Raw genomic sequence first — 113,149 nt, forward strand, 5'->3', positions numbered from 1 at the left:
GCAACGACCCCGAGGCGGTCCAGCGCGCGCGCGGTCAATGGAAATCCCTGACTGACGCTGGCTGCGCCGCGCAATACTGGTCCGAGGAATCGGGCCGCTGGGAGAAGAAGGCCGAGAGCGCGGGATAACGGGGTCTGCGGTCCGTTCTCGCACGCGCTGATTTCGGGATCAGGTGGTCAGACGGTCTTCACCAGATGCCAGACCTGTTCGACAGGGTATGTCTTGGCCCATTCCGCCGGAATAGCCGCCCGTACTCCCTGTGCCCATTCTGGCGCGAACACCTCCTGATATCTGCTGACGGTGAAGCCGATCGTGGCAAACAACTCCATCCAGTCGGAGATTGTCAGGTTGAAACAGACCCCGCTTGGATCGAATTCGACCTCGGTCCAATCCGCGCCCCACATGTCACGATAGGGGCGGTGCAGCGTGGAATCGCAGGGCGATCCGTCGAGCGGTGAGCAGAGCAGGGAAAGTGGGTGATTGCCCAGAAACACCAATTGCCCGCCGGGGCGCAGCAACCGCCACGCTTCGCGAAGCCATTTATCCGGCGCACACCAGATCGCTGCGCCATATTCCGAGATTGCGAAGTCAAACGAGGCGCCGAGCAGGCCGGTCTCTTCGGCATTTCCTTCCATGAACGTGATCTCAACCGCATGTTCCTTTGCAAGTCGCGCAGCGGTCACGAGTTGCAGGGGAGAGACATCAATTGCGGTAACCCGCGCCCCGCGCCGCGCCATCCAGCCGGACACATAGGCGGTGCCGCATCCAAGCTCGATGGCATCCTTGTTGGTCAGGTCCAACGGCAGGAGCTGCAAGGCATTATCTGGGTTGCCCCAATTCCCCCATTCAGGCGTCTCGGTACGCCAAAGACGCTCACCGACGGCAACCCAATTGGCGGCATCGGCGTCCCAGACGTCTCGGTTCACGGAAACATAGTCGCGCGTCATGGCTCACTCTCCGGTTGTCCTGACGCTACTCTACGTCATTCTACACCTAGCTGACACCCAGCGGCCCGCGATGATTGCAGACGAGATTGTTTCTTCGCTGATTTAGCGCTGCAGGATCAAAGCGCCGTTGGTGATCTGTACGCTTGGCCAGCGCTGCAGATACTCCATCCCCAGCAGGGACCGGTCCATTTCGCCCTCATTGACCCAGGCGGTCAGGTCGTGGTCGGTGAAGCCGCCCAGGCTAACCGCGTCGATCTCGACCGGGGCGGTGCGCACTTCGCCGTTGGCGGTCATGGCGCGACCGAAATAGTTCAGCGCATCGGTGTCGATGCCCACGCGTTCCGCGTCACGATGGCTCAGCACCACCTGGCTGGCGCCGGTATCGACCAGGAAATCCACCGGTTTGTCGTTGATCATCAGTTGCAGGTAATAATGCCCGTCCGGCGCGCGCGGGACCGAGATGCCGCTGTCGCTGACATTCATGCGCATGCCCGGATCAACGCTGCCCTGAATATCCTGCCACAGCCCATAGGCGGCAATCACGCCGATGAAGATAAAGGCCCATGCCGCAATCTGTTGCAGCGTTTTGTTCATGCCTTGCCGGTTCTGGGTGAAGAACCAGAACAGCAACACGGCCCCGAGCAGGGACAGATAGGCCAGCCGTGCAATATTGTCGCCGTCCATATGCGCCACCCAATTCACTGATACGAGGTCGATATAGGCGCTCAGCCCGCGAAACCAAAGTCCCTGAGACCGTCCAGAATGAACTGCACGGCCAAAGCGGCCAGCAACATGCCCAACAGCCGCGTGACCACATTCAGGCCGGTCTTGCCCAGCAGCCGCCCCAGAAGGTGGGAGTTGAGGTTGAACACCAATAGGATCGCCATCACCGCCAGCATCACCGCGATCACGGTCGCAAGCCCCTCGATCCCCGGATTCTGCCCGGCCAGAAGGATGATCGTGGCGATGGCGCCAGGTCCTGCAATCAGCGGGATGGCGAGCGGAAAGACCGAGGGGTCGGGATGTTCCTCTTCCTCTGCCGTGTTCTCGCGCCGTTTTGTGCGCCGATCAAACAGCATGTCCATGGCGGTCAGGAACAGCAGCGCACCGCCCGCAACCCGAAAGGCCGACATCGAGATGCCCACGAAACCCAGCAGCGCCTCACCAAAGGCGGCAAACAGGATCAGGAGCAACGTTGCGGTGATACAGGCGCGGATCGCGATGCGCCGCCTGTTCTGCAAATCCATATCCTGGGTGATCGCCAGAAAGATCGAGGTCTGCGCGGGCGGGTCGATCACCACAAAAAGCGTGGTGAAGGCCGAGATCAGAAACGCCATGTCGATCATTGGGCCGCGTCCTTTTGCAAATCTGTCAATATCGCAAATGCCCGTTCCGCCATGTCGGCGGGCACATAGACATGGTCATGATGATAAGCTGCCACCACATTGGCCGGAATGCGGGCTTGTGCCAACGCCGAGGAGACGACGGCAGTCAGCCCGACGCCGTCCAGCGCGGAGTTAACCTGCAGCGTGATGCAGCGCATCGCCGCAGCCTCTGCCGGAGCGGCCTGCGCCGGAATGATCAGTGACAGCCCTTCCGGTTCGACATAGCTGGCAACGGTGCCCTCCGGCCATGGGACATCGTGGGGCCAGAACACAAAAGCATATGTATCTGCCAGCAGAACCGGGTTCATGCCCGAGATCATCGCATTGGTGTCCGTGACACGCTCGCTCATGACACGGCCTCGGCCGCTTCCAGCCGTTCGGCGGCCTCCATCCACAGGGATTCGGCCCGTTCCATCGCGTCGACCACTTCGGCGAATTTGCGGTTCCAGACCTCAAGATCGCCGAGCTTATCCTCCTCATACAGCGTGGGATCGGCCAGTTTCGCGGACAGCTTGTCATGCATGTCATTCAGCTTGCCAAGCCGATCCTCGCATTTGCGCACTTCCGAGCGCAGCGCCAGGATGGCGTCGCGCGACGGGCGCTTGGGCTTGGTGGCGCGGGGCGCTTTCGGGGCGGGTTTGTCGCGCGCCAGCAGCATGGTGCGATACGCGTCCAGATCGCCCTCATAGGGTTTCACCGTCTTGTCCGAGACCAGCCACAGCCGATCCGCCACCAGCCCCAGCAGATGCATGTCGTGGCTGACCAGAATGACCGCGCCACTATAGGCAGTCAGCGCCTCGACCAGCGCCTCGCGGCTTTCGATATCCAGGTGGTTGGTCGGCTCGTCGAGGATCAGCATATGCGGCGCATCCAGCGTGGCCAGCAGCAGCGACAGCCGCGCCTTCTGCCCGCCCGAGAGCCGCCCGACCAGCGTTTCGGCCTGATCGGCGTTCAGACCAAAGCCTGCCAGCCGCGTGCGCCATTTGCCCGGCGCCTCGGTCGGGCGCAGACGGCGCAGGTGATCCAGCGGGGTTTCATCGACGCGCAGCTCATCGACCTGATGCTGGGCGAAATAGCCCACGCGCAGCTTGCCCGCCCGCGTGGTCTTGCCCGCCATCAGGGGCAGACGCTCGGCCAGCAGTTTCGAGAGCGTCGACTTGCCCTGACCGTTCTTGCCCAGCAGCGCGATCCGGTCATCCTGATCGATGCGCAGGTTCAGCCGCTTCAGCACTTCGGTCTCGCCATATCCGGTTACGCCGCCTTCAAGCGTGACGATGGGGGGCGACAGTTCTTCGGGTTCGGGAAAGCTGAAGGCGCGCAAAGCGGCTTCCTGCGGGGTTGAGATCAGTTGGATGCGCTCGATCATCTTCAGCCGCGATTGCGCCTGTACCGCCTTGGAGGCCTTGTAACGGAACCGGTCCACGAAGCTTTGCAGATGCGCGATCCGGGCCTTGGCTTTGGCGTTTTCCGCTTGAGCCACGGCCAGCCGTTCGGCCCGGCGCTCGGCGAATTTGTCATATGGCACAGCATAATAGGTGAGCTTGCGATCCTCCAGATGCAGGATCGACCCCACCGCGCGGTTCAACAGGCCCCGGTCATGGCTGATGATGATGACCGTGTGGGGGTATTTCGCCAGGTAGCTTTCCAGCCACAGCGCGCCTTCAAGGTCGAGATAGTTGGTCGGTTCGTCCAGCAGCAGCAGATCGGGCTGCGCAAAAAGGACGGCGGCCAGCGCCACCCGCATCCGCCACCCACCCGAGAAATCGGAACAGGGGCGTAGCTGGTCGGCATCATCGAATCCCAACCCCTTAAGGATCGAGGCGGCGCGCGCCTCGGCGGACCAGGCGTCGATATCGGCCAGACGCGTCTGGATCTCGGCGATGCGCGCGGGGTCTTGCGCGCTTTCAGCCTCTGCCATCAGCGCGCTGCGCTCGGAATCGGCGGCCAGCACGGTGTCGATCAGCGAGACCTCAGACGAGGGCACCTCCTGCGCCACACCACCGATACGGGCCTGACGCGGGATCGAGATGCGCCCCGATTCCAGCGCCAATTCGCCCCGGATCAGCCGGAACAGCGTGGTCTTGCCGGTGCCATTGCGCCCGACCAGACCGACCTTGTGACCGGTGGGAATGGTGGCGCTGGCACCCTCAAAAAGCGGCCGTCCCTCGACCGCATAAGATATGTCTTCGATCCGCAACATGCCCGGCTCTTAGCAGAGCGCCGGGACCGCCGCCAGCGTGTAGGGCTGGTCAATATGCAGAGCGCGTGTTACCGGCAGGTCATGGCCGCAACCCGCACAGCACCGCACCTGATCACGCTGATCTTTGCGACGGGTCTGTCGGTGCTTTCGCTGAACATGTTCCTGCCGTCGCTGGCGCGGATGGCTGCGGATTTCGAGGTGACCTATGGGTTGGTCAACTTGTCGGTCGCGGGCTATCTGGGTGTTTCCGCCGTTCTGCAACTGATCATCGGGCCGCTTTCGGACCGTTTCGGGCGCAGGCCGGTCATTCTGGTCTGTATGGGTCTTTTCGCATGCGCCTCGCTGGGATGCGTACTGGCTGAGTCGATCTGGGTTTTTCTGGGCTTTCGGATGCTGCAGGTCGCTGTGGTGGGCGGGCAGGTCCTGTCCAACGCAACCATTCGCGATATGTACCCGCCGAACGAGGCCGCAAGCCGTCTGGGCTATGTGGCGATGGCCATGGCGCTGGCCCCGATGCTGGGCCCGATGCTGGGCGGCGCGCTGGACATGATGTTCGGATGGCGCGCGGGGTTTGTCCTCTATACGCTGCTGGGCGCGGGGATGCTGGTGCTGCTTTGGGCGGATATGGGTGAGACCAATACCAACCGGTCCTCGACCTTTGCCGCGCAGCTGCGGGAATACCCGCACCTCTTTCGGGCGCGCAGGTTCTGGGGATATGCGCTGTGTGTTTCTTTCTCGATTGGCGGGTTCTTCAGCTTCATCACCGGTGCGCCGCTTGTTGCCGCTGCCTGGTTTGATCTGAGCCCGGCCATGCTGGGCTTGGGCATCGGGATCATCACCGGCGGTTTCATGGTGGGCAACTTCATCACCGGGCGGATCGCGGCCCGCACGCACCTGACCACGATGATCCTGGTGGGGCGGGTGTTTGCGTCTTTCGGGCCGTTTATGGGGCTGCTCCTGTTTCTGGCAGATCGTGGCTCGATCTGGGTGTTTTTTGGCTCGGCCATCTTCGTGGGCTTCGGCAATGGTCTTACCAATGCCAACTCCTCTGCCGGGCTGATGTCGGTGCGGCCCCGGCTTGCGGGCAGCGCCGCGGGACTGGCCGGGGCGATGGTCGTGGGGTTGGGGGCCGTTCTGACCCTGATCACCGGCGCTCTGGTGACGCCGCAGAACGGCCCGTTTGTGGTGCTGGGCATGATGAGCGGATGCAGCTTTGTCGGGCTGCTTGCGGTGCTCTACGTGCGCCGGGTCGATGCGCAGGACCCGCTGCCCGACGCGATCTGAGTGCCAATGGCGCGTGCAGCACAGCATAACGCTTTTCATGGCGCACATACCGTGCTAGGCGGCGCGCGGAACATTTCGGCGCGCCTGCGCCGCCAGAACAAGGAGAGCCGCATATGGCACTGGAACGCACCTTTTCGATCATCAAACCGGACGCAACCCGCCGCAACCTGACCGGCAAGATCAACGCCAAGTTCGAAGAGGCGGGCCTGCGCATCGTCGCGCAGAAGCGCATCCACATGACCAAGGCGCAGGCCGGCAAGTTCTACGACGTGCATGCCGAACGCCCGTTTTATGACGAGCTGTGCGACTTCATGTCCTCGGCCCCGGTTGTTGTGCAGGTGCTGGAAGGCGAAGGCGCCATCGCAAAGAACCGCGAAGTCATGGGCGCCACCAACCCCGCTGACGCCGCCCCCGGCACCATCCGCGCAGAATTCGCGGAATCGGTGGGCGAGAACTCGGTCCATGGCTCGGACGCGCCGGAAACTGCCGCGGTCGAGATCGCCTATTTCTTCTCGGGCATCGAACTGGTCGGCTAACCCCGCCGCTCGATCACCCCAATCGCATCAAGGGCCGCTTCGAAGTCGGAGCGGCCTTTGTCGTAAGAAGAGGTCACCAGCGCGTCGAAACGCGTGCGCAGTTCCGCCTTTTCCTTGCCCTTGCAATCGTTCCACGGGCGACCCTGCAAGGCCATGTCCAGCACGTAATAGCCGATGAAATGTGGCTTGCTGCCGGTCCTGAGCAGCATCGCATAGGCCGCATCTGCGCCCAGCTCGCGCTGGGTTGCTCATAAGCGGGGCCGAGATTGCGGATGGAGGAGACAGAGGCGGGCATACAGGCGATTTAGACAGGCAGGATAGGCGTGTCACGTCAGGATAACGGCTCTGGTAGCCTGGCTTATTTGTTAACGTGACATCTACTTTTTAATGACGCATATAGGTTGAGTCGCGCGCGCTGTCTTTCAGGTTTTGGCAGTAAGCGCGCCGGGGGAAATAGAAGGTAGAAAATGGCAAGAGTAGTTGAAACAGAGCAAACGTCCAAAGCATTTGGTCCTTTGCTTCACAATTATCACTGGGCAGATAAAACGGTCACATACAGTTTTCCGGATGATGGGGCTCTACTTTCATGGCTTGATGCGGACGAGAGTGCGGGCCTCCGGCAGTTTTTTCCAAAGCAACAAGATGCTGTGCGATCCAGCTTTGATGCAATCGCAGGCTTCACCGGTCTGGATTTTGTGGAAGTAACAGAAATCGAAGGCACCGAAGCTGCCCTTAGGTTCATGCTCGAAACATCCAGGCCTGCCAGCTACTTCAATGCTCCCTTCGAGGAATCGGCCGGCGGAGATGCTTTTACCTCAATATCTTACTTCGACTTGGCACCCGGTGGCGAGGCATTTCACGAAATTCTTCAAATGGTTGGCAACTCGATGGGCCTTGTGAACGGGTCGTTTGCGGGTGAATTTGCAGGTTCGGAATTCGATAGTCCCGAGTTCACCGCACGTACGTGGACGGAATACGTGGGCGACCCTGATCCCCTGAGTTCGACTTACACTCGCGTAGACGGGCCGCAGTCCTTTATGCAGCTTGATATCGCTGCATTGCAGTATCTCTATGGCGCGAACTACTCCACGTCAGGCGAGGTCTGGAGCGGGGACACCACCTATCGCTTCAATCCAAATACCGGCGAGATGATGATCAACGGTCAGGGGCAGGGCGCACCTTTCGGCAACCGGATCTTTCGCACGATCTGGGATGGCGACGGCAATGACACCTATGACCTGAGCAATTATGAAACGAAACTTCAGGTCGATTTGAGACCGGGCGCCTTTTCCACATTTTCCAAGGCTCAGTTGGCGCGTCTTGATAGGTTCGCGGATGACCCTATCCCGCTTGCGGCTGGCAATGTGGCAAATGCTCTTCTGGTCGACGGCGATACTCGCGCTCTGATTGAAAATGCAACTGGCGGTAGTGGCAATGACCATATTGTCGGAAACCTGGCAAATAACATCCTGAACGGCGGAACCGGTCACGACACGCTGAACGGTTTCAAGGGTACGGACCGTTTGATCGGGGGGCAAGGCGACGACAATTTGATCGGCGGGCTTGGCAATGACCGGCTGTGGGGCGCTGATGATCACGACCGGTTGTCGGGTGGAGACGGGCTGGACCGCCTCTATGGCGGCGCTGGGAACGACACCTTGCTGGGCGATGATGGCAATGACGTGATACTTGCCGGCCATGGGGTGGACCTGCTCGCCGGTGGCAACGGAGATGACCGCTTGTCCGGGCTTCAGGGGCGGGACCGCCTTCAGGGCGGTGCCGGAAATGACACCCTGCTGGGCGACGATGGCGATGACGTGATATTTGCCGGCCATGGGGTGGACGTGCTTACAGGTGGCAACGGGCATGACGAATTGTCGGGGCTTCAGGGACGCGACTATCTCTATGGCGGTGCTGGAAACGACACCCTGCTGGGCGGTGATGGCAATGACGTGATGCGTGCCGGCCAGGGAATGGACGTGCTTGCCGGCGGCAACGGAACTGACCGGTTGTTCGGACTTCAGGGGCGCGACACGCTCAAAGGAGCAGCCGGGAACGACACTATCAACGGCGGGATCGGCGCGGATCAGCTTTATGGCGGCGCAGGGACGGATCGATTTGAGTTCGTGTCAGCCTCCGACAGCAACGGCGCCAATGGGATCGACACGATCCACGACTTTGCGGTCGGGGTGGATGTGATCGACCTGTCCGCCCTGTTCGAGGGGCAGGCAACGCTGGTCCTCGGTGGCGATTTCGCGGCGGGCAGCGCGTCGGTGCGTGCGTTCGATCAGGCGGGGGCCACGATTGTCGAGGCGGATACCAATGCCAATGGGATCGCGAATTTCCGGCTGGAATTTACAAGCGCTTTGCAACTGTCCGAAGCGGATTTCCTGCTGTAACCTGGTCAGTGCGTTGCGCAGCGCGGGATGACATGTGGATATAGCAAAAGCGGTCGGCGAGAACTCGGTCCACGGCTCGGACGCACCGGAAACCGCCGCAGTTGAGATCGCCTATTTCTTCTCGGGTATCGAGCTGGTCGGCTAACTCCGCCGCTCGATCACCCCTATCGCATCAAGGGCCGCTTCGAACTCGGAGCGGCCTTTGTCGTAAGAAGAGGCCACCAGCGCGTCGAAGCGCTTACGCAAATCCGCCTTTTCCTTGCCCTTGCAATCGTTCCACGGACGCCCCTGCAAGGCCATGACCAGCACGTAATAGCCAATGAAATGCGGCTTGCTGCCGGTCCTCAGCAGCATCGCATAGGCCGCATCCGCGCCCAGGTCGCGCAGCTCTTCGGCGCTGTGAATACCCGCCCGCGCGCAGGCTTCTTCATAGGCCGGGCCAAGGTTGCGGATCGAGGAAACAGGGTTTGACATGGGTCGACCATATTTTGGCGCGTCACCCATGTCACGTGCAAGTATCGCACGGAGATTTCACCGAAATTCCCTTATATCGCCATATGTCGTATTCACATTTAGGGCGAACAGGCAGTACAAGGCTTGCGTTAGCGTTGATTAAGAGTGTGCCTTGGCCGGTATCCGCCAAAGCTCCGGAGTAGTATCGATTATGAGTGACACGACTTACACCCCGTCATCCCCTGAGGTGTTTGATCCCTGGCTGTTTCATTCTCATTGGGATGTCAGGGAAGCGGGAAAAACCTTTACCCCTTCAAACGCGCCGGGACTGAATGTTCTGGAATATAGTTTTCCGAGTGCTGCAACGATGGCTCGGGCCTATGACTACGACCCGGAATACGCCGGGTTGTCTTCCGCCCCCTCAGACGTGCGGATGGCCGTTTCCGATGCCTTTGCCGAAATCGCCAGCTTTACAAATATCTCGATCTCGCAAAGCAACAGTGTAAGCGCGCCGATCCAGGTTGCCACAGACCCGGCAGTTGGCGGCGGATACGCCTATCTGCCAGGCAATTTTCGACTGGCTGGCAATATCGGTCTCGGACGGGATGTGATAAATCCTATGCCCGGAAACGAGGCCTATCTCATCATCATACATGAAATCGGCCATGCGATGGGTCTCGAACATGGCCATGAATACCCGGAATTTGTGGCAAGCGGGTTCGACAGTCAGGACTACACCGTCGTCACCTATACGGACTATGTCGGGGATACGGATACGTTTTCTTTTGACACCGGGCATATAGACTGGCCGCAATCCTATATGCAGCTCGACATCGCGGCGATGCAGTTCCTTTATGGCGCGAATTACGCGAGCTCTGGCGAGGTCTGGAGCGGGGACACCACCTATCGCTTCAATCCCAATACCGGCGAGATGTCGATCAACGGTCAGGGGCAGGGCGCACCTGCGGGCAACCGGATCTTTCGCACGATCTGGGATGGCGACGGCAATGACACCTATGACCTGAGCAATTATGCGACACATCTTCGGGTCGATCTGAGCCCCGGCGCGTTCTCGACCTTTTCGCAGGCACAACTGTCCGATCTCGACCGATTTTCCAGCGATCCGGATCGGATGGCGATAGGCAATGTGGCAAATGCCAGGCTGGTGGAAGGGGACACCCGGGCGCTGATTGAAAACGTGATCGGCGGTAGTGGAAACGATGTCGTTAAGGGAAATCAGGCCGCCAACCGTTTGGAGGGTGGTGCCGGAAAGGATGCCATAAACGGAGCAGAGGGCAACGACAATTTGCTCGGCGGGCTTGGCAATGACCGGCTGTGGGGGGCCGATGATCACGACCAGTTATCGGGTGGAGACGGGCTGGACCAGCTTTATGGCGGCGCTGGGAACGACACACTGCTGGGTGACGATGGTAATGACGTGATACTTGCTGGCCATGGGTTGGATGTGCTCGCCGGTGGCAACGGGCATGACCGGTTGTCCGGGCTTCAGGGCCGGGACCACCTCTATGGCGGCGCTGGAAACGACACCTTGCTGGGCGACGATGGCAATGACGTGATGCGTGCCGGCCATGGGATGGACGTGCTTGCCGGTGGCAACGGGCATGACGAATTGTCGGGGCTTCAGGGGCGGGACCACCTCTATGGCGGCGCCGGAAACGACACCCTGCTGGGCGGTGATGGCAATGACGTGATGCGCGCCGGCCACGGGATGGACGTGCTTGCCGGCGGCAACGGAAATGACCAGTTGTCCGGGCTTCAGGGGCGGGACACGCTCAAGGGAGGGGCAGGGAACGACGTTATCACCGGCGGGATCGGGGCGGATCAGCTCTATGGCGGTTTGGGAGCTGATCGTTTCGAGTTCACTGCGGCCTCTGACAGTAACGGCGCCAATGGGATCGACAGGATCCACGACTTTGCGGTCGGGGTCGATGTGATCGACCTGTCCGCCCTGTTCGAGGGGCAGGCAACGCTGGTCCTCGGTGGCGATTTCGCGCCGGGCAGCGCGTCGGTGCGTGCGTTCGATCAGACCGGGGCCACGATTGTCGAGGCGGATATCAACGCCAACGGTATCGCGAATTTCCGGCTGGAATTTACAAGCGCATTGCAACTGTCCGAAGCCGACTTCCTCCTGTAACCTGCTCAGTGCGTTGCGCAGCGCGGGATGACATGTGGATTTAGCCAAAGCAGATATAGAAAGGTTCGATCTGGCAAGCGCGCCGGATGATTTCCTGCGCGACCCGTTTGTATATTACGATGCGCTGCTGGCGCATGCGCCGGTGCTGCCGCAGCCTGACGGGTCGGTACTGCTCAGCCGTCACGCGGATCTGGATCGAATCTATCGCGACACGAGGCTCTATTCCTCGGACAAGAAGGCGGCGTTTGCTCCGAAATTCGGGGCAGAGTCGCCGCTGTTTGAACATCACACCACCTCGCTGGTCTTCTCCGACCCGCCGCTGCATACGCGGGTGCGGCGGATCATGACCTCGGCGCTGACCCCGCGCGCGATTGCCAAGATGGAGCCGGGGCTGATCAAGACGGTGGATCATCTGCTGGAAGGTTTGGGGGGGCGGGATCAGGTCGACCTGATCGAGGATTTCGCCGCGACGATCCCGATCCAGATCATCGGCAATCTGCTGGATGTGCCGCTGGAGGAACGCGCGCCGCTGCGTGATTGGTCGCTGGCGATTCTGGGCGCGTTGGAACCCAGCTTGACCGAGGCTCAATTGACGCGCGGCAACCACGCTGTGGAGGCCTTCAAGACCTATCTGTCGGACCTTGTCGCGCGGCGCCTGGCCAAGCCGGGCGATCTCGAGACGGATGTGCTGACCCGGCTGATCCGGGGCGAGGGGGCGGATGCGCAACTCTCCGAGATCGAGCTGCTGCAGAACTGCATCTTCATCCTCAATGCCGGGCATGAGACCACGACCAACCTGATCGGCAACGCTCTGGCACTGCTGCATGATCACCCTGAGTCGCGTGCGCACCTGCTGGCGGAGCCTGATCTGACGCCTTCAGCCATCGAAGAGGTGCTGCGTTTTCGCTCGCCCAACCAGTTCGGTAATCGCGAAACCACGGCTGAGATCGAGATGGATGGGTGCGTGATCCCAGCCGGTACCAACCTGCATCTGTGCATCGGGGCGGCCAATCGTGACCCGGATGTGTTCGACCACCCAAGGCGGTTCGATATCACCCGCAAGCCGAACCGGCATCTTGCCTTTGCGGGCGGGCCGCATGTCTGTGTCGGGCTGACGCTTGCACGGCTTGAGGGACGGGTGGCGATCGGCAGGTTTTTGCAGCGCTTTCCGAGCTATTCGCTGCTGCCGGACCGTGTGCATGGGGGCCGGATTCGGTTTCGCGGCTATGCGTCGCTGCCTGCGGTCACTGGCTAGGGGCCATAGCCTAGCCGCCAACCGCCCGCGCAAAGCTCAATTCGGCTTTGAGACCTGGATTTGCGTTGCTCAGGCTCAACGCGCCCTCATGCAGCCGGGCAATGGCGGCCACCAGCGCCAGGCCCAGCCCGGCATTCTTCTCGGTCCGGCTGGGGTCGAGGGTGACGAAGGGCTGGGCGAGCTTGCCCAGATCCTGCTCCGGCACGCCCGGCCCGCCATCCCTGACCGACAACAGGACGTGGTCGTTGCACTCAGCTACGGTGATGTCGATCCGCGCGCCTTCGGGAGTGTAACGCAGGGCGTTTTCCAGCAGGTTGGACAATGCCTGTGCGATCAGTGTCCGGTGGCCGAGGACTTGCCCGGCACTGCCAGCCTCGGCAATAGTGATCCCCTTATCCGAGGCGACGGGCTCGTAGAACTCCATCACGTCATGCACCAACTGTTTCAGGTCCAACGGTTCGAATTCCTCGCGGCCAATCCCGGCCTCGGCGCGCGAAATCTCGGTCAGTTGAGAAAACACCCGCAGCAGGTGGTCGACCTCACCCATAGCGCGGGCGGCGTCGAGCTCGCGCTCTTCTGCGGTGCGATCTTTTGAGGTCAGCAACTCGACGCGCTGGCGCAGGCGCGAGAGCGGCGAGCGCAGGTCATGGGCGATGGAATTGGTGGTCATGCGCAGATTGCCGATCAGGTTCTCGATCAGGTCCAGCATGTCGTTGAGGGTGGCGGCCATGCGCTCGAATTCGTCATCCGATCCGCGCAGGGGAATCCGGCGCGACAGGTCGCCCGACATGATCTCATCTGCGGTGCGGGTGATATCGGCAAGCCGCGAGAAGACCAGCCGAGTCAGGAGCCAGCCGGTCAGCAGGCTGAGCGCGACCGAGGCCAGCAGGGCAAGCCCGACCGATTGTAGGAGCACCTGATCAAAATTGCGGGCTTCGGTGGTGTAGCGCCCGACCAGCAAGCCCTCGCCTCGGTTCAATTGGATCGAGGCGGCGGCGACCGGCTGGGTTTGTGTGGAATTCGGGCGTTTCAGCGTCAGTTCGACCCAACCGCTGCCAGGCTCGACCTGTTGGGGCCAACCGCTGATGTTGCCGGCCAGCACGCGGCCATTGGCGCTGACCAGCAGATAGATCGCGTCGCGCTCTGCGGCATTTACCGTGCGGCGGTTGATCGCCGTGATCAGGCCGATCATGCCCAACCGATCATATTCATCCGCCAGACCCGCCAGTTCGGCAGTCACCACGCTGCGAGTCTCGCCTGAGATGGTGCGGTTGGCGTTGACATAAACCAGCGCCAGCACCGCCGCAGTCAGGATGGTGCTGAGCGCGATGCTGGCCAGGGCCAGACGGGTACGCGCATTGCGAAAGACCGACAGGGTTTCAGCCATCGCGCATGATATAGCCCGCGCCCCGCACCGTTTCGATCAGCGCAATCTCGGCGCCCTCGTCGATCTGGCGGCGCAGTTTCGAGATATGCACATCCACGATGTTGGTGTTGGGGTCGAAGTGATAATCCCAGACGCCTTCCAACAGCATGGTGCGGGAAATGACCCGGTTTTGGCGGCGCAGGAAAAACTCCAGGATCTGGAATTCGCGCGGGGTCAGCGTGATGTCGCGCCCGTCGCGGGTGACCTTGCGCTTGAGCAGGTCCATTTCCAGATCGCGGCAGGTCAGCGTTGCGGTTTCCTCGGTTTCCTGCGGACGGCGCAGAAGCGCCTCGATCCGGGCATGAAGCTCCTGAAACGAAAACGGTTTGACCAGATAGTCATCGGCCCCGGCACGCAGGCCTTTGACGCGTTCGTCCACCGCGCTCATGGCGGTCAGCATCAGAACCGGGGTCTGCAAGCCTGCGGCGCGGATGGATTTGGTCAGCGACAGCCCGTCGAGCCCCGGCATCATCCGGTCAACGATCACCACGTCAAAGCCGCCATCGGTTGCGTGATAAAGCCCTTCGCGCCCATCTTCGGCGGTTTCGACCGCAAAGCCTTCTTCGGCGAAGCCTTTGGCGACGAATTCACGGGTTTCCGCATCATCTTCTACAATTAATACGCGTCTGCTCATGGTCTTAATCCTGTTCTAGTAAAAAGGTATAAGCCGGGTTTCTTCGGATTGCACGCGTCGGGCGCATCTTGGTTGCGCCCGACGGGTCCGGCGGATCGGGGACAGAGGTGACCCGCCGGACCTAACGCGCCTCCACCCCCCCAGGCAGCGCGCATCTCTTGGGGTGGGATCGTCTTACGCGATCCTCACCGGGACAAAGATCTGGCTGCCGGAGCGGTTGATCAGCAGAAGCGCCGGATCGGTCTTTTCCGATTGCAGCGCGTTGATCAGGGCTTCGGGCGTTTCGATCTCCTGGTTGCCAAGGCGAACGATCACGTCGCCTGTGCGCAGCCCCGCTTCGGCGGCAGGGCTGTCGGGGGACAGAGACTTGATGACGACGCCATTGACGTCCTCACCCACACCGATCTCGGCCCGTGCCGCCTGATCCAGCGGTGCCACGGTGACGCCCAGTTTCGGGTCGTCGGCCTTGTCGGTGATGACATCCGCCGCGCTGGCGCTGTCCTGATGGGCCCCCAGCGTGACCGTCATGGTCTGTTCCTTGCCGTCACGGATCAGGGTGATCTCGCTGGGTTTGCCGCTTTGGGTGCCGCCGACCAGTCGGGGCAGGTCAGAGCTGTCGTCGACGGCGCTGCCGTTGAAGACGGTGATGATATCGCCGGTTTTCAGAATTCCGTCCGAGGGGCTGCCCTTGACCACATCAGAGACCAGCGCGCCCTGCGCGTCCTCAAGCCCCATCGCGGCGGCGATTTCGGGGTTCACGTTCTGGATCGACACACCGAGCCAGCCGCGATCCACCTGACCGTCATCGATCAGGTCGGCCACGATATCCTCGACGATGTTGGAGGTCACCGCAAAGCCCAGACCAACCGAGCCGCCCGAGGGCGAATAGATGGCCGAGTTCACACCGACCACTTCGCCGTCCATGTTGAACAACGGTCCGCCGGAATTGCCTTTGTTGATCGCGGCATCGGTCTGCAGGAATTCCGCGTAAGGCCCGGCCGAGATATTGCGGCCCTTGGCCGAGATGATGCCGGTGGTCACGGTCGAGCTCAGCCCGAACGGGTTGCCCACGGCCACCACGTCTTCGCCGACGCGGATGACTTCGCTGTCGCCGAATGTCACGGCTTGCAGCGGCTCATCTGCCGCGATCTTGAGCACGGCCAGATCGGTCAGCGGGTCGGTTCCGACAATTTCGGCCTCATATTCGCGATCATCGCTGAGGCGGACGGTGACGCTGTCGGCGCCGTCCACCACATGGTGGTTGGTGACGATCAGCCCGTCCTCTTCAAGAACAAAGCCGGAGCCCAGACCGCTGCGCGGGCCGGGGGCGGGCATCGGTGAGCCACCGAATGACCCTTCGGGCAGGCCGAAGCGCTTGAAGAACTCATCAAAGCGGGGATCGGTCGCGCCGGGATTGGGCGCATTGGCGGGCTGGGGTTGTGCCTTCTGCTTGGCCAGAATGGTCACAACCGAGGGCGATACCTCGTCGACGAGGTCGGCCAGGGCGGCATCTGCCGCTGCAGGCAGCGCCGCGCTCGTCAGCAGCAGCGCGCTCAGTGCCGAAGCACCGGCCCATTTGGAAAGATTGGAAGGAAAGCCGGAATGGCTGCGATCGCTCATAGTTGTCTCCTGTATTGGCTCCGGTTCAATCCGGGTCCGATCACGAAATAGGCAGGATGCCTTTCGGGATTCTTTGCGGGACATGAAGATTTCTTAATGAACGTTAAGCCTTGCTTTATATTTCCTGAACGGAAGAGGCACCGTCGCGGTTGTCCCGTCGGTGCCCTCACCAGGCCTGCCCGATGTCGGGGTGGTGGTCCCAATTTGGGTGCGGGAGAGCGAATCGTGATAGCTTAAACCCCGCATTGTTCCCGAACTGAAAAAAATGCCGGGGGCTAGCAGTTTATTGGTTCCATGATTTTCTGCTATTGCGGCGAAAAAAAGGCACCCGTGTCTTGGTAACAATCCGGTTGAGTCGGACCCGCGGTTGTTCTCGCTATAGCGACAAACGCGTCACCGCCTTTTGCCCTTCGTTTGCCGGGACCAGCCTTGCGAAACAGGCGCGTCAAAGGGGTGCTTGCAGGTGGCGTGCGGAAACAGTCAACAACCACAGGGAGAGCAATGCCCACTGGCCAAACAGGTTAATCACAGCGGCAGAAACGTTTGGAAATAATTTATGTGACTTTTTTCCTTTTTCACGCGCCCTCCCTTCGCTATCCATGAAGCAGCCCGACTGGGGGGCGGTTTGAGTTGGTCACGGGGGCGACCGCACAAAAAAGCATCGGAAGATGCGAGAGGGGGGCGCGACGTCTCAGGCGGTATTTTTCGCCACGTGACGAGTGCTTGACCGGTACGCAAAGTAGCGTGCCGGATGTTGATTGGTATCGTTGTGTACCCCCCTCTTGCTCGCTTTCGGCGTGTCGTGCGGCGTTGGATCAGGTTGGGCTGTCTCGTGGATGGGCGAGGCCTCTGTGTGTTGGAGGCCAGCAGAACCCATTGCGGAGACGAATATGACGCGCAGTCGCAACATCTCAGGCTCGGATCGGATCGCGGATAGGCCGCGTCGCCGTTTCGGCGTGGGTGCGCCCGGCGGTCTTGGGGGTAAGATTTCACCGCAAACAAAGAGGCTGTACCGGATTCGGGGAAACCCGAATGGGGAGGCCGGGGTGTCGTACCGTGTTGGGGGAATTGGCACGGAACTTGGCACCTCGACCGCCTTTTCGGCAAGGAACAGCCAGAAGCGGATTGTTTGCAGGGGTATGGAATCCGGGCAAAGGGGGATGCAGCACGGTGTCATTGCACGCAATGACGCCAGACATGAAGGGCGTGTTACATTCGACAGCAGAAACACTGTTTTAAGTGGTGTGGGGACCGTAACGAGTGTCATCGGAGAGGGGGGCGGCCTTGCGGCTGTCACTGGTGACTATGGTGTTCGAGCTGGGGGCGCATTTAGCACAACTTTCATCAGGCACTGGGCCGGAGAAGATGTCGGCGGGCGAAATACCCGTTTGTCGGCGGGCTCCGGTCCGGTGTCGCGTTCTTTGAGGCCGGGCCAAGGTGCGCGCCGGTCCGTGTGTTGTTGATGGTTTAGAGCATAGCCAGAGTCTGGCGGAGATTGGTGTTTGTGTTGCCGGTTATCGCGCCCCGCTTTGGTTATGGTCGAGTTTTGAAAGTGAGTAACCTGTGTCCTGTTTTACGCCCGGAACCCTGATTGCCACGCCAAAAGGCGAGCGGAAGGTCGAAGAACTGCGCGCTGGCGATCGCGTAGTGACGCGCGACAACGGGATTCGCAAACTGAGCTGGACCGGTCGGCGCCGGGTTTCGGCGCGGCAGATGGCTCGGGCCGGGCATCTGCAACCGATTCTGATCCGCGCGGGTGCGCTGGATTTTGAACTGCCCGAGCGTGACATGCTGGTCAGCCCGAACCACCGGGTTTTGGTCGCAAGCGACCAGACCGCGCTTTATTTCGAAGAGCGCGAGGCGCTGGCAGCGGCCAAGCATCTGACCGGGCTGGTTGGCATCTTGCGGGCAGAGCTGCCCGAGATAAGCTATATCCATATCGCCTTTGACACCCATGAAGTGGTGCTGTCGGACGGCGCATGGAGCGAGTGTTTTCAACCCGCCGACCCCTCCCGGACCGGGGTTGGGGGCGGCAATGCGCAGCGCACCGAGCTTTATGAGCTGTTTCCGGCGTTCAAAACGCGCCAAAGCCCTATGCCAGCGCGCATGCCCAGGGCACGCGAAGGCGTCGATCTGCGCCTCTCGATCTGAAGCCTTATTGGCGGGCGAGCCAGTCGGACCAATCCTGTTCGGTATCCAGATCCCGCAGCGCATTGTGGCCGGGCAAGGGCACGCAGATCGTCTGATCCGCGTGGGAGTGCGCCACGCTCTGCGCCCCGGCATCTCCGGTTAGGGTCAGCAATTCGGGAAAGAGTGAGCGGGCAAAGACCACGGGATGGCCGGGTTTTCCGGTCTCCGCGGTGCCGCGCCAAATCAAGGTATCAGATTTCAGATCAACCGCTTGCATTACATTGTTCAAGTCATCATTGGTGATGTCGGGCAAATCCGCTAGCAGCACCATTGCCGCCGGTGCCGCAGGCGGGATTGTTGCGAGTGTGCGGCGCAGGCTGGCATTCATCCCCTCCGCCGCGTCGGGCACGGGCACGATGTGAACATCAAGCCCTGAAAGCGCCGCGTGGCGCGGATGCGGTTCGGGCGGCAGCGCGACATGGACCGGGCCAGCCGAAAGGGCGCGGCGGGCGGTGCGCCGCAACAGCGGTTCACCTTCGATCGAGCGCATCAGCTTGTCGCCGCCGCCCATGCGGCTAGAGGCCCCGGCGGCCAGCAGGATGATCGGGATCGAACTCATGCCACCACCATGGCCATCACGCGCGCCGTTGTCACCCGCGCATGCGTGTCCCATCCGCGTCAAAGAGCGTACGGTCCAGAACCCGCGCCTTGCGCATCTGGCCGAGGATCTCGATCTCGACCTCAAGGCCGGGCGCGATACGGTCGCTGGGCAGAAGGCCAAGGGCGATGGATTTCTCCGCATAATGCGAATACCCCCCCGAGGTGCAGAAGCCCACGACTGCGTCGTCCAGCCAGATCGGCTCATACGCGTTGACATCCGCGTCTTCGGCATCAACCTCGAACGCCACCAGCTTGCGGACCGGACCGGCCTCGCGTTCGGCCTCGGCTGCGGCTCGCCCGATGAAATCGGAGTTTTTCTTGAACGAGATGAAGCGATCCAGCCCGGTCTCAGCCGCCGTGTAGTCGGGCGAGAACTCGGCCAGCCACGAACCAAAGAACCTATCGAGCCGCAGCGACATGATCGCTCGCATCCCGAATAGGCTCATCCCGTGCTCTTGGCCCGCGTTCCACAGCGTCGACCAGAGCGCGCGCTGGCTGAGCGCATCGCAATAGATCTCATAGCCCAGATCGCCGGTATAGCTGACCCGCTGCACGATGCAGTCACTCATGCCCAGCGTCAGGCGGCGGACATCCAGGAATGTCATGTCGTTTACATCCGACAAGGTCACCGCCTGCAGCACCTCGCGCGCTTTCGGACCGGCAATCGAGAAGCCCGTGCGCGTGTCCGAGATGTTCTCGATCCCCACATCCCCGTCGAGATTCTGCTCGAACCAGCGCATATGGTAGGCCTGTGCGCCATAAGATGCGGTGAGCTGGAATTCCGTTTCGCTGAGGCAGGAAATGGTGAAGTCGCCGATCAGCCGCCCTTTGGGCGACAACATCGGTGTCAGCGCCAACCGACCCTGTTTCGGAACCCGGCCCGCCATCACGCGATCCAGCCAGCCCCGCGCGCCAGTGCCGGTCACGCGGTATTTGCCAAAGTTCTGCAATTCGGTGATGCCGACGCCCTCGCGCACCCCTTTGACCTCGCGCGCCACGGCGTCAAACGCGTCCGAGCGGCGGAAGGACGGGGTTTCATAGCCCGGCTCATCGCCCTGCGCGAAATAGTTGGCAACCTCCAGCCCGTATTGGTGGCCCCAGACCGCGCCCATGTCGGTAAAGATGTCATACATCGGTGTGGTGCGGAATGGGCGCGCAGCGGGCAGTTCCTCGTTCGGATAGGCGACCGAGAAGCGTTTCTGATAGTTTTCGATCACCTTGGGCAGGGTATAGCCCGGCGTGATCCAGTCGCCGAAGCGGGCAACGTCCATGGCGCTGACATCGCGCTCGGTCTCGCCTTCGGTCATCCATTGCGCCAGCATCAGGCCAACGCCGCCACCCTGGCTGAACCCAGCCATCACGCCGCAGGCGGACCAGTAGTTGCGCATGCCCGGCACCGGGCCGACCAGCGGGTTGCCATCCGGGGCAAAGGTGAACGGGCCGTGAATCACCGATTTGACGCCCGCCTCGGCCAGGGCCGGGAAGCGGTCATAAGCGAAGGTGATCGAGTCCTCGATCTTGTCGAAATCATCCGGCAGCAGCTCATGCCCGAAATCCCAGGGCGTGCCTTTGACCGCCCAGGGCTTACAATTCTGCTCATAAAACCCGATGCACAGACCGCGCCCTTCCTGACGCAGATAGCTTTCGCCTGCCGGGTCCATCACATGCGGATGCTCGCCGCCATCCGCGATGATATCGGCGATCAGGGGCACGTCATCTGTCACCAGATAGATATGCTCCATCGGGTGCAGCGGCATGTAGGTCCCGGCCATCGCGCCCACTTCGCGCGCCCAGAGGCCGCCCGCATTGACGATATGTTCGGCATGGATCGTGCCCTTGTCGGTCACCACATCCCAGGTCCCGTCAGGGCGCTGGTTGGTTTCACGCACCATGCAATGGGTCTCGATCGTGGCGCCGCCCATCCGGGCCGCCTTGGCATAGGCATGGGTGGTGCCTGACGGATCAAGATGGCCGTCCAGCGGATCATATAGCCCGCCGATGACACCGTCGACATTGGTGACCGGCGCGATCTTCTTGATCTCTTCGGGGCCGACGATTTCGGTGTCCAGCCCCATGAAACGGTGCTTGGCGCGCTCGGCCAACATCATGTCGAAGCGATCCTGATTGTCGGCCAGCGTCACCCCGCCCACATGATGCAGGCCGCAGGACATGCCGGTGATCTCTTCCAGCTCCTTGTAGAGCCGGATGGTATAGCCCTGCAGGGCGGCCATGTTGGTGTCGCCATTGAGCGTGTGAAAGCCGCCCGCCGCGTGCCATGTGGACCCGGAGGTCAACTCGGAACGTTCCAGCAGCATGATGTCCGACCAGCCCAGCTTGGTCAGGTGATAGAGGACAGAACAGCCAACGACGCCGCCCCCGATGACGGCGACTCTGGTGGTGGTTTTCATGAACACTCTCCGGGTTTTTGCGCCAGTCTGGGTGGCCTTCCTGTCAGCGGCTGTCCGGTTTGCGACATCACCATGTCGCGCTGGTCAATCCGCGCACCAGGAGGCCATTTCAGCAGTTTGCTGTTTCAACCACAGCACATCGAACCCGGCAATGACGCGATGACCGCGTTCAAACAATGCCGCCGCCTGCGTTGCGTTCAGTGCCGCGCCGCCAAGGGGCAGACCGGCGCGCAGCGCGGCCTCTTCGACGCGCTGTTGCGCGCGCATATAGTCGGGATGATCGAACTGACCGCTGACCCCCAGCGAGGTCGAGAGGTCGAAGGCGGCCACCACCAGCAGATCGATTCCTTCGACCGCGCAGATTGCGTCGATATTCTCGACCGCCTCGGCGGTTTCGATCAGCAAACAGCAGATCAGCTGATCCTCAATCGTCTCGCGATAGTCCATCAGCGAGGTGCCCCAGCGCGAATGGGCGATAAACGGTCCGAACCCGCGCGTGCCGCGGGGCGGATAGCGCAGGCTGGCCACCGCCGCACGCGCATCCTCGGCGTCGCGGATCAGCGGAAAGACGATCCCTTCGGCCCCCATATCGAGGACGCGCTTGACCTGCGCCGTGTCATTCTCGGCCACCCGAACCAGCGGGGCACAGTCACTTCCGGCTGTCGCAGCGATCATCGCGTGGCAAGAGCCATGATCCACGGCGCCATGCTCCATGTCGATCATCACGAAATCCATCCCCGCCGCCGCCATGGCCTGCGTGACGATGGCGGACGGGATCGTGCAGAGCGCCGAGGTGAGCCGACGGGCCGGATCGCCGAGTTTCTGTTTCAGACTGGGCATAGCGGGTCCTCCTTGCGCCAGATTGGCGCAAGCCTGCCTGCATGACCACAGAATTTACGCGGCGGGCGGATCAGTTCGACATCAGCAGGGGGCGGATCTTCAATTCTGTGACCCGATTGCCCTCGCGCGCGGTCACCTCGAAACGGAAATCGTGGAAGGCAAAGACCTGGCCGACCGTGGGGATCATCTGCGCCTCGTGAATGACCAGACCGGCCACGGTATTGGCCTCGTCATCGGGCAAATGCCAGTCGGTGGCGCGGTTCAGGTCGCGGATCGTCATTGCGCCTTCGACCAGAAACTGGCCGTCTTCGGCTTTTTTGATCTGAATCTCTTCATCCGGATCGAACTCGTCGGTGATCTCGCCCACGATCTCTTCCAGGATATCCTCCAGCGTGATCAGCCCGCGCAGTGAGCCATATTCATCCACCACCAGCGCGAAATGGCTGCGCATGCGCAGGAATTCCCGCATCTGGTCGTCCAGCGTGGTGGTTTCAGGCACGAAATAGGGCGCGTTCCAGACCTTGGAAATGTCGAAATTCTTGATCTGATCCGCATCGCCACCCGCGCCGCCCACCTGCGCATACATGGAACGGAACAGATCCTTGGCATGGACCACGCCGACAATATTCTCGGGTTCGTCGCGAAAGACGGGCAGGCGGGTATGGGGGCTTTGCAGGCACTGTTCGAGGATCGCCTCGGGCTGGGCGGCGGCGTCGATCATCTCGATATTCGAGCGGTGCAGCATGATCTCTTCGACCGCCCGGTCGTTCAGATCGAGCGCGCCAAGAATGCGGTCGCGATCCTCTTTCTCGACCACGCCTTCGGAATGGCCCAATTGCAATGCTCCGGCGATCTCTTCGCGGACCGCAAGGATGCGGCTGTCAGGGTCGATCTGCACGCCAAACAGGCGCAGCACGCCGCGCACCAACAGCCGCACGGCGCTGACGACGGGGGCAAAGAGGGTCACGATGATGCCAATCGGGCGCGAGACAAGCCCGGCGGCGGTTTCGGCATTGGTGATCGCATAGGTCTTGGGCAGCACCTCGGCAAAGATCAGTACCAGCAAGGTCATCACCAGCGTTGCCAGCGCCACGCCGCTTTCGCCGAAAAGCCGGGTGAACAAGGCCGTGGCCAGCGAGGCGGCCAGGATATTCACCAGATTGTTGCCCAGCAGGACCGAGCCAATCAGCCGTTCATTGTCGTCGGTGATGTCGAGCGCGCGCTGCGCCCCCAGATTGCCCTTATCGGCCTGCGCACGCAGCTTGCCGCGCGAGGCGGCGGTCAGCGCGGTCTCGGAGCCGGAGAAGAAGCCGGAAAGGATGAGAAGAAACAGAATTGCGCCAGAGGTGATCCAGAATGCGCTGTCGATCACAGAAGGGGTCGGGTCCATTGGTCCTTGACTATCATAAATACATGCCCGTTATGGGCACCATGCCCTGCGCGTTCAAGAGCTTAGAGCGCAATCCGAAAAGTGGGAGCCGGTTTTCGGATCAAATTGGGCGTCAAACTAGCCGCTTCGCGGTTTCTTGGACAGGGGGTGGTGATCCAGCACCAGCTCGGACAGTCGTTCGTCCAGAACATGGGTGTAGATTTCGGTGGTGGCGACGTCCGCGTGGCCCAGCAATGTCTGGATCGAGCGCAGATCGGCGCCATTGGCCAGCAGATGGGTTGCAAAGGCATGACGCAGCGTATGTGGCGTGACCTTGGCCGGCGACACGCCGCCCGCAACGGCCAGTTCCTTGATCAGCAGATAGAACCGGTGCCGCGTCAGATGCCCCAGCTTGCCACGCGACGGAAACAGGAAGCGCGAGCGAGGCTTGCCATTATCGGCGGCTTTCTCTTCGGCCTCGTCGCGCAGGGTCAGCCAGGCGGCAAGCGCCTCGCGGGCCGGGGGTGACAGTGGCACCATACGTTCCTTGCCACCCTTGCCGAGTATCAGCAGCATGCTCGGGTCGCCGCGCGCGGCGGAGACGGGCAGCGAGACCAGTTCGGTCACCCGCATGCCGGTGGCATAGAGCAACTCCATCAGGCAGGTATTGCGCACCCGATCTGCCGTGTTGCGCCCGGTTTGGCGCGCCGCGGCCAGCAGCCGGTCGACCTCGATCACCTCCAGCGTCTTGGGTAGCGATTTCTGCCGTCCGGGGCCGCGGATCTGAATGGCGGGGTTGTCGCTGCGCCAGCCTTCCTCGAAGGCGAAGCGGTAGAGCTGCTTGATCGCCGACAGCCGCCGGGCACGGGTGGCGCGTGACAGGCCCTCAGCATCGCAATCGATCAGATAGGCTTCCACCTGATCGCGTTCGGTGCGCGCGAAATCAAGCTTTTTGCGCGTCAGCCAGCCGGAGAAATCCTGTAGATCACGGCCATAGGCCAGCAGCGTATTGGTGGCGGCCCCCAACTCGGCGGCCTGCGCTTCGAGGAAGCTGGAAATCCAGAGATCCTGTGTCTGGGGCGCGTCCATGCTCATCCCCGATCCAGCAGCATCAGTTGCAGGCCCGATTGGCGCGCGGTGTCTTCCAGACCCACCGAGCGGAACAAGGCGATGGCCGCTGTCAGATCCGCAGGGTTGCCGCTGGCCCCATCGCCAAACAGGATCATCGCTTCGAGAATGGCCTCGCCCAGCCGACCGCTGTCGATCATGTCCTGCAATTCGGGGCGCAAGGGCGGGCGGGCGAACCCGTCGGCTATGGCTCGGGCGGTGGCGTCTGGCGCGCTCAGATCGCCGGGGTTGCCATTGGCGAGGGCGGCCAGAAACAGCGAGGCCGCCGACCCGTCCGAGGCAGGCGGGCGGTCCCCTGAGAGCAGGGCAATCTCCCACAGCACGCGGGACGCGCCGGGATCGGTTATTGCCAGACTTCCCAGTTGCTCGGCAAAAAGCTCGGCAAAGGGCACCTCCAACTCGGCTTCGCGCATCACGGCCCAGGCAGTGGGCAAGGTCTTTGACACCGCTTCGGCGCTGCCGCTTTGTAGCGCCTGATCAAAGCGTCGCAGGGCATCGACCCGGTCCCAAACCCCGCCCGAGGCGGAGGCCTTGCGTTCGGTATAAAGCCCCAGCAGATGGTTGGGGGTCAACGCGCCAATCCGTGTCAGCCGCTCGGCGGCTTCCAGTTGGGCTTTCCAACCGGCGACATCGCGCAGGTCAGCCGTGGCAAAGGCGCGCGGCAACGACGCTGTCGGCAGGCGCTCTCCAATCGTTTCGTAGAGCCGGAAGATCAGCGGGTCGGGCATGTCGGGCCGGGGCAGGGGCGGCGCGCCCTCGAACAGGTCCGGGCTGAGGAACCGGTCCATCAGGTTCAACTGATCGGGTTCTAGCAGCTCCAGCGCATGGGCGGCCTCAAGCGTCAGGGCGGCGGATTGCCAGTCGCCGCCACGCGCCTGGCAGAAAATCATCGCGTCATAGCCGGGCGACAGATGGGGTGCCGAGGCCAGCACCTCGCAACTGCGATCTTCATCCCCGGTCAGCAGCGTCGCGTCGAACCAGCGCCGGAACCGGTCGGCATTCCGGGTGGCACCGGCCACCTGCGCGAGGTTCTGCGCCGGATCGGTTGCGCCCAGCTCCAGCAGCCGGTCGAGCCGGGCATGCAGCAGGATTTCCTCGGCCCCGGTGCCGGCAGGGGCTGTCGCCTCGGTCAGCAGCAGCGAATAGAGCAGTTTCTGCATCGCGGGCGAGTTGCGCACGGGCACCTGCGCGATGAGCTGCGCGAGCCTGTGCGGGTCGCTGCCGCGCCACAGATCCACCGGCAGGCCCGTCACCGAGGAGGGCACAAGACCGATGGGCGGGCTGGGGGCATCCAGCGGCTGGACTGCGATTTCGGGCAGCCGCCCCACGGCGGCGACCGGCGGCTCCATCAGCACCGTGCCGGGAAGCCCGGCGGTTGGAGGGTCATTCAGCCATTCGATCGCAGAAAGCGGTTGTTGCGCCGATGCCAGCACCGGCAGCGCGGCAAGGGCCAGCGCCAGTCTAGTCCGCATCCAGTGTCACCGGTTCGCGCACCTCGCTCTGCGGGGCGCTAAAATCCACACCGAAGAACGGACCAAGATAGGCATATCCAATCAGCGCCACGAAACACAGGCAGATCAGGTATACCAAGAATTTTATCAGACGCCCCATAGCCGCAACTGCCTCTTTTCGTCGTTTTGCCCCAAGTTATAGCTAGCCTTTTTCACAAGATCACGTCATTCAAGGGCAAATGAGCGAAATTGAGCACAACTTGACCAAATCCGCATCGCACGCCACCTGGCGGTTGCACAAGACGGTGGTCATGGTCGGCATGATGGGAGCCGGAAAAACCGCAGTGGGCCGGGCGCTTGCGCAACGCCTGGCGGTGCCCTTCCTCGACAGTGACGCCGAGATCGAATCAGCCGCCAACATGACAATACCCGAAATTTTCGCCCGTGACGGCGAGCCCTTTTTCCGGACCAAGGAAAGCCAGGTGATCGGGCGGCTTCTGGATGAAGAACGGGGGATATTGTCCACGGGGGGTGGCGCGTTTCTGACCGAGGGCAACCGCGCGATGATCTCGGCGCGCGGTGTCTCGGTCTGGCTCAACGCGGACCTGCCGGTGTTGTGGAACCGGGTCAAACACAAGGACACAAGACCGCTGCTGAGAACCGACAATCCGCGCGCGACTCTCGCGGCGCTTTATGAGGCGCGCGTGCCGCTCTATGCCAAATCGGACCTGACCGTGGTCTCTGACGGTGAGGCCGCGATTGAACAGATGGTGGACCGGGTGATCGGGGTGCTTGAAACCCGGCCCGATGTATTGGAACGACTCTAGATGCAAGAAACGGTGTATGTGGACCTGGGCGACAGGTCGTATGACGTTGTGATCGGTCCGGATCTGCTGGCTGAGGCAGGAACCCGGATCGCGCCGCTGCTGCGGCGGCCCCGTTTGGCCGTGGTTTCAGATGAACAGGTGGCGGCGCTGCATCTTGACGGTCTGCGCGCCGGGCTGGCCACGGCAGGTATCGAGATGGTTTCTCTGGACCTGCCCGCAGGAGAGGCCACCAAAAGCTGGCCGCATTTCGAACGCACGGTGGAATGGCTGCTGGCCGAGAAGGTCGAGCGCAATGATGTTGTTGTGGCCCTGGGTGGCGGCGTGATCGGCGATCTGGTGGGCTTTGCGGCGGCTGTCCTGCGCCGGGGTGTGCGGTTTGTGCAGATCCCGACCTCGCTGCTGGCGCAGGTGGACAGTTCGGTTGGGGGCAAGACCGGCATCAACGCGCCGCAGGGCAAGAACCTGATCGGCGCCTTCCATCAACCCTCACTGGTTCTGGCCGATACCTCCGTCCTGCAGACCCTGACGCCGCGCGATTTCATCGCGGGCTATGGCGAGGTGGTGAAATACGGCCTGCTCGGGGATGCCGTGTTCTTCGACTGGCTTGAGCAGAATGGACCGGCGCTCTCAGCGGGTGATATGGCCGCGCGCGTACGGGCGGTGACACGCTCGGTGCAGATGAAGGCGGACATTGTCGCGCGGGACGAGACCGAGCAGGGGGATCGCGCGCTGCTCAATCTTGGTCATACCTTCTGTCACGCGCTGGAGGCGGCGACCGGCTACTCCGACCGGTTGTTGCATGGCGAGGGCGTTGCCATCGGCTGCGCGCTGGCCTTTGAGCTGTCCTCTAGGCTGGGGCTCTGTTCGCAGGAGGACCCGAGCCGGGTGCGCGCGCATCTTAAAGCGATGGGGATGAAGACCGATCTGGCCGACATTCCTGGCGACCTGCCGGGGGCCGAAGCGCTGCTGGACTTGATGGGGCAGGACAAAAAGGTGATCGACGGGCAGTTGCGGTTCATCCTGGCGCGCGGGATCGGGCAGGCCTTTGTCACCTCGGAAGTGCCTGCCGATGCGGTGCGATCCGTGCTTGAGGATGCGCTCGCAACCTGTTGAAAATCAACGACGGCCCTGGATCACCATAAGCTCGCCGATATTCTCGGGCGTTATGTATCCCAGCATGATCCCGTTGGCGGCACAGACGGCAACGGCCGGGGCGCCGTTATGCAGGGCCTCCAGCACTCTTTCCAGCCCATCGGTCAGCGCAACGCGCGGGATATCCGCGTCCATCACCGAGATCGCCGGGGTGGTGCGGGGCTCTTCCCCCGCCAGCGCGGCAAAGAGGCGCGCGCGCGTCACAAAGCCCAGCAGCGCGCCGGATGTGTCAACCACGGGAAACTCGTGCTGCGTGCTGCGGATCACCGCCTGGGCCGCTGAATTCAGCGTGTCGGCAGGCGTCAACGTCTCGAAGCTGGTGATCATCGCATCACGCGCCACAAGGCTGCGCGAGACGGCCCGCATGGCGACATCCTGACTTTCCGCGCCAGCGGCAAAAAACACGAACACCGCGATCAGCACCAGCACGGGATTGCCGGAACTGAGCCCGTAGAAACCCAGACCCAGCGCCAGAACTCGCCCGGCTGTGGCCGCGACCCGTGTGGCCATGACCCGATCCAGCCACAGACAAAGCAGCGCGCGGAACACCCGCCCGCCATCCATCGGAAAGGCGGGGATCAGGTTGAAGACAGCAAGAAACAGGTTCACCAGCGCCAGGCGGCCCCAGAAATCGGCATTGGGATTTTCGACGCTGCTGAGCGTGTCTGTGCCAATCCGCGCGCCCAGCAGAAACAGCACCGCGCAGATCACGATATTCACCGCTGGTCCTGCCAGGGCTACGGCAATCTCTTGGCCGGGTTTTTGGGGCATCCGTTCCAGCCGGGCCAACCCGCCGATTGGCAACAGCGTGATGTCAGGGGTGCGAATTCCATAGCGCTGCGCCATCAGCGCGTGGCCGTATTCATGGGCGACGACGCAGGTAAAGAGCGCCAGAACAAAGAGAATATTCCACAAGGCGCCCACGGCGCCGCCGCTGCCATAGGCCGAGAAGCCAACCCAGGCGATCAGCAGGAAAAACGTGACATGGACCCTCAGCTCCGACCCCAGAAGGCGGCCTATCGGGAAGGACCATGTCACCGGTTCATGTCCTTAGAACGGAATCTCGTCATCATCGATTCCGCCCGAGGCCGGGGCCGGGGCGCTGCCGCCGCCGCGTGACCCGCCATAGCTGTCGCTCTGCGGCCCGCTGTCATAGCCACCGCCCTGACCACCGCCATAGCCGCCACCACCGCCGCCGCCTTCGCCGCGGCCATCCAGCATGGTCAGGGTCGAGCCAAAGCCCTGCAGCACAACTTCGGTTGAATACCGGTCCTGACCGGATTGATCCTGCCATTTGCGGGTCTGCAACTGGCCCTCAACATAGACCTTCGAGCCTTTGCGCAGATATTGCTCGGCAACGCGGACCAGACCTTCGTTGAAGATCGCAACCGAGTGCCACTCGGTCCGTTCGCGGCGTTCACCGGTGTTGCGGTCTTTCCAGGTCTCGGAGGTTGCAATGCGTAGGTTGCAGACCTTGCCGCCGTTCTGGAACGAACGCACCTCGGGGTCGCGGCCCAGATTTCCGATAAGAATGACTTTGTTGACCGAGCCTGCCATGGCTTTCCCCATCTGTTGTTCTGTCTTGATGTCGCGAATCTGCGCGATCCGTCCCGGAGACCCTATACGGCCCTGAACTTGGTTAAAACTAGGTATAGCAGCACGGAACCACTCGCGCGGGGTACATATCCCGAACTCTTTCATTTCCGGGCAAAATATGTATAGTCCCGCGTCGAGGTGTAGTAGGCGGGCAGTGAGTATGCGCAGGTTTGTATCGGGGCTTGTTGTTGTTGGGCTTGTGCTATCGGCGGTGCCGGCGGCAGCAGATATGTTCGGAACCAAGAGCCGCAGGGACCTGTTCAAGAATCAGGCGAAATTTCTCGATACGCGCGGGGCCAGCCAGTATGAAAACTCGGTGCGCCTGCGTCCGCCCTCGGCCCGTGGCAATTTTGACAAGCGCTATACCGGCAAATACCGCGGCCAATACACCGCCATGGCGCGCGACGCGGCGCGGCGGCACAATATACCCGAAGAGCTTTTCCTGCGTCTGGTGCAGCAGGAAAGCAACTGGAACCCGCGCGCCAAGTCCCACAAGGGCGCGCTGGGTCTGGCGCAGCTGATGCCCGCGACTGCGCGGTCTCTGGGTGTGAACCCGCATGATCCTTATGAGAACCTCGATGGTGGCGCGCGCTATCTGTCGATCCAGTTCCGCGAGTTCAAATCCTGGCCTCTGGCCTTGGCCGCCTATAATGCCGGACCGAAAGCGGTTCAGAAGCATGGCGGTGTACCTCCCTATAAAGAAACCAAGAATTACGTGAAAAAGATCTGGGGCGGGTGACGCTGGTTTGCGTTGCATCAATTCCTGATTGATTTTATCTGGTATGACGAAGCCAATGATCCCGCGCTTCGGAGGCCACATATATGCGTTCCTTTCTGATATCCGCACTTTTGTGCCTCGCGGCCGGCGTGGCTCAGGCGGACCCACTTGACAGTCTGGAATCGTTGGGAGAGGCGTTGTTTTTCGACGCCAACCTGTCGGCCAACCGCACCATGTCCTGCGCCACCTGTCACGACCCCGAGGCAGGATTTGCCGATGCGCGCGAAACCGATCTGGGCCGGGCAGTGTCTTTGGGGGATGACGGAGGCTCCCTTGGCGACCGCAACGCGCCCACCGCCTCTTATGCGGCGCTGGTGCCGGGGCTGCACCGCACCGAAGAGGGTGTCTGGGCCGGGGGTCTGTTCTGGGACGGGCGCGCTACGTCGCTGGAGGATCAGGCAGGCGGACCTCCGTTGAACCCGATCGAGATGGGGATGGCTGACAAGGCCGCCGTCGTTGAACGCCTGCAGGAGAACCCTAATTACGTCACCGCCATGCAGGACCTGTTTGATAAGGCGGTGTTTGAGGATGCGGATCGGGCCTATGCGGCGATGACCTCGGCCATTGCCGCGTTTGAGCGTACGGAGGTCTTTGCGCCCTTTGACAGCAAGTATGACCGGTTTCTCAAGGGGGAATACCAGCTTACCCAGGAAGAGGAGTTGGGCCGTCTTCTGTTCTTCTCGCAGCAATTCAGTAATTGCAACCAGTGCCATCGGCTCAAGCGCAGCGAGATCGACCCCGGCGAGACTTTCACCAACCACGAATACCACAATATCGGCGTGCCCATCCATAAGGCGGTGCGCGCCCGCAATGGCGTGCCGCTTGATCTGGCCGATGCCGGGTTGCTCGCCAATCCCGAGATCGATGATGTGGCGCAGGAGGGCAAGTTCCGGGTTCCGACGTTGCGCAATGTGGCGGTGACCGGGCCTTACATGCATAATGGTGTCTTCGAAGATCTACGGACCGTCGTGCTGTTCTACAACAAATACAATACCAAGGCGGCGGCCCGTCAGATCAACCCTGAGACCGGCGCGCCCTGGCGTGACCCCGAGGTGGCGTCAACGCTGTCCTTCAAGGAACTGACCGACGCCCCCGCGCTGGATGATCAGCGCATCGACGCGCTTGTGGCTTTCATGAAAACGCTGACAGATGCGCGCTATGAACATCTGGTTGATGCCGATTGAGGCAATGTCGGGCGGGTGAATCCGCGGTCTTCGGAGCGGGCGCGGCTCAGAGCTGCGCCGCCGAGACAGCGCGGCGGGCGGCGGGATTGGCGGCGCGCTGTTCGATCCAGTCAAAGACCAATTTCGGGCCCCGTCGCGTGCTGGAGTGATCGCGGGACATGACATAGCCCGCATTGCTGACCACTACATCCTCGGTCGCCTGCACCAGCAGGTTCTGCTGTATCAGACCATCGATCAGTCCAAGCCATCCCAGCGCAAAGCCATTCCCGGCAATCGCCGATTGGGTGACCATGTCGTAATTGTTGAAGCTGATATAGTTCTTGGACCGTTCGCCGGAAATGCCCAGCCCTTCGAACCATCCCTGCCAGGTTTGCCAATGGGCGGATGGTGGTTTTGACAGGCTCAGCAATTGGTGATCGAGCAGGGCTTGCGAGGATGTGATCGGGCCGTTTTCCGCCAGAAAACCAGGGCTGCACACCGCAGCAACCCGTTCGCGCAGCAGCGCGACATCCCTTTTCTCGATTGTGTTGAAGGATTGGACATGAATTTTGATATCCCAGTCGTCGGACCCACTCTCGGGTGGCGCTTGCGAGGCGAGAATCTGGATCTCGATCTCATCCCCCAACTCTTCGCGCAGGTCAGAGAGTTGCGGCAGGAGCCAGAAGGTCGCAAAGGAAAAATCTGCCGAAATACGCACACGCGGTCTGGATTTGCGTTCCAGCAAAGAGCCCACGGAACGGCCCATCTGGCTCATGGCAGGGCGCACAGTGTCCAGCAGGCGCACGCCTTCATTGGTCAAGCTCACGCCACGATGTTCGCGCCGGAACAGGGTGACCCCAAGCTCAGCCTCAAGCCCTTTGATTTTCTGCGATATTGCCGATTGCGTCACACCCAAGGCCTCTGCCGCGCCGGAGAGGTTCCCAAAGCGTGCGACCAGATCAAAGGCGTGTAGCGCTACAAGCGTGTGACTAAGCTTCCTATTAACACTGCTAAGATCATCCATAATCAATTCACTACTGCAAAACCGCCCCGGGTTCTAAATAAAATTCCCCAATGCGAACGATTAGCTTAGACTCGGGCTATCGAACAATAAAAACCGCGAACAGAACAGGGAAGTTACATGTCAATCAAACCACCCTTAACAGACCTACCCATCGGCGTTGCCGATGAAGGTTTTTACCGGGGTTTCAGCCATATCGTCACCATATCGTCAAAGCTGGCGATTGGCGGGCTTGTGGTCTGGGCCATCGCGTTTCCGGAGCAATCGGGCGCCGTCCTGAATTCGATTAACGCGTTTATCCTTTCATCCTTTGGCGCCTGGTATATCTGGACCGTGGCGCTTTTCGTGTTGTGCTGTCTGGGTTTTGCGATCTGGCCCACAGCGGGCAGGCTGAAGCTTGGCCTGGACAGTGACGAGCCGGAGTTTTCCAATTTCTCATGGTTTTCCATGATGTTCGGGGCCGGGATTGGTGTGGGGATGCTCACCTGGGCCGTGGCCGAGCCGATGTATCACTGGACCAATAACCCGGAGGTCATTCAGGGCGTCACCGAAGGCAGCACCGAAGGCAACGTGAGGATGGCCTATAAATGGTCCTTCCTGCACTGGGGTCTTGGGGCCTGGGCCTGTTATGCGATTGCCGGTCTGGCGCTTGGCTTCTTTGCCTATCGCCGGGGTCTGCCACTGACCATGCGGTCATCGCTGACCCCGCTTTTTGGCGCGCGTCTTTCGGGCTCGCTGGGGCATATCGTGGATATCGTGGCGGTGGTTGCAACCATTCTTGGTGTTGCGCAGACGCTGGGATTTGGTGTCGAACAGTTTGTTGCGGGTCTGACCCGGATCGGGATTGGCGGCTTGACCAACGCCGAAGGCACGGCCAACACCGCCGGGGTGCTGATCGCCATCATTGTGATCATGGCTGCCTCGACCGCGTCGGCCTTGTCAGGTGTCGGCAAAGGCATCAAGTGGCTGTCCAACATCAATATGGTGCTCAGCATCGCGTTGCTGGCCTTCTTTCTGGTGTTCGGCTCGACCTTTTTCGGGTTGCAGGCGCTGTTCCTGGGCCTCTGGGATTACATGATCGCGCTGCCGGACATGATGTTCCGGGTTTGGGGTGGTGACGGTGATCCCGACAGCATCGCCTCCAAGCTCGAAGGCTGGCAGGGCGGCTGGTCGGTGTTCTACTGGGCCTGGTGGATCGCGTTTGCGCCTTTTGTGGGCCTGTTCCTGGCGCGGATTTCCAAAGGGCGGACCATTCGTGAATTCGTGCTGGGTGCGATGATCGTGCCGTCGCTGATGTGCTTTGTCTGGTTCACATGGGCCGGTGGCACCGCGATTGATTTGGAGCTGAAAGGCGCCGAAGGCATCATCAAGAGCGCACCGGATGGCGACAAGATTTTTGCCATGGTGCAATACATGCTGACGCCGTTCCTTGGCTGGGCCATGTCGGTGATGATTGTTGTGCTGCTGATGACCTATCTGGTCACAACGGCGGACAGCGCCGTGCTGATCGTGAACACCATCAACGCCGCTGGCGATGAAGGTCCCAAAGCACGCCCGCATATCATCTTCTGGGGTGTGGCTCTGGGGGCTGTGGTGACCGCGCTGCTGCTTGTTGGTGGACTCAAGGCGATCCAGACCGCGATGGTGATCGGGGCCTTGCCCTTCTCACTGGTGATGGTGTTGCAGTGTTTCGCGCTGATCAAGGCGATCTACAATGACGGCAAGCGCGAGAAAGCCGGGATACCAACAACCGTGGCGCAGGAGCCTGCTGAATAGGAAACAACGTCAAATTGCCGCGACCAAGTCCTGATGGTGGCGGCAACGAAAGGGCTGGGTCGGATGGCCCAGCCCTTTCAATTTGTGACGGCCGTGATTTATTCGGCGGCGATCTTGATGACCGGCCGCATCCGCTCCAGCACATCATCGGAGAGGTGACATTTGATCTGATGCCCGTCGGCCAGCGTCTTAACCGGCGGCACGTCTTTTTCGCACAGACCGCCAGCCACTTCGGATTTCCAGCGGCAGCGGGTCTGGAACGGGCAGCCCGGCGGCGGGCTCATCGCCGAGGGGATGTCGCCCTCCAGCACGATATGTTCCTTCTCGATCGAGGTGTCCGCAATCGGCACCGCGCTCAGCAGCGCTTCGGTATAGGGGTGATAGGGCGGGGCGAAGACCTGATCGGTCGAGCCCAGCTCCACCACATGACCCAGATACATCACCATCACCCGGTCGCTTAGATAGCGCACGATGGACAGGTCATGGCTGATAAACAGCAGCGTGGTCTTGTGCTCGCGCTGGATCTCCATCAGCAGATCGGTCACCGCCGCCTGCACCGACACGTCCAGCGCCGAGACCGGCTCATCGGCGACCACGATCCGTGCGTCCCCGGCAAAGGCGCGCGCGATGCCCACACGCTGTTTCTGGCCACCCGACAATTGCCGTGGCATCCGGTCAGCAAAGGCGCGGGGCAGCTTCACCAGGTCCAGCAGTTCCAGCATCCGCTGCTTGCGTTCGGCCTCGGATTCGCCGATGCCGAAAATCTCCAGCGCGCGGATGATCTGTCGTCCCACGGTCATCGAGGGGTTGAGCGTGTCGAACGGGTTTTGGAACACCATCTGGACCTCGGACACGGTCTTCGTGTCACGTTCCTCGATCGGCACGCTTTCGATATTGCGGTTATCCAGCAGAATCTGCCCGTCGGTCGCCGTCTCAAGCCCCATCAAAACCTTAGCGAAGGTGGATTTGCCACAGCCGGATTCGCCCACAATCGCGAGCGTCTCGGATTCGCGGGCCTCAAAGCTCAGCGTCTCGTTGGCCTTCACCACCTTGGTCTGACCACCACCAAACAGCGCATTGGCGGCCACCTCATAGTATTTCTTGAGGTTGTCCATCTTCAGAACAACATTGCCGACCTCGGCCTTTTCCTTTTGCTCGCCGACGGTGATCGGCGCGCTCCAGTCGATCTCGTTGTATTTCAGGCAGCGCGTGTGGTGCCGGTCATTGCCGGGCACCGACACCATTACGATGTCCTGCGCGTCGCAGCGCCCTTCTTCGAAATAGTCGCAGCGGGGGCCGAAATTGCACCCCGGCGGACGTTCATGGGGCAGGGGGAAGTTGCCGGGGATCGCCACCAGCGGGCGCGCGTTCTTATCCGCGCCGGGCAGCGGGATCGAGCGGAACAGCGCCTGTGTATATGGATGCTGCATGTCGTCAAACACATCCTTGATCGAGCCGCGTTCAACCGCTTCGCCGGAATACATTACGCAGAGCCGGTCGCAGGTCTCCAGCACCAGACCGAGATTGTGGCTGATGAACAACATCGAGGTGCCGTATTTCTTGCCCAGATCCTTGACCAGTTCGACGACCGCGGCCTCAACCGTCACGTCCAGCGCGGTTGTCGGTTCATCCAGAATAAGCAGCGCCGGTTTCGACATCAGCGCCATAGCGATGACGATCCGTTGCTGCTGACCACCTGAAAGCTGGTGCGGGAAGGAATTCAGCATTCGTTCCGGATCGGGCAGACGCACATCAGTGACCACTTCCAGCGCGCGGGCATAGGCCTCTTCCTGACTGACGCCCTCGTGGATCATCGGCACTTCCATCAGTTGTTTGCCGATCTTCATCGCAGGGTTCAGCGAGGCCATGGGCTCCTGGTAGATCATCGCGACTTCATTGCCGCGAATATCGCGCAATTCCTCATCGCTCATCTGACCCAGATCGCGGCCCTTGAACTTGATCGTGCCGCCCACGATGCGCCCGTTTTTACCCAGATCCTGCATCACGCCCAGCGCAACGGTGGATTTGCCGCACCCGGATTCACCGACCAGCCCGACCGCCTCGCCGGGCTGCACCGTGACCGAGAAATCCATCACGGCGGGAATTTCCCGCAGGCGGGTGAAAAACGAAATTGACAGCTTGTCGATTTCAAGGATCGGCCCGTCATAATCCGCTAGCTTGTTCATCTTGCTTGCTCCTCACCAGATCGCGGGGTTTCCCATCATCCGGCTAAAAATGTCCCGCTGGGTCCGGGGGGGTTGCCCCCCGGCCTCGGTTGCATCAGTCCTTCAGGCTCTCTTCCCGCAGCCCGTCCGCCAACAGGTTCAATCCAAGAACCATGGTCAGCAAGGCCAGTGCCGGGGGCAGAGCAGGGTGCAGATAGACCGAGAGCAGCTTGCGCCCCTCATTGATGGTCGACCCCCAGTCCGGGCTCTCGGGCGGCAGTCCCAGCCCAAAGAAGCCCAAGGTCCCCAGAAGGATCGTGGTGTAGCCAATGCGCAGGCAGAAATCGACGATCAGTGGCCCGCGTGCATTGGGCAGGATTTCCCAAAGCATGATATACCAGGGGCCTTCGCCGCGGGTCTGCGCGGCGGCTACATAGTCGCGCGTCTTGATGTCCAGTGTCAGGCCGCGCACGATGCGGAACACCGTGGGAGAGTTGACGAAGACCACCGAGACGAACACCACCAGCACGCCGCCCGGAATATCGAACAGATCAAGGATGTTCGGGATTCCCGGTATCCAATAGCTGCTGGTCTGCACGATCGCGCCGTCATTCGAGATCAGCGACAGGTAGAGCCAGATCGCCACCCCGAGCACACCGATCAGCAGCGGCGTTCTGAACCGTGGCTGCGTATAGAACCGCGAGTTGAGCAACACGGCCAGAAACACGATGGGGAACACAAACAGCACCGTCGCCATATAGTTCGGCACGCCGGTTGCCACGATCTCGGGCGTGACCAGCAGGTAGAACAGCAGGATCACCGGGAAGGCCAGGATCAGGTTCGACAGGAAGGACAGGATCGTATCCAGTCGCCCGCCATAATAGCCTGCGGGCAGGCCCAGCGTGATCCCCACCATGAAGGCAAAGACCGTCGCCAGCGGTGCGATCTGCACCACGATCCAGGCCCCTTTGACCATGCGGCTGAACACGTCACGCGCCAGGTTGTCGCCACCCAGAAGATACCAGGCATACTGGCCTTCTTCGGCACCGCTCACCGGGGTTCCCGGCGGCTTGTTCTTCATGCCCGAGACCTGCGCCAGCGCATCCTGCGTGACGATCAGGTCCATCGCGCCGAAGATGCCGGTAAACACCCAGAACATTACCAGGCCAAAACCGACCATGCCAATGGGGCTGTCATAGAGCTTGCCATAAAGCCCCAGCCGCCGCTTGAACGCCATCGAGACGGCAAAGAGCAGGATCAGCGCAATCCAGACCGAGGTGAACTGATAGAAGATGCGGGTAATGATTTCGAATGTCGTGAGAGGTTCCATGCTCAATCTCCTCCCTTAAGCAATTCGAATACGCGGGTTGAGGTAGACATAGCCGATATCCGATATCAGTTGTGTCACCAGCACCACGATGACGGACACCACCGACACTGCCAGCAACAGCTGGATGTCGTTATTGCTCGCCGCCTGCACCAGCACCCATCCGAAGCCCTTGTAGTTAAAGAGCGTCTCAACGATCACCACACCGTTCAGCAGCCATGGGAACTGCAGCATGATGACGGTGAAAGGGGCGATCAGCGCGTTGCGCAGCGCGTGTTTCATCACGATGTTGGAAAAGCTGACGCCCTTTAGCCGCGCGGTGCGGATATATTGCGCCGTCATCACCTCTGTCATCGAGGCGCGGGTCATCCGGGCGATATATCCCATCCCGTAGAGCGAGATGGTCAGCACCGGCAGGAAGAAGTTCTCGAACGTGGCGTGTTCCATCGCCGAGGTTGCGGTACCCTTGAACCATTTCAACCCAACGGCAGAAGAGGCAAAGACCGCGATGAAGATCACGCCTGAGACATATTCCGGCGTCGCCGTCGTTGTGATGGCGAAGGTCGACAGGGTCCGGTCGGTCTTTGATCCCTCCTTCATACCCGCCAGAACGCCGAGCAACAGCGCTGACGGGATCATCAGCAGCATCACCCAGAACATCAGCTTGCCGGTCAGGGCCAACCGGGTTCCGACAACGCTGGAGACCTCATCCTTGAAGACCGTGGAATAGCCCCAATACCCCTGCAGGATACCGCAGAACTCGGGCGAGTCCTCGGCGGTCTGGCCGGGCAGAATGCAACGTCCCTGAATGCTGCCATCTTCATTCGTATGCCGGTAAGACGGCAGAATACCCAGCCATTCGCCGTATTTCACCGGCACCGGTTGAAGGTATCCCCCCTTTTCCAGAAAACTGCTGACCTGCTCATCCGACATCCGGAAGTTGCCCTGGGTCTTGGCGAGTTTTTCGAGGTTGGGGTAGAGGTTGGTCAGAAAGAAAACGAGGTAGGTCAGACATAATGCGGTCAAGAGCATGACGCCGACGCGTTTTAAAATGAAGAGTCCCATGTAAGCCCCTGTTGGTGGCCGGCGCGAGGCGTGTCAGACCTTGCGCTTTGCTTTTTTTGTTCTCCGTTCGTCGACGAAGAAGCCGCGCCCGATGGGCGCGGACTGTGTTTTTTTGGTGGTTCAGCCGACGATGCCGAACTTGTAGATCTGCGGCAGGTCGGCGATGTGCTTTTCAACACCCACCAGATTGTCGCGGTGGTGGCGCATGGCCGTCCGCCAGTACGGCTGGATGGTCACGCCCTCGTCGATCATGATGCCCTGAAGCTTGCCCATCACTTCGCGGCGCTGGTCCACATCCGCGATCGAGTTTGCTTCTGCCAGCAGGGTGTCGAATTCCTCATTCGCGAACCCGGATTCGTTCCATGCCTCACCTGATTTATAGGCAAGCGCCAGAATCTGGACGCCCAGCGGGCGGTGGTTCCAGTTGGTCGACGAGAACGGGTACTTGGTCCAGTCGTTCCAGAAGGTCGATCCCGGCAGCACGGTGTGGCGCGCCTTGATCCCCGCATCGTTGAGCTGGGCCACAACGGCAGCCGTTGTGTTACGGCGCCAGTCATCGTCGATCGACTGAACCTCATGCTCGTAGTCGCCCATGCCGGCCTCATCCATCAGGGCCTTGGCCCGTTCAGGATCGAAGGGCAGACGCTTGATGGTGGAATCAAACTCGGGATGCATCGGTCCGACATGGCAGTTATCCGCCGGGATGCCGTAACCTGCCATCCCAAGTTCAAGGCAAACCTCGTTATCCACCGCCATGGCCAGAGCCTGACGCACGCGACGATCGCCGTAGATCTTGTTGCCATCGGCGTCTTCGGCCAGCTGATTGGGACGAATGACAATGGTGAAGCCGGACGGGATTTCCGAGCGGGTCAGGCCGAGGCCGTCGAAGATATCGACAAACTCACCCACCGATTCCCAGTTCATGTCGATCTCTTCGGCCTCGTAAGCCGCCAGGAACGCGGCGGGATCGGTGCCGTAGTCGATAAACTCGATCCGGTCCACGTAACCGCCTTTGCCAGCAGCATAGCCCCACCAGTCATGGTCTTCATTGCGCACCAGAACGCCCTTGACGCCAACCTCGTGGCTTTCTGGCAGCATGAAGCCCGTGCCAACCGGGTTGGCCAGCATGTTGTCGGGGTCGTGACTGCTGTGCACGATGGCGGCGGGGTAATCGGCCATGCCCGGAATAATGGTGATATCGGGATTATTGCTCTTGAGCTTGACCGTATGAGAGTCAACGACCGTGATCGCCCCGTCGGCCGCCTTGTTGGTTTCCGGATCAACCAGCGAGGCCATGCGCGACGCCATAGAGTTTCCTTCGACGGTACCGTCGCACCACCCCGCAATGTTGCGGGCCACGTCATCGGCGGTAAAGTCGTCGCCGTTGTTCCACTTGACCCCTTTGCGCACGTTCAGGGTGTGCTCGGTCGCATCGTCGTTGGTTTCCCAGCTATCAAGCAACATCGGCTTAAAGGAGCCGTCATTGTTGTATTCGACCAGGTATTCGAGCCAGCCCGCGGTGAATGTCGCGATCTGGGTCCAGTCATAAGTGCGCGGATCTTTCAGGCCACGGACTTCCATCTGATAGCGGATCGTACCGCCCTTTTCGGGCACCTGCGCCTGCGCGGGTGAGGCCAGCCCGATCATGCTGTAGGCTGCGGGCACGGTCACGCCCAGTGCCGTCACGCGCGCCATGAACTCACGGCGGCTGAGCTGGCCATCGCGATACTCGCGAGCATGCATCTCGGCCGCGCGGTGCACCGGCTTTCCTGTCAGTGTTTTGTTTGTCATTTAGGTCTCCCCTGAGTGAGTTTGTTTTTGATTAAAGGCGGGAGCGGCTGCGTCAGAAGTCGTACCGGATATCACTCCGTCGCGCGCGGATGGCGCTTTGGTTCTTTCAAGCTCCCCATTGCAATATACGGCAACAGAAAATCCCGGTCGTCAACGATCGCTTTCGCCCTTTCGGGGTCCAAAAGCGACATTGGGATGCTAAAAAAACGACTTGACGGCAAAAGCCTGGCTAAGGGAGGTGCAAGTTGGCCTTATGCTGCGCTGCGGCGCATCGCTGAGGGGGCGAGCCCGGTATGGTGCTGCATGAAGCGGGTAAAGTAGGCTGCGCTGCTAAAGCCGAGGTCCTTGGCGATATGGCTGGCGGGGCGGTTGCTCTGGATCAGCGCGGCGCGCGCTTCATGCAGGACGCAGTTGGTCAGCAATGCGGCTGCGGTGCGCCCGGTCTGGGATTTGCAGACCCGGGTCAGATGGGTGGGCGTCACGCCCAATGCCTCGGCATGGTCAGCCATGCTGGCGCCGGTGGCATGGGCGTGCACCAGCCTGTCGAAATAGCGGCGCGCCAATCGCCGTGCGGCGCTGTCGCGGGGTGGGGTGGGTTCTGCCTCGGTGGTGCGCTGCAACCAGATGGCGGCCAGTTCGGCATAGGCCAGGACCGCCTTTGTGTTCAGGCTTTTGGTGCTGTCCTGTTCACGGGCGATGGCATCCAGCAGACCGGCCAGATCGTTCTGGGTGGCCACATCGCGCACCCGCAGATGGACGGGGCGATCGGGCAGCGACAGGGCGCTGGCCACCGGCAGCACCAGCGCTTGCCCGAAACACTGCCGTCCCAGATCGATCGCCAGAAGCTGCCGAGCGGGGACAAAGATGGCGTTATGGGTGCCGATCCCGGCGCGCGCGCCATCAAACAGCGCCACGCCCTGACCGCGCGTGATCCAGAGCAGCAGGTGATCGGCGCGGCTGTGCGGCAGCTCAAGCTGCCAGCGACCAAGCGGCGCAAGCTGTGGCAGGCTCAGCAGCCGCACGTCATTTGCCTGATCGGGTCCGCTCGTCATGGGTTTGATCCGGTGGGAAACACTCTGTTTGCGCCATTTACAGCATGAAAGCGCGGGGCGGACAACCAGCCCGCGCCACTCACAGGTCGGGCCGCAGCCTGTGCCAGCCCGCCATCCGCGCGCGGAACCAGGTGCGCTGGCGTTTGGCAAATTGCCGGGTTGCGATGGTGGCGCGTTCGCGGGCGGTCTCAAGATCGATTTCGCCGTCGAGATAGGCGATGAGTTCCGGCACGCCGATCGCCTTGCAGGAGGGCAGGGTGGCGTCATAGCGGTCGCGCATGGCGGCCACCTCCTCCAGCGCGCCGCCCGCCAGCATCGCGTCAAAGCGCCGCGCGATGCGATCCAGCAGCCAGTCGCGGTCGTTTTCCATCACGATCGGCACAGTCTGGTCGAGTGGCAAGATCGGCGCAGAGGTCTCAGCCTGCCAGTCCGCGAGCGGTCGACCGGTGGCCTGCAGCACCTCCCAGGCGCGTTGCACCCGCGCGCGGTTCTGACGGTCGATCCCGTGCGCCGTGTGTGCGTCCAGCCCGGCCAGAAGCGCCTCAAGCGACAGGGCGTCGCCTTCGGCGCGAATCTCGGGCGGCGTTGGCGGGATGTCGGCCATGCCTTCGGTCAGTGAGCGGAAATAGAGCCCGGTGCCCCCCACGATGATCGGGCGCTGCGAACCGGTCAGCAGCGGCGTCACCTCGCGCAGCCAGTGGCCTGCCGAATAGGCCACGTCATAGGGGATGTGACCATAGAGCAGATGCGACGCGCGGGCTTCTTCCGCAGGGGACGGGCGGGCAGTGATCACGCGCCAGCAGTCATAGACCTGACTGGCATCGGCATTGACGATCACCCCGCCATGGCGCTCGGCGATCTGCAACGCCAGGTCCGACTTGCCCGAGGCGGTCGGCCCGGCGATCAGAACCGGCAAGTCGTCGGGGATGTCAGGCAGTTGCGCGGCAAGCCTCATGTGAGCACCTGCGCATACCGCAAATTCCTTAGCATCTGACACCCAACCCGCATTGAACCTCGCTGCGTTTTGCTCCATTTTGCGCCGCAATTACACCGGTGCCGCAGCGGAGCGCAACATGACCTCTCTTTCCCCCGAATTTGTGACGCAAGCCAAGTATAAACGGGTGATGCTGAAAATATCGGGGGAGGCGTTGATGGGGGATCAGGGGTTCGGCCTGCATCCGCCCACCGTGCAGCGCATCGCCGAAGAGGTCAAATCGGTCCACGACATGGGGGTAGAGATCTGCATGGTCATCGGCGGCGGCAACATCTTTCGCGGGCTGCAGGGCTCGGCCCAGGGGATGGAGCGCACCACCGCCGACTATATGGGCATGCTGGCCACGGTGATGAACGCGCTGGGGATGCAATCGGCGCTGGAAGGAGTCGGGGTGTTCACGCGCGTGATCTCGGCCATTCCGATGGATCAGGTCTGCGAGCCTTATATCCGCCGCCGCGCGGTGCGCCACCTTGAGAAAAAGCGGGTCTGTATCTTTGCCGCCGGCACCGGCAACCCCTATTTCACCACCGATACAGCCGCCGCCCTGCGCGCCAGCGAGATGGCCTGCGAGGCGATCTTCATGGGCAAGCAGGTGGACGGGATCTATGACAGCGATCCCAAGACCAACCCCGATGCCAAGCGCTATGACCGGATCACCTATAACGAGGTGCTGACCAGGAACCTCAAGGTGATGGACGCCTCGGCGATTGCGCTGACGCGCGACAACAACATGCCGCTGATCGTGTTTTCACTGGACGAGCCGGGCGGGTTCCGGGGCATTCTGGCCGGTGAGGGCACCTATACAAAGGTGATGGGCTAAGGCATCTGCCCTGCGGGAATCTCGTTGACGCCTGGTTGTATGGTTTGGTGACAGGTCTTGGCGGGGTTTCGTATCCCATTTGTGACTTCCCTCGGGATTCTGACGACGAGCAGGGTCATGTCTTCCCCTCTGACATCCCGCCACACCACCTTGCTTTTTACACATGTTCTCAAGATATTCCGGCGATTTGTTGATCTGCGCCGCCACATGCAAGCACCACCCAGCGCCCCGCAGGGTCTGGATGCCAATTGGAAAGCATCCAAAAAGAAAGATCACAATACATGAGTGTGAAAAGTGGTCGGGGCGGCGAGATTCGAACTCACGACCCCCTGTACCCAAAACAGGTGCGCTACCAGACTGCGCCACGCCCCGGACCGTGCGCCTACCTAGCGATGCGAAACGGGTTTGAAAAGCCCTAAAAGCACCCGTTTCTGCCACAGCTTCATTTTACCCGGTTTGCGTCCTGCGCTGAGGATTACCCGATTCCGCCAGCAATCAGTTTAGCAGCCGATCGCGGCGCAGATTCGTTGGCGATAAGCTGCGTTGGCAGCGCTATCGGGAACGGATGCCGCGGGCTCCTGTTGGCAATTGGGGATGTAGTTCACATCAAGTCCCCGGTTGACGCATGACCCGATATCCCATCCCGGTGGCAGTTCGTTCAGGTCAACCTGGCCCCATTTGGGGTGGCCAATCTGCTGCAATGCTGAAAACTGGGTCAGGATCAGGTTCGACACATCCGCCACCGCATCACAGCTGAGCCGGTGATAGTTGTTCTTGCGCCTGTCATATTCATACGTCATCAGCACCGCCTTTACCGCGACGGTATCAAGCGGGTCAGAGACGAAACCATAGGTCCCCGAAGGGATCTGCACCGGAGTGTAGACCGCCTGCAAGACCGGGTCGACAATGGGCAGCAGGTGATACGTTGAAGCGTCCAGATCCGCCTCTGCAAACAAGCGCGCTGGCGCCCCGGCAACGTAGAAGAACGCATCGATCTCACCGCTTTTCAGACGTGCCATCGACTCGTCGGGTCCAATTGTCAGCGTTTCCCCGGGCTGGACGCCGACCAGATCAAGCAGCAAAGATGCCGTCAGGAACGTGCCGCTATCGGCAACACCCACGGCGACGCGCTTGCCGCTCAGATCAGCGACCGATCCGATATCTTTGGAGGCCAGAATATGCACCTCCTCGTTATAAAGCGGGAAGGCGATCCTTACGCCGGCAATCGCGCGGGCAATGTCCGGGTCGTTTGCGGAATAGGTCTTCAGATATTCAAGAACGTCGCTTTGCACGATCCCGAATTGCGTCGCCCGGCGCTTGCGCACACCCAGAAAGTTTTCCAGGGAACCGGCGCTTTCATTGACGGTCAATGTCTGTCCGCAGCCCGCCATCAGATTCGAGATATCGCGACCAATCTGAATATAGGTGCCGGTCGGGCCGCCGGTCAGAATGTTCTTCTCGAATTCCTGTGCCTCCATGCTGGTGGAGCCAAAGCACACGGCCAGAACAGTGCCCAACAGTTGCAGTGATCGTGTCGCAAAATTCGTCATCTTTCTTCCTGTCCCTTGATATTGATTATCTCAGCAACGCCCAAGATCGCGCACCAGTGAGGCGAGCGTCTGACGGTTGATCGAGGTGAAAACGGTGATCAGGGCGTCATGCGCGCAGACGCCTTCCACCAGGAGCTGTTGCAGCTCACCGCGTTTTTGGGCCGTCGTCCCGCCCAACCCCGGCGCTGCTGCTATCGCCCGGCTGACATCAGCAGGCTGCAAGGGTGCTGCCCGGCGCCGCAGCGATCTGGTCTGGTCTTGGGTCGGCGCCACCTGGATCGCGGCCTGAGCGGGCTCCGGCGCGGCTCTTGAGACATCGATAGCCGCCTGTGTCTCTTGCCGCTCGGAGCGAAGCGCGTCGAGTTGCGATCTGAGATCTGCTGTACTCGCTTCCAAACTGGCCAGCTCGGCCAGCGTGGACTGGATTTCGGCTTGTTTGGCCTGCTGCTGTGCCGCAATCGCATCGCGTTTCGCCGCCATTTCCTGCGCTTGCTGTTCTGTCGCCGCGCGCGCTTCTTCGGCCTCTGCGATCTGGGCCTGCAGCTCGCTGCGGGACTGACGCAGTTGGTCGATCTCGGTGCTCAGCGCGGCGAGGTCGGATTTGGCTTCGTCGGTCTGGGCTACCACGGTGTCTTTTTCAGTCAGCGCGGATTGAATGTCAGCCTGCGTCGCCGCCACCTGCCGAGCCTGCTGTTCCGCCGCCGAATGCGCCTCTTCGGCCTCGGCGATCTGAGCCTGCAGTTCGCTGCGGGATAGGCGCAGCTGGTCGATTTCGGTGCTCAGAGCGGCCAGATCGGCTTCGGTCTCTTCGGTCTGCGCTAAGACCGCGTTTTTCTCGGTCAGCGCGGACTGAATATCGGCCTGCGTCGCCGCCAGCTCCTGCGCCTGCTGTTCCGCAGCCGCGCGCGCTTCTTCGGCCTCTGCGATTTGGGCCTGCAGCTCGCTGCGGGACTGTCGCAGTTGGTCGATCTCGGTGCTCAGCGCGGTCAAGTCGGCCTTAGCTTCTTCGGTCTGGGCTATCACGGTGTCTTTTTCGGTCAGAGCGGCCCTGATGTCGGCCTGTGTCGCCGCCACCTGCTGCGCCTGCTGGTCTGCTGCTGCGCGCGCTTCTTCGGCCTCGGCGATCTGGCTCTGCAACTCACTGCGGGTCTGGCGCAGTTGGTCGATCTCGATGCTCAGCGCGGCGAGGTCGGATTTGGCTTCTTCGGTCTGGGCTATCAAGGTGTCTTTCTCGGTCAGTGCGGATTGAATGTCAGCCTGCGCCGCCGCCACCTGCTGCGCCTGTTGTTCCGCTGTCGCGCGCGCCTCTTCGGCCTGGGCGATTTGGGCCTGCAGCTCGCTGCGGGTCTGGCGTAGTTGGTCGATCTCGGTGCTCAGCGCGGCCAGGTCGGTCTTGGCTTCTTCGGTCTGGGCTACGACCGCGTCTTTCTCGGTCAGCGCGGACTCAATTTCGGCCTGCGCCTGCTGTTCCGCCGCCGCTCGTGTCTCTTCGCCCTCTGCGATCTGGGCCTGCAGATCGCTACGGGACTGGCGCAGTTGGTCGATCTCGGTGCTAAGCGCGGCCAGATCGGTCTTGGCTTCTTCGGTCTGGGCGATGACCGTATCTTTCTCGGTCAGTGCGGATTGAATGTCGCCCCGTACCACCGCCACCTGCTGCTCCTGGAATTCCGCCGCCGTGCGTGCCTCTTCGGCTTCGGCGATCTGGCTCTGCAATTCGCTGCGGGACTGGCGCAGTTGGTCGATCTCGGTGCTGAGTGCAGCGAGGTCGGCCTTGGCTTCTTCGGTCTGAACTAAGACCGAGTCTTTCTCGCTCAGCGCGGACTGAATGTCGGCCTGTGTCGCCGCCACCTGCTGTATCTGCTGTTCTGCCGCCGCGCGTGCCTCTTCGGCTTCGGCGATTTGGTGCTGCAACGCGCTGCGGGACTGGCGTAGTTGGTCGATCTCAGCGCTCAGAGCAGCGAGGTTGGTCTCGGCCGCTTCGGTCTCTTTGATCATTTGATCGCGACGTTCCGCCAGCGCTTCAAGATCCGGGCCCGCATTGTCCTTCACCACCGAAAGGTCAGCCTGTATCGCCGAGCGCTCAGACTTCAGCTTCTGAAGCTCTTCACGGGCAGCATCTACGCGCGCATTCATGTCTGCCTCCGTGCTCCGGAGGTCGTCTATCTTCCTGGCAAGCTGGCCGACTTCTGCAAGCGCTGTCTTGAGTTGAGAACGGGTGGCTGCCAGCATGTTCTCCGCCATCCTGGCGTCATCTTCGAGCCCTGCGATGATACTTTTGAACGACGACACCTTATAGGAGAGGACATCGGATTGGTCTGCACCTAACAATGGCGCATTCTCGCTGCCCGAGCTCTGCGCGATGGTTGGCTGTGCCCAACCAAACGAAATAAAAAAGGATGCCAACGCGACACGACGGATAAGCAAAGACATCAAAACCTGACCTTAGAACACAAAAAAACAAAACAATAATATTATCCTAGCACTATTGTCTCTTGAAAAAAAGATTTGAATGCGGGCGGGGCAGGGCAATATTTGATCGCGGCCTATGGTTTTGGTTCTGGTTGACCATCGGACGGCGCATCGACCGACGAAGAAAGGCCGCATGCGCGCGCGAAGATAGACAGCTGCATCGGTTTCCAACGGGTTCCTCATGCGCCAGTTTGATTTGATATATCCCTGCCATATTCCCAGGTTCGACACGCGAAAAGTCTCCGGACACTTCGTCCCAGCGGTTCGGCCATTTGGCCCCCAGCGGTTGACCTGACCCGCGTGTCGTGCTTTGCCGGGCCCGACCACGAGGCAGTGAGCATATCAATACGATGCTGAAAAAACTCTATGACTGGACCATGCGTCTTGCCGAACACCCGCACGCACTTTGGGCGCTGGCGGCGGTGTCATTTGTGGAAAGCTCAGTCTTTCCGATCCCGCCGGATGTGCTGATGATCCCGATGATACTCGCCACGCCATCACGCGCCTTCCTGATCGCGACGGTTGCGCTGGTGTCCTCTGTGCTGGGCGGGCTTTTGGGATACGCGATCGGTGCGTTCTTTTATGACACCATCGGCCACCCGGTTCTCGCCGCCATGGGCAAGGCGCAGGCGATGGAAGAGTTCAACACCCGCTTCAACGATTTCGGATTCTGGGCGGTGCTGACCGCAGGGATTACCCCGTTCCCCTACAAGGTCATCACCATCATGTCGGGCTGGACCGGTATGCCGCTGGGCACCTTCATCGCCACGTCGATCCTGGCGCGTGGCATCCGGTTCTTTGTCGTGGCCGGGCTCTTGTGGAAATTTGGCGAACCCATTCGCGATTTCATCGAAAAGCGCCTTGGCCTCATGTTCACATTGTTTGTGCTGCTGCTGATTGGTGGCTTTGTGCTTGTGAGGTTCCTGTGACACGTCGAAACAGGCTGGTTCTGACCGCCACGGCCACCTCGACCGCCCTGCTTGTCGGAGCCTATGTCGCCGAGTTCTTCGGGTGGGAGCCCTGTGCCATGTGCCTGTGGCAGCGCTGGCCGCATTTTGCCGCAATCGTCGCGGGGCTTTGTGCGCTGGCCATACAGGGTCCGGTCTTTCCGCTGCTGGGGGCGGCCGCCTCGGCCACCACGGGTGGCATCGCGATCTTTCACTCCGGCGTCGAGCGTAAGTGGTGGGACGGTCCCGCCAGTTGCAGCGGGAGCGGGGACGGTTTGGGTGCGATGAGCGGCGACGCGCTACTGCCCGGAGGCGCCGATCTGGCGCCGCTGGTAATGTGCGATACGTTGCAGCCATTCCTTTTTGGCCTGACCATGGCGAACTGGAATGCGTTGTTTGCCCTGTTCCAGATATTCGTCTGGATCTCGGCCGCCCGCGCCGGACGCAGCTGATCAGGTCGTCTTTTTCGTCGACAGCAGCAGGCTGGTTTCACTGGTCTGCACCCCTTCGAAACTCCGTATCCGGGCCAGCGCCCGGTCCAGTTCTTCCAGCGTTTCGGTGCCAAGCTCGACAATCAGATCCCAGCGTCCGTTGGTGGAATGGATGGCGCGCACCTCGGTCAGCCCCTGAAGCTGGCGGGTGATCCGCTGCGCGCCGCGCCCCTCGATCCCGATCATCATCAGCCCGCGCACCGGGTCTTGCAGCGTGTCTTCTTTCAACACCACCGAAAAGCCCAGGATATCACCGCGCTGGATCAGCCGTTCGATCCGGGCACGGACCGTGGTGCGCGACAGGCTGAGCTGGAGCGCCAGATCGGACAGAGACGCCCGCGCGTCATGACGTAGAGCAGAGACCAGGCGCTCGTCCGTTTTGTCCATGGTAAATTTCCATATTGATCAGATTGCCTTCTAAATGATCAAAATTTCAACTAGATCGCAACTCGTTTTGGACAGATTTTGGAGTGAGACCTCCAAAGACAGGCAAATGAAGATGTCCAGGAAATGCATTCTGATCGGCGCTCCGGTCGATAGTGGCAAGCGGCGCACGGGCTGTTTGATGGGTCCCGATTCTTATCGCACCGCAGGGCTGGCCGAGGCGCTGAGCGATCTTGGCCACAGCGTTGAGGATATGGGCAACCTGACCCCGGCCTCACATGCGGCAGAGCCCGGCGATACCATTCTGCACCAGCCCAACCGGACCATCGGCTGGACCCACCGGCTGATCCGCGCCGGGCAAGAGGCAGCGCAGCGCGGGCTGCCGATCTTTCTGGGCGGCGATCATGCGCTTGCGCTGGGAAGCGTGGCCGGCATGGCGAACCATGCAGCCTCGGTCGACCGCCCGCTTTTTGTACTCTGGCTGGATGCCCACAGCGATTTTCACACGCCCGAAACCAGCCCCTCCGGCAACCTGCACGGCACGCCGCTGGGCTATGTGACCGGGCGGGGCGGGTTCACCGGCTTTCCGGTGATCACCAACCCGGTGCCGGAAGAGAATATCTGCATCATCGGTCTGCGCTCGGTCGATACGGCGGAACGCGAGGCACTGCAGAACTCCAACATCCGCTTTCACGACATGCGCCAGATCGACGAGCATGGCATCGCCCGCCCGCTCTCTGTCTTCCTGGAGCATGTGGCCAGCCAGAACGGGATGCTGCATGTCTCGCTTGACGTGGATTTCCTCGACCCCTCCATCGCGCCCGCAGTCGGCACCACCGTGCCGGGCGGGGCCACCATGCGCGAGGGGCATCTGGTGATGGAGATGATCAATGATAGCGGGTTGATGACCTCGCTCGATCTGGTCGAACTGAACCCGTTTCTGGACGAGCGCGGGCGCACCGCGCATCTGATGGTGGATCTGACCGCCTCGGCGCTTGGCCGCCGCGTCTTTGACCGCCCCACAAGGAGCTTCTCGTGAGCATCATACAGGCCCCGTCTTCGGTCGTGATGATCCGACCGCATGCTTTTCACCCGAACCCCGAAACCAGCGCCGACAACGCCTTTCAGACGCAGGCTCAGGTCGATGACGTTTCGGTCCGCGCCCGGGCCGAGTTCGACGCCGCCGCCGAGACCCTGAGCGCAGCCGGTGTGACAGTGCATGCGTTTGACGATTTCGGTGACAGCGACACGCCTGACAGCGTGTTTCCGAATAACTGGTTTTCCACCCATACCGGTGGGCATGTCGCGCTGTATCCGATGTATGCCGAAAACCGCCGCCGCGAACGGCGCAGCGACGTGATCGAGATGCTCAAGCGCGACTACCGCGTCTCGGACGTGATCGATTACAGCGGGTTGGAACAGGACGGGCTGGCGCTGGAAGGCACCGGGGCCATGGTGCTCGACCATATCGGGCGCATCGCCTATGTGACGAAATCCAACCGCGCCGATCCGGTGCTGCTGGAACGGTTCTGCGCACATTTCAACTATGAGCCGATCAGCTTTGATGCGACCGACGCGCAGGGCACCGCGATCTATCACACCAATGTGCTGATGGGGATTGGCACCGACTATGCGCTGATCTGCCTTGACATGATCCCCGATCCCGAACGTCGCCGCACCGTGGCCGAGCGACTGTCCGAGAACGGGCGCACGGTGATCGACCTGACCCATGACCAGATCGCAGATTTCGCCGGAAACGCCATCGAGTTGACCGGAACCGAGCGCCTGCTGGCGCTGTCTGCCCGCGCCTATGAGGCGCTGCGTCCCGACCAACTGGCCATTATCGAGCGTTCGGCCAGGCCGCTGCCGCTCACCATCCCCACAATCGAAACCGCGGGAGGATCGGTGCGCTGCATGCTTGCCGGCATCCACCTGACCCGCCGCCCCGAAAGGACCGACCGATGAAACCCTCCGACAAGGCGCTCGTGCCCTTCGTCTCCGTCGATCACATGATGCAACTCATCCACCATATCGGCGTGGAAGAGATGATGTCCGGCATTGCCGAGTATATCGAGGATGATTTCCGCCGCTGGGAGCTGTTTGACAAAACCCCGCGCGTCGCCAGCCATTCCGAGGTCGGCGTGATCGAACTGATGCCGACATCCGACGGCGAGATGTACGGGTTCAAATACGTCAACGGCCACCCAAAGAACACCAAGGAAGGGTTGCAGACCGTCACCGCCTTTGGCCTGCTGGCAAATGTCGAAACCGGCTATCCGATGCTGCTGAGCGAGATGACCATGCTCACCGCTTTGCGCACGGCTGCCACCTCGGCCATGGTTGCGAAACATCTAGCGCCCAAGGGTTCGGATACCATGGCGATGATCGGCAATGGCGCGCAATCGGAGTTTCAGACTTTGGCGATGAAAGCGATCTGCGGGCTGAAAACCGTCCGACTCTATGATGTTGACCCCGCCGCGACCGAAAAGTGTGCGGCGAACCTCGCGTCACAAGGCATCGAAGTGGTGAGGTGCAAAACGCCCGAAGAGGCTATCGAGGGCGCACAGATCCTGACCAGCTGCACCGCCGACAAGCAATATGCCACGATCCTGAGCGACAACATGGTCGGCAGCGGCGTCCATATCAATGCAATCGGCGGCGATTGTCCGGGCAAGACCGAACTGGCCGCAGGCATCCTGCAGCGCTCCGACATCTTCGTGGAATACCCGCCCCAAACGCGGATCGAGGGCGAAATCCAGCAATTGCCTGAGGATCATCCCGTCACGGAACTGTGGCAGGTGATCACCGGCAAGGCCCCGGGCCGCACCTCAGACCGGCAGATCACGCTCTTCGACAGCGTCGGCTTCGCTATCGAGGATTTCTCAGCCCTGCGCTATGTGCGCGACCAGTTGGAGGCGACCGGGCTTTATCACGCGCTCGACCTGCTCGCCGACCCCGACGACCCGCGCGATCTGTTCGGAATGCTGCAAAGGGCGGCACCTGACAAGACCTGAAACAGAAACGGATCGGAGGCCAGCCTCCGATCCGGTTGAGCCTTTGATCGTCATGCCCGAAGCAGGGCGCACCGCATGCTGGCCGCGATCTGGATATTGCACGCCCACGCAATTGACGCTGCCGACATATCGCCGAGAACCTGTATTCGGGATGGCGGGACGAACTGCCAGAGCTTCACGAGCGCAACCGGATGACGTTGGCAGCATATCGTAAGTGCCGGACGGCCAATCTGTGACCAATACGCGCGCGATACAGGTCTTATCCCGCTGCCGGTTTTTACATTCGGTCATAGAGTTACATCCCAAATGCCGACAGCGGTCGGAGGACAGTGTTACACCGTAGTCGGGGGTATTACCGAAGCAAGCGTAATAGTCATCCAAACTGACGCACAAATGGGCGATGTTCCTCCTTGAGCCTCCATTAAATCCTGGTCGGAAATCTCACCCTGTTTGGGTGCTGCCGGGATGTGCAGGTACTTCGTACCCGCCGTGTCCCGCACCACCTTGAGCTCCATGTCCTGGGGCAGTTCTCCGACGACTTCCTCAATCGCCGCCCTTGTGTTGCTCTCAAGGCGGGTGCTGAAGGCTTTGTCGCTCCAGGCACGTTCATAAATCGCGGCGAGTTTATCGCTGCCTTTCTGATGCATGTCAGTCATCTGTACTTTCCTCTCGGATAATGCTGTGCCGGGATGTGCACCGAGCAATCAGCTTTCTGGTGCTAGGTTAGGCTGGCAAGCTGCGTCGCTGATGAAGCGTTGGTTAAGAAAGCTAAAGTTCTGATCCCGACGTTGCGGGCGCTTGCGGCGCAGACCGGGGTCGCCCTCAAAAGGTGTGGCGCTGCGAGCCTTTCAGAACCGGTCAAATTCCGGGCCGTGAGGGTTAAGCGGCCTGTTCTGAACCGCAATGCTCAGCAGGCACGAATTTTCGCGTGTTCCGGCGGCATGAGCCTTTCTTACCGGTCTGCTCATCCGGGGTGCAGCACCCGCTGCTAGCGCTATGGGCCTAGCAGCGTCTCAAGCGGGGTTTCTCCCGCGCGGCGCATATGCTGGACGCCAAGGGCATGCGCGTTGCAGCCCGCGTCCGTCGCCCCGGTTACTCGATGCTCTACCCCAACCAATTCAACTTTCGCGCGCAGGTGCCATCAGGCGCAGAGGCAGAGCTATCCAAGATAGTGAACGGGTACGGCGACTGGATGTTCTACGGCCATGCGGGCATTGACGGGCTATCGCTGCAAAACTGGTGGCTGATAGACCTGCGGGCATTCAGGGCCGCTCTGATCCGTCACGGGGCCAATGGCAGTTTCATTCGCATGGGGGACAAGCGGACCCCGGACGGAACGTGCTTCAAGTGGTTCGATATCCGGTCTTTCCCAGACGATCCGCCTTTGGTGGTGGCGCGGGGGTAGGAGCTTGGCATCCAAGCTGCGCTTTGAGCGCTTGCTGCATGACGCTCCAAGGGCTGCGATTCTAGGTTAATAGAAGGCTTGGAAGCCAAAATCCTACTCGCCCCGCAAATCAGTCTGGAACATTAACGGAGACTGCGACCACTGCTGTCGTCAGCATTACGCTTGCCATAACCCAAGAGAGCGATCCTCCGTTAGCACCCACCAGGTCTTCATCAGAGACCTCGCCCTCCGCTGGCGCGGCGGGAATGCTGAGGTACTTTGTATACGTCGTGTCTCGCACCACCTTGAACTCCATGTTCTGGGGCAGTTTTCCGACAATTTCCTCAATCGCCGCCTTTGGGTTGCGCTCAAGGCGGGCGTTGAAGGCTTTGTCAGTCCAGGCACGTTCATAAATCGCTGCAAGCTGGTCGCTGCTTTTTTGATGTTTGTCGCTCATCTGAACTTTCCTCTCTGATTGTGCCGATGCCGAGATTTATCCAGCGCAACCGGCCTTATTGTTCAAAGCTAGGTGAGCAATCTGCGCCGCTGATGGACTAACTGTTAAGAAATCTGAAAAAACCTATCCCGGCGATTGGCGAAAGTCCGACTAGTCCTGCTCTGCGTATCTTAGCTCAATGATAACGGCTGCACGTCCGTGGTGGCCGATACAGCACCTCAATCACAGAGCTTCCCTTCATGCTCTCAACAATCTCCTTGGCCGCGTCTGGCGCGTCCCCAACAAGTGGAATGGCGCGGTCTCGAGCGTCGGTCTTGAGTGTATCACGAATGCTATTCGCTCTGATTTCAATGACTTCTTTCTCGAGGTTCAAGTCTTGCAATTCAATGACGGAGACTTCTTTTGCATGCGCGGAGGTGCCTGCCATCAAACGCCACGCCAGGCGCAAGGTCATGACCAATCATCCAGCGCGCCTCGGTTTCATCTAAACCTGTGACGCCCTCTAGCATGCCCTCAGCTTCCAGCACAGTCTCTTGCCACGTCGTAACTGGGTTGCGGTCGTCAATACCATTCAGCTTCTTTCGAGCTTCGGCCACCATTCAGTCGAACCTGACGCAAAACTGCTTCATGCTCGATTTGTAATTTCGCGCCTGCACGGTTCTTCAAGGTTAACCGTAGGTGCGTACTACCGATCTGCTTTTGGCAGTCCTGAGGGAATCTTCGCCGGAACAGCAAAGCCCCGTTTGGTCGCCGGTCGAGATGGTTCAATTCCACGGTAAGACTCATGCTTGTGTCTCGATTGCGTGTCTAAATGTGTGTCAGGATATAAGCCCAGAACCCTTATTTTTAGGCATTTATAGCTATCAAGGTTCTATTGTGGTGCCCAAGGTGAGACTCGAACTCACACGCCCGTGAAGGCGGGGGATTTTGAATCCCCTGCGTCTACCATTCCGCCACTTGGGCCACTCGAAATGACCTAACGCCGCTTTTGGGGAAGGTCCAGCGGCAATTCGAGGTGGGTGGACAGTTTTCCCCAAAAAGCTTGCAAGGAATTACTGCAAGAGCGCCACGACCCGTCAGAAGAACAGCGGCGGGAAAGGTTGGCAGAATCCGTTGGCCCGTTGGACTGTCATGTGGTCGCCGATGATCAATCCGGTTCTGACGTTCACATCCACGGGTTCGAGACCAATGGCCTGAGGATTGAGCGTGAACTGAACAGCTGTGCGACCTCCAGCTGCTGCGCTGCGGACAGTCTTGCTGGCCATATAAATCTGTTGTGACCACGCGGCGCCCAGTCGACGGCGGGCATAGTCTGAAGCACCACACCAGTACTCGTCACGACCGGCAAGCGGGTAGGGGACAACTTCGAAGATATTCGCGTCGACCTGATAGACGCGTGTTCCGTATGGGGTGGAAAAAGCGGCGCCGGTATTGGTTGAGACTGCAACCCCTGCGCCCGATCCGCCGGAATACTGCGCTCCGGTAGCAACCTGACAGGCCGACAGAACCGAAAAAGCCAAAACCCAAAGTTTCTTCATCACACCTGGCCCTTCCTACCTATGGTTGAAAGGTTAGGGAAGGGATGCTGTCTTGGCAATGGTTGCGATTGCCGGTGGTGCCGAAGATTTCTGGAGCGGGTAACGGGAATCGAACCCGTAATTAAAGCTTGGGAAGCTGCCGTGATACCTTTTCACCATACCCGCGCCGGTGCCTTGGGATAGCCAGTCGCTGCCATGGCGTCAAGCGGATTGAGAGTAGGGCGATTCGGAAGGGGGCGGGTTTAGACGCGAGCCTCAAAAAGGTTGATCTGCGCCGGGATGCGCAGGCCGTCCGAGGTGATCATCTCGTGCAGGCGCCGGGTAATATCCTGCTCGATTTCGGCGGCATCCTCCTGGTTTCCCTCAAAGAAGCGCATCAGGCGTGCGGCGGGGCCGACGCGCAGACATTGGGTCGCCACATCTTCAACGCGGCCCATCGGGGTCATCAGAACATCGACACTATCGCAGCGCACATCCTGCAGGCCGGCAGCGCGCATCAGTCCGGTGACACGCTCGGCGTTCTGAAATCCCATCGGACCCGGTGCGTCGGGATCTGCGGGCGGCGGGGTGCCGAGCCGGTCCGCCGCCGCCTCAAACGGCAGGCGAAACCAGGGATTGCTTGAGAACCCGCCCCAGGCGGCGAAACACATTCGGCCACCGGGTCGCAGGGCGCGGGACAGATTGGCGAAGGCGGCTTGGGGGTCGGCAAAGAACATCATCCCGAACCGCGAGATCAGGACATCGCGGGGTGGCCCGTCGAAAGACGCGACCTGCGCATCGCCCTGCCGGACCGAGACATTGGCCAGCCCGGCCTGCGCCGCTCGTGCGGCGGCGCGTTCCAGAAACGGTTCTGCGATATCGAGGCCAAGCACGTCGCCGGTTGGGCCCACCCGCTCTGCGGCGGCGAGCAGGCTTGCGCCGGTGCCGCAACCGATATCGATGACGCGCTCGCCGGGCTGTAACTTGGCCCGCTGCACAACCAGATCGAGGATCGGGGCCATGGCCGCGTCAAGGTGGTCCTCATAGGTCAGCCATTTGCGTCCGCTGGGTGTGGCGCTCCAATACTCCTGTTGTTCGGCATTGGGGCTGTCCGTGGTGTCTCCGTTCATATCGACCGATCCCGCCCGTCACTGCGCAGGTTTTTCAAGAAAGAACTGGGCGCGGCCCGAGGGGCAGCAGCGTGCGTCCGTGTCGAGGTATTCATAGACCACCAACAGCACGCCATTGGCGTAGAGATTGAGCGATTCCAGGCCAACGCCGGGCATGAGCACTTCCTGACCGAGCACCGGGCCGCTCGCTTCAAAATGCACGAACTGGTGGTGCAACGTCACCGCATTGCCGCCGGTCGGTGAGGCCAGCGACAGCTGCACCAGCAACTCGTCCTGCGGTCTGTCACTCCAGTCCAGCGTCCAAGCGACGGCGGTGTCGATGATCGCGCCCGATTGTGCAAAGAGGTTCAGCACCGCCTGTGGCACCTCGACCTGCTCGATCACTTGCTGCGCGGCAAGCGGTGTCGCGGTCAGCGAGGCTGCGAGCAAAGCGGCGCAGGGTTTCATCCGCGTCTCCGGCGGCGGCGGCCTCCGCTCTCGGCGTAACTGCCGCCGGTGTTGAAGGCCACGGCGGGCAGGGTGACCACCTTGGCCAGATCGGGGAAGGGGTCGGTCTTGTGCGGGATGGCGTTGGCGGCGACGAAGTGTTCCTGGAACTTGGGTTCGATCGCGGTTTCGACCTTGGTGATCTGGCGCACGACCTGTTCGATTTCAGCCCGCGCCGCGATGTTGCAGAGCGCGATGCGTGCGCCGGTCCCGGCGGCGTTGCCCGCGCTGGTGACCTTATCGAGCGGTGCGTCGGGGATCATGCCCAGAACCATGGCGTGTTTGGTCGAGATATGCGCGCCAAAGGCCCCGGCCAGCACCACCCGGTCGACCCGGTCCACGCCCATCTCATCCATCAGCAGACGCGCGCCCGCATAAAGCGCGGATTTTGCCAGTTGGATGGCGCGGATATCGCCCTGGGTGACGGTGATGCGGGGGCCGCCCTCGGCGCTGGAATCGTGGATCAGGTAGGAATGGGTGCGCCCCTCGGGCACGCAGCGCGCGGTCCCGGTCTGCTCGGCCGAGCCGATCAGCCCGCTTTCATCCAAGAGCCCCGCCATGCGCATTTCGGCCACCGCCTCGATAATGCCGGACCCGCAGATGCCGGTGATGCCCGTGGTCGCAATGGCGGCGTCAAACCCGTCCTCGTCGGACCACAGGTCGGATCCGATGATGCGGAAGCGGGGTTCCTTGGTTTCGGGATTGATCTCGATCCGTTCGATCGCGCCGGGCGCGGCGCGCTGGCCGGAGCTGATCTGCGCGCCCTCGAAGGCGGGGCCGGTGGGCGAGGAACAGGCCAGCACGCGGCTGGTATTGCCCAGCAGAATCTCGGCATTGGTGCCCACATCCACGATGAGCACGAGGTCTTCGGATTTGCCGGGCTCCTCGCTCAAGGCAACGGCGGCGCAATCGGCCCCGACATGGCCCGCGATGCAGGGCAGAATATAGACCTGCGCATTCTCGTTCATCACCGTCAGATCCAGATCGCGGGCGTTCAGTTCCAGCGACTCAGAGGTGGTGAGCGCAAAGGGCGCCTGTCCCAACTCGACCGGATCGATGCCCAGCAGGAGGTGGTGCATGACCGGGTTGCAGACAAAAACCGTCTCAACGATCTGGAAGGGGCGGATGCCCGCCTCGGTGGCGATGGATTCGGTCAGCCCGTTGATGGCGACGCGCACCGCGTTGGTCATCTCCTTATCGCCGCCGGGATTCATCATCGCGTAGGACACCCGGCTCATCAGGTCCTCGCCAAAGCGGATCTGCGGGTTCATCACGCCGGACGATGCCTTGACCTCGCCATTGCGCAGATCGCACAGATGCGCGGCGATGGTGGTCGAGCCGAGGTCGATGGCCAGCCCGTAGATACGCTCTTCGGTCAGGCCGGGCCAGATTTCCAGCACTTTGTGGGTGCTGTCCTTGTGGGATTTGTGCAGGGCGACCGTGACCTGCCACTTGCCCTTGCGCAGCACCGGTTGCAGGCGCGACAGGATGGTGAGGTCGGCGGTGATACGCTCGATCCCCCATTGTTCGTGCAGGGCGCGTTCCAGCCGTTCCAGATCACCGGTGGGTTCGTGCATGTCGGGTTCCTGCACCTCGACAAAATAGAGATGCGTGGCCGGGTCCATGGTAATGGTGCGGGCGGTGGCCGCCTTGCGCACGACCTGGCGGTGAACCTGGCTTTCGGGCGGCACATCGATCACGACGTCACCCTGAACGGTGGCCTGACAGCCCAGCCTGCGCCCGTCGATCAGCCCGCGCTTGTCCTTGTAACGCTGTTCGACCTTGTTCCACTCGCTGAGCGCGTCCTCACTTACGGTGACACCATGTTTGGGAAACTCGCCATACGACGGGGTGATCTGGCATTTCGAACAGATGCCGCGCCCGCCACAGACCGAATCGAGGTCCACGCCCAACTGCCGCGCCGCAGTCAGAATTGGCGTTCCGACCGGGAAATTGCCGCGTTTGCCGGAGGGGGTGAAGACAACGAGAGGGTCGGTGCTCATCTGTGATCTGCCTGGATATCGTGCATTTGCGCAGCACCATATGGGTTCTGTGCCAAAGGGAAAGAGCCGTGAGCGGCAGGTTGCGTTCTTGCGGCGTCGTTTTCGACATCACCACCACGCTCAGCGCCAAGACTGCCCCTCAATCAACGGGGGTTTCCCCCGCTTTCGATCCATGTCATAGGGTGACCGCCAAACGGGATATTGCACGGGGATTGACGATGCAGATTCGTGAGGCGTTTACCTTTGACGATGTACTTCTGGAACCTGCGGCTTCGTCGGTGCTGCCCTCGACGGCGGATACCACGACGCGGGTGACCAATCGCATCACCATGAACATACCGCTGCTGTCCTCGGCGATGGATACGGTGACCGAGGCGCGCATGGCCATCGCCATGGCGCAAGCGGGCGGCATCGGGGTGATCCACAAGAATCTCGACCTCGAAGAGCAATCCCGCGAGGTGCGCCGCGTGAAGCGGTTTGAATCCGGCATCGTCTACAACCCGATCACGCTGACCGCTAATCAGACTCTGGCCGATGCCAAGGCGTTGCAGGAACGCTATCGCGTCACAGGGTTTCCGGTGGTCGATGATGCGGGCCGCGTGGTCGGTATCGTCACCAACCGCGACATGCGCTTTGCCAGCGATGACAGCACGCCCGTAAGCGTCATGATGACCTCGGACAATCTGGCGATGCTGCAGGAACCGGCCGAGTTGGAAGAGGCCAAGTCGCTGATGAAGGCGCGCCGGATCGAAAAGCTACTGGTGGTGGACGGTGGCGGCAAGCTGACCGGTCTGCTGACGCTGAAAGATACCGAACAGGCTGTGTTGAACCCGACCGCCTGCAAGGATCAGCTGGGCCGCCTGCGGGTGGCGGCGGCCTCATCGGTGGGCGAGTCCGGTTTTGACCGGACCGAAGCGCTGATCGATGCGGGCGTCGATATCGTGGTGATCGACACCGCGCATGGCCATTCCGAAGGGGTGATCGCGGCGGTGCAGCGCGCCAAGCGCCTGTCCAACGATGTGCAGATCGTCGCGGGCAACGTGGCCACCGCAGAGGCGACCCGTGCCCTGATCGATGCAGGTGCGGATGCGGTCAAGGTGGGCATCGGGCCGGGCTCAATCTGCACTACGCGGATGGTGGCGGGCGTGGGCGTGCCACAGCTGACCGCGATCATGGATTGCGCGGCGGCGGCCGGGGACACGCCGGTGATCGCCGATGGCGGTATCAAATTCTCGGGCGATTTCGCCAAGGCGATCGCGGCGGGGGCGTCCTGCGCTATGGTCGGATCGATGATCGCAGGCACCGATGAAAGCCCCGGAGAAGTCATTCTCTATCAAGGCCGTAGCTTCAAAAGCTATCGTGGAATGGGGTCGATGGGTGCGATGGCGCGCGGCTCGGCGGATCGCTATTTCCAGAAGGACGCCGCCAGCGACAAGCTGGTGCCCGAAGGGATCGAGGGTCAGGTGCCCTATAAAGGTGCCGCCGGAACAGTGATCCATCAATTGGTGGGCGGGCTGCGCGCCGCGATGGGCTATACCGGCTGTGCCACCGTCGACGAGATGCGCCGCAATTGCCGTTTCGTGAAGATCACCGGCGCCGGTCTCAAGGAAAGCCACGTGCATGATGTGCAGATCACCCGCGAGAGCCCGAATTATCGGGTCATGTGATCTGGTCGTGCCGGGCGTGCCCTCATGATCCCTGCCGCCCGCATTCAGGCGGCGATCGAACTGCTGGACGAGATCGCGGCGGGCAAACCGGTCGAGCAGGCGCTGACCGGGTGGGCGCGACGCAGCCGGTTCGCAGGCTCAGGAGATCGCGCGGTGGTGCGTGATCACGTGTTCGAGGCGCTGCGCCGCAAACGCTCTTTTGCCGCTCTTGGCGGGGCCGAAACCGGGCGCGGGCTGATGCTGGGCGCGCTGCGGCACTCGGGCACTGACCCTGAGACTGTTTTCACCGGCGCACGTCATTGCCCCGAGCCTTTGAGCGACGCGGAGCGCGCCGGTGGGCGGGCTCCCGTGAACGCCGCGGAACGCTTTGACATGCCTGACTGGCTCTGGCCCGCGTTCAGCGCCAGCCTGGGGGCGCAGGCAGAGGAAGGCGCCATCGCATCCCAACACCGCGCCCCGGTCTGGCTGCGCGCCAATCTGGCCCGGACAACGCGTGAGGGCGCGGTGCGCGTATTGTCGGAAGATGACATTAAGTGTGACCTGCATCCATCTGTAGACACAGCGATTCGTGTCATTGAAGGTGAGCGCAAGGTTGCGGCAAGCAGGGCCTATCGCGAGGGTCTGGTTGAACTTCAGGATGCCTCCAGCCAGGCGGTCATCTCGGCGCTGCCGCTGCGGAGCGGAATGCGGGTTCTGGACTATTGTGCCGGGGGCGGCGGCAAATCCCTGGCGCTTGCAGCCACAAAAGGGGTGCAGGTTTGCGCCAGCGATATCGACCCGCGCCGGATGCGTGACCTGCCCGAACGCGCCGCGCGCGCAGGTGTCAGCATCAAGCTGCTTGATCCCGGCGCGTTGGCGCAGGCAGGCCCGTTCGATCTGGTGCTGGTCGACGCGCCCTGTTCCGGCAGCGGCGCGTGGCGGCGTTCCCCCGCTGGGAAATGGGCCCTGACGCAGGAGCGCCTTGATGCGCTTACCGGCATACAGGCGGAAATTCTGGATCGCGCCTCGCGCCTTGTCTCAGCGGGCGGAGTGCTGGCCTATGCCACCTGTTCTGTCCTGAGCGCCGAAAACGCCCGACAGGTGCAGGAATTCATTGCCCGGCATTCCGCATGGCGCTGCGTGTTCGACCGGGTCTGGCCGGTCAACGACCTCGGGGACGGTTTTTTCACAGCACACTTGACGCGGTAGTGATTATCATTGCTACACTCATAGGTAGTTTTGAAGCATGTTAATCCGGATTTAACCGGATTGGCGTGAGAAGAGACTGTCTTGTTTGTGTCGCCGGAGCCCTCAGTGCCATTCTCTGCCCAACTCGCCCCTTTGATGTCCAGACCGGAACGAAAGACCCAAGGGCGTCTTTTGGTGCTGTTCATCGTTGGTGCCGCCCTGTTTCTGGCGGCGCTGAATGGTGGATTTTTCTGGCCGGTCCCGATGATTTTTGCCGGCGCCGGCGCATCGGTTCTGCTGGTCGGCATCCTGTCGCTCTGGGTTAGCCATGGCCAGGGGCGGGCCGATCACAAGGCGATGGAGATTTTTGCAGGCTTTATCGAAAAAGATGCCGCGCCCAGTTTCATCACCGATGACGAGGGCGAGGTGCTGGCCCGCAACTCGGCAGCTGCAGTGCGATTTTCCGGCACGCGCGAACAGACATTTGCCGCTGAATTGCGGTCGGTCTTTGCCAATCCCGATGCGGTGATCTATCGCCTGCAATGCCGCGCCCGTCTCGAAGGGAACGCCCGCGAGGATGTGGTCACCCGTCGCGGTCATGTGCGGCTCGCGGTGCATGTACTTGAGGACGCGCGGTTTTTATGGCGATTCGAGGATGTGCAGGAGCGGAGTTCGGGCGGCAAGGGCAGCGAGGCGCTGCCGATGCTGACGGTCGGGCGGGGCGGCGCGGTCTTGTTCATGAACGACGCGGCGCGGGTGCTGGTCGGTCAGCGGGTCAAATCAATGGATCGTCTCTTTGCCGATCTGCCGCTGGAAAATGGCAGCATCGTTGCGATCTCGACCGCTGAGGGCAATCGCAGCGTCGTTGTTTCTGAGCTGGGCAAATCCAGCGTGCGCAAAGAGATCTTTCTGACGCCCATCAGTCCCGAGACTAAGGTGTCGGGCGCGGACTTCGACACGCTGCCGGTACCCATGCTGAAGCTGGACGCAGAGGGCTGCATTCTGGGCATCAATGGTCTGGCGCGCGAGTTGCTGGGTCCGGGCGCGCAGCCCGGTACGCAGATTTCGGAGGTTATGCACGGGCTGGCGCGGCAGACATCAGACTGGTTGCGTGAGAATGCGCGCGAAGATGCCGGTTCGAAATCCGAGTTTCTACGCTTGTCCCGCAATGATCGCGAAACCTATGTTCAGGCGACGCTGTCCCGCGCGCAGGAGGACGGAAAGACCGTTTTTGCCGCAGTGCTCAGTGACGCCACCGAACTGAAGACATTGGAAGCCAAATTCGTGCAAAGCCAGAAAATGCAGGCGATCGGGCAGCTTGCAGGTGGCGTGGCGCATGATTTCAACAATCTTTTGACCGCGATTTCAGGCCATTGCGACCTGCTGCTGCTGCGCCACGATCAGGGCGATCCCGATTATGGCGATCTGGTGCAGATCCACCAGAACGCCAATCGCGCCGCAGCGCTTGTCAGCCAGCTTCTGGCGTTTTCCCGCAAGCAGACGCTGCGCCCCGAAACGCTCGACCTGCGCGATACACTGTCGGATCTGACCCATCTGCTGAACCGTCTGGTGGGCGAACGGGTGACGCTGACGCTGAGCCACGATCCGGTGCTTAAACCGATCCGCGCCGACAAGCGACAATTGGAACAGGTGCTGATGAACCTCGTGGTCAATGCCCGCGATGCCATGCCCGAGGGCGGAGAGATCAGGGTCGATACCGAAGTGGTCACGCTGGATAAACCGGTCGAGCGCAATCGCGCGGTGCTGCCGGCGGGCGAATATGTCACCGTCAAGGTCTCGGATGAGGGGATCGGGATCGAGCCGGGCGTGCTGCAGAAAGTGTTCGAACCGTTCTATACCACCAAGCGCACTGGCGAGGGCACGGGCCTGGGGCTGTCCACCGTTTATGGCATCATCAAGCAAACCGGCGGCTATATCTTTGTTGATAGCGTGCCGGGGCAGGGGACTGAATTCATTCTCTATTTCCCGGTCAGCGAGGCGGAAGAGCCCGTGGCGGACATCACCAGCGAATCCACCCCGGCGACGGTGCACAAAAACGGCGACGGGGTTGTGCTGCTGGTCGAGGATGAGGCGCCGGTGCGCGCCTTTGCTTCACGCGCGCTGCGCTTGCGTGGCTACACTGTGCTTGAGGCTGAATCGGCTGAGGATGCGCTCAACATGTTGCAGGACAAGGACCTGGCGGTAGATGTCTTTGTTACGGATGTGGTCATGCCCGGCCTGGACGGACCGACCTGGGTCAGGCAAGCGCTCGAGGACCGGCCAGATGTGCGCGTGGTCTTTGTGTCGGGCTACGCACAGGGCGCGTTCAGCGAGACCGGGCCGCAAGTGCCGAACTCGGTCTTCCTGCCCAAACCTTTTTCGCTCAACCAGTTGACCGAGACGGTGTTCCAGCAATTGCATTAAGTCGGCCCCACGGCGCATGAATGCCGCGCCCAGACTGGATCCGAACCGCGTCAACCGATCCTTAACCTTGATTGGTCTACTGATGACGTAGATAGAAATTTCTTGAAATGTTCTCTTTTTGATCTCATAAGGAACAAGAGGCGAACAAAGCAGCGATTGCCGCCCGCAAGCGGGTGTGACAAAAGGAAAGAGAACAGGGTAATGGCGGATCTTCTGACGATGAGCAGCAAGCAGAACGCGGATAAACAAAAGGCGCTGGACAGCGCATTGGCGCAGATCGAGCGGCAATTTGGCAAGGGCTCGATCATGAAACTGGGTGGCGACAATGCCATGCAGGAGATCGAGGCAAGCTCGACCGGCTCGCTAGGGCTGGACATCGCGCTGGGGATCGGCGGGCTGCCGATGGGCCGGATCGTGGAAATTTATGGCCCGGAAAGCTCGGGTAAGACGACGCTGACACTGCATTGCATCGCCGAACAGCAAAAACGCGGCGGTGTCTGCGCCTTTGTCGATGCCGAACACGCGCTTGACCCGCAATATGCCCGCAAGCTGGGGGTCGATCTGGACGAGTTGCTGATTTCGCAACCCGATACCGGCGAACAGGCGCTTGAGATCACCGATACGCTGGTGCGCTCGGGCGCGGTGAACATGGTCGTGGTCGATTCGGTTGCCGCGCTGACGCCGAAATCGGAGCTTGAGGGCGATATGGGCGACAGCAGCGTTGGCGTGCAGGCCCGCCTGATGAGCCAGGCGATGCGCAAGCTGACCGGCTCGATCAACCGCTCCAACTGCATGGTGGTCTTCATCAACCAGATTCGCATGAAGATCGGTGTGATGTTCGGCAGCCCCGAAACCACCACTGGCGGCAACGCGCTGAAATTCTATTCCTCGGTGCGTCTCGATATCCGCCGCATCGGTGCGATCAAGGATCGCGACGAGGTGGTCGGCAACCAGACCCGTGTGAAAGTGGTCAAGAACAAGGTGGCCCCGCCCTTCAAGCAGGTCGAGTTTGACATCATGTATGGCGAGGGCATCTCCAAGATGGGTGAGCTCTTGGATCTGGGCGTCAAGGCCGGGGTGGTCGACAAATCCGGCTCGTGGTTCAGCTATGGCGATGAGCGGATCGGGCAGGGACGCGAGAATGCCAAACAATTCCTGCGCAGCAATGTGCGCATCGCGCTGGAGATCGAGGACAAGATCCGCGCCGCCCATGGTCTGGATTTCGACATGCCGCCCGAATCGGACGAGGATATTCTGGAAGCCTGACGCGCCTGTTCAGGCCGGAATACGGGACCACTCGGGGCGGCTATCGGGCCGCCTCGTTTCGTTTCAGGCCGCAGCACCTGTGGACTATCGCCCGAGGCAGGGCTAAACCGATCCGAACCCTTCCGATTGCGCCCAAGAGAGCCCGATGCCCACGCTGAACGATATCCGATCCACCTTTCTGAATTATTTTGCCAAAAACGGGCATGAGGTGGTGGACTCCAGCCCGCTCGTGCCGCGCAACGACCCGACGCTGATGTTCGTCAATTCCGGTATGGTGCAGTTCAAGAACCTGTTCACCGGGCTGGAGCATCGCGACTATCAGCGCGCGACTACAGCGCAGAAATGCGTGCGCGCCGGCGGCAAGCATAATGACCTGGACAATGTGGGCTATACCGCTCGCCACCATACGTTTTTCGAAATGTTAGGCAATTTCAGCTTTGGCGATTACTTCAAGACCGAAGCGATCCCCTATGCCTGGAACCTGATCACCAAAGAGTTCGATATCGACCCCAAACGCCTGCTGACGACAGTCTATCACACCGATGACGAGGCGTTCGAGATCTGGAAAAAGGTCGGCGTCCCCGAAGACCGGATCATCCGCATCGATACCAGCGACAATTTCTGGCAGATGGGTCCGACCGGGCCCTGCGGGCCTTGCACCGAGATTTTCTATGACCACGGCGATCACATCTGGGGCGGCCCTCCGGGCAGTGCCGAGGAAGATGGCGACCGGTTCATCGAAATCTGGAACATCGTTTTCATGCAGAACCAGCAGTTCGAAGACGGCTCGATGAAGGCGCTCGACATGCAGTCGATCGATACCGGCATGGGGCTGGAGCGGATCGGCGCGCTGCTGCAGGGCAGCCATGACAATTACGACACCGACCTGTTCAAATCGCTGATCGAAGCCTCGGCCGAGGTCACTCATGTCGACCCCTATGGCGATCAAAACGTGCATCACCGGGTGATCGCGGATCACCTGCGCTCGACCTCGTTTTTGATCGCGGACGGGGTAATGCCCAGCAATGACGGGCGCGGTTACGTGCTGCGCCGGATCATGCGCCGCGCTATGCGCCATGCGCATCTGCTGGGGGCGAAAGATCCGGTCATGCACCAGCTGGTGCCGACGCTGGTGCAGAAAATGGGCGCGGCCTATCCCGAGCTGAGCCGGGCGCAGATGATGATCGAGGAAACGCTGCTGACCGAGGAAACCCGGTTCAAGCAGACGCTGGATCGCGGGTTGAAACTGCTTGATGACGAGTTGGAGCAACTGGACGGCGACGCGCCTTTCCCGGGCGAGGCGGCGTTCAAGCTGTATGACACCTATGGCTTCCCGCTGGACCTGACGCAGGACGCGCTGCGCGGCAAGGGTCGGGTGGTCGACACGGATGGCTTTGATTCGGCGATGGCCGAGCAGAAAGCCAAGGCGCGCGCCGCCTGGGCGGGCTCGGGCGAATCTGCTGACAACGCGGTCTGGTTCGATGTGTTGGACGAAAGCGAGGCCACCGATTTCCTCGGTTATGATACCGAAAAGGCCGAGGGGCAGATCGTCGCACTGATCGCCGACGGCGCGCGGGTCGAGACGTTGCCTGAAGGCACAGAGGGCTGGATCGTTGTGAACCAGACGCCGTTTTACGGCGAGGCGGGCGGTCAGATCGGCGACACCGGGGTGATCCGCCGTCTGGAAGATCTGGACGATGTGGCGCAGGTCGAGGACACCCGCAAATTCGCCGAAGGCAAGGTCTATGCCCATAAGGTGCGGGTCGAAAAGGGGGCCATGCGCAAGGGCGACGCGGTGGAGTTGGAGGTCGATCACACCCGCCGCTCGGCGATCCGGGCCAATCATTCCGCCACCCACCTGCTGCATGAGGCGCTGCGCGAGACGCTGGGCGATCACGTGGCGCAGCGCGGCTCGCTGAATGCGGCCGACCGGCTGCGCTTTGACTTTAGCCATGCCAAGGCGCTGAGTGATGCGGAACTTGCTAAGGTGGCCTCGGATGTGAACGCCTATATCCGCCAGAATTCTGCGGTCGAAACCCGGATCATGACGCCGGATGATGCCCGCGAGATCGGGGCGCAGGCCCTGTTTGGTGAGAAATACGGCGACGAGGTGCGCGTTGTCTCAATGGGTCGCGCCGAAACCGGCAAGGGTCATGATGGCATGACCTATTCGATCGAACTCTGCGGTGGCACCCATGTGAAACAGACCGGCGATATCGGCACCTTTGTGTTGCTGGGCGACAGTGCGTCCTCTGCCGGGGTGCGCCGGATCGAGGCGCTGACCGGCGACGCAGCCTTCCAGCACCTGTCGCAGGAGGCCGGGCATCTGGCCGAGATCTCGGGCCTGCTCAAGGCGCAGTCGGGTGAGGCTGTGGACCGGGTCAGGGCGCTGATGGACGAGCGCAAGACGTTACAAAGCGAGGTTGCGCAGCTGCGCCGCGATCTGGCCATGGCGGGCGGCGCCGGGCAGGGTGGCAATGGCGCGGATGCGCGCGACGTGAACGGCGTGAGCTTCCTCGCACAGACGCTCAGCGGCGTCTCGGGCAAGGACCTGCCCTCGCTGATCGACGAACACAAGGCGCGGATCGGGTCAGGTGCGGTGCTGCTGATCGCTGATGCCGGTGGCAAGGCTGCTGTGGCTGCGGGCGTGACCGAGGACCTGACGGGCCAGGTCTCGGCGGTGGATCTGGTGCGCGCGGCGGTGGCCGAACTGGGTGGCAAGGGCGGTGGAGGCCGCCCCGACATGGCGCAGGGCGGCGGCAAGGACGCAGCAAATGCCGACGCGGCGATCAAGGCCGCCGAGGCCGTATTGGGAGGTTGAGGAAAAATGGCTGCACTCTGGATTGCACATGTGACGGTGACCGACGCGGAGGCGTATGGCAAATATGCAGAACTGGCGGGCCCCGCACTGGCCAAACACGGCGGCGAGTTCATTGCTCGCGCGGGCCGCTATGTTCAACTGGAAGGCAAGGAGCGCCCGCGCAACGTGGTGGCGCGCTTCCCCTCGGTCGAGGCGGCGGTGACCTGCTATAACTCGCCCGAATATCAGGCGGCGCTGGATCATGCGCGCGGTGCCTCCGAGCGTGAGCTGATCGTGGTTGAAACCACCGACTGAGCCGGAGCGACCTTAATCATCGGGCGGGGTTTCGCCCGATAGTCTTCATGTCCTGCCTTAATCTCCGGGCTGTTGATCGTCACTGGCTCGCCCTAAGATTGTACGGAAATCCGCCGATCCTCCTCTGAAATGAAATCCCTGCTTGAGCAGTTGGTTTCAGCCCGTTTAATCGGAGAAGAGAGGAGCAGGGATGATCTATCGAGCGAGGCGCAGAACGGGATCGCGCAATGGCGCTTTGCTGGCTGCGGGCGTATTTTGCATGCAGATGATGGCAGGTGCTGCGCAGGCGTCTGATGGCCGGTTCATGGAGGTATCAGCCAGTTTTCCGGCGCCGAGCGGTGCTAGTGATCTGTGCCGGACCTATAGCTGGGCCTGCGCAGGGTCTCGGGGCCGCCAGCTGGGTTCGGTGCGTGAATTTGATCTGGTGCGGCAGGTGAACCGGCAGGTCAATGCGGTCACGCGCGATGTGACCGACAGGCAGCAATACAATATGGAAGAGAAATGGGCGCTGCCGACCCGGCTGGGCGGGGATTGCGAGGATTTCGCCCTGCTCAAGAAACGAGACCTGATCCGACTGGGCGTGGACCCGCGCAAGCTGTTGCTGGCGACCGTGCTGGACCGGCGGCGCAATGCCCATGCCGTGTTGATCTATCGATCCGCGCAGGGCGATCTGGTGCTGGACAATTTGAGCAATCAGATCAGGCCGTGGCAGGCGACGGGCTATATCTTTTTGCGGATGCAGGACCCGCGCCGACCTCGCAGCTGGGTTGGTGTACAGAACAAGACGTGAAAAGGCGCGCCAACTGGCGCGCCTTTTGAATTGTGATCTTCCGGCTAGGAAGCGGATGCGTTAGCGATTCTTGCCGCCTTTGCCGCCGCCGCCCTTGCCGTCACCGCCTTTGCCGCCGCCACCTTTGCCGCCGCCACCTTTGCCGCCGCCGCCTTTGCCGTCACCGCCTTTGCCGCCGCCACCTTTGCCGCCGCCGCCTTTGCCGTCACCGCCTTTGCCGCCGCCACCTTTGCCGCCGCCGCCTTTGCCGTCACCGCCTTTGCCGTCACCGCCTTTGCCGCCGCCACCTTTGCCGTCACCGCCTTTGCCGCCGCCACCGTTGCCGTGACCTCCGCCGCCATTGCCTGATCCGCCACCTTGGCCGTTATTGTTGCCACCATTGCCGGAACCGGGGCCGTCTCCATTGTTGTTGCCGCCACCGTTTCCGGGATTGCCGTTGTTTCCATTACCGTTTCCGGGGCCGCCATCGTTGCCGCCACCGTCGTTGCCGCCACCGCCGTTGCCGCCGCCGTCGTTGCCGCCACCGCCGTTGCCGCCGCCATCGTTGCCGCCACCGTCGTTGCCGCCACCGCCGTTGCCGCCGCCATCGTTGCCGCCACCGTCGTTGCCGCCACCGCTGTTGCCGCCGCCGTCGTTGCCGCCACCGCCGTTGCCGCCGCCGTCGTTGCCGCCACCGTCGTTGCCGCCACCGTCGTTGCCGCCACCGCCGTTGCCGCCGCCGTCGTTGCCGCCGCCGCCGTCGTTGCCGCCGCCGTCGTTGCCGCCACCGCCGTTGCCGCCGCCGCCGTTGCCGCCGCCGTCGTTGCCGCCGCCGCCGTTGCCGCCGCCGCCGTTGCCGCCACCGCTGTTGCCGCCGCCGTTGTCGGCAAGCTGGTCGCCACCTGTGTTTCCTATGCTGCCCGAGTTTCGGTCGTTGCTGCCGTCCCGGTCTTCCCCGCGACTAAAGAGGCCGGACCGGACAGAGGCCGTCGGGTAGTCAGTCAGTACCGCCGCAAAGGCGGGGCAGGATTGTGTGGTGCGTGCAAGAATATCTTCAAAATCCGATCGCCGCTGCAGATAGCGCAGCATTCTGTCCTGCACCACGCCGCAAGAGCACAAGGTCTCGGTCGAGACCGATTGGCGCGCCGTGTTGACCGTGCAGCGCTCCGTCGCCGCAAAAGCTGCGCTGCCGACAAAGGTCAGCGCCGTGCAGGTCATCGCCAGCGAGAGCATACGTGTTTTCACGCTCATATTTTATCTCCGAAAAATCATGTCCTGAGAATGCGCCTCATCTCTGAGCCACACTCGCCGCTGACGTGATCCTGCGCCGCTGGAATTAAGCACAGACATGCGGGAGATTGATTTTCGTTAACTTTCCAAAATTTTCTTTTCTAGCCACAAAAAAAGCCGCAGAGCGGTTGGCTCTGCGGCTGATTGTTTGCGGAAACCGGCGGCGTCAGGCGCTTTTTGCCATCCGCTTGCGCTCATGCGGGTCGAGATAGCGTTTGCGCAGGCGCACCGCGTTGGGGGTCACCTCGACCAGTTCATCATCGTCGATATAGGCGATCGCCTCTTCCAGCGAGAAATTGATATGCGGGGTCAGGCGCACTGCATCATCCGAGCCGCTGGCGCGTACATTGGTCAGCTTCTTGCCCTTGAGCGGGTTCACTTCCAGATCATTGTCGCGGCTGTGTTCGCCGATGATCATGCCCTGGTAAATCTCGGCTTGCGGTCCGATGAACATGCGGCCCCGCTCTTCGAGGTTCCACAGCGCATACGCCACGGACTGGCCTTTCTCCATCGAGATCAGCACGCCCGCGCGGCGGCCCGGGATCGCGCCCTTGTGCGGTGCCCAGCCGTGGAACACCCGGTTGAGAACACCGGTGCCGCGCGTGTCGGTCAGGAATTCGCCGTGATAGCCGATCAGCCCGCGCGACGGCACATGGGCGATGATCCTTGTCTTGCCGGCACCGGCCGGTTTCATCTCGGTCAGCTCGCCCTTGCGACTTCCGGTGATTTTTTCGATCACTGCGCCGGAGTATTCGTCATCGACGTCGATGGTGACCTCTTCGATCGGCTCGACGCGCTGGCCGTTCTCTTCACGCAGCAGCACTTGCGGGCGCGAGATGCTGAGTTCGAATCCTTCGCGGCGCATGTTCTCGATCAGAACGCCCATCTGAAGCTCGCCCCGGCCTGCAACTTCGAAAGCTTCGCCGCCCGGTGTGTCGCTGACCTTGATTGCGACGTTGGATTCGGCCTCTTTCATCAGCCGGTCGCGGATGACGCGGGATTGCACCTTCTTGCCGTCGCGCCCCGCGAGCGGCGAGTCGTTGATGCCGAAGGTGACCGAGATGGTCGGTGGATCGATGGGCTGGGCGGGCAGGGCCTCGGTCACGCTGGGGGCGACCAGCGAGTCGGCGACGGTGGCCTTGCTCATGCCCGCAAGCGTGACGATATCGCCCGCTTCGGCCAGATCGATGGGCTGTTGGCCGAGACCACGAAAGGCCAGGATCTTGGTGGCGCGGAAGTTTTCGATCAGAGCTCCGTCGCGGCTTAGTGCCTTGATGGTTTCCCCTGCCTTCAGCGTGCCGCTTTCAACACGCCCGGTGAGAATGCGACCGATGAACGGATCGCTGCCCAGCGTTGTGGCCAGCATGCGGAAGGGTTCATCCTTATGAGCCACCTGCGCAGGCGCGGGCACGTGATCGACGATCAGATCAAACAGAGCGGTCAGGTCCTGACGCGGCCCGTCCAACTCCATATCGGCCCAGCCGGAGCGGCCCGAGGCATACATGGCCGGAAAATCCAGTTGGTCGTCATCGGCGCCCAGATTGGCGAAGAGGTCGAAACACTCATCCAGCGCCCGGTCGGGCTCGGCATCGGGTTTGTCGACTTTGTTCAGCACCACGATCGGGCGCAGGCCCAGCGCCAGCGCCTTGGAGGTAACGAATTTGGTCTGCGGCATCGGCCCTTCGGCGGCATCCACCAGCAGGACAACCCCGTCGACCATCGACAGGATACGTTCGACCTCGCCGCCAAAATCGGCGTGACCGGGGGTGTCGACAATGTTGATCCGCGTGCCTTTCCACTCGACCGAGGTGGCCTTAGCCAGAATGGTAATGCCGCGTTCACGTTCCAGATCGTTGCTGTCGAGCGCGCGCTCGGCCACGGCCTGATTGTCGCGGAACGCGCCGGATTGCTTGAGCAGCCCATCGACCAGCGTCGTCTTGCCGTGGTCCACGTGGGCGATGATTGCGATGTTACGCAGGTCCATGAAACTTGCCTTAAATGGGGAGGTTGCGCGCGCCATAACGCGCCAGCGCCGCAAGTTCCAGCAAAAAGCAGGTCTGACGCGCGGCAAAGGCCGAAATCCGGCGGGTGATCAGGATAGCGGCAACACGTATCCGCCCAAAACGCTGACCTGAAGCCGGAAAACAGATCATATATGCTGCAATGCAGCGCAAAAGGACAGGTAAACCGGACTACGCAAGTCTCAATCAGGGACTTATATTGTAGGTGTTGTGTTGTTTTTGACTAGTGGTGGTCGGTATGACTGGATTTACGAAGGTGATCGTGCTGGTTGCGGGGGTTCTCGCGTTTGTGGGGTGGCTGACAAACCAGCCCGAAGCGGGGTCAACGTCGGGTGCGTTTTCAGAGGGCGGAGTGCAAATCTCTGTCCCGTCCTGAGTAGTGAAAGAAAGGAGCTCTGCGGCTCCTTTCTTGCTTTTGGGGCAGGCGGTTCTAGCCAGCCAGCGCTTTGCCAAGGTTTTCGTCGATCTTTTCGAGGAAGCCCATGGTTGTCAGCCATCCCTGATCCGGGCCGACCAGCAGGGCGAGGTCTTTGGTCATGAAGCCGCTTTCCACCGTATCGACGATCACTTTCTCCAATGTGGTGGCAAAACTCATCAATGAGTCATTGCCGTCCAGCTTGGCGCGATGCTTCAGCCCGCCGGTCCAGGCGTAGATCGAGGCGATGGAATTGGTCGAGGTCTGCTCGCCCGCCTGGTGCTGGCGATAGTGGCGGGTGACGGTGCCATGGGCGGCTTCGGCCTCGACGATCTTGCCATCGGGCGTCATCAGTTGCGAGGTCATCAGCCCGAGCGAGCCGAAACCCTGCGCCACCGTGTCGGATTGCACATCACCATCATAGTTCTTGCAAGCCCATACAAATCCGCCATTCCATTTCATGCAGCAGGCGACCATGTCGTCTATCAAGCGGTGTTCATACCAGATATTCTTTGCCTTGAACTGTTCTTCGAACTCTGCCTCGTAAACCTCTTGAAAAACCTCAAGAAACCGCCCGTCATATTGTTTGAGGATGGTGTTCTTGGTCGACAGGTAGACGGGCCAGCCGATCTCCAGCCCGTAATTGAACGAGGCGCGGGCGAAGTCGTAGATCGAGGCGTCGAGGTTGTACATCGACATGAACACACCCGATGAGGGCGCATCAAACACGTCGCGCTCGATCTCGGTGCCATCTTCGCCGATAAATTTCATCGTCAGCTTGCCGGGACCGGGGAATTTGATGTCGGTGGCCTTGTACTGGTCGCCAAAGGCATGGCGACCGATCACGATGGGTTTGGTCCAGCCCGGAACAAGGCGTGGCACGTTGCGGCAGATGATCGGCTGGCGGAACACCACCCCGCCTAGAATGTTGCGGATCGTGCCATTGGGGCTGCGCCACATCTGTTTCAGGCCGAACTCTTCGACCCGCGCCTCATCCGGCGTGATGGTGGCGCATTTTACTGCAACGCCAACCTCTTTGGTCCTTTCGGCGGCGTCGATAGTGATCTGATCCCCGGTCCGGTCGCGTTCCTCGATGCCCAGATCGTAATAGAGCAGCTCGATATCCAGATAGGGCAGGATCAGCTTATCCTTGATGAACTGCCATATGATGCGGGTCATTTCGTCGCCATCCATCTCGACGATGGGGTTGTCCACCTTGATCTTGGTCATTCGGAAACGCGTCCTCTGTCAGCATCGGGTGCCGCAGGTGTAGCGGGTTTGGTAGAGGATGGATAGATAGTATACGATGGTATACTTAAATTTTCTACCAGTGGACATTGTATGGCTACAGAGACCTGAGCGGTTGAGCCCCGGTCAGGGTCACAGGGCGGCGCGCACCTGTGGGCGCAGCCACGCCCAGATGTTTGGCGCGCCCTTATTCAACGGCACGCCGACGCGCTGGTCTAGCTGTTCCATCGTGACGCTGTACTCAACCCAGCTACCGCCGCCGTTTTTCAGATTGGCAATCGGCGGGTGGAGCCGGTCAATGGCCTTGGTAAAGACCGCATCTGCTGTTTCCGCCGCTTCAAACTCGCGCCATAACCTGTTGAAGTCTCGATCTTGATCGGGCGGCAGTAATCCAAACAGACGCTCGGCCGCTGCGTCTTCCTTGGCGGCCATCAGAGCCTGATCAGATTGCCCGTGAATGGGGGCGTCGCCTGCGTCGATCTCGACAATATCATGCAACAGCAGCATGCCGAGCACGCGGTCAATGTCGACGCCTGGTGCGGCCTGATCCGCCAGAACCCAGGCATAGAGCATGGCGTGCCAGGAATGTTCGGGCGAGTTTTCATAGCGTGAATTGTCCAGCAGGCGCGAGGCGCGAGTGACCGATTTCAACCGGTCCGCTTCACAGAGGAAACGCAGGCGCTGCGCCACATCCCCAGTGACCTGCTGCACCGCTTCGCCCAGAAGCATCAGCGCATGGTGATAGGCCTGCGGAAAATCGTGGTGCAGGGGCGCGACACGCCCCGTGGACAGGTTGTGCCGGACAATCTCGACATGTTCGGGCACCGGGGGTTGTGCGCAGAGCACCTGAAAGATCGGCTGGCAGCGATCCAACTGCTTGGCGAATCTGGAATCGGGGCAGGCCTCGGCCTCAAACGCGCGCCAGAGGTCCAGAAATTGCGGTGCCTGATCGGCGGGCAACATCCCGAAAAGCCGCTCTGCCGCACGCTCTTCGGCTGCGGCGACTGCCGTCCAGTCGTGATCTTCATGGATTGGATGATCGCCGACCTCGATCTCGACCAGATCATGCAGCAAGAGCATCCGGATGACGCGGGCGATCGAGACATCCGCATCAGCCAGCGGTGCAAAGACCAGCGCATAAAGCGCCAGATGCCAGCAATGCTCTGCCGCGTTTTCAGGGCGTGAGAGGTCCAGCAGCAGGTTGGCGCGGTCCACCTGCTTGAGCTTGTCAGCCTCTTTCAGGAAGGCGATCTGAGCCGAGAGCCGCGCGCTCATTGCGCCTGCGGCGTTTCGGCCTTTTTCTTGGCCCGCAGCTGCACGATCCGTTTGTTGAGAAAATCGCGCGCCTTCTTTTCGGCCAGCCGCACGCGGACCTCGGTCAGAAACGCCTCTTCCAGCGTTTGCGAGGCCGCGCCCAGCACCGTGCCGATTTCGACAAACAGGCGATCCTCGCCGGTTTCGTCCATGATGTTCACCGTATCCTCGGCCAGCTTTGCAGCAAGGGTTTCGAGGGTGGAACTCATCAGCGGGTGGTCTCTGTCAGGCGGCGTTTCACATAATCGGTGACCGAGTCGGTCAGCGTGTCCATATGCTCGCCCTGGAAGAAGTGATCAGCGCTCTCCACCTCCTGATGGGTGATGGTGATGCCCTTCTGTTCATGCAGCTTTTCCACCAGCGTATGGGTGTCGCTGGGCGGGGCCACACGGTCGGAGGTGCCGTTGATGATCAGACCCGAAGACGGGCAGGGCGCCAGGAACGAAAAGTCATACATGTTTGCCGGCGGCGAGACCGAGATAAACCCGGTGATCTCTGGCCGCCGCATCAGCAGTTGCATCCCGATCCAGGCCCCAAAGGAGAAGCCCGCAACCCAGCAATGCTTGGAGTTGTTGTTCATCGACTGCAAGTAGTCCAGCGCCGAGGCCGCATCGCTCAACTCGCCGATGCCCTGATCATATTCGCCCTGGCTGCGCCCGACGCCCCGAAAATTGAACCGCAACACGGTGAAGCCCATATTGTAGAAGGCATAATGCAGGTTGTAGACGACCTTGTTGTTCATCGTCCCGCCAAATTGCGGGTGCGGATGCAAGACAATCGCAATGGGTGCGTCTTTTTCCTTTTGCGGGTGGTAGCGGCCTTCCAGCCGGCCTTCGGGGCCGGGAAATATCACCTCGGGCATCTGTGCGTCGGTCCTGTCTCTCGTCGGGTGGCGGTCCAAGAAATTCTTGACGGTATTTCTCGACTACCTTAGAACGGTTCTAATTTCTGGTGACGCGTCTCCTGCGCGCCAATGCGAGATACGCATTGGCGGCGGAAACGTCAATGATGTCCCCGAGGCAAGTGAGATGAGGCCACTGGCATGAAACTGTCGACCAAAGGGCGCTATGCGATGGTGGCGCTGGCGGATATGGCGCTGCAATCTGACGATACGCTGGTCACGCTGGGTGAGATTTCGGGCCGTCAGGATATCTCATTGCCTTATCTTGAACAGCTTTTTGTGAAACTGCGCCGCGCCGAACTGGTGTCATCGGTGCGCGGCCCCGGCGGCGGCTACCGCCTGGCGCGCCCCGCCTCCGAGATTCGCATTGTCGAGATTCTGTCCGCCGTCGATGAAACGGTGGACGCGATGCACAAAGGGGCCGGTGCCTCTGGTGCGTCTTCGGGCAGCCGGGCGCAATCGCTGACCAACCGGCTCTGGGAAAGCCTGAGCGCGCATGTCTATGTCTTTTTGCACCAGACCCGGCTGTCAGATGTGATCAAGAACGATCTGGCCCCATGCCCGGCGGTGCCGCATCTGTTTGACGTTGTGGATTCGGAATGAGCCGTATCTATCTGGATCATAACGCAACAACCCCGCTACGCCCCGAGGCGCGCGCGGCGATGATCGCGGCGATGGATCTGGTGGGCAACCCGTCCTCGGTCCATGCCGAGGGGCGCGCGGCCAAGGCGCTGGTGGAAAAGGCGCGGGCGCAGGTGGCGGCGGCCTTTGGCGCGGATGGGGCGGATGTGGTCTTTACCTCCGGCGCCACCGAAGGTGCGGCGCTGGCGCTTGCAGGGCGGGATCTGGCCGGTTCCGGCGTTGAGCATGACGCGGTGCGGGCCTGGATGAGTGAGCGTCTGAGTGTTGACGGCCAAGGCCGCGTTGCGGTGCCCGATCCGGCATCAAGCGCGGTGCAGATGGCCAATTCTGAAACCGGCATCGTACAGGACCTGCCCGAAGGATTGGCGGTGACCGACGCAACGCAGGCCTTTGGCAAGCTGCCGGTGGCCTTTAACTGGAGCGGTGCGCAGATGGCGCTGATCTCGGCCCATAAGCTGGGTGGCCCCAAGGGGATCGGTGCTGTGGTGCTGCGCCGTGGCACCGAGCTTGCCGCGCAGATTCGCGGTGGCGGGCAAGAGATGGGGCGCCGCTCCGGGACCGAAAACATCATTGGTATCGCGGGGTTCGGTGCCGCGGCTGAAGTGGCGGCGCAGGATCTGGCCTCGGGTGTCTGGGAGCGGGTTGAAGAATTTAGAAATATTCTAGAAAACGCTCTTGAGGCTTCTGCAAACGAGACTATTTTTGTCGGGAAAGACGCGCGCCGCCTCCCGAATACGTCATGTTTTGCGACGCCCGGCTGGAAGGGCGAGACGCAGGTCATGCAGATGGACCTGGCGGGGTTTGCGATCAGCGCGGGCTCGGCCTGTTCCAGCGGCAAGGTGCGCGCCAGTGCGGTTCTGACCGCCATGGGATATGACGAGACGGTTGCATCATCCGCAGTGCGGGTGTCGCTGGGACCCGAGACGACGGAACAGGATGTGCTGCGCTTCGCCGAGGCGTGGCTGAGCAAGGAAAAGAAGTACCGCGCGCGTGCCGCGTGAGTAACGGAGGAAGATAAAATGGCCGCATTGGACCAGGTTCAGGTCAAGGAAGGCGTCGATCAGGAAACCGTGGACGCGGTGCGCGAGGTTGGTGGCGCCTATAAATACGGCTGGGAAACCGATATCGAGATGGAATATGCGCCCAAGGGCCTGACCCCCGATATCGTGCGGCTGATTTCCGAGAAAAACGAAGAGCCGGAATGGATGACCAACTGGCGGCTGGAGGCCTATGAGCGCTGGCTGACCAAGGAAGAACCCAAATGGGCGATGGTCGACTATCCCGAGATCGACTTTCAGGATCAGTATTACTATGCCCGCCCCAAATCGATGGAGGTGAAGCCGAAATCGCTGGACGAGGTCGACCCCAAGCTGCTGGCCACTTACGAAAAGCTCGGCATCCCTTTGAAAGAACAGATGATTCTGGCCGGTGTCGAAGGCGCGGAGGCCGCTCCCGCTGAAGGCCGTAAGGTGGCCGTGGACGCGGTGTTTGACAGCGTTTCGGTCGGCACGACCTTTCAGGCCGAGTTGAAAAAGGCCGGTGTCATCTTCTGCTCGATCTCCGAGGCGGTCCGCGAGCATCCGGACCTGGTGAAGAAATATCTCGGCTCTGTGGTTCCGGTCAGCGACAATTTCTACGCCACGCTGAACTCGGCCGTGTTCTCGGATGGCTCGTTTGTTTACGTGCCGCCCGGCGTGCGCTGCCCGATGGAACTCAGCACCTATTTCCGCATCAACGCCGAAAATACCGGCCAGTTCGAACGCACGCTGATCATCGCCGATAAGGGCTCTTACGTGTCCTATCTGGAAGGCTGCACCGCGCCCGCACGCGACATCGCACAGCTGCACGCGGCAGTGGTCGAGATCATCGTCGAGGAAGATGCCGAGGTGAAATACTCTACCGTCCAGAACTGGTATCCGGGCGATGAAAACGGCAAGGGCGGGATCTATAACTTCGTGACCAAACGCGCCGATTGCCGGGGCGACCGGGCCAAGGTGATGTGGACGCAGGTGGAAACCGGCTCCGCCGTCACCTGGAAATACCCGTCCTGCATCCTGCGCGGTGATGACAGCCAGGGTGAGTTCTATTCCATCGCCATCGCCAACAACATGCAGCAGGCCGATACCGGCACCAAGATGATCCATCTGGGCAAGAACACCAAAAGCCGGATCGTCTCCAAGGGTATCAGCGCGGGCAAGGCGCAGAACACCTATCGCGGGCTGGTCTCGATGCATCCCAAGGCCAAGAACGGGCGCAACTATACCCAATGCGACAGCCTGCTGATCGGCGATAAATGCGGTGCCCATACGGTGCCGTATATCGAGGTCAAGAACAACTCGGCCCGGGTCGAGCATGAGGCCACCACATCCAAGGTCGATGACGACCAGCTCTTCTACTGCCGCCAGCGCGGCATGGACGAGGAAGAGGCGGTGGCGCTGGTGGTCAACGGGTTCTGCAAGGATGTCTTGCAGGCCCTGCCCATGGAGTTCGCCATGGAAGCGCAGCAGCTGGTGGCCATTTCCCTCGAAGGTTCCGTGGGATAACATGGGCACCGCCGACTTTCAGAAGCGCCTGGAGAAGATTCAGGCCAAGCAGGACGCGACTTACCGGCCCGCAAGGGGGTCGTCCCCTGCAAATTCCAAGGGTGCCTCGCCTATCGGAAAGGTGCTTGTCGGGGTGTTTTGCGGGCTTCTGGGCTTGGTTTCTCAAATGGTGGTCACGTTCGCCAACGCCAACTACGACAGTTTGAAGGCGGATTATGCGAGTGCGCAGGACTTCGTGGTATTCGTCTTTGCTTCTACTGCGGCGGCGTTGGGAGCGTTCCTGATCTTTGGCATTTGGGCATTGGTGACTTTGTTTGCGTTTAAACGCGGGCGTATTCGGAACGTTGCGGTCGCTTCCTTTTTCATTGGCGCTGCAGTTAGCGCATTGACGCTGAACACGATGTCGCTGGGCTGACCGGGAAGGTGAGAATCGAAATGGCTATGATCATCACCACCACTCCAACTGTCGAAGGTCGCAAGATCACCGACTACAAGGGCATCGTCGTTGGTGAAGCGATCATGGGGGCCAATGTCGTGCGCGACGTGTTTGCCTCGATCACCGATATCGTTGGCGGACGTTCGGGTGCCTATGAAAGCAAGCTGCAGGATGCGCGCGACACGGCGCTGCGCGAGCTTGAACAGCGCGCCGCCGAAAAGGGCGCAAACGCCGTTGTGGGCGTTGATCTGGATTATGAGGTGGTGGGCCAGTCGATGCTGATGGTGTCGGCCAGCGGAACCGCGGTGGTGCTGGGCTAAATCATGAAACCCGCTGAAACGATCAATCTTTTCTGGTGGAAGGGAGAGCCGAATTTCGGCGACGCCCTGTCGCCGTTGATTGTCGGGTCGCTGTCCGATCACAGGGTCGTTCATAGCGGGGCGGGTCGGTGCGAGATGCTGGCGCTTGGCTCGCTTTTGCAGGTGATGCAGAAGCACTACGCGGAACCCGCTGACGGGCGCCGCCCGGTGATCTGGGGGGCGGGCCTGCTGCGCGCCATCCCACGGGACTTTGTCGCAAATGTCGATATCGCGCTGCTGCGCGGACCGGTGAGCGCGGCGCTGCTGGGCGTTCGGACCCGCAGGTTCGGTGACCCCGGACTGCTGTCGCATCTTGTGGTCAACGGTCCGTTTGAGCGGCAGGACCGCGTCGCGCTGATCCCGCATCACAGCATGGTCGGAACGCCTCCATTCGAAAAGCTGGTTCAGTCTGACCCGGCGCTGGACGTGATCCTGCCCGAGGCCGACCCGATCGAAGTCTGCCGCCGCATCGCAACGTCTGCGCATGTGATCTCGGCCAGTCTGCACGGGCTGATCCTGGCGGATTGTTTTGGTGTCGCCTCGACCTGGCTGGCACCGGGCACACAATCGCATCTGAAATACTACGATTACGCGGCCTCGGTCGGGCGTCCGATGACCAACCCGACCCTGGCTGAAGATATTCCCGCCCTGCTGCGAAGCCTGCGCGACGGCCATGGCTTAAGCTATGCCGATGGCATCGAACGGGCGCGACAGGATCTGATTGAAACCTTCCCGGCGCAGTTTCGCGCCACCCCGAACACCGCCGGCGCGATGGCGCGGGCCTGAGACAAGAGACGAGGATAAAATGCTGGAAATCAAGAACCTGCATGTGAAACTTGAAGAAGAGGAAAAGCAGATCCTCAAAGGCGTCGACCTGACGGTTGAGGCGGGCAAGGTTCATGCGATCATGGGGCCCAACGGGTCTGGCAAATCGACGCTCAGCTACGTTCTGTCGGGGCGCGACGGCTATGAGGTGACCGAGGGCAGCGCGACGCTGGACGGCGAGGACCTTTTGGAGCTTGAGCCGGAAGAGCGCGCGGCATTGGGCGTGTTCCTGGCGTTTCAGTACCCGGTGGAAATTCCGGGCGTAGGCAACATGACTTTCCTGCGCACGGCTGTGAACGCCCAGCGCAAGGCGCGCGGCGAGGACGAACTAAGCGCCAGCGACTTCCTCAAGCTGGTGCGTGAACGCGCCAAGGCGCTGAAGATCGACGCCGACATGCTCAAGCGTCCGGTCAATGTCGGCTTCTCAGGTGGTGAGAAAAAGCGCAACGAGATTCTGCAGATGGCGGTTTTGGAACCCAAGATGTGCATCCTGGACGAGACCGATAGCGGTCTGGATGTGGATGCGATGAAGCTGGTGGCCGAGGGCGTGAACGCGCTGCGTGACGAAGGGCGCGGATTCCTTGTTATCACGCACTATCAACGACTTCTGGACCATATCAAACCTGATGTTGTGCATATCATGGCCGATGGCCGCATCGTGAAATCCGGCGGGCCGGAGCTTGCGCTTGAGGTCGAACATAACGGCTATGGCGATATTCTGGCCGAGGTGCAGTGATGGCGGTGCCCGAACAGAAACAATCGGCAACCGAGGCGCGCCTGAGCGCCATGGAATTGCCCGAACCCGGATGCACCCGCGCGGCGCGCGAGGCAGCCCTGGCCCGTGTGTGCGAGATGGGACTGCCATCGCGGCGTGACGAATACTGGAAATACACCCGGCCCGATACTCTGGTAGACCCCGTTGCCCTGCCCGCAGCTGTGTTCCAGAACGATGAGAAACCGTTGTTTGACGGGGTGGACCGGCTCAAGATCGTCTTTGTTGATGGCGTGTTTGACCCTGACCAGTCCGATGATCTGAGTCTGGAGGGTGTTCGCATCGACCGGCTCGAAGATATCTGCTGCAAGGATATCCATTGGGCCAAGGACCTCTATGGCGTGTTGGAAGCGCGCGGCCATAACCCGGTTCCGCGCCCCTTGGCGGCGCTGAATACGGCCTTTGCAAGCGATGGCGTGGCGATCCACATCACGCAGAAGGTCTCCAAACCGATCAGCCTGATTTATCGCCATGCATCAGAGAGTTCCGATGCGATCCTGCACCACGTGGTGCGGGTCGAGGAGGGGGCCGAGGCCACCATTCTGGAAAACGGCCCGGCAGCGTCGCGCTTCAACAAATGCATGGAGATCGACATCGCCGATGGTGGCACGCTGCATCATGTGCGCGCGCAGGGGCGTGATCATGAACGCCGCGCGGTGACGCACATGTTCACCCGTTTGGGCCGGGAGTCGGTCTATAAATCCTTCACCCTCACCGTGAATGGCGTGCTGACCCGCAACGAGCAGGTGATCGAACTGACCGGCGATGACGCCGTAGCCCATGTGGCGGGCGCCTGTGTTGGGGATGGCGATTTTCACCATGATGATACGGTTTTCATCACCCATGACGCGGTGAATTGCGAAAGCCGTCAGGTATTCAAGAAAGTGCTGCGCAATGGTGCAGTGGGCGTGTTCCAGGGCAAGATCCTGGTCAAGGAAGGCGCGCAGAAGACCGATGGCTACCAGATCAGCCAGTCTCTGCTGCTGGATGATGACAGCCAGTTCCTCGCCAAGCCAGAGCTTGAGATCTATGCCGATGACGTGGCCTGCTCGCATGGCTCGACCTCGGGCGCGATCGATGAGACGGCGCTGTTTTACATGCGCTCGCGTGGCGTGCCGGAAAAACAGGCGACCGATCTGCTGACGCTGGCCTTCCTGGCCGAAGCCGTGGAAGAGATCGAGGATGAGGCGCTGGCCGGGGATATCGTGGACCGGCTCGATGGCTGGCTGTCACGCCGGGCCTGAGCCATGTCGGTGACGGCTGACATAACAGCAACCTATCGCGGCCCCTCGCGCGTGATGCAACGCCTGTTGGCGATGGGGCAGCGTGAGGACCGTGCGCTGGCCATCCTGATGGGAGCCTGCGCGCTGGTGTTTGTCGCACAGATGCCCAGGCTCGCGCGCGAAGCGCATCTGAGCGGGCAGGAGTTGAACATGCTGCTCGGTGGCGCCTTGTTGGGCTGGCTCATCATCGCGCCGCTTCTGCTGTATGTGCTGGCCGCGTTCAGCCATGTGCTGGCCCGGCTGGTGGGCGGTAAGGGCGAGTGGTATGGGGCCCGTCTGGCGCTGTTCTGGTCGCTGCTTGCCTCGACGCCGGTTCTGCTGCTGCAGGGGCTGGTGGCGGGTTTCATCGGTCCGGGGCCGGGGTTGAACCTTGTGGGCATGGCCTGGATCACGGTGTTTTTCTGGTTCTGGATCGCCAGTCTCAGGCAGGCCGAAAGGGGCGGGCAATGAACCCGGCGGCGTGGCGCGATCTGGCGATCCTGACGCTGAAGGCGCCTGCGCAGGCCGCGCGCGAGCTGCTTGCGCTGCAACTGGAGCGCAACGTGCTGTGGCTGGCTTTCGCGCTGGCCATTGTGCTGAACACGGCCGCACAGACCCTGTCGGATCTGGTTCTTTCCAACATGACCGGAGAGTTGCCGGTTCTTGCCTTGCCCCCAATAGCTTACGCAGGGTTCTTTACCGGTGCGATACTTCTGTTTGTCTCGGTTTTGTCATTTGTCGGCCCCAAAATGGGCGGCTCGGGCCGGTTCAACGATGTCTTCGTGTTGATCATCTGGCTGCAATATCTGCGCTTCGGGCTCGAATTGCTGGTGCTGGTCCTGCTGCTGGTCGCGCCGGTGTTTGGGGCCCTGATCGGGATAGCCGGGTCTTTGGTCGGTCTTTACATCATGGTCCATTTCATTGATCAGGCACACAGGCTCAACTCGTTGGGGCAGTCCGTGCTTCTGTTGCTGATTTCGATCATTGCAATGGCGGTGGTTATATATTTTGTCCTGTCCCTTGCCGGGGGACCAGTCGTAGGGAATGCAACCTTTGTATGATGTTCAGAAAATCCGAGGGGATTTCCCGATCCTCAGCCGCGAGGTGAATGGCAAGCCGCTAACCTATCTGGACAATGGCGCCTCGGCCCAAAAGCCGCAGGTGGTGATCGACGCGGTGACGCGGGCCTACTCCCAGGAATATTCCAACGTCCATCGCGGGTTACACTACCTGTCTAATCTTGCGACCGAGCAGTATGAGGCGGTGCGCGGCACTATCGCCCGCTTTCTGGGCGCGCCCAACGAAGATGAGATCGTCCTGAACTCCGGCACCACCGAAGGGATCAATTTGGTCGCCTATGGCTGGGCCATGCCCCGGCTTGAGGCCGGTGACGAGATCGTGCTGTCGGTTATGGAACACCACGCCAATATCGTGCCCTGGCATTTTCTGCGCGAGCGGCAGGGCGTAGTGCTGAAATGGGTTGATGTGGACGCCACCGGCGCGCTGGACCCGCAAGCCGTGATCGATGCGATTGGGCCAAAGACCAAACTGGTCGCTGTGACTCAGTGTTCCAATGTTCTGGGCACGGTTGTTGACGTCAAGGCGATCACCGAGGGTGCCCATGCCAAGGGCGTGCCGGTGCTGGTGGATGGCAGCCAGGGCGCGGTGCATGTGCCGGTGAATGTGGCTGATCTCGGCTGCGATTTCTACGCGATCACCGGGCACAAGCTCTATGGTCCCTCTGGCTCGGGCGCGATCTATATCAAATCCGAACGCATGGCCGAGATGCGCCCCTTCATGGGCGGCGGCGACATGATCCGCGAGGTCAGCAAGGACGCGATCACCTATAACGACCCGCCGATGAAGTTCGAGGCCGGCACGCCCGGCATCGTGCAGACCATCGGGCTGGGGGCGGCGCTCGACTACCTGATGGATCTGGGCATGGATCAGATCGCGGCACATGAAGGTGGCTTGCGCGACTATGCCATGCAGCGCCTGACCGGGCTGAACTGGCTGCAGCTGCAGGGCACGCGCCCCGACAAGGCGGCGATCTTCAGCTTTATCTTGAACGGTGCCGCGCATGCCCATGATATCTCGACGATTCTCGACAAGAAGGGCGTGGCTGTGCGCGCCGGACATCACTGTGCCGGACCGCTGATGGATCATCTTGGCGTCACGGCCACCTGTCGTGCCAGCTTTGGACTTTATAACACGGTCGAAGAGGTCGACACGCTGGTGGACGCGCTGGAACTGGCGCATGAGTTGTTTGGCTGAAACGCGCAGGCAAAAAGGCGCGGCGCTCGGGCATTTCCGATTGCAGCGCGCCGGGTGATATCCTATAGCCCGTCACAGGCACCTGTAGCTCAGCTGGATAGAGCGCTGCCCTCCGAAGGCAGAGGCCAGAGGTTCGAATCCTCTCAGGTGCGCCACTCAAAATATAAACCAAAGAAGAACAACTGGTTACGCACTTATTTTATTCGTGGCCTTCCAGTCCGAGCACTTTTTGTTCCGGGCCTGTCCGTTGAAAGCAGTGTCTTTTCGTTGGCTTCTTACGTGTATTGCTCAGCCTCAGGCCAGGTTTCATTACCTGACCATGCTATGATCTTCCGCGCCGGCATGACCTTTGTTTCAAATCTCACCAGATCACTAAGAATTCGTGTGATCGCGAAGATCTTGTGCCGCAGGGCGTCAAAACAACAAAAACCCCCGGGCAAGGCCGCGGGGGTTGCGTAGAGAGTGTGGTATGAAGGTGTAGAAGCCCTTGTTCAGCGACCCCAGTTACGCACGTCGCCGCAATCCATATGCACGAAGTTCGAGCGCGAGTAACGCCCGACGCCACCGGCGCGGCAAGATTGCGCGGCGCGGGCGATCTGGCCCACGGAGCGCGAGGAGAGGCGCAGATCGGCGGCCTGGCCCTTCATGTGCAATGAGTTCTTGGCCACGCCACGCGACCGGCTGCGCAGCATCGCGTTGGTCTGCGGGCTGCGATAGCCGGAGAGAAGCATGTAAGGTTCGCTCACATCCATGAGGTTATGCGCGGCGGCCATGATGTCGACGGTGCGCAGGTCCATGGATTTGACCTGATCGGTACGCCAGTCGCGCATGAAGTGGTTCACTTCTTTGACAGCGTCCTTGATATAATCGCCGTCGATCCAATATATCATGTCAATTCGCTCGCCTGTGCGACCGGAATACATGCGGATGCGCCGGATGTCGCCGCCTCCGCGCAGGAAACCTGCGGCTTGGGAATATGTCGGCGCTGCTGCAACAGCGCTTGCTGCGAACGCACCCAATAGAGCGCGCCGGGTCAGACCCGTCGATGTGATGTCAGTCATTTGCTGCTCGTCCCGTACTAGTCCTGCCTGCGCCCGATGTTACGGGTGCTTTATTAATATTCATCCCCAAGTGGTGACGTTATGCCATAGTGGGATTCGTCGGCCAAGCGAGGAATTTTTGGTTTAAAGACTAGGGGGAATTTTCGGCAATTTTCTGCGCAAAGAGACATCAATGCATGTTATTTTGACAAACGTGACCTTCGGGCAACGTTCTATGCCGATGCAGCGCTGCATCATCTGCAAAAACTGTGATGCGCTGATAGGATTGTGAGTGGACATTTTCCACTTTTGTTACCGAAAATTACGGAAGATGTGACGAGTGATGCGTTTAACAAGGATTTTAAGGATTTTCCCCATGGCTCATAAAAAACGGCGTCAACAAATCAAATCGCTGTCGGCGGTTTTCCGCGCGGCTATTGTGGCTGTTGCGTTGGGCACGCCGGTTGCCGCGCAGGATATGGCGTTCAAGCAATCCGTTGCCGCAGCAACCTATGGCAGCGAACATCTGGCCAGCTTTTATCGCGACAACGCCTATCAGCCGATCTGGACAGGCGACGGCCCCGAGTTTCAGGCGCGCCGTGCCGCCCTGATCGCCGCCATGCGCAACACTGATGTGCATGGGCTGCCGCAGGGGCGCTATGACACCGCCGCGCTGATCGAGCAGATGTCTCAGGCCAAAACCCGTCAGGATCTGGCCCAGGTCGAGGTTACCCTGAGCCGGGCGTTCCTGAAGCTGGCGCGTGATCTGCAATCCGGCATCCTGCGGCCGTCCGATATTGATTCGGAATTCATGGTGCGCAAGGTCGATCGGGCAGATCCGGTTGCGACGCTTACGGCGCTGATGCAGGCCGAACCCAATGCCTATATGCGCTCGCTGGCCCCGGCCTCGCCGCAATATCGGGCGTTGCAAAAGGAAAAGATCAACCTTGAAGCGCTGCTGGCGCAGGGTGGCTGGGGGGCTGGCGTCCCCTCGGGCAAGCTTGAACTGGGCGACGAAGGGCAGGGCGTTGTTGCACTGCGCAACCGTCTGGTCGCCATGGGCTATATGCGCCCCAATGCGGGGCGCGAGTTTGACACCGCGATGCAATCGGCGGTTCAGGCCTTTCAGGCGGCCCATGGGCTGGAACAGGATGGCGTTGCCGGGCCTGGTACGATCGAGGAGCTGAACCGCTCGGTTTCGGATCGGCTGAAATCCGTGATTGTGGCGCTGGAGCGTGAGCGCTGGCTGCCCGAAGAGCGTGGCACGCGCCATGTTCTGGTGAACCAGACCGATTTCTCGGCCAAGATCGTCGATGACGGGCGCATCACATTCGAGACCCGCGCGGTGATCGGCAAGAACACCCATGACCGTCAGAGCCCCGAATTCTCGGACGAGATGGAGCATATGGTTATCAACCCGAGCTGGTACGTGCCGCGCTCGATCATCGGCAAGGAATACCTGCCCAAGCTTCAGGCCAACCCCTATGCGGTCTCACATCTGGAGATCACCGATCGCCGGGGCCGGGTCGTCAACCGGGGGGCGGTGGATTTCACGCAATATTCCCGGCGCAACTTCCCCTTTGCCATGCGCCAGCCCCCCAGCACCAAGAATGCGCTGGGTCTGGTTAAGTTCATGTTCCCGAATAAGTACAATATCTATCTGCATGACACCCCGCAGAAGAGCCTGTTCGCCCGTGAAACCCGCGCGTTTTCCCATGGCTGTATCCGTCTGGCGCAGCCCTTTGACTTCGCCTACGCCCTGTTGGCCAAACAGGAGGAAGACCCCAAGGCGTTCTTCCACCGGGTGCTGAACACCGGGCGCGAAACCAAGGTCGATCTGGAACAGAACGTGCCGGTGCACCTGATCTACCGGACGGCCTTTGTGGGTGCGGATGGCAAGGCGCAGTTCCGCCGTGATGTCTATGGCCGCGATGCCAAGATCTGGAACGCGCTAAACCGGGCAGGGGTGGTCCTTCCCGGCGTTCAGAGCTAAGCACGGGGGGCATCCGAACAAGCCGGAGGTCCCCAAGTGTTCACAGTTCAGGAAATAGCCGAAACGCTCGGCGCCGAGGCGGCGGGCGACCTGTCGCTGGAAATCCAGCGCGCGGCGGAACCGGGTGATGCCTCCGCTACCGATCTGGCGCTGGCCATGTCCCCAAAATATGCCGACGCCCTGTCCGGCGGGCAGGCCAGAGTTGCCATTCTCTGGCCCGACGCTGATTGGCAGGCGCTTGGGTTGAGTGCAGCGATCTTCGCGCCGCGCCCGCGCATGGCGATGGCGGGGGTCACGGTGATGCTCGACAAGGGGCAGGGCGTGGCACCGGGCATTCACCCATCAGCGGTTGTTGACCCCTCAGCAGAGCTTGCCGAGGGCGTCTCGGTCGGGCCGCTGGCCGTGATCGGCGCGCGGGTGCGCATCGGTGAGGGGTCGGTCATCGGACCACAATGCAGCATCGGGATGGATGCGGTTCTGGGTGAGGGCGCTTATCTGCGCGATCATGTCAGTATCGGCGCGCGGGTCACCATCGGCGACCGCTTCATCGCCCAGCCCGGCGCCCGGATCGGGGCGGACGGGTTCAGCTTTGTCACGCCCGAGGTCTCGGCCGCCGAAAACGCCCGCAAGACCATGGGTGATGCAGGCGGCGCACGGGCGCAATCCTGGCTGCGCATCCATTCGCTGGGTGCCGTGGAAATCGGCGATGATGTGGAGATCGGCGCGAACTCCACCGTCGATAATGGCACCATCCGCAACACGCGCATCGGCAGCGGCACCAAGCTGGATAACCTCGTACATGTCGGTCACAACACCCGCACCGGCACCGATTGTCTGCTCTGCGGTCATACCGGCGTGTCAGGGTCGGTCGAGATCGGCAACAATGTGGTGTTGGGCGGCATGTGTGGCGTGGTCGACAACATCTTTATTGGCGACGGGGTTGTCGCAGGGGGCGGATCCAAGATTCTGTCCAATGTCCCGGCAGGCCGGGTCATCATGGGCTATCCCGCGATCAAGATGGACAGCCACACGGAAATCTACAAAACGCAGCGCCGCCTGCCCAGATTGGCCCGCGACGTCGAGACGCTGAAAAAGGCGGTTTCCAAACCTGAACCTAAAGACTAAATCTGCCACAACACAAACAGACAGAGGTCTGACATGAGCATCAACGACCGCGTCATCGCCATCATAGCCGAACAGGCGGTTCTGGAACCGTCCGATGTGACCCCCGAAAGCACGCTGGAAGATCTGGGCATCGACAGCCTCGGACTGGTCGAAAGCATCTTCGCCATTGAGGAGGAATTCGATATCTCGATCCCCTTCAACGCCAATGAGCCCGAGGCGAGCGATTTCGATATCTCGAACGTGGCGGCGATCATCGCTGGTATCGAGAAGCTGGTGACGGAAAAGGCCTGATTCCCGCACATGAAAAGAGTTGTCATCACCGGTGCCGGCACGATCAACGCGCTTGGCCATTCTGTGCCCGACACGCTTGAGGCCATGCGCGAGGGCCGCTGCGGGATCGGCGAGCTGGAGTTCCGCGATGTTGACCGGCTGGCCATTAAGATTGGCGGCCAGGTGCGCGGCTTCGAGGCCGAGGGACGTTTCAACCGGCAGCAGATGACGCTCTATGACCGGTTCACCCAATTCACCCTGACCGCCGCCAAAGAGGCGATCGATCAGTCGGGAATCGAATTCCATGGCGATCTGGCGGCGCGTTCGGGCGTGGTTCTGGGCACCGCAGGTGGCGGCGTCAGCACCTGGGATGACAATTACCGCTCGGTCTATGAGGATGGTAAGAACCGGGTGCATCCTTTTGTTGTGCCAAAACTTATGAACAACGCGGCGGCCAGCCACGTGTCGATGGAGTATAACCTCAAAGGGCCCAGCTTCACCGTCTCGACCGCCTGCGCCTCATCCAACCACGCCATGGCGCTGGCCTTTTCGATGGTGCGCAGCGGGGCGGCGCCCGCAATGGTGACGGGTGGATCGGAATCGATGCTGTGTTTTGGCGGCGTGAAAGCCTGGGAAGGCCTGCGCGTCATGTCCAAGGACGCCTGTCGCCCCTTCAGCGCAAATCGCAACGGCATGGTGCAGGGCGAAGGCGCGGGTGTCTTCGTATTCGAAGACTACGACCACGCGCGCGCGCGCGGCGCGGACATCCTGTGCGAGGTTGTGGGCTTTGCCATGTCCTCGGACGCTGCCGATATCGTGATGCCCTCGAAACAGGGCGCGGCAAGGGCTATGTCAGGCGCGCTTGCGGATGCTGGCCTCAATGCTGATCAGGTCGGTTACATCAACGCCCATGGCACCGGGACCACGGCCAATGACAAAACCGAATGCGCTGCCGTGGCGGGCGTCTTTGGGCCGCATGCCGATGATCTGATGATCAGCTCCACCAAATCCATGCATGGCCACCTGATCGGCGGCACCGGTGCGGTGGAACTGCTGGCCTGCATCATGGCGCTGCGCGACGGGGTGATCGCACCCACGATCGGTTATGAAGAGGCTGATCCCGAATGCGCGCTGGACGTGGTCCCGAACGAAGCGCGCGAGGCCAAGATAGATGTGGCGCTCACCAATGCCTTCGCCTTTGGCGGTCTGAACGCAGTGCTCGCCCTGCGCAGGGCCTGACGTCGGCCAACCGATCCGCTCTTCATCTGACTAAAAACATCCCGGTGGAGGCGGGCGGAAAGCGACGGGGGCAGCGCCCCCATCGCCAATGCAGCTCAGTTGTCGACAACATCCACCGCGTTGAAACCCGCGGTGAAGCCCTTGAGCGACATCTTGATGTCGATCTTCTGATCCGGGGCCGGGGCGGGCACCAGCGAGATCGTGGCCTCGGTGCCTTTTTTCATCGCGTCGATATCAGCCTGGGTCAGCCCGATCTGCGCCACACATCCGACCGGGTTACACAGCGTATAGTTATAGCGTTTGCCCGGCGCCCCATCGACCGAGATGACCAGCGGCGCGGTCAACAGCGTCTCAAGCGGGACGATGATTGTTGCACCCGCAATTGCCGCACCGCTGTTCTCGATCCGGAACAGCGACATCTCTGCCATCGGCTGGCCATCAGGACCGTTCATGACCTGCAACAAAGAGCAGGGGTCGGTCTCGGCTTCGGTCTTGATGCAGGCCAAGGTCCAGTCGCCAAACGTTTCCTTGGCATAACGGCTGCCCAGTTGCGGGCCGTCAGTAACCGGCTGCCCGAGGTCCAGCACACCCTCGCTTTGAGCGGATTCGACGGCGCCCTGATCCGCCTCCGGGCTCTGCGCCGCTTCCTGCGCATAGGTCGCGCTGCTCAGCGCCAGAAGGGCCGCTACACAGGCTGGTGTCACTCTCTTGAACATGCTTGCCTCATTGGTTTTCGCTCTGTTTGAGCCGGGTCTAGCATGGCGATCCGAGCATGTCAGGAGCAATCGGCAAGGCGAGCAGCGTTTTGCAGGCCAGAGCTGGACAGCTCTGCGGCAAAAGCAAAAAGAGAGGCCGTTGGTCAGCCTCTCTTCAGAAAGTTTTCTCCCCGTCGGACTGGCCGACTTGTTTATGGGCAGACGTTACGAGAGCAGAGCCAACGGGTCAACACTTAAGCGCAAAAAAACGAATCGCGCGAAGCGAAACGCAAAAAAAAGCCGTACCCGAAGGTACGGCCAGTCTGACAGGGAGGAAACCGCCCCGCCAAACGGCGGGACAGAAAGCACTATCGCAGGCAAAGGTTAAGTTTGTATGGTCGGGGCGAAACGGTGATATTGGGGCGCAAGAGCAATGAGTGGCAAGATTTTCCTGGGCGGCGGCGGGCCGGATTATGGCGTGAAGCAGGAACTGGCGCTGAACTATGCCAACCGCCACGGTCTGATCGCCGGGGCAACCGGTACCGGCAAGACCGTTACGCTGCAAATCCTGGCCGAAGGGTTCTCGCAGGCCGGGGTCCCGGTCTTCCTGGCCGATGTCAAAGGCGATCTGTCGGGGTTGGCCAAATCGGGGCGCGCTGATCACAAGCTGCATCAGGCCTTCACCGACCGCGCCGCGCAGATCGGATTCGAGGATTACAGCTACGGCGCCAGCCCGGTGACCTTCTGGGACCTGTTCGGCAAACAGGGCCATCCGGTGCGCACCACGGTCAGCGAGATGGGGCCGCTGCTGCTGTCGCGCCTGCTGGAGTTGACCGAAGCGCAGGAGGGCATCCTCAACATCGCCTTCCGCCTGAGCGACGAAGAGGGGTTGCCGCTGCTTGACCTCAAGGACCTGCAGGCGCTGCTGGTCTGGGTCGGTGAAAACCGGGCGCAATTGTCACTGCGCTACGGCAATATCTCGACCGCATCGGTGGGCGCAATCCAGCGGCGTCTCTTGGTGATCGAGAACCAGGGGGCAAGCAAACTGTTCGGCGAACCGGCGCTGGAGCTGTCCGACCTGATGCGCCAGGACGCTGAGGGGTGCGGCATGATTAATATCCTCGCCTCCGACAAGCTGATGTCGGCGCCAGGGCTCTATGCCACCTTCCTGCTCTGGCTGCTGAGCGAATTGTTCGAGGAACTGCCCGAAGTGGGCGACCCGGAAAAGCCGAAGCTGGTGTTCTTCTTTGACGAGGCGCATCTGCTTTTTGATGATGCGCCCAAGGTGCTAGTCGACAAGGTCGAACAGGTGGCGCGGCTGATCCGCTCCAAGGGGGTCGGGGTCTATTTCATCACCCAGAACCCGGCGGACGTGCCCGAGGATATTCTGGGCCAGCTCGGCAACCGCATCCAGCACGCGCTGCGCGCCTTTACCGCGCGCGACCGCAAGAACCTGCGGCTGGCGGCAGAAACCTATCGCGAAAACCCCGCCTTTGACACCGAAGAAGCCATACGCGAGGTGGGGGTCGGCGAGGCGGTGACCTCGATGCTGCAGAAGAAAGGCGTGCCGGGGATTGTCGAGCGCACGCTTATCCGCCCGCCCTCATCCCAGCTAGGCCCGATCACCGCGGCTGAGCGCAAGGCGATGCTTGCGAGTTCCGATCTGGCCGGGAAATACGACGCCACGCTGGATCGCAAATCCGCCTTCGAAATTCTGTCCGCGCGCTCCCAGCAGGCGGCGCAAGAGGCCGAAGCTGCCGAGGTCGCTGCCGAAGAGCAGCCCCCCGCAGAGCGTGAATATGCCTCGGCCCGGCGCTATAGCGGGTCGCGAGTCAGCCGGTCCTCGTCGCGGATCACACGGCGCAAGGATACCTTCGCCAGCGCAATGGGCGAGGCGGTGATAAAGGAATTGAAAGGGACAACAGGCCGCCGCCTCGTGCGCGGCATTCTGGGCAGCCTGTTCAAGGGGCGGTAAGCGTCAGCTCCGCTTTTGGCGTTTGCCTTCTTCCTTGCAGATGGCGTCGGCCTCTTGCACGCCCATATTGTTGGGGCGATGGATCGAGCGATCCCAGGCGACCAGATCCTTGGAATAAAGCTGACAGGTGACCATGCCCTTTTCGGACTGAACCTGAACCGGCGTCGTTTCGTAATTCTCCGGCGAGGGCACGCATCCCGACAGGATCAAGGCGGCGGCACTGGCAGATAACAGAACGGTACTCTTTACACTTTTCATTACTTTCTTCCCCCAAAGAAACGTTGGAGGGGTATAAACCTTGTGACCCCTCTGCGGAAGGGGAAGATCACGTGGCCTGCGTCACGTTTGCGGGCGGGATCACTTCTCGGGGATCAATCCGCGCGGGCTGAACCTCAGCACCACCAGAAGAATAATTCCCATTGTTAACAGGCGCATATGGGCAGCTGCGTCGATCAGATGGGTCTTCAAACCGCTGCCATCGGGCAGGCCCGATGTGATCAGTTGCATCAGCCAGAGACCAATCGGCTCTACCTGTATCCAGAGGAACCAGATCAGAAACGCTCCCAGCACGGCGCCGAAATTGTTTCCTGACCCGCCTACGATCACCATGACCCAGATCAGGAAGGTGAAGCGCAGCGGCTGATAGGTGCCGGGTGTCAACTGCCCGTCCAGCGTGGTGATCATTGCCCCCGCGACGCCGCAAATGGCCGATCCCAGCACAAAGATCTGCAGATGGCGGCGGGTTACATCCTTGCCCATCGCCTCGGCCGCAACCTCATTGTCGCGGATCGCGCGCATCATTCGTCCCCAGGGGCTGTGCAGCGCTTTCTGTGCCATCCAGAGCAGGGCCAGCAGCACCACCAGAAACAGGAATGTATAGACCAGCTTAACATAAAGCGTCGAAGCGATTACCGGATCGAGGCCCATTGCAGTGGCGCGGTTCACGAATTCCGGCGTGTTCTGCAAGGTGATCTCATAAGGGGCCGGACGGGGGATGCCGATCACGTTTTTAACCCCGCGTGACAGCCAATCCTCGTTCTTGATCACGGCGATGATGATCTCGGCAATGCCCAGTGTGGCGATCGCCAGATAGTCCGAGCGCAGGCCCAGAGCCGTCTTGCCGATCAGCCAGGCCGCGCCAGCCGCCAGCAACCCGCCAACGGGCCAGGAAAGCAGCGCAAACAGGTCCGCGCGCAGCTCGGTCCGTTCGGCGGCAAAGACGTTCAGCCCGCCGAGATAACCGGTTGCCGCCGGATTGACCGCCTCGATGGCTGCCACTGACGGGTCGAACACCGCGCGAAACAGGAAAAACCCGCCCACAAGCACGACGATCACAGTGAGCGTGCGCGCACGGCCCTTGGGCATCTTGCTCATCACCATCACCGCCGCAAAAACGGTTGCGGCCCCCAGCAGCAAGCCAAGGATGACGCCCAGCCCGCCGCCCGACCAGGCCTCGGGCACCGGCGGCATGGCAACCAGCACAGCCGCCAGACCACCCAGCGCCACAAAGCCCATGACGCCCACATTGAACAGCCCGGCAAAGCCCCATTGCAGGTTCACGCCAATCGCCATGATGGCCGAGATCAGCCCCATGTTCAGAATGAACAGCGCGCTGTTCCAGCTCTGCATGAATCCGGTCAGAAGGATCAGCCCGGCAACGATGGCAAACAGCCCGGTATTCCTGACGCTCTCGCTCATATCGTTTGCCCCTTGAACAGGCCCGTCGGTCGGAAGAGCAGCACGATCAGCAGGATCACGAAGCTGACCGCGAATTTGTAATCGGTGCTTAGCAGCTGCGCGAGGCCCGACGGTTCAAGCGCCTCGGGCATCATGTAGACCAGCACTTTTTTCCAAGCATAGGTGATCAAAACCTCGGAAAACGCGATCAGGAAGCCACCTGCAATGGCGCCCAGCGGGTTGCCCAGACCGCCGACAATGGCCGAGGCGAAAATCGGCAGCAGCAGTTGGAAATAGACAAACGGCCGGAAGCTCTTGTCGAGCCCATAAAGCACCCCCGCCGTGGTCGCCAGCGCGGCCACGATCAGCCACGTATACATGACGACGCGTTCCGGGTTGATGCCCGAGAGCAGCGCCAGATCCTCATTATCGGAATAGGCCCGCATCGATTTGCCGGTGCGGGTGCGGTTCAGGAACCAGAACAGCAGCGCCACGCAGATCACCGCCACAACAACTGTGATGCCTTGGGTGGTCTTGATCGCCAAGCCCTCTTTCAGCCCGGTCATCGCCTTGAACTCGCGCGCCGAGATGATGAAACGTTCGCCATCCACAAAGCGCTGATCGCCGGGGCCGATGATGAAGCGCGTTAACCCGTTGAAGATGAACATCACGCCCATCGAAACAATAACCAATATCACCGGCTTGGCCTTCTGCTCGCGGTAGAAGCGATAGACCAGTCGGTCAGTAACCAGCAGCAGCGCCATGCAGCCGAGAATGGCAAAGGGCAGGGCGAGCAGGGCGGTCGGTAGCGGCCCGAGGCTGATCCCCACGCTCTGCATCCACCATGTGACCAGCACCGCAATCATCGCGCCAAAGGCCATCGTGTCGCCATGGGCAAAATTCGAAAACCGCAGAATGCCATAGATCATCGTCACCCCCAACGCACCCAGCGCAAGCTGGCTGCCATAGGCGATGGCGGGGATCAGGACGAAATTGGAGAGGGCGACGAGGGCGTTGAGAAGGTCCATTAGTCAGTTTCTCCACAACCACCGTACAATACGGTTACCCTTACTGGAAAACCTCGGGATTGTGCCGTGATTGTGAGATCAGTTGCTTCTCGATCCCGAAGCTCTAGTTGAGCACGAGCCAGCTCACCCTCTGTTGTGCTCTTCGCAATGAGTATTTCGTCATTCGAGAGCTCTTGTTCGACAATAAATGCGCCGAACGGCAACTTTGAATCCTTTTGGCGCGAGACACCAAATAGGTTAATCTGGCTTCCAATACTCGAAACTTCCAACAGGAAGCTGCTGTCGCTACATGTCGTTGCTGCGCAAGGTGTGACCATGCAGATAGTATCCACTTCGCACATTCTCATCTCGCAATAGCTCGTTGGGAACGACATAGCAGTTGCTGCGGAAGGGAGTTGGAGAAAGCCCAACATAGCGGCGAAAGTGAGCCCGCGGTTTTCTCTCATGGCTTCATCCCCCCAAAAAACTCTTCCGAACATCCGGATCGGCGAGCAACTCCTTGCCCGTCCCCGTATAGGCATTCCGCCCCTGCACCAGAACATAGCCTTTGTCCGCGATCTCAAGGGCTTGCTTGGCGTTCTGTTCCACCATCAGGATCGGCAAGCCGGTGCGGGCGACCTCGATGATCCGGTCAAAGAGCTCATCCATCACGATGGGAGAGACGCCCGCCGTGGGTTCATCCAGCATCAGCACCTTGGGCTGGGTCATCAGCGCGCGGCCCACGGCGACCTGCTGGCGTTGGCCGCCCGACAATTCGCCCGCCGCCTGATTGCGCTTTTCCTTCAGGATCGGGAACAGGTGATAGACCTGCTCCATCGTGCCCGAGATATCGTCGCGCCGGATGAAGGCCCCCATCTCCAGATTCTCCTCGACCGTCATGGAGGTGAAGATGTTTGAGGTCTGCGGCACAAACCCCATCCCCCTGACCACCCGGTCCTGCGGAGACAGCCCGGTGATATCCTCGCCATCCAGCCGCACATGGCCCGAGCGCACATCCAGCATCCCAAAAACCGCCTTCATCGCGGTTGACTTGCCCGCGCCATTTGGGCCGACAATGACCGCGATCTCACCTGGGTTCACCGCAATCGTGCAGTCATGCAGAATATCCGGCCCCTTGCCATAGCCGCCGGTCATGGTATCCCCGATCAGAAACGGGCTGGACTGTGCATCCGTTGAGGTCGCTGTTTGGTTAGATATCAATGTCTTGGCCTATCGTTTTCGTCCACCGAAAGTTGCGTGCCAAAGCCGTCTTGGTCCTGATCGTGATTGTCGTCATTGGGTTTGATCTTCGAAGCTCAAACGAAGGTTGGCAAGGAAATCGCTGTTCCATTCGCGGTGTTCGTCGGTGTACTCGCTAGCAATGTTCCAAACGACAACCTGCATTGTCAGATTATCTTCGATAAAGATGTTGTTGGCATAGACTATGTTCAGGCCATCTATGCGCGCGCCGTAGACAATTGTTTCGCCGGAAAACTTGCCGATTTCGCTTTCCTCAACAAGCAGCACAGGTATTTGTTCCGGTAAGACACCGCTCGCGTCAGCCAGTGTATCTATCGCGTTTCCGCGCATGAACTCGATATTGTTACCATCCTGAAAACCTATTTCTTCGATGATTAGACCTGCGTGCAGTCTGTTGGTGTGTTGAAAAAGATGTGAAAAATCAAATCTTGCTCCAACCGGTTTCCAGTCAAAGACGCTTCCGCAAAAATCGATATTCTTGTGGATCGCGACGCATTTCTGAGGCCCGTCCGACTTGGAATACTCCCAAGTGCCGTCCCCGAGCAGGTGAACCTTCTTTCCACCTAAAACCGCGGTTCCTACCACTTCTTGAGCACCGGCTTCAGACGGGATGCCCAACGGAGCTAGTGCGGAGAGAAAGATTGCTAAGAGAAGCGTTTTCTTCATGTTCCTGCCTCAAGTTTTTCCTTGTTCTTCAGACCGGTGCCCAGATAGGCCTCGATCACATGCTCGTTGGCTTTGATCTGATCCAGCGTGCCCTCGGCCAGGACCTTGCCTTCGGCCATGCAGATCACCGGGTCACAGAGACGACCGATGAAATCCATGTCATGTTCGATGACGACGAAGGTATAGCCGCGCTCTTTATTCAGCCGGATGATCGCGTCGCCGATGGTGTTGAGTAGGGTGCGGTTCACGCCCGCCCCGACCTCGTCCAGAAACACGATCTTGGCGTCCACCATCATGGTGCGGCCAAGCTCCAGCAGCTTCTTCTGCCCGCCCGAGACCTGGCCTGCCTTGTGATCGGCCAGATGCTCGATGGTCAGGAATTCCAGCACCTCTTCCGCCTTGGCCTTGAGCGCGCGTTCCTCATCCGCGATGCGCTTGCGCCCGAACCAAGTGTTCCAGAGCGACTCTCCGGATTGCCCGCCGGGCACCATCATCAGGTTTTCACGGCAGGACATGGTGGCAAATTCATGCGCGATCTGGAAGGTGCGCAACAGTCCCTTGTGAAACAGCGTATGTGGCGGCAGGCCGGTGATGTCCTCGCCATCCATACTCACGCGGCCCGAAGTGGGTGGAAGAACGCCCGCTATCACGTTGAAAAGCGTAGTTTTTCCAGCACCATTTGGGCCAATCAGCCCGGTGATCGTGCCCTGTGAGATTTCCAGCGTCGCCCCGTCGACGGCGTGGAAGCCACCGAAGTGTTTGTGCACGTCCTCTACGGTGATCATGAAAAATTGCCCCCGCGCCGCTTTGTTGCGGCTTTTGATTTTATTGAAACAGCCCGAGGGGGAACCCCGGGCCGTTCAATTCGTCACAGATCAGAGGATCAGCGGAAGCCAACGGTTTCGTTGCTGCCGTCCTTGACCTCGATTTCGCGATAGGTGCCCGCGCTTTCGCCCGGTCCGATCAACTCAACCGCCGAGCCGCCGACATAGTCGATCTCGCCGCCATCCTTGAGGATCTGCAGGCCCTTGGCCAATTCGCCGGGATAGATCTTTTCACCGGGCGCGTTGGCGACTTCCATGATCTTCGGGCCGTACTCGGCCGGGTCGGTCGAGTTGGCCGCCTGCATGGCAAACATGAACAGTGCCGCCGCATCGTAGCTTTCGGGTGCATAGGGCGAGGTGGCGTCAAAGGCGTCACCGGCCAGCGCTGTCAGACGCTCGATACCTTCACCGCCCGAGCCTGCGATCTGCCCGAACGAGCCGTTCAGGTCAGGTCCCACATTGGCAGGCAGGCTGTCACCGATCATGCCGCCGGGCAGGCCAAACGTGTCAAACGCACCGCTGTCCAGCGAGGACTGGATGATGCCCAGACCGCCTTGATCCAGATAGCCTGCGACCACCAGAATGTCGCCACCGGCCGAGGCCAGCGCGCCCACTTCGGCGGAATAGTCGCCTTTGCCGTCCTCATGGGCGGCCGCGATGGTCACTTCGCCGCCTGCTGCGGTGAAGGCGTTGGTGATCGCATCGGCCAGACCCTTGCCGTAGTCGTTATTGGTATAGGTCAGCGCGATGGAGTTGATGCCGCGATCCTTCAGCACATCAGCCATCACCTCGCCTTCGCGCGCATCCGAGGGGGCGGTACGGAAGAACAGGTCATTGTCCTCGACCGTGGTCAGACCCGGCGAGGTGGCAGAGGGCGAGATCATCACCATCCCATTCGGGATCGCTACGTTTTGCAGGATCGCACCGGTCACGCCGGAACAATCTCCGCCAATAAGCCCATGAATACCATCGGAAATCAGACGTTCCGCGTTCGATGTGGCGAGGCCATTGTCGATGCAGTTGGTGTCGGCGCGCATGGGTACAACGGTGGCGCTGTCCAACAGCAGGCCGCTGTCTGTGACTTCTTGCATGGCAAGCTCTGCACCGGACGCCATGGCAGGGGCCAGCGATTCAATTGGACCCGTGAAACCGATTAATATGCCCAGCTTGACCTCTTTTGCGTGACCATCGGCAAAGGCGGCTCCCGACAGCAAAGCAGTGGCCGCAGTGGCCGTCAGCAGTTTCTTCATGAATTTACTCCCAACTTGGATTTTTTTGTTCTGATCCGACCCTAGGCAAGTGTCATAAAAAAGAAAAGTGCAAAGGAAACCGGCTGGCATTAGGTAAACTTCACTCTGTGAAGGCTCGCCTCGGGGGCCTACCGGCTTAGATATCAGACAGGCATTCTCAGGTGTTCGGGAGGTTTCATGCGTCTGCTCAGTTCAGTTTTAGCGGCCTTTGTTCTTGCCGGGGTGGCGCAGGCCGCCGATCCGCTGCAAACCAGTGCGGGACAGGTCAGGATTGACGAAATGGTAAGCGGTCTGGATGCGCCCTGGGCCATTGCGCATCTGCCTGATGGCGGGTTTCTTGTCACCGAACGCTCTGGCGATCTGATCCATGTGGCGGGCGGCAAAAAGGCCCGCGTGAAAGGCGTGCCCAAAGTGGTGGCGCGCGGGCAGGGCGGTTTGTTGGATATCACCTTGCCGCGGGATTTTGCGCAAAGCCGCGAGGTGTTTCTGACGTTTTCAAAGAAGATGCAGGGCGGGGCTGGTACGGCTCTGGCGGTTGGACGGCTCAGCGCGGATAGCAGCCGGTTGCAGGATGTCCGGGTGATCTTCGAGGCTTCCGAGGGCAGCTCGGGCGGGCGGCATTTTGGCAGCCGTGTGGTTGAGGCGGAGGATGGCACGCTGTTCGTGACCATCGGCGATCGGGGCGACCGCCCCTCGGCGCAGGATGCAAGCAACCACAACGGAACCATCGTGCGGATCAACCGGGACGGAACCGTGCCCGCCGACAACCCCTTTGTCGGGCGGGAAGGCGTGCGTCCGGAAGTCTGGTCTTACGGCCATCGCAATCCCCAGGGCGCCGGGCTGGACCTGCAGGGGCGGCTCTGGACCTCGGAACATGGAGCGCAGGGCGGGGATGAGGTGAACCTGATCCGCAAGGGGGCCAATTACGGTTGGCCGGTCATTTCCTACGGGCGACACTATTCGGGCGCGAAGATCGGTGAGGGCACCGCAAAAGACGGGATGGCGCAGCCAGAGCACTACTGGGATCCTTCCATCGCCCCTTCGGGCTTGATGGTCTATTCCGGCAAACTCTGGCCGGACTGGCGTGGCGATATCTTTGTCGGCTCGCTGAAATTCGACTATATCTCGCGGCTTGCCGGACGTGATATGCGCGAGGTCGAGCAGATCGAAGGCCAGTCAACCAGCCGCGTCCGCGACATTGTCGAGGCACCGGATGGCTCGATCTGGTTCATTTCGGTGGGCGATGGGGCGGTCTACCGGATGACCCCGGGCTGACCTGACTCAACGACCAAAAAGAGGAGGCGGTTGCCTCCTCTTTTTCATGTGCGGTCATCGGGTGTTATGCGCCGAATTGCGGGGGTCAGTGAAACGACGTCGCGTAAGGTGCGTTCTGATAGACGCTCGCATAGGCTTTGTGCTTGATGTCCGGGCGTGCGATGCCGATATCGTCCAACTGCTGATCGCTAAGGTTTTCAAGCTCGCGCACGGTTCTGGTGTAAAGAGCGCGGCGATACTGGTCGAGTTTGTTCTCGGCCCAGGCAGAATAGATCCGCGTGAGGAAACCGGGGCGTGTTGCTGTATTTGCATAGGTCATAACGTCTTCCTCCAAATTTGCTATCGGGGCTTCCGATACAATTTGATGAAAGCATCGCGGATTAAGCGGGCCAGTCCCGAGAGTTAATTCTCGTTAACATTCGGGAAAATGGCAGGGAAATCCCGCAAACGCCTACTAGCCTGGCAAATCTCTGGCACAAGCCCGGCCCTGTCGGCCATGCTTGTGAGGCGCGGCCTAATCCGATGTGCGCCCGGCTTGCGCGCCACGCTCACGGTAAGGCGTGGTGTTGTAATGCGCGCGATAGCATTTTGAAAAATGGCTGGGCGAGGCGAAGCCGCAAGCCAGTGCCACGTTGATCACCGTCATGTCGGTCTGCATCAGCAGATTGCGTGCCTTTTGCAGGCGCAGCTCCATATAATACCGCTTGGGGCTGCGGTTCAGGTAACGGCGGAACAACCGTTCAAGCTGGCGCGTAGACATGCCCACATCCTTTGCCAAGATCGAGGGGCTTATCGGTTCCTCGATATTGCGCTCCATCATCTGGATCACCTGGCTCAGCTTGGGGTGGCGCACGCCGATGCGGGTGGGCACCGACAGGCGCTGGGTGTCCTGATCGGTGCGGATGGTGGAATAGATCATCTGATCGGCCACGGCATTGGCCAGTTCCTCGCCAAAATCATCGGCGATGATCTTCAGCATCAGATCGATGGAGGAAGTACCGCCCGCGGTCGTCATCCGATTGCCATCGATCAGAAAGACGGATTTGGTCAACTCGACCTCGTCGAATTCCTCGGTAAAACTGTCGGAGTTTTCCCAATGGATGGTGGCGCGCTTGCCATCCAGCAAACCCGCCTTGGCCAGCGTAAAGGCCCCGGTGCAAAGCCCGCCGATCTTGATGCCCTTGCGCGCTTCGCGGCGCAACCAGCTGAGCAGGCGCTTGGTGGTGGCCTGCTGCACGTCGACGCCGCCGCAGATCAGCACCGTATCATCGCGCGACAGCTCGCCCAGATCGCCGGCCAGCTTGAAACTGGTGCCAGCCGAGCAATGCGCCAGATCCCCACCTTCGCCAATCAGGCTCCAGCTATAGAGCTCACGACCCGACATGCGATTGGCGATTCTCAGACTGTCCAGGGCAGAGGCAAACGACAGGACGGAGAACTTGTTCAGCAGGACAAAGACATAATGCTTCGGTTTTGTGGATTCGGTGTCCACATCGACAACTTGGCGTTGCTCTTTCATTCCAGGATCTTCCCAAACTGGCGCCTGTTTCGGAGGGTGCCGAACAGGGTGGCGTGCGCAGCACCATGCTCTGACGTAAATTGTCGCGTCAAGGGCTTCAAATCACGTATGGCCTCTGTTTCAGGCTTTTTGTATAGAAGCCTCCTGAACAGTTCTTAGCGGAGACGAAAAGCTATGAGTGAGTGGCAAAAAACCGACTGGCGCAACAAGCCTCGGGTTCAGATGCCCGACTATACCGATCCGGCGGCCCTGGCTGCGGTTGAGGCGCAGCTTGCGAAATATCCTCCGCTGGTCTTTGCGGGCGAGGCGCGGCGGCTGAAACAGCATATCGGCGCGGCTGGCCGGGGCGAGGCGTTCCTGCTGCAGGGGGGCGATTGCGCCGAAAGCTTCGAGCAATTCAGCGCCGATGGGATTCGCGACACGTTCAAGGTGATGCTGCAGATGGCGATGGTGCTGACCTATGGCGCCAAGGTGCCGGTGGTGAAAGTTGGCCGCATGGCCGGCCAGTTCGCCAAGCCGCGCAGTGCGCCGACCGAAACGGTGGATGGCGTGGAACTGCCCAGCTACCGCGGTGACATCATCAACGAGCTGGATTTCACGCCCGAAGCGCGCATTCCTGATCCCAAGAAGATGCTGCAGGCCTACACGCAGGCAGCGGCGACGCTGAACCTGATCCGGGCTTTTTCGACCGGGGGTTACGCGGATGTGCATCAGGTCCATGCTTGGACGCTGGGCTTCACCGAAAGCGAAAAGGCCGAGGCCTATCGCGAGGTGGCCAACCGGATCACCGACACGCTGGACTTCATGAAAGCCGCCGGTGTCACCAATGACGCCGCCCACACGCTGCAATCGGTGGAGTTCTACACCAGCCACGAAGGCCTGCTGCTGGAATATGAAGAGGCGCTGACGCGGCTTGATTCGACCTCCGGCAACTGGCTGGCTGGCTCAGGGCACATGATCTGGATCGGCGACCGCACCCGTCAGCCCGACGGGGCGCATGTGGAATTTGCGCGCGGCGTGCTGAACCCGATCGGTCTGAAATGCGGCCCCACCACGACGCCTGAAGACCTCAAGGTGCTGATGGCCAAGCTGAACCCGGAGAACAAAGAGGGGCGCCTGACCCTGATCGCGCGATTCGGGGCGGGCAAGGTGGGCGAGCATCTGCCGCGTCTGATCAACGCGGTGAAAGAAGAGGGCGCAACCGTGACCTGGGTCTGCGACCCGATGCATGGCAACACGATCAAATCGGCCACTGGTTACAAGACGCGGCCCTTCAACGCGGTTCTGGGTGAGGTACGCGACTTCTTCGCGGTGCATCAGGCCGAGGGCACCATCCCCGGTGGCGTGCATTTCGAGATGACCGGTCAGGATGTGACCGAATGCACCGGCGGCGTACGCGCCGTCACCGAAGAGGATCTGAGCGACCGCTATCACACCGCCTGCGATCCGCGCTTGAATGCCAACCAGTCGCTGGAACTGGCTTTCCTCGTAGCCGAGGAATTGTCCCAGCGTCGCCGCAACGGCAGCAAGCGCGCGGCCAGCTGAGCCAAGCGACTGAGAAAATGGACAAGGCGGGCAATGCGCCCGCCTTTTTCATGTCTCGTCAACCGAAACCAGACGGACCCCGGCGCGTGCGCGCGGGTGCAGCGGCGACGTGGCATCCGGGCGCGGTGCAGGCTCAAAATCCGGGTCGACCGCCCGATGATGTGCGGCCTCGATGCGCAACTGGCCGATATTCCGGTCAGCGTCATCGTCTGACACGACCACCCCCAGCGCCCGGTCAATTCTGCCACATTCACTGCGCAGGGGCAGCAGGATCATCCGCGCCCCGGGCGTCTTGCGCCCAAAACGGCGCTGGCCGTTGAGTGTCAGTTCCACAATGGCGGGACCATCGAAAAGGCGGCTCAGATGGTCACTCACCGCCTGCCGGTCGGACCCTGCAAAAAGCGCAGTCAGCGGGATGCCCGACACTTCCATTTCCATCAGCTGCGTGAGGTGCTGCCCGGCCAGCCGGAAGCGGGCCACACCCGGGGCCACACGTTCCAGAATGAAGGCATATTGCAGCAGGTTGGACAGCCCGCGCGGATCGATCGCCGCCCGCTTGGGGACCCCATCCCCTTCGCGCAGCGCCGCCCAATAGGCCTCGGCCTGACGCAGCGGCGACAGGCTGGAGCGGGGCCGGAAACTGTCGAGCGCGAAAATTTTTGCGCCCTTGTCCGAGATCTTGTCCGGTCCGGCCAGCGGTTTCATCGATATGCTCCTCTTGCGGTCTCATGTCCGGCTTCATGTGGGGATGGATCACCCCGCGAAACCTCTGCTGTCTCTTATACTGACATGATTTGCTTCAATTTTGGATCAATTCTTTAACGACTGGTTAACGAAGCTGCTTTGCGCGACGGGGAATTCTAACGCTCAACGCCCCCTGTCATGGGCTGTCTTTCCTCGCTGGGGCTTATACAGAAGGGGCAAAATCGGGACGCGCAGTGCGTTGCATGTCGCTTGCGGATCCGGCTTTCATTGTCTCCAAGGGTAGGGGGCTTGCCCGGCTCCGTCATCAGAGCAAATTCGGCGATAAATCGTCTCCCGACAGGCCTCAACCTCGCATCTTCATAGATCATCCGATTGCCAACCTGTTCAGGTATCCTGCGGTGTATCCATAGCATTTCGGCTAGCCAGAACTCCGAGAAGACTTCTGTTGAGCGCTTCGGAACCTGCGCCATCTCGCGAACGCGGACCTTCGCACGCTGTCAGCAATTAATCCTGAGGCTTTCTTCTGGGCTTAGTTGTGAATATACGGCGCCCATGCCATGATCCTTCCGTTAGATAACCCTTTGGTTTCTAACAGGACCCGCACTTGAAAGTAGCGCGTATCACCATGAGTGATAATATGTATAATTGGTATTATGGTAAATGAACTGAGCATGATATGAACATCAAAGATCGAGTGATCGTCGTTACCGGTGCTGCTGGTGGGATTGGACGTGCGCTGGCAAAGGCATTTGCCGAGCACGGCGCAGCGAAAGTTGTCTGCACGGATTTGCAGGCGCAGGACGTTGAAGACGTCGCGCGTGATGTTGATGGCATCGCATTTGCTGCTGACCTGCGCAACGAGGCCGAGGTCGCGCGACTGGTCGAGGAAACCGAAGACCAGACCGGCGGAATTGATATCTTCTGTTCCAATGCGGGTATCCTGACACTGGGCGGTGTCGAAGTCAGCGATGCGGATTGGCAAAAGACATGGGAAATCAACGTGATGTCGCATGTCTGGGCTGCGCGTCACGTGGTCCCGCGCATGATCGAACGCGGTGGTGGTTACCTTCTGAACACGGCGTCGGCGGCTGGCTTGTTGAACCAGATTGGTGCTGCGCCCTACGGGGTGACCAAACATGCTGCGATTGGATTGGCAGAGTGGTTGCATATCGAGTATCACGATCAGGGCATCGGCGTTTCGGTCCTGTGTCCGCAGGCCGTACAGACCGATATGATCCAGGGGAATGAAGCGTCAATCGCCAGTCTGGATGGCATAATATCTCCAGAAACTGTTGCGAAATCCTGCATGGAAGCCATTGAAAAGGAAGAATTTCTTGTGCTTCCGCACCCGCAGGTTCGGGATTATGTCGCCCTCAAAGGCGCCAATTATGAACGATGGCTTGGCGGCATGCGCAAGCTGAAGCGGCAATTCGGCCTCTAACGGTCCAGCGCCTCCAGTCCATGTTGCGCGAAGAGTGGAACGTAAAGTCCTAATTTTGCGGCATGTTCCGGGTTCGATGCATTGCCGTCCTGCGCCCTTTTTGCGACACCTTGCAGGATTCCAGCCATACGGAAAAACGTGAATGACAGGTAAAAGCCGAACCGATCGATCCCCGGCAAGCCGCGCCTCTCGCAATAGCGCGCCACGAATGCGGCATCCGTGGGCAGACCAAGGGCCGCGCGATCGATGCCCGCCAATCCCCGCCCTTCCCGGCCCGGCGGCATCTGCCATTGCATGATGACGGCAGCCAGATCGGCATAAGGATGACCGATGGTGGACAACTCCCAATCTAGGACCGCCAGACATGCGCTGCCCTCTGGTGCGTAGATCAGATTGTCGATCCGGTAGTCCCCATGCACCAGCGTCCGTTGGCAGTCATCAGGTGGCATCGCCTTGGGCAATGCCGCGATCAAGGCGTTCATGCCCGGAATGTCATGGGTTTCCGAGGCGCGGTATTGCTTGGTCCAACGGGCGATCTGACGTTCGAAGTAATTCCCCTCGGGGCCATAATCCGACAGCCCTGCCCGCTCGATATCGACACCGTGCAACGCCGCGAGTACGCGGTTCATCTCGTCAAGGATCGCGGCGCGCGCCTCGGGCGTTTCCTTCGGCATGGTCGGATCGGAAAATATGCGCCCCTCGATATGTTCCATGACGTAGAAATCCGAGCCGATCACCGCATCATTCTGACATAGAACATGCATCGCCGCGACCGGAACATCACTGCCTTGCAGCGCCCTCTGAACCCGGAATTCACGGTCGACCGCATGGGCCGATTTCAGCAGCGCGCCCGGCGGCTTGCGACGCAGAACATATTTCTTTTCAGGTGTTTGCAGCAGGAAGGTCGGGTTGGATTGCCCGGTTTCGAACTTCTGAGCCGTCAGCGGCCCTGCGTAACTGGGCAGCCGCTCGGACAGATAGGCATCAACGGCCTGCAGATCAATGGATTGTGCCTCGTTGGTCATGGGCTCATCTTTCGCGTTTGTTCAGCGTCGCAAGGTTGGCTCATTCGAATGCGGCGGCAAAGATGTTCTGCCCGGACATCACGTTGATGCCGCCGGAGACCGGAATGATCGCCCCTGTCACATAACCGCCACCGGGGCCGCACAGGAACTGCATCGCGGCGGCGATATCCTCATCGCGGCCAACGCGGCCCAGTGGAACCGATTTGCCGACCTTATCGCGGGTCTTGGGGTCTGCTGTTGCAAACGCGGTCATGCGCGAGACAAACGGCCCCGGTGCAAGCGCATTTGCGGTGATATGCTCATGGGCCAACTCCTTGGCCAGGATCCGCGTCATGTGGATGATGGCGGATTTCGACGCCGCATAGCTATAAGCCCCGTCACCCATCGGAACCTCGCCCATGACCGAGCCGACATTCACGATCCGTGCCGGGTCCTCGGGACTTGCCGCGGCGCGCAACAGGGGCAGCAACTGGCGGGTCAGTTCGAACGGCCCGGCAACATTGACGGCCATGACGCTTTGCCAGGCGTCATACGGGAACTCTTCCAGCGGGGCTCCCCAACTTGTCCCAGAATTATTCATAATAATATCAATCCTGTCCGTTCGACTCTTAATCTCTTCCGCAAGGGCCGAAAGACCGTCGGCCGAGCCGACATCACCGCCAAATCCCTCTACGCTGCCCTCGGCCCCGATCGCGTTCAACTCATCGGCCACAGCCCGGCAGGCGTCGGCCTTGCGCGACGCGATAAGGACCCGCGCGCCAGCCTCGATCAAGCCTTGGGCGGCCATGCGACCGATACCGGTAGCCCCTCCGGTCACAAGGGCGGTCTTGCCATGCAGCGAGAACAGGGTCTTTGGGCTCAGATCGGTCATCGGGATTCCTGCGATACTCGGGTCGGTGTCAATGAACCATTGCATCGGGGGGCACGATAAACAACATTTGCCTGAACGACTTTGCGTCACCCCGCAGAGCCAGACGAAATCACAAGAGCGAGACCCCGATGAAAGCCATGCTGAGCACCGAGCCGGGCGGCCCGGAAACACTGGAACTGACTGACCTGCCCGATCCCGAACCGGGCAAGGGACAGGTGCTGGTGCGCGTGCAGGCGGCGGGCGTCAACTACCCTGACACGCTGATCATACGCGATCTCTATCAGATGAAGCCGCGCCGCCCCTTCGCTCCCGGCGGCGAGATCGCTGGCGAGGTTCTGAGTTGCGGCGAGGGCGTTTCCAACGTCAAACCGGGCGACCGGGTGCTGGCGTTGACTGGCTATGGCGGGTTTGCCACCCATGCGGTTATCACCGCCCTAGCGCTGGTTCCGCTGCCAAAGGCGATGCCCTATGACGTGGCGGCGGCGTTCATCTTCACCTATGGCACCTCTTACCATGCCTTGCATGATCGAGCGGCGATCAAGCCGGGTGAAACGCTGCTGATCCTTGGCGCGGCGGGCGGCGTCGGCTCTGCTGCGATTGAGTTGGGCAAAGCTGCGGGTGCGCGTGTGATTGCCGCGGTCTCGTCTCAGGAGAAAGCCGAGTTCTGCACCTCTCTCGGCGCGGATGAGACCCTAATCTATGCCAAACACATGGATCGCGACGCTCAGAAAGCGCTGTCAAATGAGATCAAATCGCTGACCGGCCATAGCGGCGCGGATGTGGTCTATGACGCCGTGGGCGGAGATTATGCCGAACCGGCGCTACGGGCCATGGCGTGGCAGGGGCGCTATCTGGTTGTGGGGTTCCCGGCTGGAATTCCCAGCCTGCCGTTGAACCTGCCGCTGCTGAAGGGGGGCCAGATCGTCGGCGTGTTTTGGGGGGATGCGGTGCGGCGTGACCCGCAAGGGCATGCCGCCAATATGAAGGCGCTGTTTACCCTCTATGCCGAGGGTGCGATCGCCCCACCGATCAGCGCCCGCTTTCCCCTGCCCGATGTGGCAGACGCACTGAACCTTATGCAGGACCGCAAGGTGATGGGCAAAGTTGTGATCCTCACGGACGAACCGGAATGATCCCGCCAAGCGTGCTCAAAAAATAAGCAAAAGGCTCATTTGCCCGGTGCAAGTCGCCCGCAAAGCGGGCGCATTGTTGCTTGCTGCGACATTCTGACACCGCTGGCGCAATCAACTTTCGGCGTGTTCATGCCCTGAATGAGGTTTCTCGGATTTAGGAGCGCACACGCATTGGCTGCGGTATATCTGCAGCTAACGTGATTTATCCAATGAAAATAAGGAAATTTCAGCCCTAAGTTGATTTTGACATCTCGTTTTTGCGCCTGCCGGACGAACCGACCGACCTTCGGGCGCCTGCGCGTGCCGTCTCTGGACAAGCAGGGCGCAACGCGCTTATTGGTTTTATGAATGGGGACATTTGATATGGCGAATATTCTGGTTCTGAATGGTCCGAACCTCAATCTTCTGGGCACGAGGCAGCCCGAGGTTTATGGCTCAACCACTCTCGCGATGGTTGAGGACGCCTGCACGCGTCACGGCGCGGGGATCGGGGTGAGCGTCACCTGCGCTCAGAGCAATCACGAAGGCGCTCTGATCGACCTGATCCACGAGGCGCGCGGCACGCAGGACGGGATCGTTCTCAATGCCGGGGCCTATACCCATACGTCGATTGCACTGATGGATGCGATCGCCTCGGTCGAGTTGCCGGTTGTCGAGGTGCACCTGTCCAACATCCATGCGCGCGAGGCGTTCCGCCACAGCTCCTATATCGCAAAGGTCGCGATCGGCCAGATCAGCGGTTTCGGGGCTGACAGCTATATTCTGGCGCTGGATGCGCTGGCCGCGCATATCCGTGGGGGACGGCCGGAATGAAGCTGATCGAATATCTTGAGTTCATCAGTTACACGAAGACACTCGAAGAACTCTGGGCCGGCCATTCAGCCCAGATGGCCAATTATGGTTTTGACCGGCTGCTATATGGCTATACCCAATACCGCACGGCCACATCGCTGGGTGATCCCGAAGATTTCGTCATTCTGACCAACCATGATCAGGATTATATCGACGGGTTTCTGCATTCGGGTCTCTATTTTCACGCACCGATGCTGCATTGGGCGCTTGAGAACGAAGGTGCGGGCAGCTGGCGCATGATCGAAGAGTTGATGAACGGGCGCGGCGTGTCCAAGAACGCCCGCAAGGTCCATGAATTCAATGCCAGTAAGGGTGTAACGGTCGGGTATACGATTAGTTTCAACTCGGTCTCGATGCGGTCCAAAGGCGCGATATCACTGTGCGCCCAATCCGATTTGTCGCAGGACGAGGTTGATGCGCTTTGGGCCGAAAAGGGCCGCGAAGTGCTGTTGATGAACAACATCGCGCATCTCAAGATCCTCACCCTGCCCTACACCGCCCCCAACCGCGCGCTGACCAAACGGCAGCGCGAGGCACTGGAATGGGTTGGCGATGGCAAGACCATTCAGGATATCGCCGTTCTGATGGGGCTGACATCGGCAACGGTCGAAAAACACCTGCGCCTTGCGCGGGAATCCCTGGCCGTGGAAACCACGGCCCAGGCGGTTCTGAAAGCCGCGTTACACAACCAGATGTTTGTGGTCGAAGCATAGGATTTGGGCGATATTTCTTTACCCGCGTCAAGTTTACGTAAGGTAAGGAATCCATTACTTTCGTAATGACACATATTTTAGCAATATGTTTACGTTCCGTGAGTGGTGGCTTTAGCCAAGGGACATTGGGATATGATCCCTGTGATTTCAGGGCTCTCTAACCTGTCCGGAGTCGGGTGTGTATAGTCCGCATCCGCTTCGGAGCTTATGAGGGGCTCCGTCCATCCCCATTGAACTGGGGCCCCTCTTCCAAATACCCTTGAAAATACGTGCCGAAAGCAACCGTGCGGGCTGCATATGAAGGCATCCTGCGCGGCGCAAAAAAACCGGCCACCCTGGGAGGCCGGTTTTAGGGCTTTGGAGAGGATCAGGCTACCCGATCCTCAGATCCTCACGGAGGCTGCTTCAGCCCTGAGCGGCCTTGGCCACCTCGGCTGCGAAGTCTTCTTTTTCAACTTCGATGCCTTCGCCGACTTCCAGACGCACGAAACCGGTGATGGTTGCGCCCGCTTCTTTGGCGGCGGCTTCGACGGTCAGGTCGGGGTTCACAACAAAGGCCTGGTTCAGCAGGGTCGATTCAGCGACGAATTTCTTCATCCGACCGATGATCATCTTTTCGATCACCTGCTCCGGCTTGCCGGATTCGCGGGCGATGTCCATCTGAACCTGCTTTTCCTTCTCGACAACTGCCGGGTCCATA

At 60.8% G+C, this 113,149-nt stretch carries 105 protein-coding genes, 4 tRNA genes and 2 pseudogenes (2 of these 111 running past the window's edge); 50 read left to right on the forward strand and 61 right to left on the reverse strand.

What is annotated here, in order from left to right; all coding sequences use genetic code 11:
* Window positions 1-128 carry the 3' portion of a DNA polymerase III subunit chi gene (locus Q5Y75_RS02510; RefSeq protein WP_306193976.1) on the forward strand. It extends 337 nt beyond the left edge of the window, so 128 of the gene's 465 nt are visible here — the last part of the coding sequence; its start codon lies beyond the left edge, outside the window; the stop codon is at window positions 126-128.
* 48 nt (window positions 129-176) lie between these two features.
* Here Q5Y75_RS02510 and Q5Y75_RS02515 read toward each other — a convergent pair whose 3' ends face one another.
* The 5 genes from Q5Y75_RS02515 to Q5Y75_RS02535 form a co-directional block, all read right to left on the reverse strand.
* Window positions 177-947: a class I SAM-dependent methyltransferase gene (locus Q5Y75_RS02515; RefSeq protein ID WP_306193979.1), complete on the reverse strand. Its 771-nt coding sequence runs from the start codon at window positions 945-947 to the stop codon at window positions 177-179.
* 102 nt (window positions 948-1,049) lie between these two features.
* On the reverse strand, window positions 1,050-1,631 hold the full coding sequence (locus tag Q5Y75_RS02520) for a retropepsin-like aspartic protease family protein (RefSeq protein WP_306193982.1): 582 nt from the start codon (window positions 1,629-1,631) through the stop codon (window positions 1,050-1,052).
* A gap of 41 nt (window positions 1,632-1,672) precedes the next feature.
* Window positions 1,673-2,293, reverse strand: a complete 621-nt coding sequence (locus Q5Y75_RS02525) for a MarC family protein (RefSeq protein WP_306193987.1) — start codon at window positions 2,291-2,293, stop codon at window positions 1,673-1,675.
* Entirely contained in the window at window positions 2,290-2,682 is a 393-nt protein-coding gene (locus tag Q5Y75_RS02530; protein ID WP_306193990.1) for an ACT domain-containing protein, read from the reverse strand. Before Q5Y75_RS02530 ends, Q5Y75_RS02525 begins: the two co-directional genes overlap by 4 nt.
* On the reverse strand, window positions 2,679-4,532 hold the full coding sequence (locus Q5Y75_RS02535) for an ABC-F family ATP-binding cassette domain-containing protein (RefSeq protein WP_306193993.1): 1,854 nt from the start codon (window positions 4,530-4,532) through the stop codon (window positions 2,679-2,681). Before Q5Y75_RS02535 ends, Q5Y75_RS02530 begins: the two co-directional genes overlap by 4 nt.
* A 54-nt stretch (window positions 4,533-4,586) precedes the next feature.
* On the opposite strand from Q5Y75_RS02535, the gene Q5Y75_RS02540 reads away from it, so the two are divergent.
* Together Q5Y75_RS02540 and ndk are read left to right on the forward strand one after the other, a co-directional pair.
* A complete protein-coding gene (locus tag Q5Y75_RS02540; protein ID WP_306193997.1) occupies window positions 4,587-5,816 on the forward strand; it encodes a Bcr/CflA family efflux MFS transporter in 1,230 nt (409 codons plus the stop codon).
* 113 nt (window positions 5,817-5,929) lie between these two features.
* Window positions 5,930-6,352, forward strand: a complete 423-nt coding sequence (gene ndk, locus Q5Y75_RS02545) for a nucleoside-diphosphate kinase (RefSeq protein ID WP_306193999.1) — start codon at window positions 5,930-5,932, stop codon at window positions 6,350-6,352.
* Here the strand turns inward: ndk and Q5Y75_RS02550 are convergent.
* Window positions 6,349-6,647, reverse strand: a pseudogene (locus Q5Y75_RS02550) (TfoX/Sxy family DNA transformation protein). The gene ndk and the pseudogene Q5Y75_RS02550 overlap by 4 nt on opposite strands.
* Before the next feature lie 352 nt (window positions 6,648-6,999).
* Between Q5Y75_RS02550 and Q5Y75_RS02555 the strand changes: the two are divergent.
* Together Q5Y75_RS02555 and Q5Y75_RS02560 are read left to right on the forward strand one after the other, a co-directional pair.
* The gene (locus tag Q5Y75_RS02555; RefSeq protein ID WP_306194002.1) at window positions 7,000-8,751 is read left to right on the forward strand and encodes a M10 family metallopeptidase C-terminal domain-containing protein; all 1,752 of its coding nucleotides are present in this window, start codon (window positions 7,000-7,002) and stop codon (window positions 8,749-8,751) included.
* 37 nt (window positions 8,752-8,788) lie between these two features.
* Window positions 8,789-8,896, forward strand: a pseudogene (locus Q5Y75_RS02560) (nucleoside-diphosphate kinase); the annotation flags it as partial.
* On the opposite strand, the gene Q5Y75_RS02565 reads toward Q5Y75_RS02560, so the two are convergent.
* On the reverse strand, window positions 8,893-9,225 hold the full coding sequence (locus tag Q5Y75_RS02565; protein WP_306194004.1) for a TfoX/Sxy family protein: 333 nt from the start codon (window positions 9,223-9,225) through the stop codon (window positions 8,893-8,895). The pseudogene Q5Y75_RS02560 and the gene Q5Y75_RS02565 sit on opposite strands and share 4 nt — an antisense overlap.
* Window positions 9,226-9,415: 190 nt before the next feature.
* On the opposite strand from Q5Y75_RS02565, the gene Q5Y75_RS02570 reads away from it, so the two are divergent.
* Complete coding sequence (locus Q5Y75_RS02570) at window positions 9,416-11,359, forward strand: M10 family metallopeptidase C-terminal domain-containing protein (RefSeq protein WP_306194006.1); 1,944 nt, start codon at window positions 9,416-9,418, stop codon at window positions 11,357-11,359.
* Window positions 11,360-11,393: 34 nt separating this feature from the next.
* Window positions 11,394-12,614, forward strand: a complete 1,221-nt coding sequence (locus Q5Y75_RS02575; protein WP_306194009.1) for a cytochrome P450 — start codon at window positions 11,394-11,396, stop codon at window positions 12,612-12,614.
* A gap of 10 nt (window positions 12,615-12,624) precedes the next feature.
* Here Q5Y75_RS02575 and Q5Y75_RS02580 read toward each other — a convergent pair whose 3' ends face one another.
* The 3 genes from Q5Y75_RS02580 to Q5Y75_RS02590 all read right to left on the reverse strand — a co-directional run bounded on the left by Q5Y75_RS02580 (window position 12,625) and on the right by Q5Y75_RS02590 (window position 16,294).
* Window positions 12,625-14,001, reverse strand: coding sequence for a sensor histidine kinase (locus tag Q5Y75_RS02580; RefSeq protein ID WP_306194011.1), 1,377 nt, complete (start codon window positions 13,999-14,001; stop codon window positions 12,625-12,627).
* Window positions 13,994-14,674: a response regulator transcription factor gene (locus Q5Y75_RS02585; protein WP_306194013.1), complete on the reverse strand. Its 681-nt coding sequence runs from the start codon at window positions 14,672-14,674 to the stop codon at window positions 13,994-13,996. The genes Q5Y75_RS02580 and Q5Y75_RS02585 overlap by 8 nt, the downstream gene beginning before the upstream one ends.
* A gap of 174 nt (window positions 14,675-14,848) precedes the next feature.
* Entirely contained in the window at window positions 14,849-16,294 is a 1,446-nt protein-coding gene (locus Q5Y75_RS02590; RefSeq protein ID WP_306194016.1) for a Do family serine endopeptidase, read from the reverse strand.
* A gap of 1,563 nt (window positions 16,295-17,857) precedes the next feature.
* Between Q5Y75_RS02590 and Q5Y75_RS02595 the strand changes: the two genes are divergently transcribed.
* Window positions 17,858-18,445 carry a Hint domain-containing protein gene (locus Q5Y75_RS02595; RefSeq protein ID WP_306194019.1) on the forward strand — a complete coding sequence of 196 codons (588 nt, stop codon included), beginning with the start codon at window positions 17,858-17,860 and terminating at the stop codon, window positions 18,443-18,445.
* Between the two features lie 4 nt (window positions 18,446-18,449).
* On the opposite strand, the gene Q5Y75_RS02600 is transcribed toward Q5Y75_RS02595, so the two are convergent.
* The 7 genes from Q5Y75_RS02600 to Q5Y75_RS02630 all read right to left on the reverse strand — a co-directional run bounded on the left by Q5Y75_RS02600 (window position 18,450) and on the right by Q5Y75_RS02630 (window position 26,419).
* On the reverse strand, window positions 18,450-19,043 hold the full coding sequence (locus tag Q5Y75_RS02600) for a nucleotidyltransferase family protein (protein WP_306194021.1): 594 nt from the start codon (window positions 19,041-19,043) through the stop codon (window positions 18,450-18,452).
* 31 nt (window positions 19,044-19,074) lie between these two features.
* Window positions 19,075-21,492 (reverse strand): GcvT family protein, encoded by a 2,418-nt coding sequence (locus Q5Y75_RS02605; RefSeq protein WP_306194025.1) that lies wholly within the window; start codon window positions 21,490-21,492, stop codon window positions 19,075-19,077.
* An 84-nt stretch (window positions 21,493-21,576) separates the two neighbouring features.
* Window positions 21,577-22,332: an HpcH/HpaI aldolase family protein gene (locus tag Q5Y75_RS02610; protein WP_306194026.1), complete on the reverse strand. Its 756-nt coding sequence runs from the start codon at window positions 22,330-22,332 to the stop codon at window positions 21,577-21,579.
* A 70-nt stretch (window positions 22,333-22,402) separates the two neighbouring features.
* Window positions 22,403-23,722 carry an HlyC/CorC family transporter gene (locus tag Q5Y75_RS02615; RefSeq protein WP_306194029.1) on the reverse strand — a complete coding sequence of 440 codons (1,320 nt, stop codon included), beginning with the start codon at window positions 23,720-23,722 and terminating at the stop codon, window positions 22,403-22,405.
* 117 nt (window positions 23,723-23,839) lie between these two features.
* The gene (locus Q5Y75_RS02620; protein ID WP_306194032.1) at window positions 23,840-24,790 is read right to left on the reverse strand and encodes a tyrosine recombinase; all 951 of its coding nucleotides are present in this window, start codon (window positions 24,788-24,790) and stop codon (window positions 23,840-23,842) included.
* A gap of 2 nt (window positions 24,791-24,792) precedes the next feature.
* On the reverse strand, window positions 24,793-26,301 hold the full coding sequence (locus Q5Y75_RS02625; protein WP_306194034.1) for a hypothetical protein: 1,509 nt from the start codon (window positions 26,299-26,301) through the stop codon (window positions 24,793-24,795).
* Window positions 26,291-26,419: a hypothetical protein gene (locus Q5Y75_RS02630; RefSeq protein ID WP_306195728.1), complete on the reverse strand. Its 129-nt coding sequence runs from the start codon at window positions 26,417-26,419 to the stop codon at window positions 26,291-26,293. The genes Q5Y75_RS02625 and Q5Y75_RS02630 overlap by 11 nt, the downstream gene beginning before the upstream one ends.
* A gap of 100 nt (window positions 26,420-26,519) precedes the next feature.
* Here Q5Y75_RS02630 and Q5Y75_RS02635 point away from each other — a divergent pair, with 100 nt between their 5' ends.
* On the forward strand, window positions 26,520-27,107 hold the full coding sequence (locus Q5Y75_RS02635) for a shikimate kinase (protein ID WP_306194036.1): 588 nt from the start codon (window positions 26,520-26,522) through the stop codon (window positions 27,105-27,107).
* Window positions 27,108-28,220, forward strand: a complete 1,113-nt coding sequence (gene aroB, locus Q5Y75_RS02640) for a 3-dehydroquinate synthase (protein ID WP_306194037.1) — start codon at window positions 27,108-27,110, stop codon at window positions 28,218-28,220.
* Between the two features lie 3 nt (window positions 28,221-28,223).
* On the opposite strand, the gene Q5Y75_RS02645 is transcribed toward aroB, so the two are convergent.
* Both Q5Y75_RS02645 and Q5Y75_RS02650 read right to left on the reverse strand, forming a co-directional pair.
* On the reverse strand, window positions 28,224-29,297 hold the full coding sequence (locus Q5Y75_RS02645) for a site-2 protease family protein (protein ID WP_306194039.1): 1,074 nt from the start codon (window positions 29,295-29,297) through the stop codon (window positions 28,224-28,226).
* 12 nt (window positions 29,298-29,309) lie between these two features.
* Window positions 29,310-29,816 (reverse strand): single-stranded DNA-binding protein, encoded by a 507-nt coding sequence (locus Q5Y75_RS02650; protein WP_306195674.1) that lies wholly within the window; start codon window positions 29,814-29,816, stop codon window positions 29,310-29,312.
* Between the two features lie 199 nt (window positions 29,817-30,015).
* On the opposite strand from Q5Y75_RS02650, the gene Q5Y75_RS02655 reads away from it, so the two are divergent.
* Together Q5Y75_RS02655 and Q5Y75_RS02660 are read left to right on the forward strand one after the other, a co-directional pair.
* Window positions 30,016-30,594 (forward strand): lytic transglycosylase domain-containing protein, encoded by a 579-nt coding sequence (locus Q5Y75_RS02655; protein WP_306194041.1) that lies wholly within the window; start codon window positions 30,016-30,018, stop codon window positions 30,592-30,594.
* 83 nt (window positions 30,595-30,677) lie between these two features.
* Window positions 30,678-31,817: a cytochrome-c peroxidase gene (locus tag Q5Y75_RS02660; protein WP_306194043.1), complete on the forward strand. Its 1,140-nt coding sequence runs from the start codon at window positions 30,678-30,680 to the stop codon at window positions 31,815-31,817.
* 46 nt (window positions 31,818-31,863) lie between these two features.
* On the opposite strand, the gene Q5Y75_RS02665 is transcribed toward Q5Y75_RS02660, so the two are convergent.
* Window positions 31,864-32,820 carry a LysR family transcriptional regulator gene (locus Q5Y75_RS02665; RefSeq protein ID WP_306194046.1) on the reverse strand — a complete coding sequence of 319 codons (957 nt, stop codon included), beginning with the start codon at window positions 32,818-32,820 and terminating at the stop codon, window positions 31,864-31,866.
* A 117-nt stretch (window positions 32,821-32,937) separates the two neighbouring features.
* Here Q5Y75_RS02665 and Q5Y75_RS02670 point away from each other — a divergent pair, with 117 nt between their 5' ends.
* The gene (locus Q5Y75_RS02670) at window positions 32,938-34,593 is read left to right on the forward strand and encodes a BCCT family transporter (protein ID WP_306194048.1); all 1,656 of its coding nucleotides are present in this window, start codon (window positions 32,938-32,940) and stop codon (window positions 34,591-34,593) included.
* 98 nt (window positions 34,594-34,691) lie between these two features.
* Here the strand turns inward: Q5Y75_RS02670 and Q5Y75_RS02675 are convergent, their stop codons facing one another.
* The 6 genes from Q5Y75_RS02675 to miaA form a co-directional block, all read right to left on the reverse strand.
* Complete coding sequence (locus Q5Y75_RS02675) at window positions 34,692-36,779, reverse strand: dipeptide ABC transporter ATP-binding protein (protein WP_306194050.1); 2,088 nt, start codon at window positions 36,777-36,779, stop codon at window positions 34,692-34,694.
* Window positions 36,780-36,873: 94 nt separating this feature from the next.
* Complete coding sequence (locus Q5Y75_RS02680) at window positions 36,874-38,088, reverse strand: ABC transporter permease (protein WP_306194053.1); 1,215 nt, start codon at window positions 38,086-38,088, stop codon at window positions 36,874-36,876.
* A gap of 15 nt (window positions 38,089-38,103) precedes the next feature.
* Window positions 38,104-39,150: an ABC transporter permease gene (locus tag Q5Y75_RS02685; RefSeq protein WP_306194056.1), complete on the reverse strand. Its 1,047-nt coding sequence runs from the start codon at window positions 39,148-39,150 to the stop codon at window positions 38,104-38,106.
* Between the two features lie 120 nt (window positions 39,151-39,270).
* Window positions 39,271-40,941, reverse strand: a complete 1,671-nt coding sequence (locus Q5Y75_RS02690) for an ABC transporter substrate-binding protein (RefSeq protein WP_306194059.1) — start codon at window positions 40,939-40,941, stop codon at window positions 39,271-39,273.
* 251 nt (window positions 40,942-41,192) lie between these two features.
* Window positions 41,193-41,993 (reverse strand): AraC family transcriptional regulator, encoded by an 801-nt coding sequence (locus Q5Y75_RS02695; protein WP_306194061.1) that lies wholly within the window; start codon window positions 41,991-41,993, stop codon window positions 41,193-41,195.
* 79 nt (window positions 41,994-42,072) lie between these two features.
* On the reverse strand, window positions 42,073-42,948 hold the full coding sequence (miaA, locus tag Q5Y75_RS02700; protein ID WP_306194062.1) for a tRNA (adenosine(37)-N6)-dimethylallyltransferase MiaA: 876 nt from the start codon (window positions 42,946-42,948) through the stop codon (window positions 42,073-42,075).
* Window positions 42,949-43,066: 118 nt separating this feature from the next.
* Between miaA and pyrH the strand changes: the two genes are divergently transcribed.
* Window positions 43,067-43,807: a UMP kinase gene (gene pyrH / locus Q5Y75_RS02705; protein WP_306194064.1), complete on the forward strand. Its 741-nt coding sequence runs from the start codon at window positions 43,067-43,069 to the stop codon at window positions 43,805-43,807.
* Window positions 43,808-44,102: 295 nt separating this feature from the next.
* Here the strand turns inward: pyrH and Q5Y75_RS02710 are convergent.
* From Q5Y75_RS02710 to Q5Y75_RS02720, 3 genes are all read right to left on the reverse strand, one after another.
* A tRNA-Pro gene (locus Q5Y75_RS02710) sits at window positions 44,103-44,179 on the reverse strand.
* Window positions 44,180-44,307: 128 nt separating this feature from the next.
* Window positions 44,308-45,357, reverse strand: coding sequence for a TAXI family TRAP transporter solute-binding subunit (locus tag Q5Y75_RS02715; protein ID WP_306194066.1), 1,050 nt, complete (start codon window positions 45,355-45,357; stop codon window positions 44,308-44,310).
* Window positions 45,358-45,387: 30 nt separating this feature from the next.
* Window positions 45,388-47,490 carry a coiled-coil domain-containing protein gene (locus tag Q5Y75_RS02720; RefSeq protein ID WP_306194068.1) on the reverse strand — a complete coding sequence of 701 codons (2,103 nt, stop codon included), beginning with the start codon at window positions 47,488-47,490 and terminating at the stop codon, window positions 45,388-45,390.
* Between the two features lie 686 nt (window positions 47,491-48,176).
* On the opposite strand from Q5Y75_RS02720, the gene Q5Y75_RS02725 reads away from it, so the two are divergent.
* Together Q5Y75_RS02725 and Q5Y75_RS02730 are read left to right on the forward strand one after the other, a co-directional pair.
* Window positions 48,177-48,755, forward strand: coding sequence for a YqaA family protein (locus tag Q5Y75_RS02725; RefSeq protein ID WP_306194069.1), 579 nt, complete (start codon window positions 48,177-48,179; stop codon window positions 48,753-48,755).
* On the forward strand, window positions 48,752-49,225 hold the full coding sequence (locus tag Q5Y75_RS02730; RefSeq protein ID WP_306194072.1) for a disulfide bond formation protein B: 474 nt from the start codon (window positions 48,752-48,754) through the stop codon (window positions 49,223-49,225). Before Q5Y75_RS02725 ends, Q5Y75_RS02730 begins: the two co-directional genes overlap by 4 nt.
* On the opposite strand, the gene Q5Y75_RS02735 is transcribed toward Q5Y75_RS02730, so the two are convergent.
* Window positions 49,226-49,651 (reverse strand): Lrp/AsnC family transcriptional regulator, encoded by a 426-nt coding sequence (locus Q5Y75_RS02735; RefSeq protein WP_306194075.1) that lies wholly within the window; start codon window positions 49,649-49,651, stop codon window positions 49,226-49,228.
* Between the two features lie 112 nt (window positions 49,652-49,763).
* On the opposite strand from Q5Y75_RS02735, the gene rocF reads away from it, so the two are divergent.
* From rocF to ocd, 3 genes are read left to right on the forward strand one after another with little or no spacing between them, the layout of a single operon-like run.
* Complete coding sequence (gene rocF / locus Q5Y75_RS02740; RefSeq protein WP_371933221.1) at window positions 49,764-50,687, forward strand: arginase; 924 nt, start codon at window positions 49,764-49,766, stop codon at window positions 50,685-50,687.
* Window positions 50,684-51,613 carry a citrulline utilization hydrolase CtlX gene (gene ctlX / locus Q5Y75_RS02745; RefSeq protein WP_306194080.1) on the forward strand — a complete coding sequence of 310 codons (930 nt, stop codon included), beginning with the start codon at window positions 50,684-50,686 and terminating at the stop codon, window positions 51,611-51,613. Before rocF ends, ctlX begins: the two co-directional genes overlap by 4 nt.
* Window positions 51,610-52,662: an ornithine cyclodeaminase gene (gene ocd / locus Q5Y75_RS02750; RefSeq protein ID WP_306194083.1), complete on the forward strand. Its 1,053-nt coding sequence runs from the start codon at window positions 51,610-51,612 to the stop codon at window positions 52,660-52,662. The genes ctlX and ocd overlap by 4 nt, the downstream gene beginning before the upstream one ends.
* Window positions 52,663-52,994: 332 nt before the next feature.
* On the opposite strand, the gene Q5Y75_RS02755 is transcribed toward ocd, so the two are convergent.
* Complete coding sequence (locus Q5Y75_RS02755) at window positions 52,995-53,318, reverse strand: hypothetical protein (RefSeq protein ID WP_306194086.1); 324 nt, start codon at window positions 53,316-53,318, stop codon at window positions 52,995-52,997.
* A 386-nt stretch (window positions 53,319-53,704) separates the two neighbouring features.
* Here Q5Y75_RS02755 and Q5Y75_RS02760 point away from each other — a divergent pair, with 386 nt between their 5' ends.
* Window positions 53,705-54,067: a hypothetical protein gene (locus Q5Y75_RS02760; protein ID WP_306194089.1), complete on the forward strand. Its 363-nt coding sequence runs from the start codon at window positions 53,705-53,707 to the stop codon at window positions 54,065-54,067.
* Window positions 54,068-54,176: 109 nt separating this feature from the next.
* Here the strand turns inward: Q5Y75_RS02760 and Q5Y75_RS02765 are convergent, their stop codons facing one another.
* The 8 genes from Q5Y75_RS02765 to Q5Y75_RS02800 form a co-directional block, all read right to left on the reverse strand.
* On the reverse strand, window positions 54,177-54,503 hold the full coding sequence (locus Q5Y75_RS02765) for a hypothetical protein (protein ID WP_306194091.1): 327 nt from the start codon (window positions 54,501-54,503) through the stop codon (window positions 54,177-54,179).
* Window positions 54,504-54,678: 175 nt separating this feature from the next.
* On the reverse strand, window positions 54,679-54,957 hold the full coding sequence (locus Q5Y75_RS02770; RefSeq protein WP_306194093.1) for a hypothetical protein: 279 nt from the start codon (window positions 54,955-54,957) through the stop codon (window positions 54,679-54,681).
* A 423-nt stretch (window positions 54,958-55,380) separates the two neighbouring features.
* Window positions 55,381-55,466 (reverse strand) — tRNA-Leu (locus Q5Y75_RS02775).
* 113 nt (window positions 55,467-55,579) lie between these two features.
* On the reverse strand, window positions 55,580-56,041 hold the full coding sequence (locus tag Q5Y75_RS02780) for a hypothetical protein (protein ID WP_306194096.1): 462 nt from the start codon (window positions 56,039-56,041) through the stop codon (window positions 55,580-55,582).
* 91 nt (window positions 56,042-56,132) lie between these two features.
* Window positions 56,133-56,206, reverse strand: a tRNA-Gly gene (locus Q5Y75_RS02785).
* Between the two features lie 77 nt (window positions 56,207-56,283).
* Window positions 56,284-57,150 carry a class I SAM-dependent methyltransferase gene (locus Q5Y75_RS02790; RefSeq protein WP_306194099.1) on the reverse strand — a complete coding sequence of 289 codons (867 nt, stop codon included), beginning with the start codon at window positions 57,148-57,150 and terminating at the stop codon, window positions 56,284-56,286.
* A gap of 18 nt (window positions 57,151-57,168) precedes the next feature.
* Complete coding sequence (locus Q5Y75_RS02795) at window positions 57,169-57,597, reverse strand: hypothetical protein (RefSeq protein WP_306194101.1); 429 nt, start codon at window positions 57,595-57,597, stop codon at window positions 57,169-57,171.
* A complete protein-coding gene (locus Q5Y75_RS02800; protein ID WP_306194103.1) occupies window positions 57,594-59,639 on the reverse strand; it encodes an ASKHA domain-containing protein in 2,046 nt (681 codons plus the stop codon). The genes Q5Y75_RS02795 and Q5Y75_RS02800 overlap by 4 nt, the downstream gene beginning before the upstream one ends.
* A gap of 218 nt (window positions 59,640-59,857) precedes the next feature.
* Here Q5Y75_RS02800 and guaB point away from each other — a divergent pair, with 218 nt between their 5' ends.
* From guaB to Q5Y75_RS02835, 7 genes are all read left to right on the forward strand, one after another.
* Window positions 59,858-61,306: an IMP dehydrogenase gene (gene guaB / locus Q5Y75_RS02805; protein ID WP_306194106.1), complete on the forward strand. Its 1,449-nt coding sequence runs from the start codon at window positions 59,858-59,860 to the stop codon at window positions 61,304-61,306.
* Between the two features lie 24 nt (window positions 61,307-61,330).
* Window positions 61,331-62,494, forward strand: coding sequence for an RsmB/NOP family class I SAM-dependent RNA methyltransferase (locus Q5Y75_RS02810; protein WP_306194108.1), 1,164 nt, complete (start codon window positions 61,331-61,333; stop codon window positions 62,492-62,494).
* A gap of 135 nt (window positions 62,495-62,629) precedes the next feature.
* Entirely contained in the window at window positions 62,630-64,897 is a 2,268-nt protein-coding gene (locus tag Q5Y75_RS02815; RefSeq protein ID WP_306195676.1) for an ATP-binding protein, read from the forward strand.
* A 201-nt stretch (window positions 64,898-65,098) separates the two neighbouring features.
* A complete protein-coding gene (gene recA, locus Q5Y75_RS02820) occupies window positions 65,099-66,163 on the forward strand; it encodes a recombinase RecA (protein ID WP_306194110.1) in 1,065 nt (354 codons plus the stop codon).
* Between the two features lie 145 nt (window positions 66,164-66,308).
* Window positions 66,309-68,984: an alanine--tRNA ligase gene (gene alaS / locus Q5Y75_RS02825; RefSeq protein WP_306194112.1), complete on the forward strand. Its 2,676-nt coding sequence runs from the start codon at window positions 66,309-66,311 to the stop codon at window positions 68,982-68,984.
* 6 nt (window positions 68,985-68,990) lie between these two features.
* Window positions 68,991-69,278: a DUF1330 domain-containing protein gene (locus Q5Y75_RS02830; RefSeq protein WP_306194115.1), complete on the forward strand. Its 288-nt coding sequence runs from the start codon at window positions 68,991-68,993 to the stop codon at window positions 69,276-69,278.
* A gap of 190 nt (window positions 69,279-69,468) precedes the next feature.
* Window positions 69,469-70,068: a transglutaminase-like cysteine peptidase gene (locus tag Q5Y75_RS02835; protein WP_306194117.1), complete on the forward strand. Its 600-nt coding sequence runs from the start codon at window positions 69,469-69,471 to the stop codon at window positions 70,066-70,068.
* Between the two features lie 60 nt (window positions 70,069-70,128).
* On the opposite strand, the gene Q5Y75_RS02840 is transcribed toward Q5Y75_RS02835, so the two are convergent.
* The 7 genes from Q5Y75_RS02840 to Q5Y75_RS02870 all read right to left on the reverse strand — a co-directional run bounded on the left by Q5Y75_RS02840 (window position 70,129) and on the right by Q5Y75_RS02870 (window position 77,197).
* Complete coding sequence (locus tag Q5Y75_RS02840) at window positions 70,129-71,298, reverse strand: hypothetical protein (protein ID WP_306194119.1); 1,170 nt, start codon at window positions 71,296-71,298, stop codon at window positions 70,129-70,131.
* A gap of 205 nt (window positions 71,299-71,503) precedes the next feature.
* The gene (typA, locus tag Q5Y75_RS02845) at window positions 71,504-73,321 is read right to left on the reverse strand and encodes a translational GTPase TypA (RefSeq protein ID WP_306194121.1); all 1,818 of its coding nucleotides are present in this window, start codon (window positions 73,319-73,321) and stop codon (window positions 71,504-71,506) included.
* 10 nt (window positions 73,322-73,331) lie between these two features.
* Complete coding sequence (locus Q5Y75_RS02850; protein ID WP_306194124.1) at window positions 73,332-73,490, reverse strand: hypothetical protein; 159 nt, start codon at window positions 73,488-73,490, stop codon at window positions 73,332-73,334.
* A gap of 298 nt (window positions 73,491-73,788) precedes the next feature.
* Window positions 73,789-75,003: an NADP-dependent isocitrate dehydrogenase gene (locus Q5Y75_RS02855; RefSeq protein ID WP_306194126.1), complete on the reverse strand. Its 1,215-nt coding sequence runs from the start codon at window positions 75,001-75,003 to the stop codon at window positions 73,789-73,791.
* A 150-nt stretch (window positions 75,004-75,153) separates the two neighbouring features.
* Window positions 75,154-76,296, reverse strand: a complete 1,143-nt coding sequence (locus tag Q5Y75_RS02860; RefSeq protein WP_306194129.1) for an HD domain-containing protein — start codon at window positions 76,294-76,296, stop codon at window positions 75,154-75,156.
* A complete protein-coding gene (locus Q5Y75_RS02865) occupies window positions 76,293-76,544 on the reverse strand; it encodes a hypothetical protein (RefSeq protein WP_306194132.1) in 252 nt (83 codons plus the stop codon). The genes Q5Y75_RS02860 and Q5Y75_RS02865 overlap by 4 nt, the downstream gene beginning before the upstream one ends.
* The gene (locus Q5Y75_RS02870) at window positions 76,544-77,197 is read right to left on the reverse strand and encodes an alpha/beta hydrolase (RefSeq protein WP_306194134.1); all 654 of its coding nucleotides are present in this window, start codon (window positions 77,195-77,197) and stop codon (window positions 76,544-76,546) included. Before Q5Y75_RS02870 ends, Q5Y75_RS02865 begins: the two co-directional genes overlap by 1 nt.
* Window positions 77,198-77,377: 180 nt before the next feature.
* Here Q5Y75_RS02870 and iscR point away from each other — a divergent pair, with 180 nt between their 5' ends.
* From iscR to Q5Y75_RS02930, 12 genes are all read left to right on the forward strand, one after another.
* The gene (gene iscR / locus Q5Y75_RS02875) at window positions 77,378-77,839 is read left to right on the forward strand and encodes a Fe-S cluster assembly transcriptional regulator IscR (protein WP_306194138.1); all 462 of its coding nucleotides are present in this window, start codon (window positions 77,378-77,380) and stop codon (window positions 77,837-77,839) included.
* Complete coding sequence (locus tag Q5Y75_RS02880; protein ID WP_306194141.1) at window positions 77,836-78,879, forward strand: cysteine desulfurase family protein; 1,044 nt, start codon at window positions 77,836-77,838, stop codon at window positions 78,877-78,879. Before iscR ends, Q5Y75_RS02880 begins: the two co-directional genes overlap by 4 nt.
* Window positions 78,880-78,897: 18 nt before the next feature.
* Window positions 78,898-80,421 carry a Fe-S cluster assembly protein SufB gene (gene sufB / locus Q5Y75_RS02885; RefSeq protein WP_306194143.1) on the forward strand — a complete coding sequence of 508 codons (1,524 nt, stop codon included), beginning with the start codon at window positions 78,898-78,900 and terminating at the stop codon, window positions 80,419-80,421.
* Window position 80,422: 1 nt separating this feature from the next.
* Window positions 80,423-80,836, forward strand: coding sequence for a hypothetical protein (locus Q5Y75_RS02890; protein ID WP_306194145.1), 414 nt, complete (start codon window positions 80,423-80,425; stop codon window positions 80,834-80,836).
* Between the two features lie 26 nt (window positions 80,837-80,862).
* Complete coding sequence (locus tag Q5Y75_RS02895; protein WP_306195677.1) at window positions 80,863-81,177, forward strand: heavy metal-binding domain-containing protein; 315 nt, start codon at window positions 80,863-80,865, stop codon at window positions 81,175-81,177.
* Between the two features lie 3 nt (window positions 81,178-81,180).
* Window positions 81,181-82,002 (forward strand): polysaccharide pyruvyl transferase family protein, encoded by an 822-nt coding sequence (locus tag Q5Y75_RS02900; RefSeq protein WP_306194147.1) that lies wholly within the window; start codon window positions 81,181-81,183, stop codon window positions 82,000-82,002.
* Window positions 82,003-82,021: 19 nt separating this feature from the next.
* A complete protein-coding gene (gene sufC, locus Q5Y75_RS02905) occupies window positions 82,022-82,777 on the forward strand; it encodes a Fe-S cluster assembly ATPase SufC (protein ID WP_306194149.1) in 756 nt (251 codons plus the stop codon).
* Window positions 82,777-84,057, forward strand: coding sequence for a Fe-S cluster assembly protein SufD (gene sufD / locus Q5Y75_RS02910; RefSeq protein WP_306194152.1), 1,281 nt, complete (start codon window positions 82,777-82,779; stop codon window positions 84,055-84,057). Before sufC ends, sufD begins: the two co-directional genes overlap by 1 nt.
* Window positions 84,058-84,060: 3 nt before the next feature.
* On the forward strand, window positions 84,061-84,546 hold the full coding sequence (locus Q5Y75_RS02915) for a YIP1 family protein (protein ID WP_306194155.1): 486 nt from the start codon (window positions 84,061-84,063) through the stop codon (window positions 84,544-84,546).
* Window positions 84,543-85,136 (forward strand): YIP1 family protein, encoded by a 594-nt coding sequence (locus Q5Y75_RS02920; RefSeq protein WP_306194158.1) that lies wholly within the window; start codon window positions 84,543-84,545, stop codon window positions 85,134-85,136. Before Q5Y75_RS02915 ends, Q5Y75_RS02920 begins: the two co-directional genes overlap by 4 nt.
* Window positions 85,129-86,349 (forward strand): cysteine desulfurase, encoded by a 1,221-nt coding sequence (locus Q5Y75_RS02925; protein ID WP_306194160.1) that lies wholly within the window; start codon window positions 85,129-85,131, stop codon window positions 86,347-86,349. Before Q5Y75_RS02920 ends, Q5Y75_RS02925 begins: the two co-directional genes overlap by 8 nt.
* Before the next feature lie 78 nt (window positions 86,350-86,427).
* Window positions 86,428-86,504 (forward strand) — tRNA-Arg (locus Q5Y75_RS02930).
* A 336-nt stretch (window positions 86,505-86,840) separates the two neighbouring features.
* Here the strand turns inward: Q5Y75_RS02930 and mepK are convergent.
* Window positions 86,841-87,410 (reverse strand): peptidoglycan L,D-endopeptidase MepK, encoded by a 570-nt coding sequence (mepK, locus tag Q5Y75_RS02935; protein WP_306194162.1) that lies wholly within the window; start codon window positions 87,408-87,410, stop codon window positions 86,841-86,843.
* Between the two features lie 355 nt (window positions 87,411-87,765).
* On the opposite strand from mepK, the gene Q5Y75_RS02940 reads away from it, so the two are divergent.
* From Q5Y75_RS02940 to Q5Y75_RS02955, 4 genes are read left to right on the forward strand one after another with little or no spacing between them, the layout of a single operon-like run.
* On the forward strand, window positions 87,766-89,382 hold the full coding sequence (locus Q5Y75_RS02940) for a L,D-transpeptidase family protein (RefSeq protein WP_306194164.1): 1,617 nt from the start codon (window positions 87,766-87,768) through the stop codon (window positions 89,380-89,382).
* Window positions 89,383-89,418: 36 nt separating this feature from the next.
* Entirely contained in the window at window positions 89,419-90,507 is a 1,089-nt protein-coding gene (lpxD, locus tag Q5Y75_RS02945; RefSeq protein ID WP_306194167.1) for a UDP-3-O-(3-hydroxymyristoyl)glucosamine N-acyltransferase, read from the forward strand.
* Between the two features lie 33 nt (window positions 90,508-90,540).
* A complete protein-coding gene (locus tag Q5Y75_RS02950; protein WP_306194170.1) occupies window positions 90,541-90,798 on the forward strand; it encodes an acyl carrier protein in 258 nt (85 codons plus the stop codon).
* A 9-nt stretch (window positions 90,799-90,807) separates the two neighbouring features.
* The gene (locus Q5Y75_RS02955; RefSeq protein WP_306194172.1) at window positions 90,808-92,016 is read left to right on the forward strand and encodes a beta-ketoacyl-[acyl-carrier-protein] synthase family protein; all 1,209 of its coding nucleotides are present in this window, start codon (window positions 90,808-90,810) and stop codon (window positions 92,014-92,016) included.
* A gap of 95 nt (window positions 92,017-92,111) precedes the next feature.
* On the opposite strand, the gene Q5Y75_RS02960 is transcribed toward Q5Y75_RS02955, so the two are convergent.
* Entirely contained in the window at window positions 92,112-92,732 is a 621-nt protein-coding gene (locus Q5Y75_RS02960) for an invasion associated locus B family protein (protein ID WP_306194174.1), read from the reverse strand.
* Window positions 92,733-93,144: 412 nt separating this feature from the next.
* On the opposite strand from Q5Y75_RS02960, the gene Q5Y75_RS02965 reads away from it, so the two are divergent.
* Window positions 93,145-94,686: a helicase HerA-like domain-containing protein gene (locus tag Q5Y75_RS02965; RefSeq protein ID WP_306194177.1), complete on the forward strand. Its 1,542-nt coding sequence runs from the start codon at window positions 93,145-93,147 to the stop codon at window positions 94,684-94,686.
* 3 nt (window positions 94,687-94,689) lie between these two features.
* Here Q5Y75_RS02965 and Q5Y75_RS02970 read toward each other — a convergent pair whose 3' ends face one another.
* The 7 genes from Q5Y75_RS02970 to Q5Y75_RS03000 all read right to left on the reverse strand — a co-directional run bounded on the left by Q5Y75_RS02970 (window position 94,690) and on the right by Q5Y75_RS03000 (window position 101,370).
* Complete coding sequence (locus Q5Y75_RS02970; RefSeq protein WP_306194179.1) at window positions 94,690-94,944, reverse strand: hypothetical protein; 255 nt, start codon at window positions 94,942-94,944, stop codon at window positions 94,690-94,692.
* A gap of 99 nt (window positions 94,945-95,043) precedes the next feature.
* On the reverse strand, window positions 95,044-96,384 hold the full coding sequence (locus tag Q5Y75_RS02975; protein WP_306194180.1) for a branched-chain amino acid ABC transporter permease: 1,341 nt from the start codon (window positions 96,382-96,384) through the stop codon (window positions 95,044-95,046).
* Window positions 96,381-97,391, reverse strand: coding sequence for a branched-chain amino acid ABC transporter permease (locus tag Q5Y75_RS02980; protein ID WP_306194182.1), 1,011 nt, complete (start codon window positions 97,389-97,391; stop codon window positions 96,381-96,383). Before Q5Y75_RS02980 ends, Q5Y75_RS02975 begins: the two co-directional genes overlap by 4 nt.
* A 450-nt stretch (window positions 97,392-97,841) precedes the next feature.
* Window positions 97,842-98,525, reverse strand: a complete 684-nt coding sequence (locus Q5Y75_RS02985) for an ABC transporter ATP-binding protein (RefSeq protein ID WP_306195679.1) — start codon at window positions 98,523-98,525, stop codon at window positions 97,842-97,844.
* Window positions 98,526-98,663: 138 nt separating this feature from the next.
* Window positions 98,664-99,296: a hypothetical protein gene (locus Q5Y75_RS02990; protein WP_306194185.1), complete on the reverse strand. Its 633-nt coding sequence runs from the start codon at window positions 99,294-99,296 to the stop codon at window positions 98,664-98,666.
* A complete protein-coding gene (locus Q5Y75_RS02995; RefSeq protein ID WP_306194186.1) occupies window positions 99,293-100,081 on the reverse strand; it encodes an ABC transporter ATP-binding protein in 789 nt (262 codons plus the stop codon). Before Q5Y75_RS02995 ends, Q5Y75_RS02990 begins: the two co-directional genes overlap by 4 nt.
* 98 nt (window positions 100,082-100,179) lie before the next feature.
* Complete coding sequence (locus Q5Y75_RS03000; RefSeq protein ID WP_306194188.1) at window positions 100,180-101,370, reverse strand: ABC transporter substrate-binding protein; 1,191 nt, start codon at window positions 101,368-101,370, stop codon at window positions 100,180-100,182.
* A gap of 177 nt (window positions 101,371-101,547) precedes the next feature.
* Between Q5Y75_RS03000 and Q5Y75_RS03005 the strand changes: the two genes are divergently transcribed.
* On the forward strand, window positions 101,548-102,645 hold the full coding sequence (locus tag Q5Y75_RS03005) for a PQQ-dependent sugar dehydrogenase (RefSeq protein ID WP_306194191.1): 1,098 nt from the start codon (window positions 101,548-101,550) through the stop codon (window positions 102,643-102,645).
* Between the two features lie 85 nt (window positions 102,646-102,730).
* Here the strand turns inward: Q5Y75_RS03005 and Q5Y75_RS03010 are convergent, their stop codons facing one another.
* Both Q5Y75_RS03010 and Q5Y75_RS03015 read right to left on the reverse strand, forming a co-directional pair.
* On the reverse strand, window positions 102,731-102,964 hold the full coding sequence (locus Q5Y75_RS03010) for a DUF1127 domain-containing protein (protein WP_306194195.1): 234 nt from the start codon (window positions 102,962-102,964) through the stop codon (window positions 102,731-102,733).
* A gap of 195 nt (window positions 102,965-103,159) precedes the next feature.
* Window positions 103,160-104,164, reverse strand: a complete 1,005-nt coding sequence (locus tag Q5Y75_RS03015) for a GlxA family transcriptional regulator (RefSeq protein ID WP_306194197.1) — start codon at window positions 104,162-104,164, stop codon at window positions 103,160-103,162.
* A gap of 174 nt (window positions 104,165-104,338) precedes the next feature.
* On the opposite strand from Q5Y75_RS03015, the gene Q5Y75_RS03020 reads away from it, so the two are divergent.
* Window positions 104,339-105,709 carry a class II 3-deoxy-7-phosphoheptulonate synthase gene (locus Q5Y75_RS03020; protein WP_306194199.1) on the forward strand — a complete coding sequence of 457 codons (1,371 nt, stop codon included), beginning with the start codon at window positions 104,339-104,341 and terminating at the stop codon, window positions 105,707-105,709.
* Between the two features lie 48 nt (window positions 105,710-105,757).
* Here Q5Y75_RS03020 and Q5Y75_RS03025 read toward each other — a convergent pair whose 3' ends face one another.
* Window positions 105,758-106,414 carry a PAS domain-containing protein gene (locus Q5Y75_RS03025; RefSeq protein WP_306194202.1) on the reverse strand — a complete coding sequence of 219 codons (657 nt, stop codon included), beginning with the start codon at window positions 106,412-106,414 and terminating at the stop codon, window positions 105,758-105,760.
* 676 nt (window positions 106,415-107,090) lie between these two features.
* On the opposite strand from Q5Y75_RS03025, the gene Q5Y75_RS03030 reads away from it, so the two are divergent.
* Window positions 107,091-107,855, forward strand: a complete 765-nt coding sequence (locus tag Q5Y75_RS03030; RefSeq protein WP_306194204.1) for an SDR family NAD(P)-dependent oxidoreductase — start codon at window positions 107,091-107,093, stop codon at window positions 107,853-107,855.
* Here Q5Y75_RS03030 and Q5Y75_RS03035 read toward each other — a convergent pair.
* The gene (locus tag Q5Y75_RS03035) at window positions 107,852-108,880 is read right to left on the reverse strand and encodes a phosphotransferase family protein (RefSeq protein ID WP_306194205.1); all 1,029 of its coding nucleotides are present in this window, start codon (window positions 108,878-108,880) and stop codon (window positions 107,852-107,854) included. The two genes, Q5Y75_RS03030 and Q5Y75_RS03035, sit on opposite strands and share 4 nt — an antisense overlap.
* Before the next feature lie 40 nt (window positions 108,881-108,920).
* Entirely contained in the window at window positions 108,921-109,742 is an 822-nt protein-coding gene (locus Q5Y75_RS03040; RefSeq protein ID WP_306195682.1) for an SDR family oxidoreductase, read from the reverse strand.
* A 137-nt stretch (window positions 109,743-109,879) separates the two neighbouring features.
* Between Q5Y75_RS03040 and Q5Y75_RS03045 the strand changes: the two genes are divergently transcribed.
* From Q5Y75_RS03045 to Q5Y75_RS03055, 3 genes are all read left to right on the forward strand, one after another.
* Complete coding sequence (locus Q5Y75_RS03045) at window positions 109,880-110,884, forward strand: NADPH:quinone oxidoreductase family protein (protein WP_306194207.1); 1,005 nt, start codon at window positions 109,880-109,882, stop codon at window positions 110,882-110,884.
* 363 nt (window positions 110,885-111,247) lie between these two features.
* A complete protein-coding gene (gene aroQ / locus Q5Y75_RS03050) occupies window positions 111,248-111,697 on the forward strand; it encodes a type II 3-dehydroquinate dehydratase (RefSeq protein ID WP_306194209.1) in 450 nt (149 codons plus the stop codon).
* Window positions 111,694-112,449, forward strand: coding sequence for a LuxR family transcriptional regulator (locus Q5Y75_RS03055; protein ID WP_306194211.1), 756 nt, complete (start codon window positions 111,694-111,696; stop codon window positions 112,447-112,449). Before aroQ ends, Q5Y75_RS03055 begins: the two co-directional genes overlap by 4 nt.
* A 405-nt stretch (window positions 112,450-112,854) precedes the next feature.
* On the opposite strand, the gene tsf is transcribed toward Q5Y75_RS03055, so the two are convergent.
* Window positions 112,855-113,149: the 3' portion of a translation elongation factor Ts gene (gene tsf, locus Q5Y75_RS03060; protein ID WP_306194213.1), read on the reverse strand. 581 nt of this gene lie beyond the right edge of the window; the window shows 295 of its 876 coding nt (coding positions 582-876); its start codon lies off the right edge, out of view — the gene reads right to left on this strand; its stop codon occupies window positions 112,855-112,857.

Source organism: Ruegeria discodermiae (assembly GCF_030758345.1).
GTDB lineage: Bacteria > Pseudomonadota > Alphaproteobacteria > Rhodobacterales > Rhodobacteraceae > Ruegeria_C.

Coding starts and splice junctions, on each gene's coding strand:
- Q5Y75_RS02515 (WP_306193979.1), bottom strand. CDS start 947: ATGACGCGCGACTATGTTTCCGTGAACCGAGACGTCTGGGACGCCGAT.
- Q5Y75_RS02520 (WP_306193982.1), bottom strand. CDS start 1,631: ATGGACGGCGACAATATTGCACGGCTGGCCTATCTGTCCCTGCTCGGG.
- Q5Y75_RS02525 (WP_306193987.1), bottom strand. CDS start 2,293: ATGATCGACATGGCGTTTCTGATCTCGGCCTTCACCACGCTTTTTGTG.
- Q5Y75_RS02530 (WP_306193990.1), bottom strand. CDS start 2,682: ATGAGCGAGCGTGTCACGGACACCAATGCGATGATCTCGGGCATGAAC.
- Q5Y75_RS02535 (WP_306193993.1), bottom strand. CDS start 4,532: ATGTTGCGGATCGAAGACATATCTTATGCGGTCGAGGGACGGCCGCTT.
- Q5Y75_RS02540 (WP_306193997.1), top strand. CDS start 4,587: ATGCAGAGCGCGTGTTACCGGCAGGTCATGGCCGCAACCCGCACAGCA.
- ndk (WP_306193999.1), top strand. CDS start 5,930: ATGGCACTGGAACGCACCTTTTCGATCATCAAACCGGACGCAACCCGC.
- Q5Y75_RS02565 (WP_306194004.1), bottom strand. CDS start 9,225: ATGTCAAACCCTGTTTCCTCGATCCGCAACCTTGGCCCGGCCTATGAA.
- Q5Y75_RS02570 (WP_306194006.1), top strand. CDS start 9,416: ATGAGTGACACGACTTACACCCCGTCATCCCCTGAGGTGTTTGATCCC.
- Q5Y75_RS02580 (WP_306194011.1), bottom strand. CDS start 14,001: ATGGCTGAAACCCTGTCGGTCTTTCGCAATGCGCGTACCCGTCTGGCC.
- Q5Y75_RS02585 (WP_306194013.1), bottom strand. CDS start 14,674: ATGAGCAGACGCGTATTAATTGTAGAAGATGATGCGGAAACCCGTGAA.
- Q5Y75_RS02590 (WP_306194016.1), bottom strand. CDS start 16,294: ATGAGCGATCGCAGCCATTCCGGCTTTCCTTCCAATCTTTCCAAATGG.
- Q5Y75_RS02600 (WP_306194021.1), bottom strand. CDS start 19,043: ATGAGTTCGATCCCGATCATCCTGCTGGCCGCCGGGGCCTCTAGCCGC.
- Q5Y75_RS02605 (WP_306194025.1), bottom strand. CDS start 21,492: ATGAAAACCACCACCAGAGTCGCCGTCATCGGGGGCGGCGTCGTTGGC.
- Q5Y75_RS02610 (WP_306194026.1), bottom strand. CDS start 22,332: ATGCCCAGTCTGAAACAGAAACTCGGCGATCCGGCCCGTCGGCTCACC.
- Q5Y75_RS02615 (WP_306194029.1), bottom strand. CDS start 23,722: ATGGACCCGACCCCTTCTGTGATCGACAGCGCATTCTGGATCACCTCT.
- Q5Y75_RS02620 (WP_306194032.1), bottom strand. CDS start 24,790: ATGGACGCGCCCCAGACACAGGATCTCTGGATTTCCAGCTTCCTCGAA.
- Q5Y75_RS02625 (WP_306194034.1), bottom strand. CDS start 26,301: ATGCGGACTAGACTGGCGCTGGCCCTTGCCGCGCTGCCGGTGCTGGCA.
- Q5Y75_RS02635 (WP_306194036.1), top strand. CDS start 26,520: ATGAGCGAAATTGAGCACAACTTGACCAAATCCGCATCGCACGCCACC.
- aroB (WP_306194037.1), top strand. CDS start 27,108: ATGCAAGAAACGGTGTATGTGGACCTGGGCGACAGGTCGTATGACGTT.
- Q5Y75_RS02650 (WP_306195674.1), bottom strand. CDS start 29,816: ATGGCAGGCTCGGTCAACAAAGTCATTCTTATCGGAAATCTGGGCCGC.
- Q5Y75_RS02655 (WP_306194041.1), top strand. CDS start 30,016: ATGCGCAGGTTTGTATCGGGGCTTGTTGTTGTTGGGCTTGTGCTATCG.
- Q5Y75_RS02660 (WP_306194043.1), top strand. CDS start 30,678: ATGCGTTCCTTTCTGATATCCGCACTTTTGTGCCTCGCGGCCGGCGTG.
- Q5Y75_RS02665 (WP_306194046.1), bottom strand. CDS start 32,820: ATGGATGATCTTAGCAGTGTTAATAGGAAGCTTAGTCACACGCTTGTA.
- Q5Y75_RS02670 (WP_306194048.1), top strand. CDS start 32,938: ATGTCAATCAAACCACCCTTAACAGACCTACCCATCGGCGTTGCCGAT.
- Q5Y75_RS02675 (WP_306194050.1), bottom strand. CDS start 36,779: ATGAACAAGCTAGCGGATTATGACGGGCCGATCCTTGAAATCGACAAG.
- Q5Y75_RS02680 (WP_306194053.1), bottom strand. CDS start 38,088: ATGGAACCTCTCACGACATTCGAAATCATTACCCGCATCTTCTATCAG.
- Q5Y75_RS02685 (WP_306194056.1), bottom strand. CDS start 39,150: ATGGGACTCTTCATTTTAAAACGCGTCGGCGTCATGCTCTTGACCGCA.
- Q5Y75_RS02690 (WP_306194059.1), bottom strand. CDS start 40,941: ATGACAAACAAAACACTGACAGGAAAGCCGGTGCACCGCGCGGCCGAG.
- Q5Y75_RS02695 (WP_306194061.1), bottom strand. CDS start 41,993: ATGACGAGCGGACCCGATCAGGCAAATGACGTGCGGCTGCTGAGCCTG.
- miaA (WP_306194062.1), bottom strand. CDS start 42,948: ATGAGGCTTGCCGCGCAACTGCCTGACATCCCCGACGACTTGCCGGTT.
- pyrH (WP_306194064.1), top strand. CDS start 43,067: ATGACCTCTCTTTCCCCCGAATTTGTGACGCAAGCCAAGTATAAACGG.
- Q5Y75_RS02715 (WP_306194066.1), bottom strand. CDS start 45,357: ATGACGAATTTTGCGACACGATCACTGCAACTGTTGGGCACTGTTCTG.
- Q5Y75_RS02720 (WP_306194068.1), bottom strand. CDS start 47,490: ATGAATGCGCGCGTAGATGCTGCCCGTGAAGAGCTTCAGAAGCTGAAG.
- Q5Y75_RS02725 (WP_306194069.1), top strand. CDS start 48,177: ATGCTGAAAAAACTCTATGACTGGACCATGCGTCTTGCCGAACACCCG.
- Q5Y75_RS02735 (WP_306194075.1), bottom strand. CDS start 49,651: ATGGACAAAACGGACGAGCGCCTGGTCTCTGCTCTACGTCATGACGCG.
- rocF (WP_371933221.1), top strand. CDS start 49,764: ATGTCCAGGAAATGCATTCTGATCGGCGCTCCGGTCGATAGTGGCAAG.
- ocd (WP_306194083.1), top strand. CDS start 51,610: ATGAAACCCTCCGACAAGGCGCTCGTGCCCTTCGTCTCCGTCGATCAC.
- Q5Y75_RS02755 (WP_306194086.1), bottom strand. CDS start 53,318: ATGACTGACATGCATCAGAAAGGCAGCGATAAACTCGCCGCGATTTAT.
- Q5Y75_RS02760 (WP_306194089.1), top strand. CDS start 53,705: ATGCTGGACGCCAAGGGCATGCGCGTTGCAGCCCGCGTCCGTCGCCCC.
- Q5Y75_RS02765 (WP_306194091.1), bottom strand. CDS start 54,503: ATGAGCGACAAACATCAAAAAAGCAGCGACCAGCTTGCAGCGATTTAT.
- Q5Y75_RS02770 (WP_306194093.1), bottom strand. CDS start 54,957: ATGACCTTGCGCCTGGCGTGGCGTTTGATGGCAGGCACCTCCGCGCAT.
- Q5Y75_RS02780 (WP_306194096.1), bottom strand. CDS start 56,041: ATGAAGAAACTTTGGGTTTTGGCTTTTTCGGTTCTGTCGGCCTGTCAG.
- Q5Y75_RS02790 (WP_306194099.1), bottom strand. CDS start 57,150: ATGAACGGAGACACCACGGACAGCCCCAATGCCGAACAACAGGAGTAT.
- Q5Y75_RS02795 (WP_306194101.1), bottom strand. CDS start 57,597: ATGAAACCCTGCGCCGCTTTGCTCGCAGCCTCGCTGACCGCGACACCG.
- Q5Y75_RS02800 (WP_306194103.1), bottom strand. CDS start 59,639: ATGAGCACCGACCCTCTCGTTGTCTTCACCCCCTCCGGCAAACGCGGC.
- guaB (WP_306194106.1), top strand. CDS start 59,858: ATGCAGATTCGTGAGGCGTTTACCTTTGACGATGTACTTCTGGAACCT.
- Q5Y75_RS02810 (WP_306194108.1), top strand. CDS start 61,331: ATGATCCCTGCCGCCCGCATTCAGGCGGCGATCGAACTGCTGGACGAG.
- Q5Y75_RS02815 (WP_306195676.1), top strand. CDS start 62,630: ATGTCCAGACCGGAACGAAAGACCCAAGGGCGTCTTTTGGTGCTGTTC.
- recA (WP_306194110.1), top strand. CDS start 65,099: ATGGCGGATCTTCTGACGATGAGCAGCAAGCAGAACGCGGATAAACAA.
- alaS (WP_306194112.1), top strand. CDS start 66,309: ATGCCCACGCTGAACGATATCCGATCCACCTTTCTGAATTATTTTGCC.
- Q5Y75_RS02830 (WP_306194115.1), top strand. CDS start 68,991: ATGGCTGCACTCTGGATTGCACATGTGACGGTGACCGACGCGGAGGCG.
- Q5Y75_RS02835 (WP_306194117.1), top strand. CDS start 69,469: ATGATCTATCGAGCGAGGCGCAGAACGGGATCGCGCAATGGCGCTTTG.
- Q5Y75_RS02840 (WP_306194119.1), bottom strand. CDS start 71,298: ATGAGCGTGAAAACACGTATGCTCTCGCTGGCGATGACCTGCACGGCG.
- typA (WP_306194121.1), bottom strand. CDS start 73,321: ATGGACCTGCGTAACATCGCAATCATCGCCCACGTGGACCACGGCAAG.
- Q5Y75_RS02850 (WP_306194124.1), bottom strand. CDS start 73,490: ATGATCTGTTTTCCGGCTTCAGGTCAGCGTTTTGGGCGGATACGTGTT.
- Q5Y75_RS02855 (WP_306194126.1), bottom strand. CDS start 75,003: ATGACCAAGATCAAGGTGGACAACCCCATCGTCGAGATGGATGGCGAC.
- Q5Y75_RS02860 (WP_306194129.1), bottom strand. CDS start 76,296: ATGAGCGCGCGGCTCTCGGCTCAGATCGCCTTCCTGAAAGAGGCTGAC.
- Q5Y75_RS02865 (WP_306194132.1), bottom strand. CDS start 76,544: ATGAGTTCCACCCTCGAAACCCTTGCTGCAAAGCTGGCCGAGGATACG.
- Q5Y75_RS02870 (WP_306194134.1), bottom strand. CDS start 77,197: ATGCCCGAGGTGATATTTCCCGGCCCCGAAGGCCGGCTGGAAGGCCGC.
- iscR (WP_306194138.1), top strand. CDS start 77,378: ATGAAACTGTCGACCAAAGGGCGCTATGCGATGGTGGCGCTGGCGGAT.
- Q5Y75_RS02880 (WP_306194141.1), top strand. CDS start 77,836: ATGAGCCGTATCTATCTGGATCATAACGCAACAACCCCGCTACGCCCC.
- sufB (WP_306194143.1), top strand. CDS start 78,898: ATGGCCGCATTGGACCAGGTTCAGGTCAAGGAAGGCGTCGATCAGGAA.
- Q5Y75_RS02890 (WP_306194145.1), top strand. CDS start 80,423: ATGGGCACCGCCGACTTTCAGAAGCGCCTGGAGAAGATTCAGGCCAAG.
- Q5Y75_RS02895 (WP_306195677.1), top strand. CDS start 80,863: ATGATCATCACCACCACTCCAACTGTCGAAGGTCGCAAGATCACCGAC.
- Q5Y75_RS02900 (WP_306194147.1), top strand. CDS start 81,181: ATGAAACCCGCTGAAACGATCAATCTTTTCTGGTGGAAGGGAGAGCCG.
- sufC (WP_306194149.1), top strand. CDS start 82,022: ATGCTGGAAATCAAGAACCTGCATGTGAAACTTGAAGAAGAGGAAAAG.
- sufD (WP_306194152.1), top strand. CDS start 82,777: ATGGCGGTGCCCGAACAGAAACAATCGGCAACCGAGGCGCGCCTGAGC.
- Q5Y75_RS02915 (WP_306194155.1), top strand. CDS start 84,061: ATGTCGGTGACGGCTGACATAACAGCAACCTATCGCGGCCCCTCGCGC.
- Q5Y75_RS02920 (WP_306194158.1), top strand. CDS start 84,543: ATGAACCCGGCGGCGTGGCGCGATCTGGCGATCCTGACGCTGAAGGCG.
- mepK (WP_306194162.1), bottom strand. CDS start 87,410: ATGACTGACATCACATCGACGGGTCTGACCCGGCGCGCTCTATTGGGT.
- Q5Y75_RS02940 (WP_306194164.1), top strand. CDS start 87,766: ATGGCTCATAAAAAACGGCGTCAACAAATCAAATCGCTGTCGGCGGTT.
- Q5Y75_RS02950 (WP_306194170.1), top strand. CDS start 90,541: ATGAGCATCAACGACCGCGTCATCGCCATCATAGCCGAACAGGCGGTT.
- Q5Y75_RS02955 (WP_306194172.1), top strand. CDS start 90,808: ATGAAAAGAGTTGTCATCACCGGTGCCGGCACGATCAACGCGCTTGGC.
- Q5Y75_RS02960 (WP_306194174.1), bottom strand. CDS start 92,732: ATGTTCAAGAGAGTGACACCAGCCTGTGTAGCGGCCCTTCTGGCGCTG.
- Q5Y75_RS02965 (WP_306194177.1), top strand. CDS start 93,145: ATGAGTGGCAAGATTTTCCTGGGCGGCGGCGGGCCGGATTATGGCGTG.
- Q5Y75_RS02970 (WP_306194179.1), bottom strand. CDS start 94,944: ATGAAAAGTGTAAAGAGTACCGTTCTGTTATCTGCCAGTGCCGCCGCC.
- Q5Y75_RS02975 (WP_306194180.1), bottom strand. CDS start 96,384: ATGAGCGAGAGCGTCAGGAATACCGGGCTGTTTGCCATCGTTGCCGGG.
- Q5Y75_RS02980 (WP_306194182.1), bottom strand. CDS start 97,391: ATGGACCTTCTCAACGCCCTCGTCGCCCTCTCCAATTTCGTCCTGATC.
- Q5Y75_RS02985 (WP_306195679.1), bottom strand. CDS start 98,525: ATGACCGGCGGCTATGGCAAGGGGCCGGATATTCTGCATGACTGCACG.
- Q5Y75_RS02990 (WP_306194185.1), bottom strand. CDS start 99,296: ATGAAGAAAACGCTTCTCTTAGCAATCTTTCTCTCCGCACTAGCTCCG.
- Q5Y75_RS02995 (WP_306194186.1), bottom strand. CDS start 100,081: ATGATCACCGTAGAGGACGTGCACAAACACTTCGGTGGCTTCCACGCC.
- Q5Y75_RS03000 (WP_306194188.1), bottom strand. CDS start 101,370: ATGAAGAAACTGCTGACGGCCACTGCGGCCACTGCTTTGCTGTCGGGA.
- Q5Y75_RS03005 (WP_306194191.1), top strand. CDS start 101,548: ATGCGTCTGCTCAGTTCAGTTTTAGCGGCCTTTGTTCTTGCCGGGGTG.
- Q5Y75_RS03010 (WP_306194195.1), bottom strand. CDS start 102,964: ATGACCTATGCAAATACAGCAACACGCCCCGGTTTCCTCACGCGGATC.
- Q5Y75_RS03015 (WP_306194197.1), bottom strand. CDS start 104,164: ATGAAAGAGCAACGCCAAGTTGTCGATGTGGACACCGAATCCACAAAA.
- Q5Y75_RS03020 (WP_306194199.1), top strand. CDS start 104,339: ATGAGTGAGTGGCAAAAAACCGACTGGCGCAACAAGCCTCGGGTTCAG.
- Q5Y75_RS03025 (WP_306194202.1), bottom strand. CDS start 106,414: ATGAAACCGCTGGCCGGACCGGACAAGATCTCGGACAAGGGCGCAAAA.
- Q5Y75_RS03030 (WP_306194204.1), top strand. CDS start 107,091: ATGAACATCAAAGATCGAGTGATCGTCGTTACCGGTGCTGCTGGTGGG.
- Q5Y75_RS03035 (WP_306194205.1), bottom strand. CDS start 108,880: ATGACCAACGAGGCACAATCCATTGATCTGCAGGCCGTTGATGCCTAT.
- Q5Y75_RS03045 (WP_306194207.1), top strand. CDS start 109,880: ATGAAAGCCATGCTGAGCACCGAGCCGGGCGGCCCGGAAACACTGGAA.
- aroQ (WP_306194209.1), top strand. CDS start 111,248: ATGGCGAATATTCTGGTTCTGAATGGTCCGAACCTCAATCTTCTGGGC.
- Q5Y75_RS03055 (WP_306194211.1), top strand. CDS start 111,694: ATGAAGCTGATCGAATATCTTGAGTTCATCAGTTACACGAAGACACTC.